General features: G+C 69.0%; 76 protein-coding genes and 2 pseudogenes (1 of these 78 running past the window's edge). 36 read left to right on the top strand and 42 right to left on the bottom strand.

Annotated elements, in window-relative coordinates; genetic code table 11:
* Positions 1–130: 130 nt before the first annotated feature.
* The 3 genes from WMF19_RS40080 to WMF19_RS40070 form a co-directional block, all read right to left on the bottom strand.
* A complete protein-coding gene (locus WMF19_RS40080) occupies positions 131–283 on the bottom strand; it encodes a hypothetical protein (RefSeq protein ID WP_437895196.1) in 153 nt (50 codons plus the stop codon).
* A 56-nt stretch (positions 284–339) separates the two neighbouring features.
* Positions 340–1,137, bottom strand: a complete 798-nt coding sequence (locus WMF19_RS40075) for a hypothetical protein (protein ID WP_437895195.1) — start codon at positions 1,135–1,137, stop codon at positions 340–342.
* Positions 1,138–1,835: 698 nt separating this feature from the next.
* Entirely contained in the window at positions 1,836–3,989 is a 2,154-nt protein-coding gene (locus tag WMF19_RS40070) for a DUF2169 family type VI secretion system accessory protein (protein WP_437895194.1), read from the bottom strand.
* Positions 3,990–4,245: 256 nt separating this feature from the next.
* On the opposite strand from WMF19_RS40070, the gene WMF19_RS40065 reads away from it, so the two are divergent.
* The 5 genes from WMF19_RS40065 to WMF19_RS40045 all read left to right on the top strand — a co-directional run bounded on the left by WMF19_RS40065 (position 4,246) and on the right by WMF19_RS40045 (position 11,208).
* Entirely contained in the window at positions 4,246–6,156 is a 1,911-nt protein-coding gene (locus WMF19_RS40065; protein WP_437895193.1) for a type VI secretion system Vgr family protein, read from the top strand.
* A 224-nt stretch (positions 6,157–6,380) separates the two neighbouring features.
* The gene (locus WMF19_RS40060; RefSeq protein WP_437895192.1) at positions 6,381–7,454 is read left to right on the top strand and encodes a DUF2169 family type VI secretion system accessory protein; all 1,074 of its coding nucleotides are present in this window, start codon (positions 6,381–6,383) and stop codon (positions 7,452–7,454) included.
* Complete coding sequence (locus WMF19_RS40055; protein WP_437895191.1) at positions 7,451–8,854, top strand: DUF4150 domain-containing protein; 1,404 nt, start codon at positions 7,451–7,453, stop codon at positions 8,852–8,854. The genes WMF19_RS40060 and WMF19_RS40055 overlap by 4 nt, the downstream gene beginning before the upstream one ends.
* Positions 8,855–8,873: 19 nt before the next feature.
* Positions 8,874–9,884, top strand: coding sequence for a hypothetical protein (locus WMF19_RS40050; RefSeq protein ID WP_437895190.1), 1,011 nt, complete (start codon positions 8,874–8,876; stop codon positions 9,882–9,884).
* 613 nt (positions 9,885–10,497) lie between these two features.
* On the top strand, positions 10,498–11,208 hold the full coding sequence (locus WMF19_RS40045; protein WP_437895189.1) for a hypothetical protein: 711 nt from the start codon (positions 10,498–10,500) through the stop codon (positions 11,206–11,208).
* A gap of 222 nt (positions 11,209–11,430) precedes the next feature.
* Here the strand turns inward: WMF19_RS40045 and WMF19_RS40040 are convergent, their stop codons facing one another.
* The 3 genes from WMF19_RS40040 to WMF19_RS40030 form a co-directional block, all read right to left on the bottom strand.
* Complete coding sequence (locus WMF19_RS40040; protein ID WP_437895188.1) at positions 11,431–12,531, bottom strand: DUF4365 domain-containing protein; 1,101 nt, start codon at positions 12,529–12,531, stop codon at positions 11,431–11,433.
* 201 nt (positions 12,532–12,732) lie between these two features.
* Complete coding sequence (locus WMF19_RS40035; RefSeq protein ID WP_437895187.1) at positions 12,733–13,323, bottom strand: hypothetical protein; 591 nt, start codon at positions 13,321–13,323, stop codon at positions 12,733–12,735.
* 464 nt (positions 13,324–13,787) lie between these two features.
* Entirely contained in the window at positions 13,788–14,084 is a 297-nt protein-coding gene (locus WMF19_RS40030; RefSeq protein WP_272104025.1) for a site-specific integrase, read from the bottom strand.
* 367 nt (positions 14,085–14,451) lie between these two features.
* On the opposite strand from WMF19_RS40030, the gene WMF19_RS40025 reads away from it, so the two are divergent.
* A complete protein-coding gene (locus WMF19_RS40025) occupies positions 14,452–14,628 on the top strand; it encodes a hypothetical protein (RefSeq protein WP_437895186.1) in 177 nt (58 codons plus the stop codon).
* Positions 14,629–14,817: 189 nt separating this feature from the next.
* Positions 14,818–15,327 (top strand): hypothetical protein, encoded by a 510-nt coding sequence (locus tag WMF19_RS40020; RefSeq protein ID WP_437895185.1) that lies wholly within the window; start codon positions 14,818–14,820, stop codon positions 15,325–15,327.
* A gap of 257 nt (positions 15,328–15,584) precedes the next feature.
* Here the strand turns inward: WMF19_RS40020 and WMF19_RS40015 are convergent, their stop codons facing one another.
* Both WMF19_RS40015 and WMF19_RS40010 read right to left on the bottom strand, forming a co-directional pair.
* Complete coding sequence (locus tag WMF19_RS40015; protein ID WP_437895184.1) at positions 15,585–17,825, bottom strand: S8 family peptidase; 2,241 nt, start codon at positions 17,823–17,825, stop codon at positions 15,585–15,587.
* A complete protein-coding gene (locus WMF19_RS40010; protein WP_437895183.1) occupies positions 17,825–19,018 on the bottom strand; it encodes an AAA family ATPase in 1,194 nt (397 codons plus the stop codon). The genes WMF19_RS40015 and WMF19_RS40010 overlap by 1 nt, the downstream gene beginning before the upstream one ends.
* A gap of 1,413 nt (positions 19,019–20,431) precedes the next feature.
* On the opposite strand from WMF19_RS40010, the gene WMF19_RS40005 reads away from it, so the two are divergent.
* Both WMF19_RS40005 and WMF19_RS40000 read left to right on the top strand, forming a co-directional pair.
* Positions 20,432–21,151, top strand: a complete 720-nt coding sequence (locus WMF19_RS40005) for a hypothetical protein (RefSeq protein ID WP_437895182.1) — start codon at positions 20,432–20,434, stop codon at positions 21,149–21,151.
* Positions 21,152–21,155: 4 nt separating this feature from the next.
* Entirely contained in the window at positions 21,156–22,253 is a 1,098-nt protein-coding gene (locus WMF19_RS40000) for a hypothetical protein (protein WP_437895181.1), read from the top strand.
* 11 nt (positions 22,254–22,264) lie between these two features.
* Here the strand turns inward: WMF19_RS40000 and WMF19_RS39995 are convergent, their stop codons facing one another.
* The 3 genes from WMF19_RS39995 to WMF19_RS39985 all read right to left on the bottom strand — a co-directional run bounded on the left by WMF19_RS39995 (position 22,265) and on the right by WMF19_RS39985 (position 26,554).
* Positions 22,265–23,800 carry a hypothetical protein gene (locus WMF19_RS39995; protein WP_437895180.1) on the bottom strand — a complete coding sequence of 512 codons (1,536 nt, stop codon included), beginning with the start codon at positions 23,798–23,800 and terminating at the stop codon, positions 22,265–22,267.
* A 37-nt stretch (positions 23,801–23,837) separates the two neighbouring features.
* A complete protein-coding gene (locus WMF19_RS39990; RefSeq protein ID WP_437895179.1) occupies positions 23,838–25,400 on the bottom strand; it encodes a hypothetical protein in 1,563 nt (520 codons plus the stop codon).
* 77 nt (positions 25,401–25,477) lie between these two features.
* Positions 25,478–26,554 carry a hypothetical protein gene (locus WMF19_RS39985; RefSeq protein WP_437895178.1) on the bottom strand — a complete coding sequence of 359 codons (1,077 nt, stop codon included), beginning with the start codon at positions 26,552–26,554 and terminating at the stop codon, positions 25,478–25,480.
* 258 nt (positions 26,555–26,812) lie between these two features.
* Between WMF19_RS39985 and WMF19_RS39980 the strand changes: the two genes are divergently transcribed.
* Positions 26,813–27,865 (top strand): RNA polymerase sigma factor, encoded by a 1,053-nt coding sequence (locus WMF19_RS39980; RefSeq protein ID WP_437895177.1) that lies wholly within the window; start codon positions 26,813–26,815, stop codon positions 27,863–27,865.
* Positions 27,866–28,003: 138 nt separating this feature from the next.
* Here the strand turns inward: WMF19_RS39980 and WMF19_RS39975 are convergent, their stop codons facing one another.
* A complete protein-coding gene (locus WMF19_RS39975; RefSeq protein ID WP_437895176.1) occupies positions 28,004–28,258 on the bottom strand; it encodes a hypothetical protein in 255 nt (84 codons plus the stop codon).
* A gap of 687 nt (positions 28,259–28,945) precedes the next feature.
* Here WMF19_RS39975 and WMF19_RS39970 point away from each other — a divergent pair.
* From WMF19_RS39970 to WMF19_RS39960, 3 genes are all read left to right on the top strand, one after another.
* A complete protein-coding gene (locus tag WMF19_RS39970) occupies positions 28,946–29,158 on the top strand; it encodes a hypothetical protein (RefSeq protein ID WP_272104003.1) in 213 nt (70 codons plus the stop codon).
* 104 nt (positions 29,159–29,262) lie between these two features.
* Positions 29,263–29,796, top strand: a complete 534-nt coding sequence (locus WMF19_RS39965; protein ID WP_437901720.1) for a transposase — start codon at positions 29,263–29,265, stop codon at positions 29,794–29,796.
* 325 nt (positions 29,797–30,121) lie between these two features.
* Complete coding sequence (locus WMF19_RS39960) at positions 30,122–31,903, top strand: recombinase family protein (protein ID WP_437895158.1); 1,782 nt, start codon at positions 30,122–30,124, stop codon at positions 31,901–31,903.
* Positions 31,904–32,111: 208 nt separating this feature from the next.
* Here WMF19_RS39960 and WMF19_RS39955 read toward each other — a convergent pair whose 3' ends face one another.
* The 3 genes from WMF19_RS39955 to WMF19_RS39945 all read right to left on the bottom strand — a co-directional run bounded on the left by WMF19_RS39955 (position 32,112) and on the right by WMF19_RS39945 (position 32,995).
* Entirely contained in the window at positions 32,112–32,354 is a 243-nt protein-coding gene (locus tag WMF19_RS39955) for a hypothetical protein (RefSeq protein ID WP_437895174.1), read from the bottom strand.
* A gap of 69 nt (positions 32,355–32,423) precedes the next feature.
* Positions 32,424–32,801 carry a hypothetical protein gene (locus tag WMF19_RS39950; RefSeq protein ID WP_437895172.1) on the bottom strand — a complete coding sequence of 126 codons (378 nt, stop codon included), beginning with the start codon at positions 32,799–32,801 and terminating at the stop codon, positions 32,424–32,426.
* Positions 32,798–32,995: a hypothetical protein gene (locus WMF19_RS39945; protein WP_437895170.1), complete on the bottom strand. Its 198-nt coding sequence runs from the start codon at positions 32,993–32,995 to the stop codon at positions 32,798–32,800. Before WMF19_RS39945 ends, WMF19_RS39950 begins: the two co-directional genes overlap by 4 nt.
* Positions 32,996–33,049: 54 nt before the next feature.
* On the opposite strand from WMF19_RS39945, the gene WMF19_RS39940 reads away from it, so the two are divergent.
* Positions 33,050–33,313, top strand: coding sequence for a hypothetical protein (locus WMF19_RS39940; protein WP_437895168.1), 264 nt, complete (start codon positions 33,050–33,052; stop codon positions 33,311–33,313).
* A 231-nt stretch (positions 33,314–33,544) separates the two neighbouring features.
* On the opposite strand, the gene WMF19_RS39935 is transcribed toward WMF19_RS39940, so the two are convergent.
* The 4 genes from WMF19_RS39935 to WMF19_RS39920 all read right to left on the bottom strand — a co-directional run bounded on the left by WMF19_RS39935 (position 33,545) and on the right by WMF19_RS39920 (position 39,386).
* Positions 33,545–34,864: a PIN domain-containing protein gene (locus WMF19_RS39935; protein ID WP_437895166.1), complete on the bottom strand. Its 1,320-nt coding sequence runs from the start codon at positions 34,862–34,864 to the stop codon at positions 33,545–33,547.
* Between the two features lie 213 nt (positions 34,865–35,077).
* Positions 35,078–35,476 (bottom strand): hypothetical protein, encoded by a 399-nt coding sequence (locus tag WMF19_RS39930; protein ID WP_437895164.1) that lies wholly within the window; start codon positions 35,474–35,476, stop codon positions 35,078–35,080.
* A 1,353-nt stretch (positions 35,477–36,829) separates the two neighbouring features.
* Positions 36,830–38,173, bottom strand: coding sequence for a hypothetical protein (locus tag WMF19_RS39925; RefSeq protein ID WP_437895162.1), 1,344 nt, complete (start codon positions 38,171–38,173; stop codon positions 36,830–36,832).
* Positions 38,174–38,471: 298 nt separating this feature from the next.
* Positions 38,472–39,386 (bottom strand): AlbA family DNA-binding domain-containing protein, encoded by a 915-nt coding sequence (locus tag WMF19_RS39920; RefSeq protein WP_437895160.1) that lies wholly within the window; start codon positions 39,384–39,386, stop codon positions 38,472–38,474.
* A gap of 358 nt (positions 39,387–39,744) precedes the next feature.
* On the opposite strand from WMF19_RS39920, the pseudogene WMF19_RS39915 reads away from it, so the two are divergent.
* The 3 genes and pseudogenes from WMF19_RS39915 to WMF19_RS39905 all read left to right on the top strand — a co-directional run.
* Positions 39,745–40,083: pseudogene (locus WMF19_RS39915) on the top strand (transposase); the annotation flags it as partial.
* Between the two features lie 325 nt (positions 40,084–40,408).
* Positions 40,409–42,190 carry a recombinase family protein gene (locus WMF19_RS39910; RefSeq protein WP_437895158.1) on the top strand — a complete coding sequence of 594 codons (1,782 nt, stop codon included), beginning with the start codon at positions 40,409–40,411 and terminating at the stop codon, positions 42,188–42,190.
* 1,545 nt (positions 42,191–43,735) lie between these two features.
* Complete coding sequence (locus WMF19_RS39905) at positions 43,736–44,143, top strand: hypothetical protein (protein WP_437298908.1); 408 nt, start codon at positions 43,736–43,738, stop codon at positions 44,141–44,143.
* Positions 44,144–45,126: 983 nt separating this feature from the next.
* On the opposite strand, the gene WMF19_RS39900 is transcribed toward WMF19_RS39905, so the two are convergent.
* The gene (locus tag WMF19_RS39900; RefSeq protein WP_437901621.1) at positions 45,127–46,353 is read right to left on the bottom strand and encodes an IS701 family transposase; all 1,227 of its coding nucleotides are present in this window, start codon (positions 46,351–46,353) and stop codon (positions 45,127–45,129) included.
* A gap of 223 nt (positions 46,354–46,576) precedes the next feature.
* Here WMF19_RS39900 and WMF19_RS39895 point away from each other — a divergent pair.
* Positions 46,577–47,896: pseudogene (locus WMF19_RS39895) on the top strand (tyrosine-type recombinase/integrase); the annotation flags it as partial.
* Between the two features lie 681 nt (positions 47,897–48,577).
* The gene (locus WMF19_RS39890; protein WP_272103977.1) at positions 48,578–48,895 is read left to right on the top strand and encodes a putative quinol monooxygenase; all 318 of its coding nucleotides are present in this window, start codon (positions 48,578–48,580) and stop codon (positions 48,893–48,895) included.
* On the opposite strand, the gene WMF19_RS39885 is transcribed toward WMF19_RS39890, so the two are convergent.
* Positions 48,876–49,778, bottom strand: coding sequence for a LysR family transcriptional regulator (locus tag WMF19_RS39885; protein ID WP_437895156.1), 903 nt, complete (start codon positions 49,776–49,778; stop codon positions 48,876–48,878). The genes WMF19_RS39890 and WMF19_RS39885 overlap by 20 nt on opposite strands.
* Between WMF19_RS39885 and WMF19_RS39880 the strand changes: the two genes are divergently transcribed.
* A complete protein-coding gene (locus tag WMF19_RS39880; protein WP_437895154.1) occupies positions 49,767–49,973 on the top strand; it encodes a hypothetical protein in 207 nt (68 codons plus the stop codon). The genes WMF19_RS39885 and WMF19_RS39880 overlap by 12 nt on opposite strands.
* Here WMF19_RS39880 and WMF19_RS39875 read toward each other — a convergent pair.
* Together WMF19_RS39875 and WMF19_RS39870 are read right to left on the bottom strand one after the other, a co-directional pair.
* Complete coding sequence (locus WMF19_RS39875) at positions 49,946–50,749, bottom strand: hypothetical protein (RefSeq protein WP_437895152.1); 804 nt, start codon at positions 50,747–50,749, stop codon at positions 49,946–49,948. The two genes, WMF19_RS39880 and WMF19_RS39875, sit on opposite strands and share 28 nt — an antisense overlap.
* Before the next feature lie 291 nt (positions 50,750–51,040).
* On the bottom strand, positions 51,041–54,997 hold the full coding sequence (locus WMF19_RS39870) for a serine/threonine-protein kinase (RefSeq protein ID WP_437895150.1): 3,957 nt from the start codon (positions 54,995–54,997) through the stop codon (positions 51,041–51,043).
* 871 nt (positions 54,998–55,868) lie between these two features.
* On the opposite strand from WMF19_RS39870, the gene WMF19_RS39865 reads away from it, so the two are divergent.
* Positions 55,869–56,270: a hypothetical protein gene (locus WMF19_RS39865; protein ID WP_437895148.1), complete on the top strand. Its 402-nt coding sequence runs from the start codon at positions 55,869–55,871 to the stop codon at positions 56,268–56,270.
* Between the two features lie 198 nt (positions 56,271–56,468).
* Here WMF19_RS39865 and WMF19_RS39860 read toward each other — a convergent pair whose 3' ends face one another.
* The 4 genes from WMF19_RS39860 to WMF19_RS39845 all read right to left on the bottom strand — a co-directional run bounded on the left by WMF19_RS39860 (position 56,469) and on the right by WMF19_RS39845 (position 61,564).
* A complete protein-coding gene (locus WMF19_RS39860) occupies positions 56,469–56,957 on the bottom strand; it encodes a LamG domain-containing protein (protein ID WP_437895146.1) in 489 nt (162 codons plus the stop codon).
* A gap of 83 nt (positions 56,958–57,040) precedes the next feature.
* On the bottom strand, positions 57,041–57,331 hold the full coding sequence (locus tag WMF19_RS39855; RefSeq protein ID WP_437895144.1) for a hypothetical protein: 291 nt from the start codon (positions 57,329–57,331) through the stop codon (positions 57,041–57,043).
* A gap of 531 nt (positions 57,332–57,862) precedes the next feature.
* A complete protein-coding gene (locus WMF19_RS39850; RefSeq protein ID WP_272103966.1) occupies positions 57,863–58,735 on the bottom strand; it encodes a DNA-formamidopyrimidine glycosylase family protein in 873 nt (290 codons plus the stop codon).
* A gap of 78 nt (positions 58,736–58,813) precedes the next feature.
* The gene (locus tag WMF19_RS39845; RefSeq protein WP_437895142.1) at positions 58,814–61,564 is read right to left on the bottom strand and encodes a hypothetical protein; all 2,751 of its coding nucleotides are present in this window, start codon (positions 61,562–61,564) and stop codon (positions 58,814–58,816) included.
* A gap of 49 nt (positions 61,565–61,613) precedes the next feature.
* Here WMF19_RS39845 and WMF19_RS39840 point away from each other — a divergent pair, with 49 nt between their 5' ends.
* Positions 61,614–62,591, top strand: coding sequence for a hypothetical protein (locus WMF19_RS39840; protein WP_437895140.1), 978 nt, complete (start codon positions 61,614–61,616; stop codon positions 62,589–62,591).
* Between the two features lie 123 nt (positions 62,592–62,714).
* On the opposite strand, the gene WMF19_RS39835 is transcribed toward WMF19_RS39840, so the two are convergent.
* From WMF19_RS39835 to WMF19_RS39825, 3 genes are all read right to left on the bottom strand, one after another.
* Positions 62,715–63,440, bottom strand: coding sequence for a phytanoyl-CoA dioxygenase family protein (locus tag WMF19_RS39835; RefSeq protein ID WP_437895138.1), 726 nt, complete (start codon positions 63,438–63,440; stop codon positions 62,715–62,717).
* A 35-nt stretch (positions 63,441–63,475) separates the two neighbouring features.
* Positions 63,476–63,775 carry a hypothetical protein gene (locus tag WMF19_RS39830; RefSeq protein ID WP_437895136.1) on the bottom strand — a complete coding sequence of 100 codons (300 nt, stop codon included), beginning with the start codon at positions 63,773–63,775 and terminating at the stop codon, positions 63,476–63,478.
* A 250-nt stretch (positions 63,776–64,025) separates the two neighbouring features.
* A complete protein-coding gene (locus tag WMF19_RS39825) occupies positions 64,026–64,670 on the bottom strand; it encodes a DUF2267 domain-containing protein (RefSeq protein ID WP_437895134.1) in 645 nt (214 codons plus the stop codon).
* Here WMF19_RS39825 and WMF19_RS39820 point away from each other — a divergent pair.
* Entirely contained in the window at positions 64,669–64,866 is a 198-nt protein-coding gene (locus tag WMF19_RS39820) for a hypothetical protein (RefSeq protein ID WP_437895132.1), read from the top strand. The two genes, WMF19_RS39825 and WMF19_RS39820, sit on opposite strands and share 2 nt — an antisense overlap.
* Positions 64,867–64,947: 81 nt before the next feature.
* Here WMF19_RS39820 and WMF19_RS39815 read toward each other — a convergent pair whose 3' ends face one another.
* Positions 64,948–65,868: a LysR substrate-binding domain-containing protein gene (locus tag WMF19_RS39815; protein ID WP_437895130.1), complete on the bottom strand. Its 921-nt coding sequence runs from the start codon at positions 65,866–65,868 to the stop codon at positions 64,948–64,950.
* A gap of 90 nt (positions 65,869–65,958) precedes the next feature.
* On the opposite strand from WMF19_RS39815, the gene WMF19_RS39810 reads away from it, so the two are divergent.
* Both WMF19_RS39810 and WMF19_RS39805 read left to right on the top strand, forming a co-directional pair.
* Entirely contained in the window at positions 65,959–66,852 is an 894-nt protein-coding gene (locus WMF19_RS39810) for an SDR family oxidoreductase (protein WP_437895128.1), read from the top strand.
* Between the two features lie 398 nt (positions 66,853–67,250).
* The gene (locus tag WMF19_RS39805; protein ID WP_437895126.1) at positions 67,251–68,777 is read left to right on the top strand and encodes a hypothetical protein; all 1,527 of its coding nucleotides are present in this window, start codon (positions 67,251–67,253) and stop codon (positions 68,775–68,777) included.
* A 431-nt stretch (positions 68,778–69,208) separates the two neighbouring features.
* Here the strand turns inward: WMF19_RS39805 and WMF19_RS39800 are convergent, their stop codons facing one another.
* Positions 69,209–70,129, bottom strand: coding sequence for a transposase (locus WMF19_RS39800; RefSeq protein ID WP_437895124.1), 921 nt, complete (start codon positions 70,127–70,129; stop codon positions 69,209–69,211).
* 327 nt (positions 70,130–70,456) lie between these two features.
* Here WMF19_RS39800 and WMF19_RS39795 point away from each other — a divergent pair, with 327 nt between their 5' ends.
* Both WMF19_RS39795 and WMF19_RS39790 read left to right on the top strand, forming a co-directional pair.
* Positions 70,457–71,779, top strand: coding sequence for a DNA polymerase beta superfamily protein (locus tag WMF19_RS39795; protein WP_437895122.1), 1,323 nt, complete (start codon positions 70,457–70,459; stop codon positions 71,777–71,779).
* Positions 71,776–72,555, top strand: coding sequence for a nucleotidyltransferase domain-containing protein (locus tag WMF19_RS39790; RefSeq protein ID WP_437895120.1), 780 nt, complete (start codon positions 71,776–71,778; stop codon positions 72,553–72,555). The genes WMF19_RS39795 and WMF19_RS39790 overlap by 4 nt, the downstream gene beginning before the upstream one ends.
* Before the next feature lie 231 nt (positions 72,556–72,786).
* Here the strand turns inward: WMF19_RS39790 and WMF19_RS39785 are convergent, their stop codons facing one another.
* From WMF19_RS39785 to WMF19_RS39770, 4 genes are all read right to left on the bottom strand, one after another.
* Positions 72,787–74,565, bottom strand: a complete 1,779-nt coding sequence (locus WMF19_RS39785) for a serine/threonine protein kinase (RefSeq protein ID WP_437895119.1) — start codon at positions 74,563–74,565, stop codon at positions 72,787–72,789.
* Between the two features lie 63 nt (positions 74,566–74,628).
* On the bottom strand, positions 74,629–75,225 hold the full coding sequence (locus WMF19_RS39780) for a TIGR00725 family protein (protein ID WP_437324998.1): 597 nt from the start codon (positions 75,223–75,225) through the stop codon (positions 74,629–74,631).
* Positions 75,226–75,247: 22 nt separating this feature from the next.
* Positions 75,248–75,793, bottom strand: coding sequence for a chalcone isomerase family protein (locus tag WMF19_RS39775; protein WP_437895118.1), 546 nt, complete (start codon positions 75,791–75,793; stop codon positions 75,248–75,250).
* 184 nt (positions 75,794–75,977) lie between these two features.
* Positions 75,978–77,303: a GDSL-type esterase/lipase family protein gene (locus WMF19_RS39770; RefSeq protein WP_437895116.1), complete on the bottom strand. Its 1,326-nt coding sequence runs from the start codon at positions 77,301–77,303 to the stop codon at positions 75,978–75,980.
* 404 nt (positions 77,304–77,707) lie between these two features.
* Between WMF19_RS39770 and WMF19_RS39765 the strand changes: the two genes are divergently transcribed.
* Positions 77,708–79,147: a M16 family metallopeptidase gene (locus WMF19_RS39765; RefSeq protein WP_437895115.1), complete on the top strand. Its 1,440-nt coding sequence runs from the start codon at positions 77,708–77,710 to the stop codon at positions 79,145–79,147.
* A gap of 9 nt (positions 79,148–79,156) precedes the next feature.
* Entirely contained in the window at positions 79,157–80,638 is a 1,482-nt protein-coding gene (locus WMF19_RS39760) for a M16 family metallopeptidase (RefSeq protein WP_437895114.1), read from the top strand.
* An 83-nt stretch (positions 80,639–80,721) separates the two neighbouring features.
* On the opposite strand, the gene WMF19_RS39755 is transcribed toward WMF19_RS39760, so the two are convergent.
* Together WMF19_RS39755 and rtcR are read right to left on the bottom strand one after the other, a co-directional pair.
* Positions 80,722–81,336 (bottom strand): glutathione S-transferase family protein, encoded by a 615-nt coding sequence (locus WMF19_RS39755; RefSeq protein WP_437895113.1) that lies wholly within the window; start codon positions 81,334–81,336, stop codon positions 80,722–80,724.
* Between the two features lie 226 nt (positions 81,337–81,562).
* Positions 81,563–83,218 carry an RNA repair transcriptional activator RtcR gene (rtcR, locus tag WMF19_RS39750; RefSeq protein ID WP_437895112.1) on the bottom strand — a complete coding sequence of 552 codons (1,656 nt, stop codon included), beginning with the start codon at positions 83,216–83,218 and terminating at the stop codon, positions 81,563–81,565.
* A gap of 219 nt (positions 83,219–83,437) precedes the next feature.
* On the opposite strand from rtcR, the gene WMF19_RS39745 reads away from it, so the two are divergent.
* From WMF19_RS39745 to argF, 3 genes are all read left to right on the top strand, one after another.
* Positions 83,438–84,664 carry an RtcB family protein gene (locus WMF19_RS39745; RefSeq protein WP_437895111.1) on the top strand — a complete coding sequence of 409 codons (1,227 nt, stop codon included), beginning with the start codon at positions 83,438–83,440 and terminating at the stop codon, positions 84,662–84,664.
* Positions 84,665–84,716: 52 nt separating this feature from the next.
* The gene (gene rtcA, locus WMF19_RS39740) at positions 84,717–85,736 is read left to right on the top strand and encodes an RNA 3'-terminal phosphate cyclase (protein WP_437895110.1); all 1,020 of its coding nucleotides are present in this window, start codon (positions 84,717–84,719) and stop codon (positions 85,734–85,736) included.
* 145 nt (positions 85,737–85,881) lie between these two features.
* Positions 85,882–86,817, top strand: coding sequence for an ornithine carbamoyltransferase (argF, locus tag WMF19_RS39735; RefSeq protein WP_437895109.1), 936 nt, complete (start codon positions 85,882–85,884; stop codon positions 86,815–86,817).
* 15 nt (positions 86,818–86,832) lie between these two features.
* On the opposite strand, the gene WMF19_RS39730 is transcribed toward argF, so the two are convergent.
* Complete coding sequence (locus WMF19_RS39730; protein ID WP_437895108.1) at positions 86,833–89,343, bottom strand: PAS domain-containing protein; 2,511 nt, start codon at positions 89,341–89,343, stop codon at positions 86,833–86,835.
* A 255-nt stretch (positions 89,344–89,598) separates the two neighbouring features.
* Here WMF19_RS39730 and WMF19_RS39725 point away from each other — a divergent pair, with 255 nt between their 5' ends.
* A complete protein-coding gene (locus WMF19_RS39725; RefSeq protein WP_437895107.1) occupies positions 89,599–90,144 on the top strand; it encodes a hypothetical protein in 546 nt (181 codons plus the stop codon).
* A 104-nt stretch (positions 90,145–90,248) separates the two neighbouring features.
* On the opposite strand, the gene WMF19_RS39720 is transcribed toward WMF19_RS39725, so the two are convergent.
* Entirely contained in the window at positions 90,249–91,853 is a 1,605-nt protein-coding gene (locus WMF19_RS39720) for a hypothetical protein (RefSeq protein WP_437895106.1), read from the bottom strand.
* Between the two features lie 573 nt (positions 91,854–92,426).
* Here WMF19_RS39720 and WMF19_RS39715 point away from each other — a divergent pair.
* Positions 92,427–94,763 carry an AAA family ATPase gene (locus WMF19_RS39715; RefSeq protein WP_437895105.1) on the top strand — a complete coding sequence of 779 codons (2,337 nt, stop codon included), beginning with the start codon at positions 92,427–92,429 and terminating at the stop codon, positions 94,761–94,763.
* 29 nt (positions 94,764–94,792) lie between these two features.
* Here the strand turns inward: WMF19_RS39715 and WMF19_RS39710 are convergent, their stop codons facing one another.
* Together WMF19_RS39710 and WMF19_RS39705 are read right to left on the bottom strand one after the other, a co-directional pair.
* Positions 94,793–95,920 carry a DUF4419 domain-containing protein gene (locus tag WMF19_RS39710; protein WP_437895104.1) on the bottom strand — a complete coding sequence of 376 codons (1,128 nt, stop codon included), beginning with the start codon at positions 95,918–95,920 and terminating at the stop codon, positions 94,793–94,795.
* 499 nt (positions 95,921–96,419) lie between these two features.
* Positions 96,420–96,824: a hypothetical protein gene (locus WMF19_RS39705; RefSeq protein ID WP_437895103.1), complete on the bottom strand. Its 405-nt coding sequence runs from the start codon at positions 96,822–96,824 to the stop codon at positions 96,420–96,422.
* A 1,042-nt stretch (positions 96,825–97,866) separates the two neighbouring features.
* Here WMF19_RS39705 and WMF19_RS39700 point away from each other — a divergent pair.
* Together WMF19_RS39700 and WMF19_RS39695 are read left to right on the top strand one after the other, a co-directional pair.
* Complete coding sequence (locus WMF19_RS39700; RefSeq protein WP_437895102.1) at positions 97,867–114,300, top strand: hypothetical protein; 16,434 nt, start codon at positions 97,867–97,869, stop codon at positions 114,298–114,300.
* A gap of 147 nt (positions 114,301–114,447) precedes the next feature.
* Positions 114,448–115,343: the 5' portion of a metallophosphoesterase family protein gene (locus tag WMF19_RS39695; RefSeq protein WP_437895101.1), read on the top strand. The gene runs 364 nt beyond the window's last position; the window shows 896 of its 1,260 coding nt (coding positions 1–896); it begins with the start codon at positions 114,448–114,450; its stop codon lies beyond the right edge, outside the window.

The raw sequence follows: 115,343 nt of genomic DNA, 5'->3' as shown, positions 1-115,343 counted from the left end.
GCCTTCACGGAGCGACGTATCCGCCTACGAGGTCACCGGCGTTGACGAGGGCGGTAGGTGCGGCGTCGGCGCACGTCGAGCGCGCCTTGTCTCCGCCGGCTGCAGGGCATGGCGGCGTGATACGGACGGTTCAGGTCCAGCTCAGAGTGGCAATCGAGCGTCGACCTTCGTCGAACAGCCACTCGAGCGTCGCGGTGATCTCATCAAGAACAAACTGGCCGCGGTCGAACGGGCTCGCCTTCCTCGGGTCCACGGCGAGCAACTGGCAGGTGCCCGCCTCCACGGCGGCGCGCAGGAGAGAGGGCCTCCTCGCCTGTCTTTGCGGTCCGCGCGTTCCAGTCAGGAGAGCACGTCGGTGGCCGTCTTCGCCCCAAGGACGTTATCGATCCAGCGGTCGAGGGTCGCGATGTCCGTGCATGCGTGAATGCGCGCGCTCTCGTTCGCGGCCACCGCGATCCCTGCGCGCGCAAGCAGCCGCAGCAGCGTGTCCCGCTTGCCCTTGAGCTCGCCCTCACGTAAGCCCTTGAGCTCGCTGCGATCCATGAGCTCCCGCACGAACGGAAACCTCGCCTCGTCTTCGATCTGCCGTTCCATGACCAACGCCTCCAGAGCCCGCCGCATGGGCTCACGCAACCCGCTCCAGATGACCTGAAAGTAGACCATGGCGTGCTCCTGGTCGAGCCGACCAAGCGCATCGAGCGCAGCCTGGAGCACGGCGAACCCGTTCGGCCCATTGCCGTGCGCCACCGCCGAGAGCACGGCCAGCTCCGCGTCCCTCTCCGCCTCGGCTGGGTCGGTGATCTCGGGGACGACGGCCGGACCGAGCACCAGCGGCTCGACATGGCCGAGGCCCAGGCCGAGGTCGATGCTCTCCGCCGCCCAGGCGGCCACGCCGGCGTCCGGTGCGATCACGAGCACGACCGTGCCGCAGCGCTTCTTGGCGCGCACGAGCGTTACGTACGTCGGCCACGAGAACTTCTTGTCCGGATCCATGTCGCGCTGGACCTCGATGACGATCGCCAGCACGAGCGCGCCGCTCGCGTCTCGAAGCTCGAGCACCAGATCCGCGCGGAACTCCACCGGGATGAGCTGATCCAGCGACGACTCGACCACCCCGACCGAGGCGTGCGCCGGCACCTCGAGGTGGAAGAGCGTCGCGAGCCAGAGGGGCGCGAGCTCGGGGTGCTCGCGGAACGAATATGCGGTGCCGAACCGTCGCGTTCCGTCACTTTCGTCGAGATTTCGGGGGAGCGTGACGACGGATCGCAGCCCCTCGGAAGTCGCAGGCCCAACGTGGGCCCAGCTGGCGAGCCTGGGACGTGTTGAGCTCGCGCCGGCCGACCCGTCGCCTCGATCTGCGCTGGTTGACTCGCTCGCCCGCACGCTGAGCCGCGCTGTCGCGCTCGGTGATATAGAGGCCGCCCGGGTGGTTCACGAGGCGATCGGTCGGCTGCTCGGACTGTCGGCGGCACCGAAGGGGCGAGCAAGGTCGCGCCGACAGTAGCAGGCTGCATAGACGAGGCACCGAGGTAGGACAGACGCGGAGAGCCGCGGAGGCCGAGCCACGTCGGCACGGTCCGCTTCGTCCTGGCTCTGCCGGGGCCTGGGTACCGCCGACCCCTGGCAGCGCAACGGGCCGACGACGCGCCGCGCTCGGTCAACGACCTCGCGAGGTCCGAGAAGCCCTGCGACGCGGCGAAGGCCACCCCAACATCACCGCCGCGGAGGGGCATAACGTGCTCTTGATGGGTACGATGGGCTCCGGTCGAGCCGGAGGGCCCAGGCCCATGCGTTGTGCCTACCTTAGAAGCTCCCGCCGCTCAGCGCGCCCGCCTTCAAGCTTCGTCCGCCTTGCGCATTGCAGCCCGCACCGCTGCCGCCGCCTTCTTGTCTTTCACGATCCTCTCCAGCCACACCCGCCGGATCCGCATCATCGACTCATCCGGCAGGCCCAGCTCGGCCAGTGCCGCCTGGCCCTGCCCCTGCTCGGCCGAGATCACAAGCTGCGCGTACTCGCCCGCCGTGATCGGCCCGCGCTCCTTCTCGAGTGCCGCCACGTAGGCCGCGTCGTACGCTGACAGGAGCTTCTTCTTCCGGCGCGCGATCTCGTCCTGGATCTCGTCAAGCCACTGTTCGTGCAGCGACTGCCAATTCTTCGGCGTGAGCTTCTCCGCTTTGAGGATGGTGTCGCAGTCCGCCGGCCGCTGCGCGAGCTTGGCCGCAATGACTGCGCAACGCTCGATGGGGTAGGCCGCGAGAGGCGGTGCGGGCTCCTCCGGCGCGGGGAGCGGACCAGGCTTTTTCGCCTGGGTGTCAGGCTCGGGCGCCTCCTCTGCCGAGGGCTCCATCGCCCCCATGTCTGGCCTCGCCAGTGGGCCGAGCATGGCAGGAGGGGCGGGCTCCTTTGCCGTCAGCAGCGGAGACCTCGCATCGCGCTCAGGCGCAGGCGGCGCGTGCAGCGCAGGCGACAGCGCTGGAGGGATCGCGACAAGCGGCGGACGCAGCACCTTGTCAGGAGCCTCTGCTGGCTCCGCCCCTCGCGGCGAAGACTCTGCTTGGTGACGTAGCGCAGGCTCAGCTCGCTCGCCCTGCACGAATGGCAACGCGGGTTTCGCGGCGACCAGTGAAGCCGCGCTGGTGGCAGTGGGCGCATCGGCGGGCGGCTGCGCCGCGGCTGCCGGAGTGGGTACCGCGGCTGCTCGTGACGCGGCCTGAACGAACGCAGCGGCCGCGGCCTCGAGGTGCTGTGCCCGACTCGACGGGGGTACCGCGGCCGCCGGCGGCGCGGACTGCACGAAGGGGGGGACTGCGAGGCGCTGCGCCGGGCTCGACGGGGGAGCAGGTTGGCCCGCGGGCACTGTGGCGAACGGTAGGGCCGGCCGGGAGACGGCGAGATCCTGATTCACGTCCAACGGCAGGGTGCAGACCTCAGGGTCATCCTCGTTGTGCACGGCGCTATCGCCATCGTGCGCCTGGTCGTAGGGCGCTTGGAGCCCGATCTCGCTCATCGCGCCGCCGCCGGCCCGGCCGCTCGCGATCCCCACTCCAGAACTGCTGGCCACGCCCTCGCTGTCGTTACTTACGAGGGTCTGATAAGGCCCCTCCAGCGCGACCAGGATCTGCCCGGCCTCTTGCGGCTCTCGGAGCGGGACCTGGCCGCGCCAGGTCACCGTGCAGATGCAGCGGTCGGTGTTGATCCAGAGCAGATCGGGCCACATGGCGACGCCCTGCGAGGGCTCGCCGGGGCGGTCGACGTAGGCGCGGGGGTGGAGCCCCGGGAGGCTCGTGACGAGGTGCGGGTGCTCGGGGTGGAGATGCTCGAGGATGAGCCGCTCGTCATTGCGGAGCGCGGTGGTCTGCTGGTCGACCGGCGCGGCGTTGAAGTAGCTGACGTCGAGGTCCGGGGGCAGGGGCTGGCGGTGCCAGTCGTTGCCGGGGAACGTGGCCGCGTAGCGCCCCAGCTTCTGCCGGCGGGTGGGCCATCCGGAGGCAACGGGTCCAAATCCCACGGGCTCGATGACGTCGTCCGGCCCGATGACGACAACGCCTGGACGCTGGAGGTTGGGGAGGTTGCGTCGCCCGTGGATGTCGCGAGCATGGGGGGGCATGCCGACGGGGTTGGAGGTGCCGGGGCCGCCGCCCGCGTACTCCCAGAGCAGCGGCATCCTGGTGAAGCGCGAGCTCTGATCGAGGACGCCGTGCTGCGTGAAGCTGCGAGCTCCATAGACCTCGATGGCCTTGTCGATGTCATTCACGATCACGCGGGCAGTGAGGGATCGGACTGCCGTGCCGTTGGGCGAGAAGGCGTGGCCAACGAGGACGACGTCCGCCCGGGCGCGGTGGGGGACGAAGTCGGAGGCCGCATAGAGACTCCAGCACGCGTCGTCGCGCCAGTGGCGGTCGGATAGCTGGAGCGGCTCCTGCTCGGCCGCGAGGGCACACACACCGGGGTACAGCTTGAACGTGCTTTTACAGACGAACGTCTGCATCCAGGCGCCTGGATGGGGTTGCCACACGACCAGGCCAACGGGGAGCTGCGAAAGGGAGACGACCTTCACTCCGCCGGCGATACTGCAACCATCAACACGAGGCGTCAATGTGTGGGCGTTCGACCGTCTGAACGGCCGCACTGGCGGAGCCCTGAGCGTACAATGCGCGCGGGCCCCTCTTGCGGACAGGGATGGCTGCCGGATAGCATCGGCTGTCCGCTCTACAAGCGCAGGGTAGACCGGGCTAGGAATGCCCATGGCCGACACGCACCCGAGCATGCGAAACAAGGGAACCGGACTGAGCTCGGGGGTCTACCGAGTCGAGGCGCAGATCGCGTCGGGCGACATGCTCGATGTGCGTCGCTTCCAGGCCACCGAGCGGATGTCCTCGCTCTTCGAGGTCCAGATCGTCGCCGTATCGGACGACCCCGATATCGACTTCGAAGCCGTCATCGGCCAGCCCATGACCTTCACCGCGCACGCGAATCAGACCCGCGTCTGGTCCGGACTGTGCAGTCACCTCCAGCAGGTGGCCGTCGAGGAGCGCTACCTCTCCACCTACGAGCTGACCCTGGTCCCGCGGCTCTGGCTCGCCACCCAGCGCCGCAACTACCGCATGTTCCAGCACAAGTCGGAGGTCGACATCGTGCTGCAGCTCCTCGGCGAGTGGGGCATCTCCCCCACGCGGCGGCTTGCCGGCGAGTACAAGAAGCGCAAGTACCGCGTCCAGTACGGCGAGAGCGACTACACCTTCATCAGCCGCATGCTGGAGGACGCCGGGGTGAGCTTCTACTTCGACAACGGCGGAGAGAGCCGGCTCGTCCTCGACGACCGCCCCCAGGCGAACGTCGCCCGCATGCCCATCACTTACCGCGATCACCCGACCGACGCCGACCGCGAGCACGTCACCAAGGTCGTCGTCGGCCGCCGCCTGCGACCCGGCAAGTACACGGTGCGCGACCACGACCACCGGAGGCCCGCGAACTACAAGCTCCTGGCCACCGCCTCCGGCGCCGGCCCCGTGGAAGATCAGCTGGAGCGCTTCCATTATGTGCCTGGCGCGTTCCTGTTCGAAAGTCAAAAGGGCGAGAGCTCGCCGACAGCCGACGATCAGGGCAAGTACCGCGCGGACGAGTCCGAGGGCGAGGCGCTCGCTCAGCGTCGGCTGGAGGCGAAGCGCGCCTCGGCACGGGAGATCGTGTTCAAGACCAACGTCATCGATCCCGCACCGGGCGCCGTCCTCTCGTTCCTCGAGCACCCGAAGAGCGAGCTCGGTCCCGACAAGAAGCTGCTCGTCCTCGAGTCCCAGCTCTCCGGCGAGGTACCGGCCGAGTGGGAGCACTCCTGCGTCGCCGTGAGCGCCGACGCGCCCTACCGACCGCCGCTGCGCACGCGCAAGCCCCGCGCGCAGGGCGTCGAGAGCGCCACGGTGGTCGGTCCGCCCGGCGAGGAGATCCACGTCGACGAGTTCGGCCGCGTGCGCGCCCACTTCCACTGGGACCGCGAGAGCAAGATGAACAACGACTCGTCGTGCTGGATCCACGTCAGCCAGCCCTGGGGCGGCGCCGGCTTCGGCGGGACCAACCTGCCGCGCATCGGACAGGAGGTCATCGTGGACTTCCTCGGCGGCGATCCCGACCGGCCCATCATCGTCGGCCGCGTGTACACCAACCTCCAGAAGACGCCCTACTCGCTGCCCATGAACAAGACGCAGAGCGGCTGGAAGAGCAACTCGAGCCCGTCCACGTACGGCTACAACGAGATCATGTTCGAGGACAAGGCCGGTAGCGAGCTCGTCAGGATGCAAGCCGAGAAGGACCTCCACAAGCTGGTCAAGAACGATCAGGAGACGACGATCGGCCGCGACCGGACGACGGGGATCGGCCACAACGAGGACGTCACGGTCGGCAACAACGCCACGAAGAGCGTGCTGAATAGCCTGCGCGAAGCGGTGGGGATGATCCGCGCCCGCGCCGTGGGTGTCGACGAGGTAGTGCAGATTGGCCGGAATCAGACCATCGACGTCGGGGAGAAGATCGAAATCACGTGCGGCAAATCGAAGTTCGTGATGGACAAGGACGGCAACATCACGCTCAAGGGCGTTAGGATCCTGGTCGATGGGAGCGAGCATGTCCAGGTCTTCGGCGATCCGATCGATCTCAACTAGCCCTGAATGCGGTCGCAGAAAGCGGTTCGAGCCCGGAGCTTCATGCCGAGCCACATCCCGCGGCGTCCCGTCCGGTGTCGTCCTTCTTGGTGTCCGTGCAGGGACCAAGATCGAGTTCGTCATCGATCCTACCTGAGCAGTGCCATGCTGGCCGTGAATCGAACCGCCTTTGCTGCGACGCACCTCATCGACGGCACCCGCGTCGCCGTCCACCGCCGCTAGCCATGTTGGCCGCCAACGCGACCCCCTTCGCCGCGCTAGGGTTCGAGCAGAAGCACCGTGACGGCGCAGCCATGGCCGTCGTCGCGGCAAGGGGCACGCTTCTACTCTCGCCCGAAGGCCGGCTGTCGATCGCCCCCGATCAATCCTTGATCCTCGCCGACGAGTACGAGGGTGATCCGCATGCGACACCGATGCTCCGGGTCGGCCTGCTCATCCCTTTCAAGCCCGCGGCCGACGTCACCCTCCTCGCTGATGGCCACGCCCCCGGGGGCGTGGCCGCGCACGTCTGGCAGGTGGGCGCGCGCGTCGGGGAATACACGCGCTTCCTGAGGGCGTATGCGCCGCGCGCGTTCGAGCCGGACGCCGGCGGGTTTCGGCTTTCCACGGGAGAGCCGGCGGCCCGCGCGTCCATCGACTACCGATCGGCCGCCGGCGGCGTCGTCATCGGCGATCCCGAGGGCAACGTCGACGCGCGCAACCCCATCGGCCGGGGCGTCCTCGATCGCCGCCACACGCCGGCCGATCGCGCCTACCCCGCGCCCACCATCGACAGCGAGGCCGAGCCTGTGGGCGACCCGGCGGCGCGGCCAGAACCGCAGGGCTTCGGGCCCGTGCCGCCCTGGTGGCAGTTTCGCAGCCGCTTCGCCGGCACCTACGACGACGCCTGGCTGGCGACTCGCCACCCTCAGCTCCCCGCCGATTTCGACTATCGCTTCTACCAGACCGCGCACCCCGGCCTGGTCTTGCCCGGCCATCTCCGCGGCGACGAGCGCGTCGAGCTCCAGGGCCTCACGCCGGGGGGCGGCGCGCTCGCGTTCACGCTGCCCGGCCACTCGCTCTGGGCCTGGTTCAAGTGGGAGCGGGGGCGCCGCGTCCCGGTGCGCCTCCACCTCGATGGCATGCACATCGATGTCCGCGGCGAGCCGCCTTGGTCTGTCCAGCTCACCTGGCGCGCCTGGGTGGCCATGTTGCAGGGCTTCGATCGTATCGATCTCGCTGCCGCGAGCCTCGAAGAGGCCGCAGCGCTGCCGTGGTGTGACGAGCGAGGGCTCGTGAGCCCGGGGAGCGACGCATGAGCATCCCGCGCGAGGGCAGCCGCGACATAGGCGAAGGCATCATCGTCTCGACCTGCCCGGATGTCTGCAAGACGCCGGTCGGCCCGGCGCTCGTCCCCATCCCTTATTCGATCTACGCAAGGCAGAACCAGGCGGCCGTGGACACCGCGACCACCGTGCTGCAGACCGGCGATCGGTCGCACAACATGGGATCGAAGGTGACGACGTGCCAGGGTGACGAGCCGGGCAGCGGGCTCGGGGTCAAATCGGGCACGGTGGGCAGCGTCTGCGAGCCCAAGACCTACTCGCCCACCGTGCGCATCGAGGGCAGGAACGCGATCCGCCACGACGACGCCTGGTGGATGAACGACCGCAACACCGAGGGGAAGCTCATCTTCGTGCGGGACACGCGGGTGATGAGCGCCAGCGACCGCCCGGTCCAGGTCGCCTTTCTCGACACGACGGGGGCCTACACGGGCACGGCCACGACGCCGGGGAGCGCGCCCGCCGCGGGGCCCATGGGGGCGGCCGCCAGGCTCAACGCGCTGCTCGGCCTCGGTGCGCTGGGAGCAGGCCTCGGGGAGATGGCCGGTCAGTATTACATCGGCAATGAAGGCATGTTCGCCCGGAGCATCGATCAGCACCTTTATGGCCAGATGAGCGCCGACCAGCGGAGTGCCGCGTATGGATCGAGCGGCTGGTACTGGAACCAGGTAGATAGCACCAACAATCAGCTCTCGCTCAAGGCGGGCACCCTCGTCGACTTCCGCCAGATGACGCCCGAGCAGCTCGAGCAGCTCGTGAGGCAGCCGTGGCCCTCGGCCGAGAAGATCCGGCAGAACGCCGAGCGCCTGCGGGCGCAGCGCGCGCGACAGGAGGAAAATGCGCGGCTCGCCGCCGCAGCGGGCAACGTGCGCGTGACGCGCGAGCGAGACCGGCCTTGCAACGTCGGCCCATACAGCACTATCCGCGGCACGTGCGAACCCGGCTACCAGGCGCACCACATCGTGCCCGACTACACCCTTCGTTATGGCACGAGGGCCGAGGGCGAGGCGGGGATGAAGCGCATCCCCAACTTCCCGTCATTCGGCGACGGGCCCGCCATCTGCCTCCAGGGCAACGCCGGCGACGACGGCTCGGAGCACTGGGAGGCGCACGGCGTGGACGCGAGCATCGCCCAGCTGGGCGTGAACGGCACGCCGCCGGGGACGACCGCCATCGGCAGCATCATCGACCTCTCGGAGAATCAGGTCGTCAACCTCCGCCGGGAGTGCGAGGCGCAGATCCGCGCCGCGGTGCAGGCGGGCTTCGCCGGGGTTGACCGCGCGCAGCTCGGCCGCACCACCATCATGCCGGCCGTGGACGGGAGCCCGCAGTACGAGGCGCTCAGCACCGGCATGCGCCCGGGCGGTCGCTACTGAGGTCGAGGGAGACATCACCATGACGACGCCGCTCACCTTCACCCGCGCCAAGGCCGCTGCCGCGGACTTCCTCTGTGTCGCCGGCGTGCCAGACGGCCAGGAGCCCTTCACGCCGTTCACCCGGCTCTGCCGTTACGATGCCGGCGATGCGGGGCCGGTGAAGTGGTTCTACGACGACCTCCGGGTCGCGGTCACCTCGATCGCCCGCTTCACCCCCGCGCCCGGCGCGCCGACCTCGTTCTGCGTGCTCTCCGCCGAGGGAGACGTCGTGCTCGTGCGGCCACCGTTCCCGCGCGAGAAGATCCCCGGCGCCGGCATCACCTCGCCCGACGCCGAGCGCTGGGGGCGCCTCGCGCGCCTCCGCCCTGTCGGCGACCACCTCTACGCCTGCGGCGACGGGGGGCAGGTCTATCGCCGTGTCGGCGGAGACTTCGGCGCCGGCCGCTGGGAGCACCTCGATCGCTCGCTCTTGCAAGATCCCGAGGAGCGGGCCCGGGCGCTCCTGCGCGCGCCGAGCTCGCCGGCCGCGGAGCACAAGGTCTTTTACTGCGTCGACGGTCCACGCGAGGACGAGATCTACGTCACCGGGACGCGCGGCACGATCCTCGTCTGGGACGGCGCCACGTTCACCGCTCTCCCGCCCGTCACGGCCGCGGCGCTGGTGAGCATCTTCGTCGAGGACGAGAAGCGCGTCTGGATCTGCGGGCGCGAAGGCACGCTCCTCCGTGGCAACCGGCGCGAAGGCTTCCGCGCGGTCGCGGTCTCGGGCCGGCGCCAGATGTTCACGTCGATCACCAGGCACGACGGCCGGATCTACCTGGCAAGCGGCGCCAATCCGCGCGGCCTCTTCACCTACGAGCGCGGCAGCCTCCGGCGAGTCTCGACCGGGCTCGTGCCCGAGATCGAGGACGCGCACACGGTCGACAGCGTCGGCGGCGCGCTCTGGGTCGTCGGCTCGAAGGACATCGTGCGCCTCGAGGGCAGCCGCTGGGAGCGGATCGACCACGTCGACAACGCTCCCATCCGTTGACACTTGACGGTCATCGTCATCGGATGATGTGCGCGTGGTTAGCGCGGGATGCCCCGCGAGTGGTGCGAGGTGAGGATGCGAATCGTCTTGTCGCGCCTACACGCATGACACCGCCCAGGCCCGGCGTGGAGGCAATCACCTCGGATCCGTACCCTGCGGCCGACGTCATCGAGCCGCCGCATCCGCACGCGCACGCGCTCGGGCTGGCCCTGGCGATCGCTGGCGTGACCCTGCGCCGATGACCGCCACCCGGTGCCCTTCCTCAAACACCGACGTCGCTGTGAAGGCGACCCCGACGGGGGGCTCACCGCTGCCTCCGCCACCGGTGCGGCCCGGGCTGCGGCCGTGCCGTGGTGCCGCGGAGGGCTGGTGCCGCGGAGGGCCAGAGCCGCCATGTGGTGCACGGAGCTCGGCGGGCGCGACGGCGCGCTGCTCGCCGCCCGCCATGCCCTCTACCAGCGGGCCCGCCGCAGGACGCCCTTGCGCTGGACCGGCCAGACTCGCAACTGGACACCGATCGGCGCCGTGACCCTCAAACGCCACGCTCACGAGGCTCAAGCACTCATGAGGATGTGACCAGATCAACGGCCAACTATCTTGACCCCCCCGGATCGTGCTCCGCCTGCCGCTGCTGGAGCAGGCTGCCGCGCGCGAGGGCAGCGCGCTCCGTGACGTCCGGCTCGCGATCAACCACCTGTGCAGGGGCGAAGCGCGCGCCCGTGCCTCCGGGGAAACCACCTTCGCCGAGTTCGCTGAGCGGGTTCTCTCTGGAAAGCTTGCCGAGCAGTATCCGGACCATGTGAAGGCGATTTGGACAGCCGATAAATATGAGCAGAGGCTGGGCCACGTGCTCGACGTGCTAGGCCCCGTTCCACTCGTGCGCTTCACACTCGACCATGCCGACCACGCGATGTCACGGCTGCCGGCGCACCTGGAGCCCGGATCGCGCCGGAATATTGCGATCGTCATCCATCGGCTATTGGCACTGGCTGCCTCGGCGCCGGAGAGGTCCTCGCGGAACGAATCTGCGGGGGCGAACCGTGGCGATCCGTTGCTTTTCCCGCAATTCTGGAGGCACGTGACCACCGATCGCACCCCTTCGGGAGCGATGGCGCCAACCCGGGCCCAACCGCCGGGCCTCGGGCTTCGAGGGGGCGAGCCGCCCCTCCCGTCGCCCCGGGCCTCTGTGGTCGCCTCGCTTGCCGAGACACTCACCCGCGCCATCGCGATCGGGGATGAGGAGGCGGCCCGTGTCGTTCACAACGCTATTGGCCAGCTGCTCGGCCAGGGCCGAGTACCGGCAGGGCAACCAAGCTCGCGCTAAGAGTAGCAGGTCACATCGACGAGGCACCCCGGTAGGGCAGCCGCGGAGATCCGAGGAGGCCGAGCGACGTTGCCACGCTGCGCGTAGCCCGGCTCTGCCGTGGCCCGTGCGCAGCGGCCAGTGCTTGTATGCACTCTCACGAGCGCGCGTCGGCCCGACGGCTTGGCGTTCAGCAGCAGGCAGCCGAGCGTAGCGAGGTTGACTGCCAACTGCAACGCTGAGTTAGGCGGTGACCGTGCCATCGCCGTCCGTTCTGGTTTCCAGAACCAGCCAATAGCGAAGCCAGGTCAGAAGCGCGCAAAGGGGCGCATCAGTTTCACGGCCGAGAATACTGTCGACGGAGTCAACGTCACATGTGTAGCCAAGGTATCCGAACAAGGCCACCGCAGCTTTGCGTTGCCCGAGAGTCACCTCGGAATCGGCGAGAACGGACAGCAGCTGTTCGGGCGAAGCCGCAGCGCCCACGACCACCGCGATACCCTGTTGAACTGTGCCTCGTTCGACGACGGCATGGCGGTCCCAGATTTCTTCCTCACTCATACTGTAAATCTCCGTAGCACCGTCCCAATCCCCGTACTCCTCGTCGCTATTGAATGCGGCAAGAAGATTGAGGAGCTGTGAACGAGGAAGCCCCGCAAGAAGCGACCGTGCGTATGCGGATAGCTCTCGATCCGCGCCAAAGGGAACCTCAGGGTGTGACATGTAGCGGCTGTAGAAGTCGCAGAACGTTGCAAGCGCATCCAGATCGAGTTCCGCCCGAAGGGCGGCGGCCAAGCAGAACGGTGTCCGGCGTTCCATTCTGAACCGATAGAGCAAAGACAACGCCGACAATCGCGTCTCTCCGTCTGCATCGCAGAGCGCAGACACGGCATCACCAAACTGATATGGCGTTGCCAACTTCCTAATCACGCCGGTGAGCGCGGCGGACTCGAATCGCTGGAGTCGTGGTGGACGAAGCACGAAGGGCCCGCGCTCAACGATCGAAGGGCTGTCCCTGACGTGTTGCCGAACGTCCATCCATAGCGCATCCGACTCGTCATCTCGCACAATGATGAGAATAACGGGAAGAACGTATCCCTTCCAATAGCGAAGATGGCGAGCGTCCGCCTGATGCTTGGCTCCGGCGTTGTCAAAGAACGACGGGCCCCTTTTGACTTGAAACGCGACTAGAGTTGCCGCGTCGCCGACAAATTCGATGAAGCCGTCGATCCCTGTATCAAGGTCCTCCGGCATGAAAATCGGCTTGCACCCGGCCTCCAGCGCAACACGCTCGACATAGTTCACGCCCAGCCGGCCTGTGATCTTGTTTGCACTCAGTTTCATGTCATCCGCGAGTCTTGCGAATCCGACTGACGCACAGGCATTCAGCTGAGAGCGCCAGAGGGAGGCGCGCAGCGCCGACCGAGGCGTTCGTCAGCTGTAATGCCATATTGGGAAGCTCCCAGCAAAGGTCATCCACACTTCGCTTCGTATCAAGACGGAAGCGCTCCGTGCCCAGTTAGGGGCGTCCCGGCACAACATCGACTACTCGGTCCGCGCCAGCACCGCGGCAGCGTCCCGAATCCGCTGTGCGAGGCTAGGCGCCCTTGCGTCGAGTTCGTTACGCACAGATTCCCATGCGACACCTGGCTCGACGTGTCGTGACTCCGACTGCCAGGATTGACCGATGGTCAACCATCCCTTCCGAGCTAGCACAGACTCAAGCATGGCATTCCAGTAGGGTTCGAAGACCTCCGCAGCGTTTGCCGGACCGAGATCAATCTCCGAGAGGTCGAGAACGAGTGCATATCGAAGAACACTCGCAAAGACGTCGACCTCCTCAGAACCATCGGGCCGGCGTCGATGAAGATGCTTGTGGTCTGTGAAGCGCCGCGACAGAAAGCCATTCTGGAATTTGCCGTACTTGACTCCGATCGCGTTGGGGTTAATGAGCAGGCGCCCATCACCGTTGCGGTCGTAGATTGCATGTTCCGACGCGTTCTCGTGTACGAGCACATAGAGGCCGACCTGGGTTTGTTGGGCTGCGGAGCTGAACTGCTCAAGGAACCGTCGTCCCCCGCGTGCCCAGCTCCGCTCCGCGTTCCGGAGTTCGTCGGTAAGATCGCGTAGAGTCATGGCTGTCCCGCTACTCAGTGCTCGGCAGCTGCGCGAGCTGGGATCTCGCCGCGGCGGCAAGCCGGTGTTCGATGTGTTCTGGGGTTGAGTCTGCCCAACTATCAATCGATTGGGCAACCGAAGCCGCCGCCCCAGGTCTGTCTAGCGCGTCTCAGTTTGTCTTCTCCCCCACAGAGAATCTCATGGATCGGCTCTGAGCCGCAAGGCCAAAATCCGATCCAGCGCCATAGGATAGATCGGTCTAACACCGGCGACGGTCGCCGCCGTTCTAGGGGTCGGGAGCGCCTGGACAGGGCCGGCGGGCGCGCAGTCGGAGGCGTTGCGCCGCGTCGCGCCTGGGTGACACGGCGCAACGCCTCATCGGGAGGTTGCCGGACCCAGGCCTGTCCGTTCGCGACCTCGTGAACGAAGGGGCCCGTCGAAGGTGCGGCGGACGGCCAAGCCACCGCGCTTCCGTACTTGCTTCATTGTCGAGCATTGACGCGCCTCTTGTCGCGAAAACTGGGGCACCTCCGACTGACGGTGGTCGCGTAGAGGAACTTGATCGCCGCCACGTACTGGTGCTGCGTCGCCTCCGCGATCTTTCGCTGCTCGGCGAGGTAGAGCAAAAACGCGCGCACCTCGTCGAGACCCATCTGCTGCGGCGGCTTGCGGTGATAGGCTACGAAGGCCCGTGCGCAGCGGAGGTAATTGTCGCACGTCGACGGCTTGTATCGCCGCAGCTTCAGGTCTTCGGCCATTCGATCGCGGAGCTGTCCCATCGCTGCCCTCCTGGTGGAAGCGGCGCCCGGGCAGGGGCGTCGCGAACGGCAGGGTGGGCAGGGAATGAGGCGGCGGGCGGCCAGTCCTGCGCTGCGCCGGGCGCTTTTTTTTGCAGTAAATACCGGCAAAAGTCGCGCTGCGGCAGCAATGACTGCCGTGACAGCCGCAGCGAAGACAAGGATCCGAGCCGCGGCAGGAAACCGCGGCTCGGTGTCCGGAAGGCTTAACGGAGCAGGGCCCGCAGCATCTTCTTGGGCCTCACGACGAGCTCCTGCACCTCGTCAGCATCGCGCTCGCTCGCGACCCCAAGCGCCGCCGCCAGGTCCATGGCTCCCAGGGTGTTACTGAGCACCCTCGTTGACGCCGATGGCGCGCCTGTCGATCCGGCTGTTTGATGGCGGGCGCGAGGGCGGCGTCTTCATCGCGGTCGCGGTCGTCGTCGAGGTCGCGGCCGTCCTCGCGGTCGCCCTCAGCAGGGACAGGAGCTGCCGCGAAGCGGCTTGGTCCAACGGTCAAACTCCGAGCGTGGGGAGCTCGCCGTGACCGACCCGACGCCTCGGGCGGCCGTGGTCACCTTGCTCGCCGGCACCCTCAGTCGTGCCGTCGCCCTCGGTGATGAGGAGGCGGCCCGGGTCGTTCATGAGGCGATCGGTCGGCTGCTCGGTTTTTTATCCAGCAGCGGAGGGGCGAGCGAGCTCGCGCCGGTAGCGTCATACCTACCACCGCCGGGAGATGGCGTTCGCGGACCCGCATGGTGTCGACGAGCAGCAGGCGCCGTGCCCCTGGCGCTTTCGCCACGACGCCATGGGCCGCCTCGTCGAGGTCACGCTGCCGAGCGGCGCGCACAACCGGGTGAGCTACGACGGCTTCGGCCGGCCGGCGCGGGTGAAGCGCGACGGCGTGGCCAGCATCACCTACATCTACGCCGCGGGCTCGAGCGACGTGAAGGAGAAGCGCTTCGCCACGCCCGCCGGCGTGCTGGTCCGCTCGGTCACGTACGTTCGCGACGGGCTCGGCCGCATCACCAGCGAGACCCACCGCGACGCCACCGGCAAGACCGCGACCTTCACCCACGATCACGACGGCAAGGTCATCGCCGGCCAGCTCGGCTTCGAGAACTGCGTGCGCGGCGAGGGATTCAGCCGGCAGACCGTGCACCGTCCCAACGGCCAGCTGGCCAGCTCACGCATCACGCTGACTCAAGTACGGCTTCCGCGACTTAGTTGCCACTGGCGACGATAGCGAACGGGAACAACACGCGGCCGTATCGGCGCACGTCGTTTCCCAATAACCAGCCGAAACCATAAAGCGACCAACATGTCGCCCACGAAGGACGCAGACCGAGCTCGCCATCCAACTTCAGGATGTTGGGCAGCGTCATCCGTTCCAGGTGCCTCTCCGCGAGCAGGCGGGTCAATGGTCGCGCGCCCGCAGGCATGACGCGGTGCGGGCGTTGACCGAGGGCGGGCCTGCTCGACGGGCCGAGTAGCCGGAGCGGGCTACGTGCGGAGCTGGATACGGGTCTGCGGCCGAAGCGGGACGAGCTGCTGCGCGTAGGCGCGAACGACGCGGTTGTAGAGGTCCTTCACCTTCGGCGCCTTGAGGCTCACGACGAACGCGTACGGGATCGGCTGCGGATCGACGACCTTCATACCGCTCTCGCGGTGGTGGTAGTAGATGTCGAAGCAGGGGTCCGACAGCGACGACGAGCGGAGGCGCTCCTCGTGGTGCAGGCACGGCTCCCACTTGTGGCCGTCGTCGCGCAGCACCGACTCGGACTGGCCGTAGAGGTTCGCCGGCGAGAAGAACGACCGCGTCTTGGCGTGCTTCGACTGCTTGGCGCCGTCCTTCGGCTTCGTGAATTTGGCGCTGTGCGGGCGGAACGCGACCTCGAGCCCGGAGCGCGTGTACGTGCCGGGGTGCTCGGGATCGACCTCGGGAGCGATCACGAGGCTGGCGGCCAGCAGGACCTCGCCTTCCAGCGTGACGTTGCTGATGGGGACCGGCGCGCGGAGGTGTTCGCCAACCGGCAGCTCGCCCTGGAAGACGACCAGCGTCTCGTCGTCGTCGCAGGTCACGAGCTGAAGCGGGTCCGCTTCGAACCGGCCCCACCCGACATGCTTCAGCTCGTGGTGGTCCTCGGTGTGGGCACGGTGGATGAGGAGCGCGCGGATCGCGAGGGGCCCAAGCCGTGTCCCCAACTGCGCGCCGATCGACGCAGCAGAGCGGAGCGCGAACGGCGCCGCGAAGCTGGTGCCGTGGATCTGCCCGCCGCGAAGCTGCGGGGTGAGCACGCCGAAGGGTTCGTGGGCCGAGCCGCCGAACGCGAGGCCGTCCGGCTTCACGATGCCCGGGCTACGACCAGGACCGACGCACGAGTAGGCCGCGCGCTGCCACCCGCCGCCCCGCCGGTCGGCAGCACCGACGGAGAGCACGTTCACGCCATCGGCGGGAGGCTGGATGCGGTTGAGGCCCGTGGCCTCGTCGAGCTCGCCATCGTTGCCGGCCGCGACGGTTGCGACGCACTTGCCGTGCGCGAAGCGCTTGTCGAGCGCAGCGGTCCACAGCGTGACCTCGTCGTCGTCCACCGCGAGCGACGGCCCGAGGCTGATGTTCACGTAGGAGTAGAGCCCGGGGTTCTTGTCGAGGTGTCCGACGATACGGTCGAGGACGTCGAAGTAGTCCGGGTCGCTCGCGGTGCCGGTCTTGTTGTCGAGGACGCGAACGTGATCAACCGCGCACAGTGGCGGCGCGGGCGCTTGCCCGGACGCGAGGGGCCCGAAGAGGAACGCGGTCGTGACGCCGAGGCCGTGCTCCTCGAACGCGGGCACGGACGGCCCGAGCCCCGCGGGCTCCACCAACATCGCCCACTGCGAGAGCGCCTTCTTGGCCGCCGCAGGAATGCCGCCGTCGAAGATGACAGCCCGAGAGGAGCCGTCGACGGGAGCATCTTTCGGCAGCCGAACGTCGAAGCCCTGTGTGCCGCGCTGGATCGACGGACGGAACGGACGCAGCGTCGGCATCCCACGCGCGACGCGCACAAAGGAGAAGCGCGCGATGTCCTCGGCGTGCTTCGGATCGACGCGCACGGGGAGGAACGTCAGCCCCTGGACGTCTCGCCGGCGTGCGATCAGCGGCTCTGCGTTGTGGGCCTTCGCATACTTGATGAAGTCGAGGACGATCGAGTCGACGCCCGAGTTGTGCAGAACGACCTCGAGGAGAACGCCCTTGCCCTCGGGGATGCCGCGCAGCTTCGACTTCGCATCGAAGGCGTTGAGATCCTCGATGTGGCTCAGTGAGATGGCGCCCTTCGTGCTCTCGGTCCAGCGCTTCACCGATGTTGCCCAGCGGTTGAACGCGGTCTTCGCGCCCGCGACGAAGATATCCTCGGTGACGGCATCCTCGCCGTGCCTCTCGATGCCCCACTTCTCGGGCGTGATGGTGCGCGAGCGGCTGCCGACGGCGCGAAGGCCGACGGCCGAGAAGAGATCGCTCGGGTAGTCGCTCTTCGAGAGGAAGCGAGGATGGAGGGTCACGACGGCGACGGCTTCGCCGCGTGGGCAAGCGTCTTCGGGAAGCTGGGTGATCTGTGCGGTCACCTTCGCGAGGCGCTGGGCGATCCTCGTCTTCGCGGTGCTGAGGTCGTAGGGGACGTTCTTCTCGCCGCCCGCCTTCGGGACCTGGACCTTCGAGACGAGACGCTCGCCCTGACCAAGTAAGAAGTTGTGTTCGCGTGCCATCAGTTTCGCTCCTCTCGACGAGTTCCAGACTTCGAGCGCGAGCGCCTCGCGGGCTTCGATGTCGAAGCGGACGCGCCGCCGAGGTGTTTGCGCAGCGTGTCCCGCGAGAGCCCGGTGAGGGTCGCGACCTCGCGCTGAGACTTGCCCGTGGAGCTGAGCCACGCGGCCACGCGCAGTTTCGTCTCTTGGTCGGCCTTCTCGGACAGGTCCGAGACCACGCGCTCGATGGCAGCCGTCGTCGACGTCCCGCTCACGACGGCCGACCTGCGGGCGGCAGTCACGATGCGGACGACGTCGGCGAACGAGTGCCCCTCGAGCAGCGCAGGGAGGGGCCCGATGCTGTCCTTCAGCGCATCGTCAGAACCAACGAGCTGGCGGATGACGACGGCGATCTCGCCCGCCTTCGGGTGCGGGAACTCGACGACGCGGTCGAAGCGCCGCCACACGGCCGGGTCTAGGAGCTCGGGGTGGTTGGTCGCGGCGACGAGGATGCCGCTCGTTGGCCAGTCGTCGACGGACTGAAGAAGCACCGTCACGAGTCTCTTCAGCTCGCCCACCTCGGTGGCGTCGTCACGCCGTTTCGCGATGGCGTCGAACTCGTCGAGCAGGAGGACCGAAGGCGTGAGCCGTGCGAAGTCGAGCACCACGCGGATGTTGTTGCCCGTGCGCCCGAGGAAGCTGCTCATCACGGCCGCGAGGTCGAGGGTCAGCAGCGGGCGCTTCGTGTGCGCCGCGAGCCATCGGGCCGCCAGTGTCTTCCCCACACCGGGCGGGCCCACGAAGAGGAGCGAGCGGGTCGGCGCGATGCCCGCATCCACGAGCTTCTCCTCCTGCTCACGCTCGTGAACCACCGCAGCCAACTGCTCGCGCACCGGCGCGGGCCAGGTCGGCTCCGTGGCGAGCAGGGGCACCTGCTCGCGACGAAGCAGCTCGAGGCGGCTGTCGAGATCCACGGGCAGAGGCTGCTGCACGCCTCGGGTGGGCCCGGCCGCAGCGGCCTCCATCACGCTCTTCACCATCTGGGCGAGGTCCGGCCTGCGCGCGGCAACCGCACGCAGCATTCGCCGCGAGAGGGCAGCCACGTCGTCCACCTTGCCTTCGAGGGCGAGGCGAACGAGGTGGACGGTGTCTTTGTCGAAGTCGCTCATCGTCGTCCACTTCCAGTGCCCGATAACTACGGGCGGTTGTGTCACACGTGGACTACGATGTCAATACTCTACGTGCATCTAGTCCACATTCGTACGGCTCTATTTTCGGTGGAATCAAGGCAAGTGGACGACGCCACGGATATTTTCGGCCATCTTCGTCCACGCCCTCCACTGCTCGGCCCATGTACCCGCGTGGGCCGCCACCCGGAGGGTGACCCTCTGGTCGTGCCAGAGCGCCATCACCTCGCACAGCATCGGTCCCGCGAACCGGCGTCGCCACCGCCCGCAGCCGGGCCGTCATCACCTCGTCGGGCCTCTGCATCATCAGCACGCGCGTCTCGCGCGCTTATTGCGTTCCCGATGGCCTCATGATCCGCAGGACCGGCATGCCGTTCGGTCCTTCCTCCAGCGAGGCCCGGTTGGTCGGCTCCCCGGCGATGGCGCCGCGGCGTGTGGCGATCGCGGGTGGCTCAGACGCGCGAGCAGCGTCGTGCAGTTCCAGGCGCGTGAGCGCTAGCGCGTCGTCGTCGCTAACCGCGCAGGCCACCGCCAAGCGCCGCGCTCGCGGGCGGCGTGGCCGCGCGAGCGATGTCGTGCCGCGCCGCGCGTGGCGGTCACAGCGCGCCGTCACCGCTGCCTGCGCGCGGCGCCGCGCCGGGTCGGGCTTGCAGCCGACACGCGCAGCCCGGGGCCCATGGTCGGTAGCGCGCTCCCGCGGCGGCGCGGGCAGGCAGCTGGCGCCCGCAGGCCGACACGCGCTGGAGCCGCGCAGGTCGCTGCCCGCTGGCGCACGCTCTGGACGGTACGACCCCTGGCCCGTGTAGTGTTCTCGTCTAGATTCCGTTTGACGCCGATCCTGTGATCAGAAGAATGGGCCGCGTCGGCACGTTGCTCACGCGTTGCGGAAGACGGGACGGGGACGATGAGGACGACAGACCGGCAGAGCTCATCGTCGGCAATGTTCGGTCTCCTGCTTAGTGTCGTTCCGACGCAGGCCGACGCCTCCGAGCTGAGTGCCGGAATTAGCTTCGGGGGGATCCAGGCTGGCACCGTGACGCACCTGGCGGTGAGTCCGCACGCGGGATTATCGTGGCGCATCAACGGCAACATCCTATTAAATGTTCACGATCTGCTCAGCATCATTCCCCCAGTCCAGATAGGTGGGGCCGGTGTCTACAATAGCACCATTGCCGCGATCGGATATGGTTGGAAGAATGGCGATTTTAGTGCGGGCCCATCCGTCGCGATCTACTTCATGCCGGCTTGCGGAAGTACATTGTGTGGGCACGTTGCCGGGATGGCGGTAGGCGCGCATGCGCAAACCAACGCGTACGTTGCAGGGCCGCTCGGCGTCTCGGTGAGCGCCAATGTGGATTGGATCGGCGGGAGCAGCCTTGTACTCCCAGGCTACGTGTCCGTGCTTATCGTCGTCGGTCCTGTGCTTCGATGGAGCATAAGATGAACGCAAAAAGAATTCTGCTGATGATTGTGGGCATTGCCATCTGCATGCTAGCGGCATGCAACTGGACGGTAGAAGACTGCTACCCCCGCGAGGAGTGGGTGAAGGGTGAAGGTGCAGGTGGACCAGTCGGGCCGCCCGTTCCTGTCTTCACCTCCGTCGCGTCGGGGGACTTCGGGGCGGAGCCGCCGAGCGGGCCGGAGTACGGCAGCGAGCGCAAACTCCAGTGCAACAAAACGGACGACGAAGACGAGGACGAGGACGAGGACGAACGCCCGAGCGACAGCTCGGAGAGGCCGACAGCTAGCCCGACGAGCCCGCCAGATCCCTGCCAGCAGAGCGGCGCTCCGACCATGGGGTGCACAGGCAAAATACCGATCGACCCGCGAGCGTTCAATTTTGTTACGATCGTCGCCTACGATGGAACCGTGAGCGGTTGGCAGGAGGCAAAGGCAGATCTATATTTCGGTCACAATTTGGAGGGTGACGCAGCGTGTTCGGTCATCGTAGGAATGCCCATTCGAAGCGAGCGTTGGGGGTTGACATCACCAGAGACGGCGGCAATATATGCCGCCAATGTAGCGAACGCATGTGCGGATTTTCTGTATGAGAATGGAGGCCGAGATCTTCCGCAAGGGATATTCTGCGAGAGGCATAAGAGCTGCATGAGGGAGCGTTTTCCCAAGATGTATGAAGAGCTTGGTGCCAGGGTTAAGTGATTCCATGAAACACAGCATCGATGAGCTGCTCGACATTGTCTATCGATACTATCCACGTGGGGTTGGGCTCACCAAGGATGGCGATATCGACGTCCAGCTCTGCAAGAAGACGGAGGAGCACGCTCGGCTCGTGGCCGCGCGGATCCAGGCATCGAAGGACGAGCGCTGGCACTCCATGCTGCGTCGCATCGCAGAACGATTCCCTGGCATGCTCATGAATCACTCGCTACACCTCCCCACCGGCGGCTGGGACGGCTGCTATTCATTTACGATCGATCTGCCAAGATCCACCGGTGAGCCGATCTGGTTTCATGTGAGCTTCCTGGCTCCTTATTATATTGTCCACAGTTTGCGCACGGTTGAGATCGTGAAACAAACGAAGGACTTGTTCGCGGTCGAATTTCGAGACGTCCGTTTCCTTGTTCATCGAAGCCCATTCGATCCAGGTTTCGTGTCGCGCCCGGACGATAGCCTCAGGTCTGCCGCTATCGAGAAGAGCTACGCTAGCTTCGAACTCTTGCCGGAACAGGAGCCGTGCGCGGAATGGATTTCCCGCGACATCGAAGCGACGTTCGGTTGCGAGCGCATGCCGCCGGAGATCGGGACCGTGCTCGTGCCCGATGTGACAGCGGGCCTGGGTTTTCCGGGTGAGATCAGGCTCTACGATTGCCTGTTTTCAGACCAGCATACATGGGTGAAGCCATCGCCGCATGAGATGCCGGCACCAGGCGTAAATATCGAAGCGAGCAACCTGACAGATTCGCTCGTTGCGGTACTCACCGTGCTCGCGGCGACTTACCGAATTGCATGGACTCTGATGCCAGAGGTGCAGAGCGGTTCTTCCTACTGGGTAGCGACGACAGATGGGGTCCTGCACAAAGAGGAAGTTACAAAGGCGCTTGCGAAGATTCGCCTGCTCCTTGAGTCACCCAAGACTCCTCGCGGCATCGCTGCCAAGCGCGAGCTCGAAGTTGCCGCGCGCGAGCTCGAAGCCCTGGTCGCTTCGTGGGATGGTGAAGGCGAGCCGCCGGCCGCCATGGTCGCTTGGGCTTCCAGGTCCCTGGCGACTTGGCCCGTGGACTCGGTCGCCGATCTCCCGTGACGTGACTGGGGCTACTCGGGAAAGCGAAGCGTCTCGTGCCTCTCGCCGCTCTGCCCCATCGTGGTCGTGCCATCGTGGTTCCAGCTCATGCCGCCATGGCCCGGCTGTCCGATCTCGAAGATGACGCCCTCGAGCGCGAGCTGGCCCTCGTCGAGGTACGCGACGCCGATCGAGTCGCCGCCGCGCCCCGGGCCGCCGTAGCCGCCGTGGCCTCCTTCGCCGCCCGGGCCGCCGAAGCAGCCCTGAACGGCGTCCACGTCGGCGGCGCCCGGTGCGCCTCGGCCCCCTCGGCCGCCTTCCTGGGGCGGCCCGCCGTCGCCGCCCCTGCCGCCGGAGATCGTCGTGATCTCGCTGTCGCGCACCGTCACCCGGGCGTGAAGCGCGAGGACGCCGATGGTCGGACGTCCGTTCGCTCCCCCACGGCCCCCCCGGCCTCCGCAGCCGCCGGCCCCACCCGAGCCTCCTCCTCCGCCTCCCTTGGAAGCCGCGCCGCACACGGCCAGCCCGCCCCGGCGACCGCCGCCGCCGCCGCCCCCCTGGCCCGGGGTGCCCCACGTCCCCTCGCCCCCCGTGTCGCCCTCCCAACCGGCCTCGGTGAGGCGCCCGATGCCCTTGCCGGGCGCGCCCTGCGTTCCCGGAGCCCCCGGGCCCCCGGTGAATCCGCTTTCGCAACGGCGGTTGTCTCGCTCCCCGATGCCGCCGCGCGAGGGCGAAGTGTAGACGGGCTCCCCGTCGCCGCCATCCCCGGCGCTGTCGGGCAGCCCATCCCCTCCCTTGCCACCGACGCTCGTGTGCCCGCTCTCGCACCGGTTCACCGCCGCAGGTCCGCCGGCGACGAGGGGCGCCGAGCACCCCTCGCCAGCGAAATTGCCATCCGGTCCGTCCGGTTGATCGGTCGGCCACTGCTCGCCATCGCTGCCCGCTATTGCGCCGTCTGCGCGGATCTCGCTCCGCACGATCTCCACCCCCGTGTTGGACTGGACGAGCACGCCGAGCGGACCAAAAGCCCCAAGGTTGAGATCGGCGAGCGTCGACACCCCGTCCGCGGCCCCGCTGTCCTCGGGACCCGCGGGCTCGACGATCACCATGGGGTCGGCGAGGTCGGCGATCGGCTGGTGAAAAAATGTGGTTCGCGGGATTTCAGGGTCGCGATTCCATCGCCGGCAGTGAAAGCCCCCGAGGAGGTCCACGCCGGAGGGCACCCTGATCTGACGCACCGGAAATCCGTCGTTGCAGATGAACATGCGGCCTCGTCCCGTGCGCGCGAGCTCGACGGCACGCTCGACGGTGGCCACAGGCTTCGCCTTCGTGCCGGGGTTCCTGTCGTCGCCAAAACCGTAGGGTCCAGCGATGAACACGCCACAGCCGTCGTCGAGGATATCGGCGGCGACGTGCTCGGCGCAAACCGACTCCGGGGGCGGCTCTTGCTCGCACGAGGTGCCCTCGCAAGGCGTCACGCCAGGGTCGTTCACGTCGGGCGCAGTTCCGCAGCCGGTGGCCCACGGCGACAACAGAAAGACGAAGGTAGCAGCGGTGGTCTTTCTCATGTGCGCATCCTGACGTGCGCTGTCAGCGCAGGGTAGTTCATCGAGCCGGTTCCGGATCTAGCGTATCGAACGGGTACCAGAACAGCGCAATCCCGGCTTTCCCCTGGCCGGGCGTGCTTTCGAAGGGTGCATTGCCGCCGCGGCCACCCTTGCCGGCTTGTCCAGGCAAGACCTTCGCGAACTCCGTGATGGCCACGGAGGCGCCCACGGAGCCGATGCCGAGCGAGTGGCCGCCGAGACCGCCGCCGGCATCGCCCCCGCGACCGCCGTCGCCGCCAAAGCCGCCGCGGCACCCTCGCGACGTGTCGGTCAGAAGAGCGTCTCCGCCGTGTCCGCCGGCAACCCCAAAGCCTCCCCACTGGCCCGTTCCGCCGACCCCGCCGTCGCCGCCCTTGGCCCCGAGGACCGTGCTCGCATCGACTGTGAGGTCGCTCCCCTGCAACGCCACGATCGCGATGCTCGCGCCGCCGTAGTCGCCTCCCTTGCCCCCCTTGCCACCGCAGCCGCCACTGCCCCCCGAGCCGCCGGCCGCACCGCCCTGGGGCCGACCTGCCGGACACGCGTTCCTGGCGGAGTCGCGACCTTTGCCGCCCCCGCCCCCGCCGCCGCCCTGACCGGCGCCGCCCTTCGCTCCATCCTTCCCGCGGACGCCGACCCATCCGTACTCGTCCAGGAGGCCAGCGCCATCCGCTCCGGCAGCGCGCTCCGCAGGAGCGCCGTCGGCTCCGTTCTGCCCCTGCCTGCATGCCATGCTGACCGCGCCGGATCCACCCAGGCCGCGCTCGGTCGGATTCCCGAGCGGCTCCGGCAGCCCTGAAGTTCCGTCGCTGCCCGTCTCGAGGCCTCCATCGCCCCCCTGGCCACCCGTCGACTCGATCCCGTCGCCGCACACGGTCACGACCGGAAGGGCGCCCAGCGCCGCGTCCGCGGTGCAGGCGTCCGAGCCGTCGTTCCCCACCACACCGGAGTTCGCGCGAACGCTCGGCGCGTCCTCGCCCGGCTCTCCATCCTTGCCATCGCCTGCAAGGATCTTGCTCTGCCGCACGATTGCCCTGGCCCCAGGGCTCAAGATCATCGCGATCGACGACTTGCCGTCGTCCGCGGACGCATCCGCCGCCTCGACGCGCACGCCGAAGACCGTTGACGTCGCGTGCTCTTTGTCATCCGCGATCACCCTCAGCGGGATACCCACCTGCGGAGCGATGATCGTCGGGTGATTCGGTCCGCCGAACGACCCGTCATACGACCAATCGCCGCCGTCACACAGGCGCCCGCCCCAGAGGTCGACCCCCGAGGGCAGCGTGATCTTCTCCGCGAACGACCCGCCGCACGCGTACACGCGCCGGGTCGCTCCCTCGCCGTGGCCTCGCCCGTGCGTGGCGAGCCCGATCGCGTGCTGGAGCGTCGCGACCGGCGCTCCCTTCGTGCCGGGGCTCGTGTCGTCGCCCTGGGCGCTGACGAACACCCCGCATTCATCAAGGGCCTGCGCCGTGGCTGGATCGCCGTCACAGGGTCCCGGTTGCGGAGGAGGGCTCTCGCACAGGAAGCTCTCTGCACAGTCGTCAGAATAGCACCCAGCCGTGCCAGAGGCGCCGGCCATGCCAAGCATGATGGGCGCGAGGGAACGCAGGAGCTCTCGGCCTCGCCAATTCAATATGCGACGCATGTCCCTCCCCCTCACCATGCTCCTTCGAGGATCACACCTGCCCGCTCGCTCGTCGCGATAGGCACAATGCGGAGGCGTTCGGCTGGTCGCGCGTCCCCGAAGATCGCAACTTCCGTCAGAAACGAGGCCGCCGTCGCGATCCCGAACACGGTGCTTGCCGCCAGCGACACCTTGCCAAGGGTGGCGAACAGGTCCCGCTCCTTGACCTGGGCATGAATGTCGGCGCACGCCCCCGGCGCGCTCGCTTGGCGGCAGGCGTCAGACCTCCACCCCTGGTCGCGACGTACAGAATTGGCCTCGCCTAGGTTGGTATGCACCACATGAGCGCGCAGGAGGAACACCGCGCCGGCCGCCGCCGTCGCCGTCGTGAGCACGACGCCGCCAATTCGCACCGTCCCCGGCCAGGTAGCCGACGGCGCCGGAGCCTGCGCGGAGGTCCTCGCCGCCTGCGCGTCCGTGGCCGCTTTCTTCGCTGGGCCCCCTGCCTCGCCGTCGCCCCTACTGCTCACAGCCGAGCGCGGTAACTGGATCGTCATGATCGGTTCGGTCGCCGCCTGCGCGTCCAGCGTCTGGGAGCCTTCCTCGCGGCCCGGTGCCCGGGCCCGCACCATGTGCTTGCCAGGCTCGAAGAACAGTCTGTAGGTCCGCCTGGGTAAGCCGATGGGCTTGCCGTCGACGAACACCTCGGCATCCGGCGGATCCACCGACAGATAGAGGGTGGCGAGGAACGGAACGGCCGTGGCCAGTCCATCCGTGAATCCTTTTTGCTGCTGAGGAGAAAGCGCCTTGTGCCGCTCAAGGCTCCAAGCCAGGTGCTCCGCCGCATCGCGGAACTTGCGCAACTTGAGCTCGCAAAGGCCCAGCTCTCCAGCGATCTCGGCGGATTCTCTCTCTGTAACAGATGTCGAGTCGATCGCCTCGAAGGCCGCCTTATAGGCGGCGTGTGCCTCGGTCCACTTTCCCGATGCCCGAGCTCGTCGAGCACGGCGAAGATGGTCCTTTACGCTCGAACCGTCGCTCCGTACGGTTGACGGACTGCGGTCCTCCGCACGGACCGGACAGGTACTGCCGGTCACGACACCGACCATCAGGCATATCCAGAGCGACTGCGCAACAAAACGCATGCATGAACGGTACTTACGCCAGCCGTGGCGCGTCAACGGCGCTGAAAATGTCGTAACCTGAACGTTCGGATGAGAAAATCGCACCCGGTCCGGGAATGCGGCCACCGCTGCTCGTGCAGTTGCGGACGCGGCGTCCCTACATGTCGCACATGGTTCGACGGACGCTGGGGCTGCCCTGCATTTTTTTGAAGCCCTCCAGGCGGCTCAGGTGTTCTACCAGTGATGGGCGAGCCAGCCAGCACCCCCACCGGCTTCGAGTTCCTCCGGCGCCTCGCGCGGCGCCTCGGGGTCCCTGCGCAAGACGCGGAGGACCTCGCGCAGGACGCCTTGCTGCGGGGACTGGAAGCGGCTCAGCGGGTCGAGTTCGGGGAGGCCCGAGCGTCCTACGATGCCACCATCGTCCTGAACCAGGCGCGGAACCACGTCCGGAACGCACGCCGTCGGGGGGAGGTCCTGACCTCGTTCGACGACCACGAGCTTCGGGCGGAGGGCCCGACTCCTGAAGAGATGCTCCGCAGGCAGCAACGGGAGGCGCTCCTCCATGACCTGATCAACCAGGTCGACCCCAAGTACCGCGACGTCTTGATCAAGCACGCGATCGAGGAAGTGCCGCTCGTCGAGATCGCCTCCGAGCTGGGGATCAATCCGAAGACGGTCAGGACACACTACCGCCGAGCGCTGGAGGACCTCTACGCGGCCGTGGAACGCCGGAGAGTGCGGCAGCGCTCGCACGGATGGGACGACGCTGCGTGCGTCCCGTTCGCCTTCCATTTGCGCTGCCGCGAGGGGTGGCCGAGCAAGCTAGGCCGCCTGGGCATCAAGATCCTGGTGCAGGGAGCGATCGTCGTGCTGACCGGTGCCGTCGTCGCGGCGTTGCCGGACTCGTTCAACCCGGCGTCGTGGTTGCGGGCGGCGGTGGTGCGCGCTCCTGCGCCCGCTCCGGCGGTGGTGGAGATCGCGCCGCCTCCGGCCCAACTTCCCCTGCGCGCTTCGGCCACGCCCACCGCGCAGGAGGTCGCGCAGCCGGCGCAGGACCGAGGCGCACGGGCGCCTGCTCCGTCAGGCGCGCCGATTCGTCGTACCTCGCTCCCCGTCCGCGCCGTGGTCCCAGCCGTCAGCCAGCGCGAGCAGAGCCTCATCGACGAGGCCCGAAGGGCCATCGAGAACCACAACGCGGTCGCAGAGGCGCGCCGATTGCTTGAGACACATGCGCGGGAGTTCCCGCAAGGACAGCTCGCCGCGGAGCGCGAAGCACTCCTAGCGCAGATTCGCTGAGTCCTCGGCGTCCCTCCGGCAGCCAGCGGGCGGTGACGCAGGTGGTGTCGTCGGACGGCACAAGGCCGAGATCTGCCTTGCGTCCAGACAAGGACGTTCACGTCCAGGAGACGAAACGCGATGGATAGGATGGAGGATCTACTTGGTGCGATGTGGCTCATTTCGCCGCTCGGACTCGCGATGATAGCCTGCGTCGCGATCGGCTTCGCGGTCACCGCGCGCGAAGCGCTCGGACGCGAGCGCGGGCTTCGCGAGGCGCGCGAGCACGCGCATGACGACGACGAGGCAGCCCTCACCGATGCGAAGGAGCAGGCTGCGGCGGAGCGTGACCGATGCTGGCGCCTTCTGGACTGTCACGTCGATGCGGCGCTTGCAGAGCTGACAGACGCCCACGCGCGTCCCGTCCCCTGGCCAGGAAGGGTCCTCGAGTCGTTCTGCGCGACGACGCCGTCGTGGAGGAGGAAGCTGGCCGAGAGCACGGGGTTGGAGCCGAGGGAGGTGGAGCGGTTGCTGAGGAGCGACCTCCCGATGACGCCCGGCCTTGCTCGGCAGCTGGAGGCCTTCACCGGCACGCCGGCGCGGTACTGGGAGCGCCTCTGGCAGCTGCACGGCGACCACCGGACCGACGCCGAGGAGACCGTGGTGATCCAGGTCGGCGAGCCCGTAACCAAGCGCGAGAGCTCGGCGCGTCCGGCGTCGTCGCCGGCGCAGAGCTCGACACCGCCGACGCTACCTCCCCGCGCGCTCGACGTTCCTCCGCCTGTGGTGCCGTCTCCCGAGCTTGCGGCCAGGAGCCCGCGGGCGAAGCTCCCGCCGCCTCCACTGCCGCGGCTTCGGTCGCCGCTCCCTGTCCGCGCCGCCACGGGGACTGAGCCCGCCCGGCGCGCTGCGACGCTGACGAGCTTCCCGGTACAGCGTGACGAAGGCGGGCCGGGTTCCGCAACGGCTGCCAATTGGGAGGACGTAGAGCGCTCTCCGCTGAACACGACCCTTCCGGGAGTAGGGAGCCATGGGTGAATTCCGTAATATCATTATGCTTCGGGAAGCCAGCGAGATCTCGGTGCGGGGAGTGGGATTGCAATGAGCGTCAAGGGTCTGGTTGTCCACTTTCGGCGCGACTTGGACGACGATGAGGCGCAGCGAACGATCGACGCTCTGATGATGATCAAGGGCGTTGTCAAGGTGGCATCTGTCAAGGCCGGTTACGAAGACGAACTGAACCGGCAGCGGGTCAAGCGAGATCTGCTAAGCAAGATTGACGGGCTTCTGAGGGATGACGAGGCCACGATCTAGCTGCCGACGAACCCGCGTCATCGTGGCGTCGGCGCAACCGGCCCGCCGCGCCTCAATTTGCCTACCGCGTCAAGTACGGAGGGCGCGGCGGCACCCACCGCGTGATGACGCCGGTCGAGCTGCTGGCGCGGCTCGCGGCGCTGGTACCGCCGCCCAGAGTTCCGCTCGTGATCTACCACCGCGTGCTCGCGCCGCATGCGAAGCAACACAGCATCGTGGTACCGAAGGCGACGGGGAAGGCGTGTAAGGGCGAGCAGCGCGCCGGAGCTGATAGCCCCCCGATCGCAAAGGAGCGCGTCGAGCCGCAGCAGGACGGCCTGGTGCGGCTCTCGCTCAAGCGCGCCTTCGCTGACGGGACCGTCGCAGTGGACATGGATCCGCTCTCGCTCCTGTGCCGCCTCGCGGCCAGCGTCCCGCCGCCGCGCTTTCACACCGTGAAGTACACTGGCGTGCTCGCCTCGACAAGTCCATGGCGCAAGCGCATCGGACCGCGCCCTGCGAAGCCAGAAGAGCCTACGAAGGCGGACGATGACGCCGCTCCGAAACGCAAGCGTGGCGGCTATCGACCGTGGGCCGAGCTCTTGCGCCGCACATTTGCGATCGACATCCTGCGAACGCAAAGCATGAAAACCTGCTGAGGCTGGTGCTGTACCGGCGTGTTTTCAAGATCCGCAGGAATTCCGGGAAGGGTGGGAATGAGGCTGCAGATGGGTCGCTCCCGTCAACGGAGTGGGGTCGTGAGGGGGTCCCCGAAAGGAAGGCGGGGATCCATGACCCAGCGTGCGTGGAGGATCGAGTGGAGAGCGCGGCCCCAGCCCGACGGTTCATCTCGGCTCAGCCTGGCGGTCGGCCTCGTGATCGACGCCGCGGCAAGCCCCCCGATCGGGTTGCGCAGGAGCGGGGACGACGGCGCCAAGAGGAGCAACGAACCCAACGCAAGCAACAGCAACGAAAGGAGAGACCATGAGCCAACGAGCCGCCCTCTATGCGCGCGTCTCGACGGCGCGGCAGGAACAGGAGCAAACGGTGGCGTCGCAGCTCGAAGCGCTCGAGAACGCAGCGACCGCCATGGGACTCACGGTGCCGGCAGAGCGACGGTACATCGATGACGGCATCAGTGGCGCTCGCCTCGATCGGCCGGGATTGGACGCGTTGCGCGACGCAGCGGCCGATGGGCTGATCGACGTGGTGCTCGTACACGCTCCCGATCGGCTCGCGCGCAATTACGTGCATCAGGTTGTGCTGGTCGAGGAGCTGACGAACCGCGGAGTCCACGTACACTTCGTCGAATGCCCCGCGACCGAGCGTGCCGAGGACCGCCTGCTCGTGCAGATGCAGGGCATCATCGCCGAGTATGAGCGCGCGAAGATCATGGAACGCACGCGTCGCGGTCGTATTCACAAACTGCGTGCCGGGCAGATGCTCCCTTACAGCTCTGTCGCACGCTATGGCTATGCCATCGAACGCTCTGCCGATGGGCTGCGGCGCACGGTCGTCATCGACGAGGTCGAAGCCCAGCATGTACGGGCGATGTACCGGTGGGTGCGCGAGGAGGATCTCAGCTCACGCGCCGTCGCCAGGCGACTGAACGCACAGGGGATACGTCCCCGCAGGGCGGCGCGGTGGACCGAGGGCCGCGTCCATGGGGTGCTGACCGACCCCACCTATACTGGCATGGCGACCTACGGTCGTCGGATGTCGGTCGAACCGGCACGACCGAAAAAGCCGGGTTCCTACCGAAAGCACCTCAAGAGCTCCAGCCGCTTCCGTCCCAAGCAGGAGTGGCTCATCATTCCGGTCCCTCCGATCGTTGACGAAAAGGAGCAAGCCGAGGTCCGCGCGATCCTCGCGAAGCACCGGTGGCAGGCGCCGCGGCACCTCAAGTACGACTACCTTCTCCGGTCGCTCGTCGTCTGCGGTGAATGCGGGTGGCGCATGGAGGGCCATCGACAGGCCCCGCGGTCCGGCGTGCCCTACGAGTACTTCTATTATGGATGCCGACGCCGCCTCGCCGAAGTGCGCGGCCATGACAAGCGGTGCAAAGCCAAGTACATCCGTCGCGACGAGCTCGATGCGGTTGTATGGGACGCGCTGGTATCGTGGATTCAGTCCCCGCAGATGCTGCTGCAAGAGGTTGAGGCATGGCGTTCGAGCCGCGCAGGAGAGGACCAGAATCGCCGTGACCGTGCCCGTCTCGAGAGCGCCGAGCGCAAGCTCCAGACTCACGTCGAACGGCTGGTCGACGCCTATCAGGCCGGCGCGATATCCGTCGAGGAGCTCAAGGCGCGGCGCGATCGCCTCGATGCCGAGCAGCGCGCGGTGCGCGTTCGCATCGAGGAGATCGCGGCCCAGGACCAGGACCGAACTCGGCTCAATCAGCTGGCCGACGACCTGACGGCCTTTGCGGTGACGTTGCGGGAAGGACTGGACAAGCTGGACTTTGCAGGGCGGCAACGCCTCGTCCGGCTGCTGATCGAGCGTGTCGTCGTGACAGGCGACCACGTCGCTATCGAGCACGCGATCCCGCTCTCCGGCCGGTTTTCGGCTTTACGTTCGCAGGATCGATGTCCTCGAGTGCCCAGCTTGCAAGGGGCGGATGAACCTCGTCGCCCTGGTGACCGAGCCAAGGAACATCGCCCGCTTTCTCTCCGCGCTCGGCGAGCCGACCGATGTTCCAGCACGCTCTCCCAACCGAGGGCCGCCGTACTGGAAGAGCACCGTTCTGCGCCCCAAGGCGCCCGGTAACACCGCATAGCGTCTCGCGACGCGCCTCCCGGGCCAGACCAACGCCCGGACGGACACGGGTGCCCACGGCACGCTGATGCGCCCCGTAGCGCGCTGGGCGCCGCCCGGACCACGCTCTTTCGGCCCAGGACCGAGCCATCACGACGTTCGCGGTCCCACCCTTTCGGTTTGCTGCGCTACACTTCTTCGCGCTGCGATCCGGCTTCTTTTACCTACGCGCGCCGATCCTCATCGTGAGGTCCCGGACCTGCTGCTCCAGCTCCTCAACCCGATCGGCGAGCCCGGTCTCCGGGCTCATGAGGCTCTCGATCGCCGACCGAGGGATGAGCCACCCGCTTCCGACCCGGCGGTGGATGGTCTTGCCCGTCCGCTGCTCGATGGAGGCGACCAGCCGCCGGACCCGGGCACGCTGAGCCTTGGGCGAGCCCTCGAACCGGAGGAGCTGGGCCACCTCCCGACAATTGAGTAAGGGCGCATCAGCGGCCACAACGCACCTCCGCGAACGCGGGGAGGGCTGCCTTCAGCTCCTGGCGTGCCTGCTCCCGGAGCTGGGGTCGCGACGGGCCACGAGGCTCAGGAGCTGCCGCTGCTCGTGGTCCATGAGGACGAGGCCGGTGACCTCGGAGAGGGCGGCGGCGAGCTGCGGGTGGTGCTGCCGATGGGATAGGGTCGCCCGAAGGGCGCGGACCTGCCTGGTTGGCAGGTGGGACAGGCGACGCCCGATGTCCCGGTGCCGGGCCACGTCGTCGAGGAGCTCGTCGTCGATGATGGGCTCGGGGTCGGAGACGCCACCGGACGCCCCTGACATCATGAGGGCGACGAAGGACCCGAAGTTGGATCGGGTGCCCGGCGTGCTGTTGAAGAACCAGGAAAGCTCCTGCTGCGCGGTGAAGTTCACGAGCCCTCCGCAAGGTCGGGTGACTCCTCGCCCGCGCTCTCGACCCTCTGGGAGAGCTCCGCGATCTTCGTGTTGAGGATCTCGTCGACGTCCTTGATCTGGTCCTCATCTACGCTGAGGCCGGCGATCCTGATCTTCAGGGCGAGAGCCCGGAGGTGGAGCTCCTCGAGCCTGAGGTAGAGCGAGGGGGTCATCCGCTTCGCGCGCGGGAGGAGGGCCTACACCTCATCGGCCCGGGAGGCGTACAGGTGGCGGCGTTCCTCGAGCTGGTCGAGGTCGAGGGCCGCATCCTTGGCAGCCTCGAGCTCCAGGGCGGAGCGGACCGCCTCGGCAGAGATCCGGTCCCTGTACGCCCGCTCCGCGGCGTCTTCGCTGGAGGCCCGCGAGACGAACGCCTCCTCGTTCAGGATCTTCGAGCGCCAGCCAACGGCTTTCCCGTGGCAGATGTCGATCCCGTGCTTGGCCTTCAGGTAGTCCCGAGGACGGCGGACCGTGTAGCCCTCCTCGAGTAGGGGCTTCAGTTCGGAGTAGGGGCTTCAGTTCGTCGGCAAGTTCCTGAGTAAGCTTTGGTTTCACGGCCCTATCAAGGCCGCGGAATTAAAGCCTTATCGACAAAATGACCACCCTGTCCGGCGCTGACCAGACTGTGACTCGCTGACCCGAGCGTGACCTGAGAGGGATTCGTGATTTGACCGGGCTGGGTTGGGCGGGAAGCTGAGCCAAGACGGCGGCGTGTCGTTTCTCTACTCCGGTTTTTTACCCGAACTAGGAGGCTCAGGCTGCTCGGCGGGGGCGGAGGAGCCCGCTTCCTCCGTGATCTCTTGCGAAGTGAGGTCATCACTGGAACGATGCGCAGCTCCCAACTCGCCCAGCCTACGTATTAGTTCTACTAGTACTGGATCAAGTGGGTCTAGAGAGGCAGCTGAGAGCTTGTCCACCCAATTTCGGAGTCGCTCTAGTTCTGGCTCATCCGTGTCCGTCTGTATGGCAGAGAACCTGTTCGCCCAATGCAGTAGCGCTGGGTTGGCCCGCGATGTTCCATGGATCGATGCATCCATCAGCTCTTCAAGTGCCGAATCACGACGCGTTTTCCATAGTAATGTATAGGGGGACGCCTCACGCCATCGGCGAAGATAGCTGCGCTGCTTGTTGAGTCGCTCTACCTCATCCGCATGACCAGCAACAAGAATGTTGTGAATGTCTCTAACGTCATCGACTGACAATTGTTTTCGATTTTGTTCCTCGCGAACATGCTTGACCTCGGCTACGGTCGCATCGGCAACGGGACGCTTTAGAGATGTTCTAGCCTGCTCAAGAAACCGGTCTCCCGAGTACATGTAGAACATGACATTTGCCTTCTCGAACATCTCGTTTCGCAGAGCGGGCAACGGTCCCACCGTTCTGCCGCCAATGCGAAGCCACCAGTCCTCCTTCACTTCGTCAGTTACGAAGATAACGGGCTTCTGGCGTTTCCTCGCCTCATCAACGATCTGGAACCAGATAACCAGATCGCCGTATTTTTCGTCCCCGGGTTTCCTGTCTTCGAAGCCGGGAGGGATTTTGTTCTTGTATCTTTGTTCGCCGTCCTTGACGGTCTCTGTCAGACGCTTCTCATCCCATGCTAGACCCACCTTGCCATCGAACAATTCAGCAATTCGCTCAATCAGCGCCTGCCGGTCTGGGTGCATGTATTGGCTCTCCGCGTCTTCGACGAGCTTGTTCGCGAGCTCTAGGAATTGTTCGCCTCTTCTGTGATGGTCTCCCGACCGGATGGACTTGGCCCATTTTTTAATGTCACTCTGCATTTCGAGGCATGCGGCTAACTGCTCATACCTGACACTATGAAGGAGCCGGTGGTACTCAAATGCGACGCGATGCGGAATCCAGATGCGTTGAGCCACCTCTGGCGAGCTAACTAGCTCAAGGAACTCCTTCCGGGTTGCTTCGGTGTACCGATAGAAGTTGAGCAGCATGTTCGTGTCGAAGACGAACATGCCCTCCGACCATATCGCCTCGAACTCTGTCTGAGTTGGGGGGTAGCTGCCGGGGAACAGCTTCTTCATGGCGGGGGATCCTACTCCTCAGGCGTGCCGGCCCTCCAAGAATCGGCCTGGTTGTCGGATTTCGGACAGCCAAGAGACGGGTCCCCTGCTGATAGCTCATGATGCTCCGCGTTGTGTGCGTCACGACGCAGGCGAGGAGGTGCTCCGGCCAGGTGGACCACCGGAGGGGGCGTGACCGCGGTGTCGATCACCGCTTGCGGTCTGACGTCGGAGCTACACCGGGTCGTCCTCGTTCGGCGAGGCGAGCATGTGGACCATGAGGCCCGCCCTCAGCGCCCGGGCGAGCAGCGGCGCGTGGACGGCGTCCTCGTCGACCCAGAGGATGGGAGGCCGCCCGAGCGCGCCGAATGCGAGAAGGCCGATCCCAATGTAGTGCCGAGCCATCCGGTCGACCCGCCAGTTTCGTCTCCGTGCCCGCTCGCGGAGGCGTCTGCGATCGGCCGAGCTGAGCTGGCGGAGGATCCTCTCGAGCCGGTGCGATGTGAGCCGCTCGGCGTCGACCAGCTCGGTGACCGCGGCCGAGAGGGTGTCCCTGAGCACCTCAACGCGCGGCGGAGGCTTCAGGTCTTCCCAGTCGGACTCGAGGCTGTCGTCGTTGTCGTGAGGGGTCATGCCCCTCCTACAGAGCGAGGGGAGCCCCGATCAACAATTTCGGATGCGAAATGTTGGACAATGTAGGACAGCGCCATCCTCGGTGGGCCGGAGCCGGGACGTTGCCCGTCGCGAGCTGATCTGGGCGACGGTGGCGTTCGCACCTGGAACTGGGAGGGGGCGCTCCGAAGACACTTGAACAGGGCAGGGGCCCTACCTCCGCAGGGCGAGCCCACCGTCAGGCGGATGGCCATCGAGCAGAGCGAGAGCGTGGAGGAATCCCTCACGGGCAACCAGGAAGGACCCACTCTCGCCGAGCGGGCCGCGAGGCTCACGAATGTGCCTCCATTCTCCGCTGACACATGCCGAGGCGATGAGGCCGAATACGGCCATCATGCCGAACACGTAATGCGGTGGCTGTTCCAGGGTCTTGCAAAGGGTCCGTAAACGCCTCCGATCCGGATCGGAGAGCGCTTTAATTCCCACCTCGATCTCCTCGCGGGTGAGCCTGGGGACGAGCTGCTCGATGTTGGACAGCGGCGGGTGGGACGGGGGCGGGTGGAGAACGTCCCAGAGCTCGTTGACGGGGCTGTCGTCGTCTGAGGGAGGCGGTGCCATGCCCCTGCCCGTACGCCAGCCCTAGCCGGGCAGCCAGCCCCTCCGCTATGACGCAGTCGAATGATGCGATGCGCCAGGCTTGCGGGCTACGGTTTCGTGCGGATGCCTCTCTGAATTATAGCGGTTCTGTAGTCCTTTTCCCTATTCCTGATGTGATGGCCGAGGACCCTACGCTGATGTTCGGTAAGCTCACCCGCCGCGATAATAACACGTTGCCTGTCAGCCCAACCAAGCTCGTAATCGCGGGGATGAATAGCCGGAAAGTCCCGCTCCCATTGGGCGAGACGTTCCAGAATGCGGAGATGGCTGAGGCTCGTCCTGAAAGGTTTGGTGGTCGTCTCCCACATCTCGTGTGAGACAAGTTCGAGTGTCGGCCCGCACGTTGAGCCGATTCGCCAGACCTCCTTAGGTTCGGTCTGCTTCTCCATAACCCAGACGTAACGAATCGACTCGCCGCATCGTTCGCATTGTCCGGTCCGACGATCAAGTACATCGATGTATGTTAAGATCCACGGCCCCATCGCAGCCATCGCACGGATCGTCAGCATCCTGACAAGGCTACCCGGTCACCATAACGACGGGAAGTCCGCCCGCGTCCGGGATCCAGCCCCTCCATCACGGCGTGTCTATGATGCGTTGCGTTGTATGCGTCATGCGTCCGCCGCTCCTCGGGGCCGAGGGACTGCTTGGGCCGGCGGGCACGAGGAGCTGGGGAGCCGGCGGAGCACGCTGGCGACGAGGGGGGCGTCGAGTGAGTCAGGGCGGGTGCAAGAGGAAGAGCTCGCGGAAGAACGCCGCCGCCGCCTCTTCTCCTTCCGGACCGACAAGCTCGGCCGCTCCAAAGCGGTAGACCTCGTAGCCGGTGAGGCGCAGGTCACGATCGGCCGCCGCCATCATGGCGTACGCCGCAGGGTCGGCCCTCCCGTTCGCGTCCGCATAGTGGTGCATGCCGTCCACCTCGATGACCACGCGCACGCCGTGCGAGAACAACATCAGGAAGTCCATCCTCTGACGCAGGAGAGCATCCCGCCCGCGCTCGGCAACCGTTCTGGGATCGTAGTGCAGCCACACCTCCGGCAGGAGAGCGGGCAGATCCCGGAAAGAGTCCTTGTACACCGTGTAGAAATTTTGGAAGAGCCGGTATTGCGGTGGCGAGTTCTGCGGTAGCGAAGAGCGGAGGCGCTTATACAGACTCACCGTCGTCTTTCTAGAGGCCGCATCCAGGTTGCGCTGCTCCGCCCACCACTGCTGAAGGTCGCGCCATCGCAGGCCCGTCGAGGCGATTGGCCGATCATAGACCAGCACCTCATCCTTGTGCGTGACGATCTCGATGTCGTTGTTGATCGCGTCGGTGAACCGCAGGTCTGGCTTCACGCTCGAGGCGAAGATGATGTTCTTGGGCCTGCCCTCGACGCCTCGATGAAGGGGAACGGCCCGGTAAATGGGATACCCTGTATCATCTCCTACCACGCGAAGTTCCCACCCACACCGTCGCAGGTGAGGGTTGATAGTATCGATGTAGCGCTTCTGCTCGGCCTCGTCACGGAGTTTAGGGTCGAGGAGGGCCTCGAGGAAGAGGCGGAAACGTCGCCCTGAGACACTGAGCATGCCCAGTTTGTGGGCTAGCATCTCGATGTCCCAATCCCCAGGGTTCAGGACCATGTGCCTCTCCACGTCGTCCGCAAGAGTCTTGGACAGAGATGCGTATGATGGGAAATCCTTCAGGGGAAACAGCGGGTCCACCACGGCAAAGACGCCCAGCTCACCCCAAGGATTTGGAAGATTCGCCAGATCGGCAAGGAGCTTGCGGCGAGCAAGCTCGCTGATTCCCGGCTGCTCCTCTTGCCGCTTCCAGACGGCCTCCTCGAGATCATAGGTTGGGAAACGCTCGACCACGCGCTCGGCAATGCTCATCACCTGCTCGGGATCCTTGGTCATCCAGTTCAGGACGGTGCGCCACTTGCTGGTGACTTTGCCCTCTTCGTTGGGCGTGATGCCGAGTTCGGTACAGACGGCCGCCAGATTGTAGTCCTTGACGTGCTTCTGGAGGGCCCGTCCGATGGCGTCCCTTACGTCGTCGATGCTGGGCGGCTTCGGCATCCATCGATCGGACCCTCGGCGGGTGCGCCCGTCAAGCCGATGGAGGTCTTCGCTCCCTCCTGGCGCATCGGTCACCGATTGTAGGATATCACGCATCAATGTAGGCGCGATCTCGGCTCAGAGCTCGGCCGTTTCCGCCGGGCACGCGTCCCCTGGGTCGGCCGGTCCCTCCCAAACGGGGAGGAGGACACCGACGAGGAGGCCTCGAGCGATAGTCAGCGGAGGGTCGAGAAGCGGTCTACGGGGCGGGCGGGTGGGACTGGACGGCGCCGGAGAGCGTCGTGGCTGGAGGGGAGCGTCAGCGGACGACAGGACAGTAGGTCGCCACGCAGGGTTCCGATCCGTTTTGTGGAGGAATGATGCGACCACCCAGACGAACGTTCCATTTGTGGTCGGGTGCTTGCCAGATGTCCTCTATATCGGTCAGCGGGACACCCGCGGTTATCAATCGAACGTACGGACCTTCTGTGTTTTGCCAACCAAATATCGCCGAGTTCTTGGCGAGATCGGCGGCCCCCTTTGTTGCATTTATGGATTCGAGAGACAGGGGGCCATACACATGTTCATCAACATGTTGTCCAATAGTGCTGTCCAGTATGGCCTCGTCCGTAGGAGGACCAGGCGGAACCCACAGTTGGACGAAAGATCCATCCTTGATGCAGTCGAGGAGAAGAAGTGTTCGGCGAACCTTGGGGTTCATGTACATGGGCAGTTCGTTCGGTGTGAGGTACTTCGTCTGGCTCGCCTCACGGACTGGGAAGACCCAGGCGTTCTCGTCGACGATCGTCACTCCATTGCGATCTTTCCTCTCCGCCTTCGCGCCGATCGGGCCTTCGATCGTGGGTTCCACATTGACAGCAAGGAACACCAGGTTCCCTGAAAGCGCAGGGATCGGAATTGGGATCACGTCGAGGATCACTGCGGGTGAGCAGTGGTTGTTTGCCGCTTGCTCGTATGCCTCCTTCAGATCGGCAGCGAATGCAGACGGGATTCCCTTGTGCTCTAGGATCCCTCCTTTGGCCCTCGCGCCGATGAGAATCACCCCGCCGAACGTGTTGCTCAGGGATGCGACGTCCTTCGCGTGCTCCCAGACGGTCGTCGGCGAAGCTGTCTCCTTGAAGTCCAGCCGGTGATGCTCCCTCGCCGTCAGGTTCAGCGGCCCGGCGGGGGGGACGTCGCTGAAGGTCGCGATCCTACGGTAGGTCGAGTACATGCAGACATGGAGCTTACCGAGGCGCGGGGCGAGCATCCAGCCCTCTGCTCATGGCGCAGTGCGCCGTCATGCGTCATGAAGCGGAAAGCGTCGGGACCGGGACGAGGGGCGCTGGGCAGACACGATGGGGACGAGCGGCACGACGACAAGGACGCCCGCGCCAGGTGGTGGCGCCCGGCTATCGATCATCGAAGAAGCCGGGGGGAGCTGCTCTATTGCTCAGAGGTGGTCTTCGAGTCGCTCGTCTTCAAAGAAGCATGCCCGAATCCTCCGCACCTGTAGTGCCTCTCAGAAACCACTTGTTTTCAAGCGTTCTGAATTCTCCGCCCCTATGTCCTGATCCGCAAAGGAGCGCGTCGAGCCGCAGCAGGACGGCCTGGTGCGGCTCTCGCTCAAGCGCGCCTTCGCTGACGGGACCGTCGCAGTGGACATGGATCCGCTCTCGCTCCTGTGCCGCCTCGCGGCCAGCGTCCCGCCGCCGCGCTTTCACACCGTGAAGTACACTGGCGTGCTCGCCTCGACAAGTCCATGGCGCAAGCGCATCGGACCGCGCCCTGCGAAGCCAGAAGAGCCTACGAAGGCGGACGATGACGCCGCTCCGAAACGCAAGCGTGGCGGCTATCGACCGTGGGCCGAGCTCTTGCGCCGCACATTTGCGATCGACATCCTGCGAACGCAAAGCATGAAAACCTGCTGAGGCTGGTGCTGTACCGGCGTGTTTTCAAGATCCGCAGGAATTCCGGGAAGGGTGGGAATGAGGCTGCAGATGGGTCGCTCCCGTCAACGGAGTGGGGTCGTGAGGGGGTCCCCGAAAGGAAGGCGGGGATCCATGACCCAGCGTGCGTGGAGGATCGAGTGGAGAGCGCGGCCCCAGCCCGACGGTTCATCTCGGCTCAGCCTGGCGGTCGGCCGCGTGATCGACGCCGCGGCAAGCCCCCCGATCGGGTTGCGCAGGAGCGGGGACGACGGCGCCAAGAGGAGCAACGAACCCAACGCAAGCAACAGCAACGAAAGGAGAGACCATGAGCCAACGAGCCGCCCTCTATGCGCGCGTCTCGACGGCGCGGCAGGAACAGGAGCAAACGGTGGCGTCGCAGCTCGAAGCGCTCGAGAACGCAGCGACCGCCATGGGACTCACGGTGCCGGCAGAGCGACGGTACATCGATGACGGCATCAGTGGCGCTCGCCTCGATCGGCCGGGATTGGACGCGTTGCGCGACGCAGCGGCCGATGGGCTGATCGACGTGGTGCTCGTACACGCTCCCGATCGGCTCGCGCGCAATTACGTGCATCAGGTTGTGCTGGTCGAGGAGCTGACGAACCGCGGAGTCCACGTACACTTCGTCGAATGCCCCGCGACCGAGCGTGCCGAGGACCGCCTGCTCGTGCAGATGCAGGGCATCATCGCCGAGTATGAGCGCGCGAAGATCATGGAACGCACGCGTCGCGGTCGTATTCACAAACTGCGTGCCGGGCAGATGCTCCCTTACAGCTCTGTCGCACGCTATGGCTATGCCATCGAACGCTCTGCCGATGGGCTGCGGCGCACGGTCGTCATCGACGAGGTCGAAGCCCAGCATGTACGGGCGATGTACCGGTGGGTGCGCGAGGAGGATCTCAGCTCACGCGCCGTCGCCAGGCGACTGAACGCACAGGGGATACGTCCCCGCAGGGCGGCGCGGTGGACCGAGGGCCGCGTCCATGGGGTGCTGACCGACCCCACCTATACTGGCATGGCGACCTACGGTCGTCGGATGTCGGTCGAACCGGCACGACCGAAAAAGCCGGGTTCCTACCGAAAGCACCTCAAGAGCTCCAGCCGCTTCCGTCCCAAGCAGGAGTGGCTCATCATTCCGGTCCCTCCGATCGTTGACGAAAAGGAGCAAGCCGAGGTCCGCGCGATCCTCGCGAAGCACCGGTGGCAGGCGCCGCGGCACCTCAAGTACGACTACCTTCTCCGGTCGCTCGTCGTCTGCGGTGAATGCGGGTGGCGCATGGAGGGCCATCGACAGGCCCCGCGGTCCGGCGTGCCCTACGAGTACTTCTATTATGGATGCCGACGCCGCCTCGCCGAAGTGCGCGGCCATGACAAGCGGTGCAAAGCCAAGTACATCCGTCGCGACGAGCTCGATGCGGTGGTATGGGACGCGCTGGTATCGTGGATTCAGTCCCCGCAGATGCTGCTGCAAGAGGTTGAGGCATGGCGTTCGAGCCGCGCAGGAGAGGACCAGAATCGCCGTGACCGTGCCCGTCTCGAGAGCGCCGAGCGCAAGCTCCAGACTCACGTCGAACGGCTGGTCGACGCCTATCAGGCCGGCGCGATATCCGTCGAGGAGCTCAAGGCGCGGCGCGATCGCCTCGATGCCGAGCAGCGCGCGGTGCGCGTTCGCATCGAGGAGATCGCGGCCCAGGACCAGGACCGAACTCGGCTCAATCAGCTGGCCGACGACCTGACGGCCTTTGCGGTGACGTTGCGGGAAGGACTGGACAAGCTGGACTTTGCAGGGCGGCAACGCCTCGTCCGGCTGCTGATCGAGCGTGTCGTCGTGACAGGCGACCACGTCGCTATCGAGCACGCGATCCCGCTCTCCGGCCGGTTTTCGGCTTTACGTTCGCAGGATCGATGTCCTCGAGTGCCCAGCTTGCAAGGGGCGGATGAACCTCGTCGCCCTGGTGACCGAGCCAAGGAACATCGCCCGCTTTCTCTCCGCGCTCGGCGAGCCGACCGATGTTCCAGCACGCTCTCCCAACCGAGGGCCGCCGTACTGGAAGAGCACCGTTCTGCGCCCCAAGGCGCCCGGTAACACCGCATAGCGTCTCGCGACGCGCCTCCCGGGCCAGACCAACGCCCGGACGGACACGGGTGCCCACGGCGCACGCGCCATGAACCTCTTTGTGCATCTCGCCGCCCCCTCGTGTCACGCGCGCCCGGGACCAATGGAACAGGTATCGGGGAACGTGGACGCGCGGCCGACGTCGTGCAGCTCCAGGCGTACGGCCGTCAGCGCGCCGTCGACGCAGCTGGCCGACGGCGTCGCGACGGGCCGCGCTCGACGGCCCAGCAAACGCGCTCACACTCGCACCTGCGCTGCCCTCACCGGCGGGTGAAGCCAGCGGTGAGGGTGCGACGGGAGCCCGCGTAGCGTGTCGAGCGCGAGGTGTCGCGCTCATGCCCGCCATCCTTCGACGTGACGAACTCTAGCCAGGACGCTCGAGCGCGACGGTTCGCAGCGCGCGCCAGATCGCTTCCTCCTCCTTGCGGATGCCGCCGGCACTCTCTCCGTCGGGATTGGCGCTGCACTACGTCGCCCGTGCGCGGCCGTTCCGTGCGCGGGCGGCTCGTCGGAGCGAGCTGTGGGGCAGGCCACGGTTACCGCGCTGACGGCCGAACGCCTGGGGCTGTGCACGATGCCGCACGTCTAGCAGCGTTGCCCGCCAGCGCGGCCTGACGACCGCGCGCCAGGAGCCACCGACGGCGCGAGGGTAGCTGCTCCTGCCATATCCGAACCTCCGTCGTGGGGGTTCGGGATCGGGACAGAGCCTGAACGAGAGCCCGTGAGGAGGCTCGAAATGGTAATTCTGACGACCCGGTATCTCGTCGCGAGTTACCGGGATCTGGTCAGGTGTGGAAACCACTCTGGTGACGCGCAGTTAGACCGCTTCGAGGGAGGGCCCGAGGGGCCGATTTGGGGGGCGCGAAGGGGGTCGATTTGGTAATTTTGCGCGGGGTCGGCTGAGGGGCTCCAGCGAGCCGCCGACCTCCGTTTTGTGGCATACGTATGCAGGGGCGGCGCGCGGCGGACACGACCGCGGGGCGGCCCGAAGGGCGCGGCGTGAGCTCGTCCAGGCGGACGCCGGGGCGGCCTGGGCATGGAGCCGAGCACGCCGCGGGGCGCGAACTCGGCGCACGGGGCCGCGGAGCTCGTCCAGGCGGGAGGCAGGCGCAAGGCGGAGCTCGCCCGGGTGGACGCCAGCGCGGCTCGCTGCCCCGCCGCCGGGCGAGCTGGCCCCGCTCGACGGCCGGGCCGTGGGATCGCCGGGAGGGGTCACCCCGCACACCGAGGTCACGTGATCGGGCCCCAGCGAACGCCAGTCAGGGCACGGTGCCACGTGAGAACCGGCGTCCTCTTGGTCGCACGCTACATCAGACTTTAATGCCGTCGCCCTCGCCAGGAGCCGACTCTTGTACTGTGCTTTAACGCTCTTTAAAGTTGAACGGAAAATGAAGGCTTCGCTCTGGCAGGTTTGTGGTTCGGTGCTTTTGTAGACGCATGAGCTCGCGGCGCTGGTACGAGCTCGCGTGCGGAGTTGTCCGCGCGCCGAGCCACGTCCTGGAAGAGTGTTTCCAGATGAACAAGCAGACCCGGTGCCACCTGCGCGCGATCGCACGGCTGCACCCCGAGATCGGCAACCTGTGTGATCAGCTTGAAGCGCCCTGGAACGCCGTGCGAAGGATCGCGCACGCGCCGGGGGCGGCGGAGCAGTGGGAGCGCGCGGCGCAGGTGCTCGGTGAGCTCGTGGAGAAGCGCCGGGCGACGGCGCCGCGCCGGTCGAGGCTGGAGGCTGTGCGCCTGGAGGCGCTGAAGCGAATGGGACCGCCGATGGAGGGGGGAGGAAAACTTGCAAGCAGCCTGCGAGCCGCGTGGGAGGCGGCGGAGCGCGGGACGCCCGCGGTCTCAAGCCCACGTCCGAGCGATCGGCATGCTGGTCTGCGGTGCAGCGCTGCCCGGCGGGAAGCGCGCGAGTCGAGCACATGAAGCGGCGTCGCGTTGGACTTTCGCCGCGTACCTCTCCCGTGCGTGCCTATCGCGCCCACTCGCCGAGCCCAATTCAGGGAGCAGGCGACGCTGGCGCATGGGCGACGTCGTGCAGCTCCAGGTGCGTCAAGGAGCGCTGCCACGGCGCCGGTACGGCGCCGGTACGGCGCCGCGCTCGGCCCGATGGACGAGGCCGACGGCGCAACGTTCGCCGACGTCCGCCTCGTTCTCTGCGACGGCGTCGCGCTCGTCCGGGGTGGATCGTGTCGAATTACCGGCGACACGGAATTACCGTTTCGTGCTCCTTTCAGAAGCAGCGGTCACGGCCGCGCACGAACCCAACACAGATGGAGGTATGGCATGACACGAGCGGCTCTCGCGCGTGTATCGGCACCGCTTGTTCTTCGTCGGGCTGGTAACGGCACGCGCGCCATCGACAGAGAGAGCCTGGAGACGCCCGCCGGCGGATGCTCCAGCCCGAAGGTGATCGACCGGTCAGCGACGGCGACAGCAACCGCAACGCTCGCGATCCCGCTGGATGGGCTGACGATCACGGCGCCGCAGCCGGAGATGCTCTCGCAGAAGAACGTCGAGGCGGTCACCGGCATCCCAGCGCGCGTCTTCCTCGACATGATCCGCGCGCCGGGCTTTCCCCTGCTGATCACCAAACTCGGCAAGTTGCGCTTGGTCCAGCGCGAGTCGTTCGTTGCGTACCTGCGGGCGCTGGCCAGTGAGCCGGCGTCGCGTCGCACCGCCGAGGCGGATGAGAACACTCGGGTTGCCGCCGTGCTGGCCTCTGCCGGGCTCGAACCTGTTCCGCAGCCGCCCACCGGCCGAGCGAGCGCCCGTCACGCAGATGCGAGGCGTGCTAGTACTACAGTTGTACTTACGGCGGCCGAGCGCCACGGCGCCGGTAGTGACAGCGGCGCGCCAGCGCCTGATGATGCCGCCGCCACCAGGACCAGCGCAGGACCGCGTCGGGGTCAACCGGCGCGGTCCACTGCAGCGCCCAGAGCAGACGGCGCACCTCGGGGACGGTCAGCGGGATGAGCGCGGCAGACTGGCCCCGCGCGGCCGATTTTTTTCCCCGCGGGCGCCTCGGAAGCAGCCCGCTGGACCGTCAGGAATGCGTGCGCAAAGAGCGCGAGGGTGATGTGACGGTACCAGCCCGTGAAGCTGCGGACCTCGTAGTGATCGAGGCCGACCTCGCCCTTCGCGCTCTCGAAGCACTCTTCGATCGACCAGCGGCTTCCCGCGGCACGGACCACTTCAGCTGATGGGGTAGTTTTCGCGGCGAAGACCGCGTAGTACGCGACGTCAGTCGGGTCAGCAAGGCTGCGGCGGAACAGGATGCCGCGTTGCCAGCGACGCGACTTCGCTTCGGGAAAGCGGGCGAAAGCCCAGTCATAGGTCCGTGGTCCCTTGGCCCCGTCGCCCGCGCTGAGGCGGTGCCAGGCATCCGCAGGCACCTGCTGCAGAAGCTCGCTCACGGGGATCTGGCGCCATTCGTTCCAGATCCGATGCTGGCTCGAGACGGCAAGCACGTACGGCTGTTCTCGTTCCTCTAGCCAGCGCCGCACCTTGCTGTCATCACCATAGACCTCGTCGCCCACAACCCAGGCGGCAGGCACGCCTGCTTCCAAGGCCCGCTGCAGCATGTGCAACGCCAGCTGCGGCTTGGTCGCAAACGTCACGTCCTCGGGCACACCTGCGCGCTTACAGCGCGCACGGTCCTCGGTCCAGGACGCCGGCAGGTACAGGGCCCGATCGAGGAAGGTACGTCCGCGTGGCGTAGCGTAGGAGAGAAAGACCCCCACCTGAGAGTTCTCGATCCGACCGGCCGTGCCGCTGTACTGCCGCTGCACTCCGGCGGACTGCGTGCCCTTTTTCAAAAATCCCGTCTCGTCGATCGCCAGCACGCCCGTTGGATGGCCGAGATGCTCGACGACGTAGGCGCGGAGATCATCGCGCACGGCATCCGGATCCCAGCGCGCACGACCGAGCAAATGCTGCAGCGCGTACGGGGTCGGGTCGCCGACTGCCTCGGCGAGCTGCCAGCTGTTCTTCCGTTCGATCGGGCTGAGCAGCCCCTTGAGGTAGGCAGCGACGTGGGAACGAACCTCGGCGCGTGCGAAGTGGTTACCCACGCGCTCGACGAACCCCGTCCAGGCGCCTGCCCAGACTGCACTGAGCGCTGCTGGTTCGTGCAGGAGAGCGCCGTCCGACCGAGCCGGGCGTCGAGGTGTCCGTGGTGCGGCGGTGACCATGCACAAGACCCGCCGACCCGAAGGCCTGCGGCGCCAGGACGGGGCCGGCTGCCTCGCCGAAGTGCAACTGTAGTACTAGGCTGGCGCTGAAGTAGAGCGGGCCCGCTCGGCGCTACCAACGCCGGACGGGCCCTTGATCGACCCCCGCTTTCCCGGAGACCGACCCATGACCGACGTACCGCAGCGGCGGGCGCGCGCCAAGCGCTCGCCGGCAGTCGCTACTTCGTCCGTTCCTTCAGCCGGATCGACCGAGCGCCGCGCACGCGCGAGCCGCCCTGGCGGGCGCGCCTCGCCGCCGGAGGCGGGAGCCGCGCCCGGTGCGAGCTTACCGGGAGCGTCGAGCTCTGCCGAGCGCCCGCAGGGCACCGCGCCATCAGCGGCAGGCGACAAGCGCGCCAACGGCTCCGGGTCAGTCCGGTTGCGTAGGAACACGTGGACCGCGCGTCTGAGCCTCGGCGAGGCGGGGCGACGCACGTTCAGCCTGCCGACGTGCCGGACCGAGCACGACGCCAACGCGCGGCTGGAAGTGTTGGCCGATCTCAGCAGGCACCTGCTCGCTGCCGGGCAGATCGCGCTCGGCCTGCCGCTGCTGGAGCAGGCTGCCGCGCGCGAGGGCAGCGCGCTCCGTGACGTCCGGCTCGCGATCAACCACCTGTGCAGGGGCGAAGCGCGCGCCCGTGCCTCCGGGGAAACCACCTTCGCCGAGTTCGCTGAGCGGGTTCTTTCTGGAAAGCTTGCCGAGCAGTATCCGGACCATGTGAAGGCGATTCGGACAGCCGATAAATATGAGCAGAGGCTGGGCCACGTGCTCGACGTGCTAGGCCCCGTTCCCCTCGTGCGCTTCACACTCGACCATGCCGACCACGCGATGTCACGGCTGCCGGCGCACCTGGAGCCCGGATCGCGCCGGAATATTGCGATCGTCATCCATCGGCTATTGGCACTGGCTGCCTATCCGGCGCGCATCATTGCGCACAACCCGCTGCCGCGCGGGTGGATTCCGAAAATAGAGAATAATAAGGCAAAGGGTTACTTGTACCCTGATGAGGATCAGCGCCTCATGAGGAGTCAGATGGTCCCGCTGTGCTTCCGGATCTACTATGGCTTCCTCACGCGCGAGGGCATGCGAGCCGACGAGGCCGGAACTCTCGAATGGTCGGACGTCGACCTTGACCGGGGAGCCGTTGTTCTCGATGAGAACAAGACCGATGACCCCCGCGCCTGGGCACTATCGCCTGATGTGGTGCGCGCGCTTCGTGCTTATCGCGAGCTCTGGCCGGACAATCGGCGTGTCTTCGTCGGGCCAAAGGGGGACCCCTTGCCGGGTTGCCACGGGGCGGAACGCTTCAGAGATCACCTCCAATGCGCGGGAGTCGATCGACCCGAGCTGTTCGAGACCACGGAGTCGAGGCTGAACATCCGATTGCACGACACTAGAGCGACCTTCATTACTATCAAGCTCGCGAATGGTCGCACGGAGACGTGGATCTCCGACCGAACCGGACACAAGTCGAGCGGCCAGATCCACCACTACAAGCGCGCCGCGCGCAAGATCGCCGAGCTTGGGCTGGGCGACTTTGCCCCCCTGGACGAAGCGATCCCCGAGCTGAGAGGAAAGGGCGGCTCGGTAGGAGGAGGCCATACCGCGTCCGCTGGAGCAGACACGGGCTCGGCGAGCGCCGAAGCTTCCGCCTCCGGCGCGCCGCCCGGTCAGACGGCGCCCCCGGGCGACGTCCCCGCCCCCGCCACGGCGGACGCTGGCGCCTGCACGGGCGGTTCGTTGGGCCCGCGTTGGGCCACGTCGGAAGGAGACCCGGCCAAGCGCCAGTCGGAACCCATTGAAATAATAGACATTTCTGCCGCTGACGCCTCGGCGCCGGAGAGGTCCTCGCGGAACATCTCGACGAGGGCATTGTGCTCGAGCGTCGGCATGACGCTCGGCCTCGAGCACACCCCATGCCGACGCGAGACGACGGGAGAATCCGAGGAGCGCTCCAGCGCAAGGGTGGCGGCGCCATGGCGAAGAACGGCGGCCACCCCTCCTGAAGCGCCCATCCACGGCGCTGATGGATCCATCCAGAACATCGAATGGTCGGCCGGACGGGCGTCGTTACAACTCTACTCACCGAAGCGCGGCGCGCCGTGCGCCGCCGAAGAGGAGGATCCCATGACCGCTGCTTCCCCGACCGCCGTGACACTCTCCCTCCTGGCCCGCATCGAGGCCAAGCCCGGCAAGGAGGCCGAGGTCGAGGCCCTCCTCCGCTCCGCCGTCGGCCTCGCCGCCGAGGAGCCGCGGACGGTTCACTGGTTCGCGCTGCGCATCGGGCCGTCGACGTTCGGCATCTTCGATACCTTCGCGGACGAGGTGGGGCGCAAGGAGCACCTCGCGGGCCGCATCGCGGCCGCGCTCATGGCGAAGGCGCCGGAGCTGCTCGCCACGCCGCCCGTCATCGAGCACGTGGACATCATCGCCGCGAAGGGCTGACCGGCCGCGCCCGGGCAGCGCGCGAGAGCAGCGCGTCCCAGAAGAGCTGCAAGCCCGGCGCCGGCGTGCGATCGCCCGAGCGCACGAGCGCGACGGTGCGCCGGAGGGCCGGGTCGACGAGCGGGCGCTGCGACGCGCCCGTCACGAGCACCGAGTGCTCGGGCATGAAGGCAAAACCCAGCCCCGCGTGCACCAGGCTCTGGACCCAGTCCTCCCGATCGGTGCGGTACGCCGCGTACAGGTCCACGCGCCGCGCGGCGCACACGCCCGTCACCTGCTCGCGCATCTCACAGGCGAGCCGATCGAGGTAGGGCTCGCCGTCCAGATCCTCGAGCCGCAGGCCCTCGCGCGCGGCCAGGCGATGGCCGGGCGGGAGGACCACGACGTAGCGCTCCTCGTAGAGGGGCGCCACCACGCACCAGTCCGGAACGGCGTCACCGAGGTTCGAGACGATGACGTCGACCTCGGCCTCCTCCAGCCGCCGCAGGAGCTCGCCCTGCACGGCCACCACGATCTCCAGCTCCACCCCCGGCGCCTCGGCGCGGAACGCCGCCAGCGAGCCGGCGAGCCGCGCCGGCCCGATGGTGCAGAGGATGCCCACCCGGAGCGGCACCTGCTTGAGGCGCCGGTGGTTGTCCGCGATCACCTGGACGGCCTGCATCTCGTCCCGCAGCCGCTGGAGCCGCGGCAGCACGCGCTGCCCCAGCGCCGTGAGCTTGGCGCCGCCGCGCTCGCGCAGGACGAGCGGCCCGCCCAGCTCCTCCTCGAGCTTCTTGATGGCGGCCGTGAGCGCGGGCTGCGAGACCGCGCACCGCTCGGCCGCTCGCGTGAAACTGCGGGTCTCGGTCACCGCAAGAAAATACCGGACCTGATGCATCTCCATGGCCGCGCATCTTCGCCCGACGACGCCGCCCGCGCCAAGGAGGCCAAGGAGGCCAAGGAGGCCAAGGAGGCCAAGGAGGCCAAGGAGGGAGGAGCGCTCGCTCGGCTCCGATCAGGGCTGCTGCGGAAGAAGATGCCCGGCGGCCCCTCTCCTCGGGATGGCGAGAGTCACCGCAGCGCGGTGGTGATGACGTAGCGCGTCTTGCCCAGCTCGGGATCATCGCAGCTTTTGTAATACTCCCCGGAGCGGTCGAGCTTGCCGCAGGACTCCTTGCAGCTCCCGACGATCTCGATCATCCCGCAGCCCTCGATCTCCCCGTCCGCATTGACGTGCCCGGCGGCGCAGTCGCGCTTCGCCGAGCGCGAGACATCGACGTTCGCGGTGTTGTAGCAGGCGCGCAGGTACGGCGTCTTCGTGAAGAGGTTCCCCCAGAAGGCCCCTTCGACATGAGGGTACTCGTCGAGCTCATCGTCCTCGACCTCGTGGCAGAGCGGGGTCTGTCGGGAGCGCATCGAGACAAGGACCGAGACGCCATAACGGTTCGTGTGGGCGGCGAGGCACGCGGAGACCATCTGCTTGCCCTCCTTATCGAGCGGGCGCCGGTCCCACCGGGGCGCGAGGCCGAGATGTCCGGGATAAACCTCCTTGTGGGTCGCGCCGGCGCGGTCGGTCCAGGAGAAACGGAACGACTGGGACTCCTTGAGGGCGCAGCTGACCGTGTACTTCACGAGCGTCCGGAAGAGGTCGCCCCGCTCGCCAGGATCCGTGAGCGCAGAGGCCGCCTCCGGGGCCAACGCGTTCGCGCTGAGCGCGTTGGCGCTCAACGCATTGGCGCTCAGCGCATTGGCCGTCAGCGCATTGGCGCTCAGCGCATTGCCGCTCGCGAGCGCGTCAGCGCTCGTGTCGAGCTCCTCTGTCTCTTCAGCATGCGCTTCGAGCTCCAGCTCGGGCGCCATGCAGCCAGTAGCCACGAAAAGGACACCTGCGCATCCAAGTACAGCCTTGATTTTCACGTGATGAGACCTCGGTAGCGAGCCAAGGGGAGCACCCACGCTCCCCGATCGCAGCACGCCCTCCGGTGCGTCGTTCAGCACAACGACAGCCGGGAACTCTCCACGTCTACGCTAGAGTACGGTGATTCACCGCGGCTGTCAGCTCTTAAATTGACGCTCGCTGCAGATTCGCCCGTGGCAAAACGGCGCGTAGTTACGCCAGATTACGCCAGATTACGCCCGGTTACGCCGGATTCCGTTCAGCTGCGCTCAGTTCCGACTCATTCCGACCCACTGCGCCGCCAGCTCCAGTGTGCGGGCGTTGTCCGGGACGTGGGAGAGAAAGCGCCTCCGCCACTCGGGATCGCGGACGCTGGCGGCCCGGTCGAGCAGCTTGTCGCGCGCCGATGAAATGGCGACAGCGGCCCTGTTCGCGTCGCCGACCGCGGAGAACGCCTCCGCGTGGACCAGCCGGATCATCGACTCACCCTCCTCGATCCCGCCGAGCGACTCGAGCGCTGCCAGGGCCTCGCCGGCGGCCGCGAGCGCCTCGACGGCGCGCCCCAGCCCGATCAGCGCCCGGGCGCGGATCGCCGTGGCCGCGACGCGGAACGGCGACGCGCTGTCCAGCGCCTCGGCGAGGCGCGCCTCGCGCTCCGCGCCCGCGAAATCGCCGGCGAGCAGGGCGATCTTCGCGAGGTACGAGCGCGACACCACCTCGGCGCGCGGGTCGCCCAGCCGCTGGCTCGATGCGAGGGCCGCCTCCTCGACGGCGCGCGCCTCGGCCAGCTTGCCGCCGTAGGCGAGGACCTGCCCGAGGCTGGCCTGGGCCGCCGCCGCCACCTCGTGCAGACCCATCCGCTCCGTGGCCTCCAGCACGGAGCGGAGCGCCGCCTCGGCGCCGCCGAAGTCGCCGAGCTCCCCGTAGGAGTAGCCCAGGTTCGCGCGGGTGATGCACGCGTTGCGCCGGTCGCCGACCTGCTCGTACGCCACGAGCGCGGCCTCCAGGCCGGTGACGCAGGCGCCGGGATCGCCCCCGCTCATGGCGCGGAAAGCGCGCGCCTGGTGCAGCCCCGCGACCACCTCGGCCCCCGTGCAGGCGCCGGTCGACGCCCCGTCGCCCATGGCGCGCTCGACCTCCGCGATGAGCGCGTCGACGACTGCACGCCGCCCCGTGAAGGCCAGCGTCGAGGCGCCCATGGAGAGACAGGTGCTCTTCGCGCTCTCCGCGCCTTGCGAGGCCGCCATGACGACCGCCTCGCCCATCCACCGCTCCACGCGGTCGAAGCCGCCCAGCTTGCTCGCGGCCGCGACGGCCTGCGTGACGGCCGCGAACCATGGCGCCGAGCCGGGCGCGAGGTGCCGCGCGGCGTCGGTCCCCCGCTGCTCGGCGAGCGCGAGATCGCCCCGCCACACGTGCGCCTCGGCCTGGACCAGCCGGAGCGCCCCCACCACCGCGGGCTCCGGCGCACACTCGAGCCCGCGCTCGGCCCGCGCGATCGCGGCGCCGAGATCGTTGCCCTCCAGGGCGTGCTGCGCCGCGCGCAGGTACGCCGCCGCGGCCCGCGCGGGCACCGCGCCGCGCTCGAAGTGCTCCGCGAGCGCCATCGCGTCGGGCTCGCCCGCGCCCTCCAGCCAGGCGCCCGCCAGCGCGTGGCCGAGCCGCCGGTCGGCCTCCGTCAGCATCCCGTACGCCGCCTCGCGCACCAGCGCGTGCCGGAAGCGGTACTCGACCTCGCCCCGCAGCCGCCCGGGGCCGCGCCGGTGGACCACCTCACGGCGCTCGAGCTCCGAGAGCCAGCGCGTCACCTCGGCGCCCCCGAGCAGCGCGCTCACAGCGCTCGGCCAGAACGCCTGGCCGAACACGCTCGCCGCCCGCAGCACGCGCCGCGCCTCGGCGTCGAGCGCCTCGATGCGCGCCTGCACCATCGCCAGCACCGTCTCCGGCAGGTCCGCGCCGTGGCCGGCCGCCACCGCGCGGACCTGCTCCTCCAGGTAGAACGGGTTGCCGTCGGCCCGGTCCACCAGCGTGGCGACGAGCTCGGCGCTCGCCTCGTCGCCCAGCGCGGCGCGCACCAGTCGCTCGCTCGCCCGGCGCGTGAGCGGCGGCAGCATCATCTGGTTGCCGAAGCGCCCCTGGGACAGCCCCGGAAAGGCCTCGTGCACCTCGGGTCGGGCCAGCCCGAGCACCAGGAACGGCAGATCCCGGAGGCTCCGGAGCGCCGCTTCGACCATCGTCAGGGTGGGCAGGTCGCCCCACTGCAGGTCCTCGAGGATCAGCAGCACCGGCTGCCTCGCGCACTCGGCCCGGATGAACTCCTCCCATGACAGCCGCAGCTGATCGCCCATCAGCTGCCGGTTGCGCCGCGCCGCGCCGACCCGGATGTCGTCGTCCGGGAACGGCGCGCCCAGGAGCTCGCCAAGGAAGGCGCTGACGCGCCCGACGTCGAGGTCGGGGTGGCGCTCGACCCGCGCCCTCACCTTGCGCCGCCGCTCCTCCAGCGGCTCGCCGTCGACGATGCCCATCGCGCTCCGCAGCGCGCGCGACAGCAGCCCGAACGCCGAGCCCGAGCTCATCGGATCGCCCTGGCCGACCCACACCTCCACGCGCGCGCCGTCCGCCAGGTCGGCGCCGCCTCCGCCGCGCGCGCCGTCGGCCGCTCGCGCGTTGCGCGCCGACACCTTCTCGAGGAACTCCTGCCGCAGCCGCGATTTGCCCATGCCCGCCGCCGCGACCACCAGCAGCACGCCCGAGGTCGACTCGTCGATGCTCCGCTCGAGCTCGGCGCCGAGCACGCCGAGCTCCCGCTCTCGCCCGAAGCACGCCATCGGCTTGCCGAGCAACGCCGGCGCCGACGTCACCTTGAGGTCGTCCCGGGCCCCGTGGAGGAAGAGCGCGCCGCCCTCGCTGCTCGTCTCGAACCGGCCGCCCAGCAGCCCCGCCGTCACCTCGTCGATGCGGACCGCGGCGATCGCGCCCGGGTCGCCGCGCGACGGCAGGAGCTGGACAGCCCGGTCGATGAGCTCGCCCATCGGGATGCGCGACGTGAGCTCGGCCCGGCCGGTCACGAGCGAGACCTGCGCGCCGCCGAGCAGCCCGCGCAGCGAGAGCGCGCAGCGCGCGGCCTGCGCGGCGAGATCGGTGGCCGCCTCGGCGCTCGTCAGCACGAGCAGCGGCGATCTCGCGTCGATGAGCTCGATCTGGCCCTGGTAGCGCTCGGCGAGCGCGTAGAGCTCCTCGGCGCGGCCCGTCGCCCGCGCCTGCTCCTCCTCCTGCGAGCGCGTCACCTCCTCGGGCGCCGAGCGCTCGTGCGCGAGCACGAGGCACGTGACGCGCCGCTCGCTGCTCGTGAGCTCCAGGATCGGCGCCGGCGCGGCAGGGTGGGCGCCGTCCGCCGCGCCGGCGCGGCTGAGGTCGATCGCGCGGAGCTCCTCGACGACGGCCGCGCCGTCGCGGGGCCGCCCGTCTGGCTGCTTCGCGAGCATCCTGGCGACGAGGGCGTCGAGCTCGTCCGGCAGGTCGGGGCGGACCTCGCGGAGGCGTGGGGGCTCGTCGAGGAGCACCTTGACCAGCACGGCGAGCGCCCCGACGCCCTGGAAGGCGGCGCGCCCGGTGAGGCACTTGAAGAGCACGCAGCCGAGCGCGAACACGTCGGCGCGGGCGTCGACGCGCCGCTCGCCGCGCGCCTGCTCGGGCGCCATGTACTCCGGGGTCCCGAGGACGGTGCCCGGCAGGGTGAGCTGCTGGTCGATCCGGAAGCGCGCGATCCCAAAGTCGAGCACCATCGCGCGATCGAGCCGCCCCTCGACGAGCAGCAGGTTGCTCGGCTTGAGGTCGCGGTGCACGACGCCCTGCCCGTGGAGGGCGCCGAGCGTCTCCGCGATGCGCGCGACGACGTCGACGCTCTCGGCGGGGGTGAGCGCTCGCCGCGCGATGCGCTCGGCGAGCGTCTCTCCGGCGAGCCACTCCATCACCAGATACGGCTTGCCGCCCGCCGCGACGCCGTGCGCGATGTACCGGACGACGCCGGGGACGCGCAGCGCCGAGAGCGCCTCCACCTCGTAGGAGAAGCGGCTCAGCTCGCCCTTGTCGGCGCGGCGAATCACCTTGAGAGCCACCGTGTCGCCGCTTCGCCGGTCGCGCGCCCGGTAGACGTGCCCCATCCCGCCCGAGCCCGCGAGGCCCTCGATCTGGAACCGCTCGTCGACGATCTCTCCGACGCGCATCAACGGCCGTGAATCCAGCGATATCACGCGCGCCGCCCTCCTGGTCTGGATACAGGCCCGGGATGGTATGGCGACTCACCTCCACGGCGGCCGCGATCGAATCGAACGCGCGATGCGACGCGTCAGGGCTGGAGTCTCACGAAGAACACGCCGGGGCGCTCAGGGAGGACCGAGCTCCGCGCGCCGGCAGCCCGCCGGTGCGAACGAGGGTATCTCGACGGATACGAGCGTGTGTGCAGGCCGTCCGGGCGGTGCACCGAGCGCAGGTAAGCCGTCGACGAGGAGGGCGTCCGTGATGGGCGAACGGCTCCGGCGCCGGAGAGGGCGCCGCCGGGTGCCGTGTTCGGCGGGCTCGGTTCAAGGCATCTGAAAGGCATCGAAGAGCGCATCATGCCATGTCGACGAACCTGCGTAATCGCGTCATGTCGAGCACCAGGGAGAGAGCGCCAAGCCCACCCGGTGAGGCGATGCTCGACGCGTCCTTCGCTCGCGGAATCGCCACCCCCGGCCGACGGCGCCCGGGGGTGGGCGCGCTCCTTCGGCGCGGAGGCGGCGTGCGCCCGGAGGGGCGGCCCCGAGGCGCGCGCCGGCGGGCCGGAACCTCCGCTCCTCGCGTCGCGCCAGGGCGTCCGCGCGGCGCGAGCGAGGACGGAGACAGCGCTGGGCGGACATCATGAATGAAGTTTTTCTCTCCTGACGTTATCTTCGCCTCGGCGGCGTTTGTGATGAAGTTTTTGTCCCTCGACGCCGTCTCGGACTCCGCGGCGTTCGCGAGCCGGCTGGGCGACCAAGGTGGCTGTTGACTTCCACCCGCGGAACTGCAATGTCTCTCGCTGCGCTTGCCCTTACCCACAGGAGACGTCGGATGTCGATGAGCAAGAAGCTGATGAGTGCCGTGTTGATGACCGTCGGCATTGGCTTTGCTGGAGCCGCGTGGGCCGCCGGCGGGACCGCAGACCTCCCCGCTTCCGTCGCCGAGAAGAAGGATTTCGGCTGCGGTGCAAAAGGACAGAAGGCCTGTCCGATGCAGGGCTGGATGAAGTCGGTGATGCAGTCGGCGACGACGAGCGGCGACGGCGCGAAGATCGCGGAGGCGCTGAAGTACGTGGCGGCGAGGCCGCCGAAGGGCATGGACAAGTGGGTCGCCATCTCGAACGAGGGCATCGAGAAGGCCAAGAAGGGCGACATCGACGGTGCCAAGGCGAGCTGCAAGGCCTGTCACGATCTGTACAAGACGAAGTACAAGGAGACGCTCCGCGACGCCCCCTTCTGAGGCGTTTCTCTCCTCTCTCGCTCTCTTCCCTCCCTCCGCTTTTCCTTCCGCGCGCCGAGAGCGCGCCTCCTTCGGGCCGCCGTGGCCGGTCGCGCCGGGGCTCGCCCGCCGATCTGCGGCGACGGCCACGAAGCCGGCCCGCGGCGACGGCCATGAGCCGACCCGCGGGCCAGAGCCCCCCGTTCGGTGCGCGCCAGATCAGCAGCCGCCGCCGGCAGCCGCGCAGATCTCCTTGGGCGTGAGCGTCCGGCCGAAGATGCGGAGGCTGTCGAGCAGCCCGTTGAACTCGTCTTCCCCCGACGGTTCGTCCGAGCCGATGTGAACGGGCTGTTCGCCGGAGGCGATCACCGGGCCAGAGGGGCTCCGGTCGACCTCGACGCCGTTCACGTAGAGGCTCTGCGTCTGGCCATCAGAGAGACAGGCGACGTGGGTCCACTGCCCGGGAACGATGGGGTAAGCCACGTTCCGCTCGACGCCCATGGTGCAGCGGATCTGTCCGCCCGGCATCAGGAAGAGCGAAGGCTTCCCGCCGCTGTCGATCACGGTGTATCGCCGCTTCTCCGGCAGCGAGGCGGGGTTGATCCAGACATCGATGGTCATCGCGGACGCGGTCCACGCGGCGTCGTGGTGGAAGTAGAGTTTGCTCCCCATCGTCAGCGAGAGCGCCTTGCCGGCCCGGCCAGGCACGTACTCCAGGCTGCGCGCCTTCTCTGGCGTGAAGTGATGCTGCGAGGCGTCGTCGGGGTTCCCCTCGAACGCGAAGCACGCGATCAGCGATGGCTCTGCCGCCCCGCACAGCGGCCGGGGAGCGCCACCTGGCTCTTCGCCCTGAGTTCCGCCGGGTTCTTCTGTCGGATCCCCGCCGGGTTCTTCGACCTGAGGGCCGCCGGGTTCTTCTGCCGGATCCCCGCCAGGTTCTTCCGCCGGACCGCCGCCAGGCTCTTCGGCGGGAGCGCCGCCCGGCTGTTCGACGGGAGCGCCGTCAGGCTGTCCTGCGGTGGCTCCACCGGGTTCTTCCGCCGGAGCGCCGCCAGGTCCTCCGGGTTGAGCTTCGAATTCACCTGACCCGCCTGTGCCTCTCGTTTCGAGGACGCAGCCCGGCAACGACAGGAGAAGCACGGCGACGCCGGCCAGGCGATGTGCAGATAGATGGGATTTGCAAAGCATGCTGCGTTTCCTGCGGGGCGCTCAGCGTAGCTCAGAACGCCGCTCGGTGTCACCGCGTCTCGCACGAAGGTTCGATTTGTGCCGGCGCGCGATACGTCGATGCAGTGAGAAGAAAAATGCATCGATGCAGTGAGAAGAAAAATGCACCACAGAGGCGCCGAAGAAGAGGCGCGGAGTGAGCGGCACAGAGGGAAATATCACCGACGGCGGCCAGAACCAGTGTGGCTGTCAGGGCGTGAGCATCCCGTGCAGGGCCGAGGGCGCGGGGCTCGCACCGCCGGTGCCGCTGCTGTGGCGCCGGGTCGCCAGCGCAACACCACACGACGCAGCTCGACGTGGCAACGGCGCTTTCCCGCGTCGACCCGTCGTGTCGCGGTGACAGCGACAGGCGAGGTGCCCAGGCCGGCGCCGCAGCCGGCGTCGCCTCAGCCCGGCTCCCGCCTGGCGCGGCGCGGATCGCCCGCTGCGGTCCTCCGCGCCTCCGGCTGGCAGGCCGGACAGTAGATCGCGTCGTGCCCGTGGACGCTCGCGCGACGGAGCTTGTCGCCGCAGCGCGGGCACGGCTGGCCCGGACGCCCGCGGACCTTGAGGAAGTCGCGCAGCCTCTCGTCCAGCGCAGGCGCGCGCCGAGCGATCGTCCGGGTCGCGTCGCCGAGGACATGAGCGATCGCCGTGTGCAGGCGGTCGGTCTCCTCCTCGGAGAGGCTCTGGACGGTCGCCTTCGGGTGGATCCTTGCCTCGAAGAGCACCTCGTCGGCGTACGAGTCTCCCATGGAGTCGAGCGCCGTCCCGTCCATCAAGAAGTCCTTGGCGAGGTCGCGCCGCCCGCGCGCGGCGGCGCGGAACGCCTCCTGCGTGAACACACGAGGATCGAGGACGTCCAGGCCGACGCGCTGGAGCCCGGGGATCTTGTCGAAATCGCCCCGCGCGAGCACGTGGACCTTGCTCATCTGCACGTCGTCTCGGACCCTGAGCTCGCGACCGTCCCCGAGGGTCAGCGAGAACGCGAGATCGGTCGGGATCCGCGTCTCTCCTGGGCGCGTGATCGAGAACCGCCCTGCCAGCATCGGGGAGATCACGAGATCGAGCGCGCGCGCCCCTTCGAGCTCGAAGACCACGGCGTGCGCCCGCCGCGCCACGCGCCGGATCTCGGCGCCCGGCAAGAGCGCGTCGAGGCGCTCCGCGAGCAGGACGTGCAGCACCACCGCGTTCTCGGCCCGCGCCGCGGACACGGTCGCGCCGGCGAGCTCGCGCGCGAGGATCGGGACGACGTACTCCAGGTCCGGGCGCTCGGGCACGGCTCCAGGATACAGATCTCGCCGCGAAGATCGCGCGACTTCGGGCGAGGCGCGAAAAAGAGGCCCGGCGCGAGGCAATCAGGCGCTGATCCGCGGTGACTCCTCGCCGAGCGCGGCCTCGCCGCTGTCGCCCCGCCTCGGCCGCTGCGCGCCCTGGATCACGAGATCCTCGCGCCGGGCGAGCGCGTACACGACGCGGATGCGCGCGGTCTTGAAGGCCCTCTCCGGCGCCGGGTTCAGGTGCACGACCCTGCGCTCGCCCTGCTGCGTGACATGGCTCGCGCCCCGGGGCTCGCGCTGCTGCGCGATGGGGCTCACGCCCCCGAGCTGGTCCTCCTTCGGCTCCTCGACCTCCAGCGCGATAGGGATCGCGCCCCGTGGCGCGAGCGCCGTCCGGATGTCGTCGAAGCGGAGCTCCTCGCCCGCCTGCCCCGCCCCGTCGGGCGGCGGCGCCTCGATGCGGACGAGGTCCTGCCCGCCCTCGCCGAGGAGCTCATCGTAAAGAGCCGTTACTCCCGGCACGAAGGCGCTGTGGACCATGAAGTAGTTCTTGATGCGCTCGGTGCTGACGAGGCTGACCCGCACGGCGAACCCGCACTTGTCGGGGGCAAGGAGGCTCCGGACGTGCTCGCCCTTCGCCACCGAGGAGAACTCCGCGAGCACATGCAGCGCGCTGCCGTGCGCGAGCTCCCGGCTCGCCAGCGCCCGCGCGAACCGGATGACCCGCATCGCCGTGCGCGCGTCGCGATCGAGCCCCTCGGGCTCGCTCAGGAACACCGCCGCGGAGAGCGGCGCGCCGCGCGCCGCGCAGCGCACCGCGAGCGAGGCGAGGTCGTGCCCGTGCTGCGTGTACACCGTCGCGCTGCCCCCGCGCGGGAGCGAGAGCATCGCCCCGTCCGAGCCCGGCGGCGCGCCGCCCGGGCCCGGCGTCACGCCGAGCGAGGCGAGCCGGTCGGCGAGCGGCATCCGCTCGTCCCCGCGCTCCCCGAGGACCAGCGTCACCTCGATGCCCGGCACGAACCTCGCGAGCGCGTGCAGCAGCGAGGGCAGCGCGGCGCTGTACCCGACGATGAGCACCCGCTCGATCTCGTTGAGGTGCAGCGAGAGCTTCGCCGCCCACGCCTGCGCCGCCGTCGCGCCGCCCGACGCCGCGGCGCGCTCGATCCCCCGCCCCCTGTAGAGCTCTCGCCCGTAGTCCAGGAGCGGCGCATACGTCGCCGATACGCCGATGAGCCCCCGGAGCCGCTGCGCCGGCACCCGGCCCGCCCGCGCGCCGAGCGCCCACGCCGGCGATCCCTCGGGCGGATCGAGCAGCGGATTCAGCCACGGCACGAGCCCCTCGACCGACACGAGCTTGCCCTCCTCGCGCTTCGGCACCGCCGCCTCGTTCCCGAGGAACACGCCCGCGAGGATCACCTGCTTCTCGTAGGCAGCGCGCGCCATGTCCGAGAACGAGAGCTCGTGCTTCGGCGCCTCGCCGAGCTTGCCGACGGCGCAGGCCGCCTCTTCGCCCAGGAAGATGTGCGTGTAGAACTCCGAGCCGTCCGCGGTCATGAGGTCGGTGTAGAGGGACTCCACGCCCGGTGTGAGCAGGTGCTGGCAGAGGAAGAAGCCGAGGAACCGCTGCATGTCGAGCGGATGTGTCCCGGGCCCGCCCACCGCCTGGATGAGGTCGCGGTTCTTGCTCTCCTGCACCTCGACGAACACGTGGCCGTGCGGGTTCTGCGCCCGGAACGAGGAGAGCGCCATGGCCGTCAGGGCGTCGGCGTCGGGCCCCGCGTCGGGCCGCGCGAGGATCAGCGCCCGCTTCGCCTCGGCGGCGCCCACGAGCTCGAGCGCCTCCGGCTGCGCGCTGTCCCCCTGGCGGTAGCTCACCCAGCGCATCCCCGGCGCGTAGAGGTAGGCAGGCGGTTCATCCTCGGTGCCGAGGAGCGCCATCCGCGGGAGCGCGTGGCGGGTCGGCGGGGGCCCGCGGCGGATGAGCCACTGCCAGAGCTCCGAGAGCCGGATGCTCCGGAGCGCGCGGTGGCGCTCGTACAGCCGGACGAACTCCTGCACCAGCATCTCCGCCTCGTGCACCGGGCCGATCACGAGCGCGTGCCCCGCGTAGCGGACCGGCCGCCGCCGCGCCGCGCGCACGACCTGATCGACCACGTTGGCGCCGATGCCGATGATGAACGACGTGATGAAGACGCCCACCATGGTGAGGCCGAGCGAGACGACGGCCACGACGGGGTGCACCCGGAGGTTCTCGACGAGGTTGTCGGCGCTCTCGATCTGCCGGAAAGACCACCAGATCCGGTCGACGAAGGTGGTGTCCGGGGTCGGGCCGCTGCCATCGTAGTCGTGCGTGATCGCGAGGTGGCTGAGCAGCACGGAGGCGCCGAACGCGAGCCCCCAGACGGCCAGCGTGACGAGCCCGAACTGCTCGAGCAGCTCGCGCCGCGTCATGATCGCGTAGAGGTCGATCGCGATCTCGCGCGTGAAGCGCAGGAGCAGGAAGAGCCGCGAGAGCCGCAGCATGGGGAGGGCGTGGGCGGCGTGCGCGTCGAGGATCCGCTCGAGCGGCAGGAAGCTGATCCAGGCGATGATGTCGAAGGCGAAGAGGAGCACGTCGAGGCGCGACCGCCCGTCCCCGCGCTGGCGGAGGAGGACGGCCCGGAAGAGGAGCTCGACGCCGAAGATCGCCAGGAAATACGGGCGGAGCTGCTCGTCGAGGCCCTGGATGGGCAGGACCGAGACGAGGATCAGGAGCGAGATCGCGGCCTTGACGGGGCGGGTCTCCAGCCCGCCGGCGAGGCGGTGGAGCAGGGGCAGGCGGGGCGCCATGGGCGGCAAGGATAGGCGACCTCGCGCGCGGCTGCTGTAAGCTCCCCGGGTGCCAGCCCCCCGCTCGTTCGACGAGAAGCGCGCGAGGATCGCGGCCCTCGCGGAGGCGCCGCCCGCGCAAGCGGCGGCCGAGCTGCGCCGCCTCGTCGCGGACCGGAACGGGTACCTGGTCGGCGAGGCCGCGGCGATGGCGGGGCGCCTCGCGCTGCGGGAGCTCGTGCCGGATCTGGTGGGGGCATTCCCGCGGCTGCTCGAGGAGCCGCTCAAGAGCGACAAGGGTTGCTCCGGCAAGAACCGCGTCGTCGAGGCGCTGCTCGCGTTCGACGCGCACGAGCCGGACACCTACCTGGCGGGGCTGCGCCACGTGCAGCTCGAGCCGGCGTTCGGGCAGCCGATCGACACGGCCGCTGGGCTGCGCGGGCTGTGCGCCCACGCGCTGGTCCACGTCGGCCACCGCGATGCGCTGCTCGAGGTCGCGCCGCTGCTCGCCGATCGCGAGCCGGTCACGCGCGCGGAGGCCGCTGCGGCGCTCGGCAACTCCGGCCTCGACGCGGCGGCGGCGGCGCTCCATGTGAAGGCGCTCTCCGGCGATCCGGAGCCGGACGTGCTCGGCGCCTGCTACAGGGGGCTCCTGCGGCTGCTCCCGGGGCGGTACCTCGGCTTCGTGGCGAAGGTGCTGCAGCAAGGCGACGACGGCGCTGCGGAGGCGGCGGCGCTCGCGCTGGGTGAATCGCGCCTGCCCGAGGCGCTGCCGATCTTGCAGGCCGAGCTCGCCGGGGCGGCGCGCGCGGGCCGGCTGCGCGACAGCGTGCTGCTCGGGATGGCGCTGCTGCGCACGGACGCGGCGAACGACGCGCTCGTGGCGCTCGTCGAGGAGGGGGCGGAGGTGCACGCGATCGCGGCGCTGAGCGCGCTCGCGCTGCACCGGCACGACGCGCCGCTCGTGGAGCGGGTGCGGGAGGCCGTGATGGGGCGGAGATCGAAGAAGCTCGCGGCGGTGTTCGCGGAGAAGATCGACGGCGGGTGACCGGACGGCGGCGCGGCGAAGCGAGGCCGAGGGCGCGCGACGTCCGCCCGAGCCGAGGTCGGGTCCGGGCTCAGAAGGCGAGAGGGCGGGCGCCGCGATGGCCAGGCGACGGACGGCCGCGCCTCACGTCGCCGGCGGGGTCCACTGACGTACGGTCGGACGAGCGAAGGTGTAAAGGGCGTCGATGGTGCGACGTGGAGGAGCTCGACGGTAAGTCGCGCGGTGGATCGACCACGCGTGGAAGATGCATGCGTCTCCGGCGCGCAAGGCGACGCGCGCGGCGTTCGGCATGTCCGGCGCGGTCCGATCGGCGCCCCTGCGGATCCGGAGCTCGTCCGGCGTGTCCCAGCGGGCGTGGGACCCGGGGACGATCTCGAGCCGATCGTCGTCTTCCAGCGCCACCCTGAAGTGGACCGATGTCGTCGTCGCGACGATCGCGCGCTCGATCTCTGGATCGGATTGGCCGAACTGGCTGTCTCGGTGCCAGTCCCCGTCCCAGTCGCGCCTTGTCTGCTCGTGGTAGTAATGCGCGTCCTTCAGGCGCGGGGCGCCTTCCTCTCCCGGACGCGAGAGGCCGGCGAGCAGCTCGCAGACGCGCCAGGAGCCGACGAACGTGGAGATGAGCTCCAGCGCGCAGGGATCGTCCTGAAAGCAGGTCGCGCCGTCCGTGAGGAGCGATATCCTGGGGGTCGAGTGACCCGTCTCCCGGGAGAGCGCTCGTGTGCGGAGGAGCGCGGCGTCGCACGCGCGGCGGAGCTCGGCGCGCTCGGCGATGTCAAGGAAAGCGCGCGCGATGAAGAGGCCTTGCGCGCGAAAGGCATTGATTCGATCTCTCGTTGACGTGCTCATGATGACCTCGCGACACTCGGGATCGCGGAGATCACTCAATGGATGGCCCGAGGCCCACGCATCGCCAGGGCGACGAGGGGGCTCTGGGGGAACGGCCGCAGGCGATGACGGCTCGAGACGACGAGACACGCGAGCCGCCCGGCGATCTCGAAGGTCGCGAGCGCGGCGGGCGCGCCGAAGTAATCGATCGGCACGAGATCGACGTTCCGCGCCGCCTTCGGCGTGGAACGCTCGTCGAGGATCTGCGCGAGCGCCTTCTGGTAGCTCTCGCCGGTCCGGGACATCCTGGCGCGGACGTCGGCGCGCAGCTTCTTGTGGTGGTGGCGGTTCCCCATCGGCCCTGTCCAGGTGATCTGCCGAGATCGGTCCTTGTCGGCCGGCACCGACGGAAGAGCGGCAGCATCACGAGCGAAGACCGCCGAAGGGCAGCGCCCTCTTCGCCCCTCGCGGAGCCGTGCCGGCGGCGAGCGAGGTGCCGGGCTCGGAGAGGCCCGTGAGGCGAAGTGTTCGCGGGAGCACGGCCGCTGTCAAGCAGGCACCAGAGGGCCCGCGCCGGGTGGGGCCGTCGGCGCTGCGGTTCGCTGCTCAGCGCTGCGCCTCGCTGACGGGGTGCTCGGGGCCGGGGCGCCCGTCAGCCAGCGTCTCTCGGAGGCGCTCCTGCGTCAGCCCCGGGCTGCTCGACAGCCTGGTATCCGCGTGGGGATCGTCCGATCGGGCTACCGACTCCGCATGGGCGGTCTCGGGGCGCGCCTCGCTCAAGGGGTGGCGGCTGCCGGGTCGCCCCGTTGCGAGCGTCGAGCCCTGGCCGATGTCGGGTGGAGACGCCGCGTGCGCCGGCCGCGGCGGGGGCGCTCCGGCCGAGCGAGGCGCGAAGAGGTCCGCCCAGTCCGGCAGGTGCCGCTGGAGCCGCAGGCGCTCGGCCTCGGGCAGCGCCTCGCCGATGACCTGGCACACGGCCTGGGCGTGCTCCATGCCAAAGCCGCGCGGCGCGCCCTCGCGGCGGGCGATGCGGTCGTAGAGTTCGTCGCGATCGAAGTCGCCCTGGTACGTGGCGCCCCGCACTGCTGCGGCGACCGGGCCCGGCAGTCCACCGGCGACCGGGGCCGCCTCCTCCGGGAGCAGCCGCTCGCCGAGCGTCCGTGCTGTCACGGCGATCGCACGCTCGGCCTCGTCTCGGCCCTCGAGGCCGGCGCGGCGCTGCACCTCCTCGACGAAGCGGTCGTAATCCATGCGGGGCCTCCTTCCGGAGATGGTCCATTGCGAGACCCGTGCCAGGCGCCTGCGCAGGGTGAAGGGTACGGGCGACCTCGCGGGCGACCTCAACCTGGGTCGGAGCGGCGACCTCAACCTGGGTCGGAGCGGCGACCTCAACCTGGGTCGGAGCGGCGACCTCAACCTGGGTCGGAGCGGCGGCGACCTCGGATAGTGTCGTGATCTCGGCAAGATCGATCCCGAGCGAGACGATGGTCTGGGCGACGCTCGGCCGGATCCACCCCCGATGGAATGGCTAGCCCTCGCCGACGCGGCCCGCGCGCACCTTGAGCTGCATCCGCAGCGCCTCGACCACGTGATCGCGCAGCGCGACGGTCTTCCTCGGCAAGTGCTGGCCGCTCGGGAACACGAGGAAGACGCCGCCCGTCGGCGCCGTCCAGCGCGGCAGCACGCGGACGAGCGCTCCAGCGAGCACGTCCTGCTGGACGAGGAAGGTCGGGAGCAGGCCGATCCCACCGCCGTTGCGCACCACCTCGCGCGCGAAGAACCCGTCGTTCGCGAGCCACCGGACACGGAGCCGCGCGCGGGCGCGCGACACCTCGTCTCGCCCGAACGGGCTCGTCTTGATGAGCGCCACGCAATCGTGCGCCGCGAGATCGTCCAGCGTCCTCGGCGTCCCCCGCGCGGCCAGGTACGCGGGCGAGGCGTAAAATTGCAGGTGCAGCTCGCCCACCTTGCACGCGACCAGCGTCGAGTCTCGCGGCTTCTTCGCGAAGAACCGGAACGCGACGTCGTACCCCTCTTTCACCAGATCCACCGGCTGCGTCGACAGGTGCATCTCGACCGTGATGCGCGGGTAGCGGCGGCAGAAGGCGGCGAGGATCTCCGCCAGCACCTCGGTTGCGAAGTCCGCCGTCGCCGTGAGCCGCAGCGTGCCTGACGGCTCGTCCTCGAGCTCCGGGAGGCCCTCGATCGCCTCCGTCAGCGCCTTGAGCCGCGAACCGAGGCGGTCCACCAGCGCCTGCCCGGCCGTCGTCAGCGCCACGCTGCGCGTCGTCCGCTGCAAGAGACGCACGCCGAGCGACGCCTCCAGCGACGCGACGCCCCGGCTGACCGTCGACTTGGGCACCCCGAGCCGGCGCGCCGCCTCCGTGAAGCTCGCCGTCTCGGCGACCGCCGCGAAGACGGAGAGGTGGTTCAGATCCATTGTTCCCATTTCGGCACACAGTAGCTCAAATATGCGTGTTGCACCAGATTCGAAACAGAGTCAAACATCCGCTCAACCTCGTCACAAGGAGCTCTCATCATGTCTCAGCCTCTCCTCGTCACCGGCGCCAACGGCCAGCTCGGGCGGCGCGTCGTCGATCTCTTGCTCGCGCAGGGCGCAGGGCCGCTCCTCGTCACGACCCGGCACCCGGAGAAGCTCGGCGAGCTCCGCGCCCGCGGCGTCGAGGTGCGGCGCGCAGACTTCGATGCTCCCGCCTCGCTCGCGGAGGCGTTCACGGGAGCGGCGCGTCTCTTGCTCATCAGCACCGACGCGCTGGACCGCCCGGGCCGGCGCATCGCGCAGCACCGGAGCGCGCTCGAGGCCGCTGCGAAGGCGGGTGTGCGGCACGTGGTCTACACGTCGCTGACCAACCCCGGGCCGGGCTCGCCGATCACGATCGCGCCCGACCACCAGGCCACCGAGGACGCCCTCGCGGAGAGCGGGCTCGGCGCGACCGTCCTGCGCAACAACCTCTATACGGACTTCCTCGTGGCCTCGCTGAGGCGCGCGCTTGCGACGGGCCAGCTCGTCGCTGCGGCCGGCGACGGCAAGGCCGGGTACGTCACGCGCGAGGACTGCGCCCGCGCCGCGGCCGCGGCGCTGGCCGCCGATTTCGACGGCAAGCGCGTGCTCGATATCACCGGACCTGCGGCCGTGTCCCAGCGCGAGCTCGCGCAGATCGCCTCGGCCGTCACAGGCAAGTCGATCGACTACGTCCCCGTGCCGGGCGACGCGCTGGAGCAAGGCATGCAGAAGGCCGGGATCCCCGCGGCTATGGCCACGCTGCTCACCTCCTTCGACGAGGCGATCGCCCGCGGAACGCTGGATGTGACCACGAGGGCGGTGGAGGAGCTCACCGGCAAGCCCGCGGAGGACGTGCGGAGCTACCTCGCGCGCCACCGGGCAGCGCTGCTCGCGCCGGTCGAGGCCTGATCAGGCGGGAACACCGATGGCGAGCGTGTAGACGACAGGCTCGTTCACTCCAGCCATTCCGAGGAGCGAGCCAGAAGGCAAGCACGCGCAACCTCCTGCGCGATCGAGCAAAGCCTCACCGATGCGCTGCGCGCTTGGTGGCAGACGCGCTTGCGTCAGCCAGGATCGCCAACCTACGCCGCGGCGCGAGCCAGATGGGCGAGCACCTCGCGCTCTTGCGCCTCGCCCCCTGAGACCGGCAGCGAGAGCGCCTCCTCGGCCTCGGCGTGCCCGCCGCTGCCGAACGGGCGAACGGCCCCAGGGTGAGCGCAGCGCAGTCTGATTCGCAAATTTCCTGAAATTGGACGCAAAACTCCCTTACGCTGGCCTCCCGGGATCTGCCTGAAGGAGGAATGTTCATGCGTCGATGGTCCGTTCTGCTGTGCGCTTCAGCTGTCGTTGCATGTGGTTCGGGAGACGGCTCGCCGGGATACGACTCGTCGGGCGGCGGCGGCATCAGCTCCGGGGAAGGCGGAAGCGGGGGGGACGGAGGGAACGGCGAAAACGGCGGGCTCCCTCCCGCATTTCGCTATGGCGCGAACCTCGGCCATCGCAACGCGGACTGGGGCGACGACAAGGAGGCCACGCTCGCGGCGCTCGCGGGGGTCCGCAGCCTCCGCATCAAGCTGCCCGCCGCCCATTTCGCGAGGTGGGGATACGAGATCGAGGTCGGGGACATTCAATCATATGCGTCCCTGGGCATGGGGGATCACATCGGATTTCTCATCGGCTCTGAGTCGGTCGATCTGACGGTGGCGCCGGCCAACGCGGAGGACTGGCAGAACGAGTACTATATCCCAAAGAGCCTTTACGAGCCGATCTTCTCGGCCGACGGAACGGTGAATCAGGGCAACACGTGGGCCTCTTACGTGTATCGGACCGTCGACACCTACAAGCCCTGGGTCAAGCTGTGGCACGTATGGAACGAGCCCGATTGGGTGGCCGACTGGCACGTCACCGAGACATGGAAGACCGAACCGCCGAAGGCCGCCGATCTCCCCCGGTTCAACGGATCAATATTTGACTATATACGAATGCTACGCGTCACGAAGGAGGCCGCGCGCAAGGCAGATCCGGATGCGCGGATCGCTACGGGGGGCATCGGATACCCCTCGTTCCTCTCGGCGATCCTGCGCTACACCGACAACCCCGACGGCGGCGCGGTCACGCCAGATTACCCGGAGAAGGGCGGCGCCTACATCGACGTGCTCGATTTTCACTATTACCCGATCTTCAGCCCGAAGAGCTCGGATGCGTCCGTCGACGATTTCCTCGCGTCGAAAGATGCGTTCGCCGCGACGCTCGCCGACGGTGGGGCGGAAGTGCAGAGGTGGAATGTCTCGGAGAACGGCGCGCCGCTCGCGCCGACGCCGGAGTACCCGGAGGTTGGGAGCCCGGAGTACGCGCGGAATTACCTCATCAAGATGATGATCATGGCGCAGGCGCACGGCATCGGCGGCGTCGACTGGTTCATTCTATCGAACGGCGAGGACGGGAGCGACGACGTGTTCGCGCACATGGGACTCTACAACGACATCGGCGCCCTCGCCAGCGTGGATCAGGCGACCAAGACCGACCTCGGCAAGGCGTACACCACCCTCAACGAGGTGCTCTTCGGCGCGTCCTACGATGACCGTGCGACAAGGGAGCTCGCGCTGCCGGGGGGCGCTCGCGGCGCCGTGTTCACGAAGGACGGCAAGCGCCGGATCGCCCTCTGGGCCGTGACGGCGAGCAGCACGGAGGAGGCGTCCGCGAGCGTCGAGCTGGCGACGGCGACGGGGTTCGAGGTCCATGCGTGGGACGGCGCGAAGACCTCCGCCGACGCGAGCGGCGGCAGGGTGACGCTCGCCCTCTCCGGCAGCCCGGTGCTGCTGATCGAGCGGTGATGCCCTGCTGGCGACCCGACCCAGGTTGTCGGGCGACCAGGCGACCCGACCCAGGTTGTCGTGAGCTGGCGCGAAGACCTCCGACCCGACGACCCGACCCAGGTTGCGTCCTACCCGACCCTAGACCGGGGTTGAGCTGCGATAGCAACGTGCTCGATCCCCGGTTAGACAAGCTTGATGCCAAGCTGTGCTTTTCGCTACACTGGTTTTCCGACACGAGATTCCCGGCCCGTTTACACGACGCAGCTCGCAACCCCTTCGGATCCGCTCCTACGCATTCGGGACGGCATCGCCCCTGCACATCCCATTGCGCACACCACCGCACAACGATGTGCCGACCGCACCGCCAACCCCAGAGGGACGCGTCCCACGACAAGGCGCTGATGCCTCGCCCGTCGCCCAGCCTCCCCGCCAACGCCGCTGCTAGGGCTCTACACCGTGAGCACAACGTCGGCCACGCTGGCGCCGTGAAACGTGCGCATCCACCACGTCCCCGCGGGGAATACAGCGCTGCGCACGCCGGCACGCCATCGCTCGAGTGCCGCACGGTACGACGCTCGAAACGCACGCACAGCGGCACCTGCGATTCGCCACGCGTCCCCCTGATTGCGACCAACCGCAAACGTCGGATTGCCGTCGCGCAGCGGCTCGAAGCTCGTCACGCGCTCGTAAGGGGACACCCTGCTGGCTCTCTCGGCGCCCAAGAAGCGAAGTCCTCGCCGCTGCACCTCCGCGCGGGCCCGCGCTTCCTGTCGCTCGAGCTCGGCAGAGACGTCCTGGCGAAAGCCCTCCGCGCTTTCCTGCTCAATGGCCGGCGGCAGCGCGAGTGAGACCGTCACCTCCTCGGGCCACTGGGGGTTTTCCGGGTCGAGATACACCGAAGGCCGTGCCGCGCGCAGCACGCCGCGACCGAGCTCGTCTACATCCACCTTGGCGCCCGGCCACTCGCGAGCATGCTGCACCAAGCCAGCGGCGACGGGATTCGCCATGACATAAGCAATCTTCTCCACCACCGCCGCGCGCGTGAGCAGCCGCACCACGCTCGTGGCCTCGTGGTCCCACACGGGGCCTTCCCACCCGCGTAGCACCTTCGTGCCAAGCGCGACGATGCGATGGAAGAATTGCAAGAACCGCGGCAGGACGCCCCTCGAGTCGGTCACGACCAGGTGCAGATGCGTTGACATGGCGCAGAGCGCATGGACCTCGATGCCGTAACGGCGGGTCGACACCGCGAGGACGTAGACCAGGAGCCGGGTGATTGCCGCATCCGGGCGGAAGAGCAGGTGCCGGCGCAGGACGCGACGGGTGATGAGGTACGTGGCTCCGGCAGCGATCTCGCGGGGCTGGCTCATGACAGGTACACCATGACAAGCTTTGTGCCACGGGTTTTCGTCAATCATTTCGCTGCTCGACCAAGCTTCGTGGGTGGCGGCCGCCTGGCGGTCCGCCACCTGAGCTGGAGCCGTCGCCTACTCCAGCCTGACCTGGGTTGCCGTTAGTCCGACCCAGGTCGGGACGCCAACATCGGTCTGCCAACCTGGCCTACCGCCAATCTGGTCGGCCCCGGTCGCCCCAACCTGGGTTGGATCCGTGGATCCGCAACCTGGGTCGGGCCGTCACGGCAGGATCCGTGGATCCGCAACCTGGGTCGGGCCGTCACGGCATGATAGCGTCCGCTCATGGCGCTCCGCCTGCGCGGCCTCACCCACCTCGACCCGCTCGCCGTCCCTCTGCCCCATGGCACCGAGGTGACAACCCGGGTCGACCGCCTCCTCGGCGATCGACGTGTCCCGCAGGGCGCCATCGGGCGTGTCGTCGGCTCGGCCGGCGCGGAGCTCGACGTCATGCTCGTCGGCGTCGGCGTCGTCCGCTACAACCGCGACGAGCTCGTCCCGCGTAAGGCCGGCCAGGTGCGGCATGCCGAGCGGCGGAGCGCCGCCTGGGACGCCCTCCGGCCCACCGTGGTCCTCGAGGCCGTCGTGGGCTCGCGCGCTTGGGGGCTCGCGAACGAGGGCTCCGACACCGACAGGCGCGGCGTCTTCGCTCTCCCCTTCCCCTGGACCACAGGCCTCGCCGAGCCGCCCAGGGACCTCGTGAGCACCGACGGTAGCTCCTCCTATTGGGAGATCGAGAAGGCGATCCGCCAGGCCCTGCGCGCCGACCCCAACACCCTCGAGCTGCTCTTCGTCCGGACGGCCGAGGCGCGCGACGACATCGGCGCGTGGCTCCTCGATGCGCGTGGCGCGTTCGTCTCCTCGGCTATCTACGGCAGCTTCGGCCGCTACGCGCTCTCCCAGCTGAAGCGGCTCTCGCAGGCGCACCGCCTCGCCGAGCACCGGGAACGGGTGCTCGAGTGGCTCGCCGACGACCCCTCGCTGGCGCTCGCCGACGTCGCCCGCAAACTCGCCGCCGTCAGCCCGCGCGCCGCGCCGACCCAGGTTGACCGGGCGCTCCAGGCGAAGGAGTACATCAAGCAGCTCTACCGCTCTCTCCACGACCAGGGCCTCCTGCCCGCCCGCGACTTCGCCTCGCTCGTGGCCTTCGCGCGCGCGGGCAGGGCCTCGCTCGATCCCGCCCGCGACCTCCGCCCCAAGAACGCCTACAACCTGGTGCGCCTGATCGCGACCGCCATCCGCTGGCTGCGCGACGGCGAGGTCGATCTCGTGGTGCAGGGAGACCTGCGCGAGACGCTCCTCGCCATCAAGAGCGGCGCGTGGCCGCTCGAGCGCACCATCGAGCTCGCCGAGTCGATGACGCCCGACCTCGAGGCTGCGCGACTCGCCACCAAGCTGCCGCCGCACCCCGACGTGCCCCGGGCCGACGTGCTCCTCCGGCGGGTCCGCGACGAGATCGCCCGCCGGCACCTCGCGGCGGAGCCCGGCCCCCTCGGCAAGGACGCTCCCCCCGCGCCGGTCGCAACCTGGGACGATGGAGAGGCAACCTGGGACGGCGGAGATGCGGCCCCCACGCCCGGAAACGAGGAGAGAAAGGACGACGGATGAACCCCCAGGTGCTCGAGGCAAAGCAGCAGGAGGTCGCGGCGCGCGTCATTGCCGAGGAAGAGGCCAAGCGTTCGCACCTCGTCATCGCCCTGAGCGGCGCCCACGCGTACGGCTTCCCCTCGCCGGACAGCGACCTCGACCTCAAGGCGGTCCACGTCGAGCCGACCGAGAAGCTGCTCGGCCTCCACCGCAGCAACGCGAGCCCCGAGCGGATGCAGGTCATCGACGGCGTCGAGATCGACTACACCTCGAACGAGCTCCACCCCGTCCTCATCGGCGTCCTCCAGGGCAACGGCAACTACATCGAGCGGATCCTCGGCCCCCTCCAGCTCCACGTCGATCCCGACCTCGCCTCGCTTCGCCCGCTCGTCGCCGCCGCGCTCTCGCGCCGGATCTTCCGCCACTACATCGGCTTCGCCACGAGCCAGCTCCGCGCCTGGGAGGCGGGAGGCCGCTCGTCGGCGAAGAAGCTCCTCTATGTCCTGAGGACCACGTTGACCGGCGCCCACGCCCTCCGGACGGGCGAGATCGTAACCGACGTCACCGCGCTCCTCGATCTCTATGGCTTCAGCGCCGCGCGCGAGCTGGTCGAGGCCAAGCGCGCCGGCGAGCAGGCGCCGCTCGCTCCCGACGTCGTCGAGCGCTGGGCCGAGCAGATCGTCCGGGCCTTCACGACCCTCGAGGCGGCCCGCGATCACGCCGTGCTGCCGGAGGAGCCGCCCAACCACGGAGAGCTCAACGACTGGCTGCTCGCGCTGCGCAAGGCCCGGCTCTGAGGCGCGGCGAGGGCTCGCAGGCACGTACATCGACGTGTCGACACGGGCACGCCCGAGCGTCGGCCCCTGGACGGCTCACCGCGGTCCCACGCTCGTCCCCCGGCGAACGCCCGGCCAGCCTCATCTCACCGCGGCAGCGCGCAGCCGTCCCCGCACGCCTTGCGGCCATCGCCGCACTTCACCGCGGCAGCGCGCAGCCGTCCCCGCACGCCTTGCGGCCATCGCCGCACTTCACCGCGGCAGCGCGCAGCCGTCCCCGCACGCCTTGCGGCCATCGCCGCACTTCACCGCGGGCCCCTGCCCAACGCAGGTCACCGGGCATCCTCCCCCGGCATTGGAGCAAGACACCGCGCACGAGCCCATGCACATCACCTGGCACCCACCGACCCGATTGCACCTCACGACGCTCCTGTCGCCCACGACGTGGGCGCACTTGTTGACGTCCTCGCAGGTGATCGAGCACCCCGCGCCGCAGGTCACCTGGCACGTCTCCGCGTTGCGGCAGTCGGTGGAGCAGCCGTCAGCGCACGTCGTGCTGCACACCTTGCTTTTCGCACAGGAAGACTGGCAGTCGCCGGCGCAGTGGCTCGCGCAGCTCTCTCGATCGGAGCAGCTCGGCCTGCAGCCGGGCGCGTCACCGCACGTGAGCAGGCAGCTCGCCGGCGCCTTCCCCGGACTGCCGCCCGGGCAGGTGCAAGGCGCGCCCGGCGGGCAGCCGGCGGGGTCGACCGCGAGCACCGCAGCGCTCCGGGCCTGCGCGACATCCTGGAGGGACACCGGCGCGCCGCTGTCGCCAGCGTCGCCGGCGCCCTGGTCGCGGGAGGGCCAGAGCAGCAGCACCATCCCGACTCCCACGCAGAAGAGCAGCACCGCCACCCCGCCGACGACGGCGATCTGCGTCGCTCCCGGTGCGCGCTGCCCCCGCCCCCGGGGCGCTGCCCCCGCCCCCGCCGCCCCCGGATAAGGCTGGCCCGGAGGAGCCCCCGTCGAGGCGGCCACCGCCGCCGGCATCACCCCGGCCGGCGGGCTCGCGCTCGGATATTGCGCCCCCACCGGCGGCCCGTCGGGGATGGCCCGGCCGTACGCGCGCGTGCGCTCGTCCATCCTGGCCAGCTCCCCCGTCGCGAAGGGCGGCTCCTCGCCCCGGCGCACGGCGCGCACGTCGGCGAGCATCGTTTGCGCGTCCGGATAGCGCCGCTCGACCCGAAAGGCGAGCGCGCGGTCCACGACGCGCGCGACCCGCGGATCCACGCCCGGCGCCACCGTCAACAGCGGAGGAGCCGGCGTCGTGCCCCTCTTCACGAGGAGCTCTCCCTCGGTGAGCCCGTCGTCGTCGTGGACTCGACGGTTCGCGAGGACGGTGAACATCGTCGCGCCCACCGCGTAGAGGTCGGCCCGCCCGTCCACGTTCCTCCCCAGGATCTGCTCGGGCGCCATGTAGCTTGTCGTGCCCAGCACCGCGCCCGTCCGCGTCTTCAGCCCCGAGCCGCCCTGCTTCATGCGCGCGATCCCGAAATCGAGCACCTTGAGCCGCCCATCGCGGGTCACGAAGAGGTTGTCCGGCTTGATGTCCCGATGGACGATCCCGGCGTCGTGCGCCGCCTTGATGACCTCGAGCAGCGTGTCCATGTGAGCCAGGAGCTCGGTCAATGAGATCGTACCGAGCCGCAACACGCGCTCGCGGAGGCTCTCGCCGTCCAGTAGCTCCATGACAAGGAACGGCTCTCCCCGCTCGGTCACGTCGATGTCGTGGACCTGCACCGCGGCCGGGTGCCCGAGCCGCGCGGCGGCGAGCGCCTCCTGCTCGAAGCGGGCGCGGAGCTCGCGAGACACCGCGCCCTCCGGGTGCAGGATCTTGATGGCCACGCGGTGCCCCACGTGATGGGTGGCCGCGTAGACGGCCGCCATCCCCCCCGCCCCGATCAGCGCATCAATCCGCCATTTTCCGTGGAGGGTCGTCCCGACGCGGGCTTTCAGCCGCTGGATCTCCTCCTCTTCCGCTTCCGACATCGGCGCGGAGGCTAGCACGGGTGGCCTCGCGGCCGGCTCGCGCGGACGCCGCGCGGCGCCCTGTCACGCCCCCCGGCCGCGGCCGCGGCCCGCCATCTCCCACGCCGTCGCCACCGCCTCTTCCGCGCTCGCGGCCGACACGATCCGATCCGAGCGCCGGTCGTCAACGCGCCCCCCGGCGAGCTGCCTCGCCCAGCCGCCGCTCGTCGCGAGCGCGAGCAGCGGCTTGCCGAGCTGCCAGGCGACGGCGACCTCGCTCAGCGTGCCCGCGCCTCCGCCGACGACCACGACCACGTCGGCCGCGGCGACGACCAGGATGTTGCGCCCGATCTGCATGCCGGTCGGGACGACGATGTCCACGTACGGGTTGGCCGCGGACGCCTCGTACCCTGGCAGGATCCCCAGGATATCGCCGTCACGCCACGTCGCCGCCTCGCGCCCGCCGCGCGACACGGCGGCCATGACGCCCCCCAGCCCCCCGGTGACCAGCCGGAACCCCGCCTCCACGGCGCGCCGCCCGAGCTCCACGCACACAACCTCGGTCGCCGCGTCCACCGCGAGGCCGTTGCCGATCACCGCCATCACGGGGCGGCGCGGCACGTAGGGCGCGATGTCCCGCTTCGTGTCCTCGTCTTCTCGCTCGTCCCGATCGTCGTCCATCACGGCTCCGCTCCGGCGCCCGCTATTTCAGCCGGCCGATGAGCTGATCGCCCAGGTTCGGTTGATCGATCTTCCCCAACCAGATGCTCCACACGGCCTTCATGAAGTCCACGCCGGCGACGCTCGCGCTGTTGCCTCCGACCGCGACGGTCGTGGTCTTCTTCTCCGGGTCGTACTGGATGGTGATGCGCGCCCCCTCCTTCAGCTCCCCCTGGAACGCGCCCACGAACGCCTTGATCTTGGCCTGATCCTTGTACCCGTTCATCGCGAAGGCGCCTGTCAGCGCGTCGTGGATCTTCTCCTTGTCCACGTCGCGCAGCATCTTCCAGACGAACTTCTTCGGGACGTCGGCGTCGATCACCGCCTGCTTCGATCGCGACGCCGGCGCCTGCTTCATGAAATGGCTGATCTCGTAGACGTCGATGTCGATGAACGCGATCGTCTTGACGCGGACGCCGGTGCCCGTCAGGGCCCAGTCGTCGGCCCTGACCGGGGCGGCGGCGGCGAAGGTGAAGAGGGCCGCGAGGGCGACGACCAGGACCATGAGCTTCTTGGGAATGAGCTTCATCGGAGACCCCCTGGAGGGCGCGGGCCGGCCGAGCCCACCCGAGGGCACCGCTCCCCGGGCCTGCCGTTCGTGCGCCAGCTCGAGCTAGCCCCCGCTGCCGCGTGGAGTCAAGGCTCGCGCCCGCGCCGCGAGGGCGCTCGGTCGCGTGGTCGCGTGGTCGCGTTTCGCCCGGCGTCTGGTCGCGCTACCGCTGGGCCGGGTAGAGGCCGTCCACGGCGTCGGCCCAGAGCTTGTTCATGGCCACCCGCCCTGCGGGATCCGGGTGCACCTTGTCGGTGAACCGGTCGGGGTGGTCCTTGAACCACGTATACAGATCCGGCCCAGGAGGGAGGCCGTTCTGCTGCGTCAGCTCGTCGATCGCCTGGTTGAACACCGGGACCGCGTCGTGGTTGCCGTCCGGCGAGAACGGGATGTGCGCGAGCACCGGGACGCGGCCCGCTGCCTCGATCTTGTCGATGATCTGCTGAAGGTTCGCCTTGAAGGTGCTCGGGTCGGTCTGGCCCCAGGAGTCGTTGGTGCCGTAACCGATGGCGAAGTAGTGGAAGTCGGGGTTCAGCTCCAGGACGTCATCGATGCGATCGAGCGCGCTGGGCTTGTCGCTGCTCTTGGTGAGCTCGCTCCCGATGCCGCCGTTGATCATCGCCGGATAGTGGGCCGGGTGCGCCGCGTGCACGTTCTCGGCGAAGCTCGGCTGCGTGGCCGGGGTGTCGCGGTCATAGGCGAACGCCGTGATGCTGTCGCCGAGGAAGAACCACGTGTCCTCCGCGCCCTTCGAGATGTCGTGCACGTCGATCTCGTCGAGCTGCACGCCGGTGTCGTCGGTCATCGCGGGGGCCGCGGTCACGACGAGCCGGACCCAGCTCTTGCCGCCGAAGTCGAAGCTGTGGGCGCGCGTGCGGACCGGGTTGTTGGTCACCTCCGCGACCTTGGTCCAGGTGCCGTCCGAGCCGTTCGTGGAGTCGCTCGACGTCTCCACGCGGTAGGCGCCCGGCGCCCCGTATTGCACGTCCGTGTAGTTGTAGTTGTACGAGGCCGTCCAGCTCAGGAGCAGCCGCTCGTACCCGGTGCCGACCTGGATGGCGACCCAGGCAGGCGCTGCCGAGGTGGGCTTGCCCGCGATCCAGGTCCCAGCCGACCTGTACTTGCCGTCGTTGATCACCGACGCCGTCCCCGCCGAGGCGAAGGCCGGCTTGCCGCGAGAGATGATGGGATTGGGCACGATCCCCTGCGCATCTGCACTGCCGCCGGCGCCGCCATCGCCGGTGCCGCCGCCGCCGCCGCCGGTGCCGCCGCCACCCGTGTCCCCGGCGCCGCCCGTGCCACCGCCCGCGCCGCCCGTGCCCTGCGCGGCGGTGCTCCCGGAGCCCCCGGAGCTCGCCGACGAGCCGCCCGTGCCCCCGGAGCTCGCCGACGAGCCACCGCCGTCGTCATCCGAGCAGGCCGACAGGAGGACTACCGCCCCCAGCGCGAGAACCAGGAAAGGTGACTGGTGAAATGAACGCAAAGCCATCGAAACTGACCTCCAGCGCCGGGCACTCTGGGGCAGTTCGGCGCCACGATCAACAACGGAGGTGACCCCCGTCATCGATCCACGCCGACAAGATGAACCGGTAAATACAAGTTCGCTGCACAACGGCTCGTAACAGCTCAGGACAATGTCCAGTCTGGTAGAATTGTCAACTGAAACGGTAAATATACAGAGACGCTCTCCGTGGCGCCGGCGGGACGGCAAGACCTCGCGATGACGGCATCCGCGTCGAGCGCTCCCACACAAGCCAGCACGCGCGACGCCGGGCGAGCGACGAGCGGTGCCGTCAGGGGGCGCTCCGGTGATACGGCCCCCTACGGCGCGCTTGACACGGACGACGGTTCCAGCGTCCATGCGCCAAGAGGCAGCACGCGAGGGGTGAACCATTGAACGCCAAGAAAGAGCCGCGGCTGCGGGCGCCGGGACGAGGGAGGACGGCAGCGCTGGTAGCGGGGCTCCTGGCGGTCGTTACGCCCCTCGCGGCAGCGGCGGACCCCTCGGGAGCTCCGGGCGCCGGCTCGGCGGCGGGAGCTCCCGCGGGCCTGGCGCAGAGCGCCGCCCACTTCCGCTTGGCCAACGGCCTCGAGGTGCTGCTGGAGGAAGATCACAGGCAGCCGACGGTGGCCGTCGTCGTCGCGTACGAGATCGGCAGCCGAGATGATCCGCGGGGCTACAGCCAGCTGGCGCACCTCGTCGAGCACATGACGTACCGGGGCTCGCGTCACATGAAGCCGCTCGATGCCCTGAGCCTGCTCGAGCGAGCGGGGGTGCACCGCATGAACGGGGTCACGGGCCCCGACTACACCGCCTACTACGCGCTCGTGCCAGCCGCCGCGCTTCCCCTCGCGCTGTGGATCGAGAGCGAGCGCATGGCGTTCACGCTCGAGCGCTTCAACGAACAGGCGCTCGCGCTCGAGCAGAAGATCGTGCGCAATGAGCTCCTGGAGAGCGATGGCATCGAGAAGATGTTCCAGCGCCACACCTGGCGCGCCATCTTCGGGCAGGACCACCCTTACTCGGGCGCAGAGCTCCCTCTCGACGATCTGGCGGCGATCGAGCTCCGGCACGCGCAGTGGTTCTTCCAGCAAGGCTACCGTCCGAGCAACGCGCGCCTGATCCTGGTCGGCGACATCGATCCGCAGGCGACCCGCGCCCTCGTGGAGCGGTACTTCGGCCCGGTGGTCAATCCGAAGGCGCCGTTCGTGCGCCGGCGGACGGCCCCGCCCGCCTTCGCCGCGGCGCGGCGACTGACCTTCGAGCATGCGGTGTATCGTGAGCAGATCGAGATGTGCTGGGCGGCACCGCTCGCGTCGTCGCGCGAGCGGGTCGCGGCGGGGCTCGTCGCCTACGCGCTGGCGCAGTCGCTCCGGGCGCGCCTCGTCGACGCTCAGGGGATCCTGTCGCACGTCGATGCGGACATCGACGACCTGGACCTGGGATCGGTGTTCTCCGTCTCTGCGGCCCTGACGAAGGACGCGACCCACGACGGCGTCGAGGCGGCGATCGAGCGGGAAATCCGCCAGATGTGGGGCATGGACTGGGGCGCCCTGTTACCGGAGGTGAAACAGACCGCGATCGTCCGCGAGCTCATCTCGCATGATAAGCCGCTGGAGCGCGCGTTCCGACACCTGCGGTCGCTGCGCTCCACGTCGCGACCCTTCAACGTGGCGCGGCGGATCGCTGAGATCAGCGGCGTCACCCCCGACGACATGCTGCGCCTGCGCGGCTACTTCACGGCGGATCGGCGCCTCGTCGCCCGCCTCGTCCGCGTGGAACCCGAGGATCTCGCGTCCCCTGAGGGCAAGTTGACCGTCGACGCACGCTGAGGTGTCCGCATGAGACGAGCAAGCATGGGGTGGGCCGCGCTCTTCGGTGCAGCGCTCGCGGGCTGCGGCTCGCGGGTGGAGCTGCCTCCTCCCCTGCTGCCGCTCACGCCGACCCCGGACGCCGAGTTCCGCGCAAACGCGCCGCCGCTCGCGGCTGCGCCAGCGCTGCGGGCGCACGACATCCGCGCGACCGAGCTCGAGAACGGCATGACGACGCTCGTCGTCGAGCAACCCGAGCTGCCGCTCGTGACGCTGGTCTACGTCAACCGCGCGGCCCGCGACGACGGAGCGCCGCGCAACGCCGGGCTGGCGGAGCTCACGGCCCGGATGTTGAACGAGGGGACGCGGCTGGAGAACGGCGAGGTCCTGCGCCAGCTCCGCATCAGCGGTGAGCTCCCCGGGTGGAGCGTGGGCTCGGCCGGAACCGCGATCGCGATCACGACGCTGGCGTCTGGCGCCGAGAAGGCGGCATGGCTTCTTTCGCGGCTCGTCCAGCACCCCGTCTTTGACGCCGACTCGCTCGAGAGCGCGCGCAGCGCCCAGTCCCAGCAGCTGTTCAGCCGCTCCCTCGGTATCTCTTCGCAGCTGAACGAGCTCGCCCTCGAGGGGCTGTATGGCCCTGATCACCCTCTGGCGCTGCCACTCAAGACCTTTGGGCGCAATCTCAGGGGTTTCTCCGGGCATCAGGTGAGGAGCTTCTACTCGCGGCAATACGGCCCGCGCGACAGCGCCCTCATCGCCGTGGGCGCCGTGCAAGCCGAGGCGATCTTCACGCTCGCGCGCCGCCACTTTGGCGCATGGTCCCCTGCGCAGGGCCAGGTGCCGCCTGAGCCAGCGCCGCCAGCGGTCGTCCCCCGCGGCGACCAGAAGATCCGGATCGGCGCGATCGCGGCTGGCACGTCCGACGCCAGCCTGGTCGTCGCTTTGCCATGCCCCGGCCTGTCAGACCCGGACGCCCTCGCTTTCGATCTCATCGCCATGCTGATCGGCGGGCTCACCGTGTCGCATTCTGCAGCCGCGCTCCGGCACGACACGGGAATCAGCTATGGAGTGCACGCCACGTGTTATCAACGCAGGACCGCTGGCGAATTGTTGATCGATCTCAGCGCCGATGTCGATCGCGCAGGGGAGAGCCTGGAGAAGATCCTGACGGAGCTCCGGCGGTTCAAGAGCTCTCCGGTGACGCTGGCCGAGCTCGAGGCGGCGAAGATGCGCTACCTCGGTAAGACGGCCGCTGCCGTGTCGTCGACCCCGGGTCTCGCCGGGGCTCTCGCGGACCTCTATCTGAATGCGCTGCCGCTCGACTACCTGGCGACGCTGGAGCGCCGGGTGCGCGCCATCAGCGCCGAGCAGCTGCAGCGCGCCGCCGCGCGATACGTTGACGCCCAGATCGGCATCGCCGTCTATGGGCCCCCGCGGTTGCTCCACGACCAGCTCGTGAGCCTCGGCGACGTCCAGTGGTCGATGCTGAAGACGACGGGGCCAGAGTGATTTACTTCTCCCCTCGGTAGCTCGGCTCGAGCTCGCAGCGCAGGCGCGCTCAGCCCGCCGCGCGCGCCCGCGGACTCCTCATCTCATCCCTCCAGGCCTTTGAACGGATCGCGCCACGCCTCGATCTCGTCCAGCTGGTTCGACAGCCGCTGCACCTCGGGATAGTCGGCCAGGGGCAGCCGCGCGCGCGCGGCATACGGAAAGACGAAGGCCACGCGGAAGTCGGCATAGCTCAGCTTGTCGTCAATCAGCCAGCGGCGGCCCTTCAGCAGGCCGTTCAGGACCTCCGCGAACTGTCGGAATTCCTTCAGGTGCCGGTCCATCACCGACTGCTCTTCTCGGTCGGTCGTGAACGTGGGCTTGACGATGTATTCGAAGTAGAGCGCGCTCGCCGGCGGATTGAAATGCTGGTGCGCCCAGCTCAGCCAGCGCAGGAGCTCTGGCAGACGAGCGGGCGCGGGCCAGAAGTCCGAGCCAGTCAGCTGACACAGGCGACAGGCGATGGCGTCGGCCTCCCAGAGGGGCACGCCGTTCTCGACGAGGATCGGAACGCGCGTGTTGGGGTTGAGCGTTCGGAAGAATTCGATCTGGTCCGGCGCGAACGGGGCCGCGCGGATGAACTCCACCGGCGCCTGGACGTGCCGTGCCACAGCCACGGCGAGGCGGGGGTTTGAGTTGTGCGAGTAGTAGAGCTTCATCTGACCTCCGTTCGGACCCGCGCCGCCGGGGCGCAGCCAGCTGGCCCGCTGGATGGATATCAAACCATCCGCGCCGGCGTCAACCGGGCCAGCACGCTGTTGAGGGAGGGCGGCGCCTTGGCTGCCTGGATGAATCAGGGGTATAGCGTCGCTCTTCCGGGGTACAGGATCGCACAGAGGATCTTCTGTCACCCGAGATGAGCGGCCCTTCGCCGTTACCCCCCCTCTACCCGCCCTCCGCCACCACCTCGCTCCAGTCGATGTCGAACCGCGCCAGGTACTTCCGCAGACGGTCCGCGTCGTTGACGCTCTTCTTTTTCGCCCGCGACGCCGCGAACAGCACCCGTCCCGCCTCCGACAGCGACCGCGCGCCCTTCAGCACCCGCAGCACCTCGGCGAGCTGCACCCGGTCGAACGGGTCGAGCGCCGCCGCCCGGCGCGCGCCGAGCGCCGCGACCACGGGATCGTCCCCGTCGCTCCCCTCCCCCGCCGCGCCGCCCGCGGCGAGCGCTCGCCCGCCCGCCGCCGGCGCTCGCCGCCAGGCCTCCACCAGGCGCCCGATCTCCTCGTCCACGATCGGCACGCTGATCCTCCCCCCGGGCGCGAGCGTCGCCATCCGCGTCACGGCCGCGTTGAAGTCCCGGAAGTTGCCCGGCCACACCGCATCTCGCGACGTCGCGAACGCGAGGAACCGCGCGCGCGCGTCGCGGCTCATCGTGATCCGCACGCCGAGCAGCCGTGCCGAGGCGTCGAGCTCGTAATCGAGGTTCGGCTCGATGTCCTCGACCCGCTCCCGGAGGCCCGGGAGCCGGAAGGTCCACAGGTTGATCCTCGCCAGGAGGTCCTCCCGGAAGCGCCCCGCCGCCACCTCCAGCCCGAGATCCCGGTTCGTGCCGGCGAGCAGCTGGAACTCGCTCCTCACCTCCCTGTCCGAGCCGACCGGCAAGAACGCCTTCTCCTCGATCGCCCGCAGCAGCATCGCCTGCTCGTCCGCGCCGAGCTCGCCGATCTCGTCGAGGAACAGCACCCCCTCGTGCGCCTTGCGCAGGAGCCCCGGGCGGTCCTGGAGCGCCCCCGTGAACGACCCCTTCGTGTGCCCGAACAGCGCCGACATCGCCCCGTCGCCGCGGATCGTCGCGCAGTTCAGATCCACGAAATCGCCGCCCACCTGCCGGCGCCCCTTCTTGAGGTCGTAGATCTTCCGCGCGAGCTGCGACTTCCCCGCCCCCGTCGGGCCCATCAGCAGGATGGGCGCGCGCGACGCGATCGCCACGTGCTCGATCCGCTCGATCAGCCGGTTGTACGCCGCGTTGCGCGTGTCGATGCCGCTCTTCAAGAACGACACCCCCTCGCGCTGCTCCTTCTGGAAGCGCGACGCGATGCGGTCGTACTTCGAGAGGTCGAGATCGATGATCGTGAACGACCCGGCCGCGAGCTCCTCACGGTCGCGCTTCGGCGGCGACGTCTGGATGAGCCGACCCGGGAAGTACCGCGACTCCGTGAGCAAGAACAGGCAGATCTGCGCGACGTGCGTGCCCGTCGTGATGTGGACGAGGTAGTCCTCCCGGTCCGGCGCGAACGGGTACGCCCTCGCGAAGTCGTGGAGCGCGCCGTACACCGCCTCGAAGTCCCAAGGATCGTCCACCTCGACCACGTGAGCGCGGATGTCCGTCTCCGGCGAGGCGTGCCGCACGTCGCCCATCACCGTCTCGGCCAGGCCCTCGAAGCGGCGCTGGTAGAGCAGCTCGAACCGATCGACGATCAGGTCCTCGTGCTGGCAGAGCGCCACGCTCGGGCGCCAGCGCGACCAGCGCTCCGGCGTCTTTCCGGTGTCCAGCGTCGGGCCGAGCATGCCGAGGACCACGGTGGTCTTGCGTGTCATAGAAGATTCTCTAACCGTTTTATACACAGGTCTAATCCGCAGGGCCAGGGGCCCGCGATCGCCTGGATTTCGAGTGGCACGCGCCGTGCGATGCGCAGGAACGACGGACCGGCGGAAACGACGGAGACCGACGAAGACCGACGGAGACCGACGGACCCCACCGAGAGCGAGCGTCGCGGCGCGAGCCGGACGGCTCGACCCCTCACCGGAGATCTTGCCATGGACCGAAGCTACAACGTCATCCCCACGGACTCGGGCGTGCCCATCAAGGCGTGGACGGTCGGCGTGCCGTTCGAGACCGCCGCGGAGACGCAGCTCAAGAACCTCGCCGCGCTGCCGTTCATCCACAAGTGGATCGCCGTGATGCCCGACGCGCACCAGGGCATCGGCGCGACCGTGGGGAGCGTGGTCGCGACGAGCGGCGCGGTCATCCCGGCGGCGGTGGGCGTCGACATCGGCTGCGGGATGATGGCGGCGCGCACGAGCCTCTCCGCGTCGCAGCTGCCGGACGCGCTGCGCGGGCTCCGGACGGCCATCGAGGGCGCCGTGCCGCACGGCCGCACCGACAACGGCGGGAAGAACGACCGCGGCGCGTGGCGCTCGCCGCCCCCCGCCCAGGTCGCGGCGTGGGCCGAGCTCGAGCCGCGGTACCGGCAGATCGTCGAGAAGCACCCGCGCGTCGGGCGTGGCTATGCCATCGAGCACCTCGGCACGCTCGGGACCGGCAACCACTTCATCGAGCTCTGCCTCGACGAGGAGGACCGCGTCTGGGTCATGCTGCACAGCGGGTCGCGCGGCGTCGGCAACCGGGTCGGGAGCTACTTCATCGAGCTGGCCAAGCAGGAGATGAGGCGCTTCTTCATCCACCTGCCCGACAGCGACCTCGCGTACCTGCCGGACGGGACGAGGCACTTCCACGATTACATGCAGGCGGTGTCGTGGGCGCAGGACTTCGCGGCGGTGAACCGCGAGCTGATGATGGCGCAGGTGGTCGAGGCGCTCCGCGGCTCGGGCGAGCTGCCGCCCTTCGACGCGACCGTGGCGGCTGTGAACTGCCACCACAACTACGTGGCGCGCGAGCACCACTACGGGAAGGACGTCCTCGTGACCCGCAAGGGCGCCGTCCGCGCGCAGGCGGGCGATCTCGGGATCATCCCGGGCAGCATGGGCGCGCGGTCGTTCATCGTCCGCGGGCTCGGCAACCCGGAGAGCTTCTGCAGCTCGAGCCACGGCGCGGGCCGCGTCATGTCGCGGGGCGAGGCGCGCCGCCGCTTCTCCGTCGCGGACCACGAGGCCGCGACCGCGGGCGTCGAGTGCCGCAAGGACGAGGACGTGATCGACGAGACGCCGGCGGCTTACAAGCCGATCGACGACGTGATGAAGGCGCAGAAGGATCTCGTCGAGATCGTCCACACCCTGCGGCAGGTCGTCTGCGTGAAGGGGTGAGCCGCGCGCCCCGGCGCCGTGATATCGCTCATCCAGGGGAGAGCCGATCGCCATGCTGACCATCGATGGATCCATCGGAGAGGGAGGGGGCCAGATCCTCCGCACGACGCTCGGCCTCTCGCTGATCACGCAGACGCCCGTCCGTATCACGTCGATCCGCAAGGGCCGCGCGCGCCCGGGCCTGATGCGGCAACACCTGACCTCGGTCCGGGCCGCGGCCCAGATCGGCCGCGCCGAGGTGTCGGGCGCCGCGCTCGGCTCGCAGGAGATCGTGTTTCGACCGACCGCGATCGTCCCAGGCGAGCACACGTTCCAGGTCGGGAGCGCGGGGAGCACGACGCTCGTGCTGCAGACCGTCCTGCCCGCGCTGCTCCGCGCGCCCGCGCCGTCCGCGCTCACGCTCGAGGGCGGCACGCACAACCCCCTGGCGCCGCCGTTCGACTTCCTGGACCTCGCCTACCTGCCGCTCGTGCGGAGGATGGGGCCGGACGTCACCGCGACGCTCGTGACGCCCGGCTTCTACCCGGCCGGCGGCGGGCTGGCCCGCGTCTCGATCGCGCCGGCGCCGGCGCTCGCGCCGCTCGAGCTCCTCGAGCGCGGGGAGATCCGCGGCCGGCGGGCGGTCGCGACGGTGTCGAACCTCCCGGGCGCCATCGCGGTGCGCGAGCTCGACGCGGCGGCGGCGGTGCTCGGCTGGGAGGCGGGCTGCTTCAAGCCCAGCGTGCTGAAGGGCGGGAACGGCCCAGGCAACGTGATCACCATCGCCGTCGAGAGCGAGCACGTGACCGAGGTCTTCACCGGGTTCGGCGCGAAGGGCGTGCGCGCGGAGTCCGTCGCCACGAAGGCCGCCGAGGAGGCGCGCGACTACCTCGCCGCGGGCGTCCCCGTGGGCGAGCACCTGGCCGATCAGCTGCTCTTGCCGATCGCCCTCGCGGGCCGCGGCGCCTTCCGGACGGTGCGCCCGTCATCCCACACGACAACCCACCTCGGGCTGCTCCGAGATCTCCTCGGGATCCGCGCGTCGGTCGAGCAGATCTCGGACGCGGCGTGGCAGATCGAGATCTGGCGCTGAGCGCGGTCCACGGCGGATCCACGGCCGATTGACGGCGGCGTCCCGGTTGTGCCACATCACGACGAGCGTACGGCGCGCCCTGCGTCGCGGGCTGCCCCGCGGCAGGGCGGCGCGCCCGGACGGCGGCGACGCGGAAGGCGGGACAATGGCGAAGCGCGATTACCTCAAGATCACGGACACGACCCTGGCCGAAGCGCACCGGGTGCTCAGGCTCGCCGCTCGCCTGAAGGAGGAGCCCAAGGGGCGGCGCACGACGATCCTCGCCGGCCGAGCCATCGCGGTCGTCCTGGAGAAGGCGAGCACGCGCACGCGCGTGTCGTTCGAGGTCGGCATCGCGCAGCTCGGCGCCCAGCCGGTCGTGCTGAGCACCCAGGGCAGCCAGCTCGCCCGCGGCGAGCCGATCCGCGACACGGCGCGCGTGCTCGCCCGGTACTGCGACGCGATCGCGTTCCGCACGTCGTCGACCGCGCGCCTGCTCGAGATGGCGGAGGCGAGCGTGCCGGTGATCAACGCGCTCTCGGACGACGGCCACCCGGTGCAGGTGCTCAGCGACATCTTCACGATCCAGGAGGCGCTCGCGGCGAGCGGGGACAGGACCGGCGTCGCCGGCCGGCGCATCGCGTTCCTCGGCGACTGCGCGAGCAACATGGCGCGCTCGTGGCTCGAGGCGGCGCAGCTCTTCGATTTCCACCTCGTGCTCGCGGGGCCCGAGGGGTACATGCCGCCCGCGGACGAGGTCGAGCGCGCGCGGAAGACGGGCCACGTCACGATCACGCACGATCCGCGCGAGGGCGCCGCGGGCGCGGACGTGGTGAACACGGACGTGTGGGCGAGCATGGGACACGAGGCCGAGGCGGAGAAGCGCCGCACCGCGTTCGCCGGCTGGACCGTGGACGCCAAGGTGATGGCGAGGGCCGCGCAGCACTCCATCGTGCTCCACTGCCTGCCGGCGCACCGCGGCGAGGAGATCGACGACGAGACGCTGGAAGGGCCGCGCTCGCGCGTGTGGGATCAGGCCGAGAACCGGCTGCACGTGCAAAAGGCGCTGATGCTGTGGCTGCTCGGCGTCGAGCTGGCGTGACGCGGCCGCGCAGGGTCAACCGAGGAGGGCGCCGCGCCGGGGCCGGGCGGGGGCCCCGTCGCCGCCCGAGCGGCCCGTGAGATCCGCGACGACCTGCACCAGGTCGGCAGGGTCGATCGGCTTGGCGACGTGCTTCTGGAAGCCGGCCGCCAGCGCTCTCCTCCGGTCCTCGAGCCGGGCATAGGCGGTCAGGGCCACGGCGGGGATACGCCGGATCTCGTCCCGACCCGCAGCGCGCAGCTGGTGAATCAGCGCATAGCCGCTCTCCCCCGGCATACCGATGTCGCTGAGCAGGACATCGGGCCTCAGCCGCTCCAGGACGCTCATGGCCTCGCTCGCCGAGCCGGCCGTGGTGACCCGCGCGCCCGCTCCCTCCAGCAAGAACGCGAGCATCTCCCGGGCGTCCGGCTCATCCTCGACGACGAGGACGTGAACGCCGAAGAGCGGCGGCGGCTCCCCGCTCCTCGGCAGGGCGCGCCCCGGCGCAGACGGCGGCCCCTCGTGCGCGGCGGAGGGCGCCGCGGGCAAGGGGAGCATCACCGTGAACGTCGCTCCTCTCCCCTCACCCGGGCTCTCCGCCTCCACCGTGCCGCCGTGCAGCTCGACGATGTGGCGGACGATCGCGAGCCCCAGGCCGAGCCCGCCGTGAGCCCTCGTCGGCGAGGAGTCGCCCTGGCGGAAGCGGTCGAACACATACGGCAGGAACGACGTGGCGATGCCCTTGCCGTTGTCCGTGACCGAGATCGCGACCTGCGAGTCGCTCCGCCCCACCCAGACGGTGACCAGCCCTCGCTTCGGGGTGAATTTCACCGCGTTGGAGAGCAGATTCCACATGACCTGCTGGAGGCGATCCGGGTCGCCGCACACGTGGCTGAGCCCCTCGCCCGGCTCGACGCGGATCTCGATCTCCTTCGCCCTCGCCGTCGGCGTGATCGTGTCCACCGCGGCGTCGATGACCGCGGCGAGATCCACGGCGATCGTGCGGAGCCGCAGCTTGCCCGTGATGATCCGGGAGACCGTCAGGATATCGTCGACGATCTGCGCCTGCGCGTGGGCGTTGCGCTCGATCGACGCCATGCCCTGCTTGACGCGCTCCGGGCCGAGGTCCTTGTCCTTGATCAGCCGTGCCCAGCCCAGGATCGCCGTGAGCGGCGTCCGCAGCTCGTGGGAGACCGTCGCGAGGAACTCGTCCTTCATGCGGTTCGCGTCCTCGGCCCGGATGCGGTCCTTCTCCGACTGGGCGAGCGCCTGCTGCTCGCGGCGGAGCAGCTCCGTGCGCTCGCGCTCTAGCTGCTTCAGCTCGGTGATGTCGACGACGGCGCCCGTCAAGAACAGCGGGGAGCCGTCCCGATCGGCGACGATGCGCCCGCGATCGTGGACCCACCGGATCGACCCGTCGGTGCGGACGATGCGGTGGATGATGTCGTAGATGCAGCGCTCGCGGACGCTCCGCTCGTGCATGGCGACCACCGCGTCGAGATCCTCCGGGTGGACGCGGCTCAGCCAGTCGCTGATGGGCTGCGTCGTCTCGCGCTCGTCCAGGCCCAGGATGCGGTTCAGGCTCGCGTCCCTCGTGTCGTACTGCGTCTCCAGGTCGACTCGCCACGTGCCCACGTCCGCCGCCCACGTGGCCAACCGGAGCCGATCCTCCCGGTCCTGGAGCGCGCTCTCGATCCGGAACCGCTCGGTCAGGTCGACCGAGGCGCCGACCATGCGAATCGCCTTGCCTCCCGCGTCCCGGAGCACCGTGCCGCGATCGAACACGCGGGCGACGGAGCCGTCGCCGCGGTAGACGCGGTACTGCGCCGACCAGGTGTCGGCGTCCCCGCGGATGAGCTCCTCTAACGCGCGCGCAATGCGGTCGCGATCCTCGGGCAGCACGCGGTCCACCCACCACGCGCCGGTCGGGGCCGTCTGCTCGGGCGTGTAGCGGAAGACCTCATGAAATGTCGCGTTGCGTTCGACCCGGTCCGTCCGGATATCCCAATCCCAGATCGGGTCCTTGATCGCTCGACCGAGGAGGCGATAGCGCTCGTCCTGCACGTCCGCCTCCAGGCGCGCGCGCTGCTCCCGGGCGTCTGCGTGCGCGGCGCCATCGGCGGGGCCTGAGAGCGCGACCGCGGCCTGATCGGCGAGCGCCTCGATCAGCCAGGCATCGTCGCCGGAGGCCGGGGCGTCCCGCTCGACCGCGAGCACGCCAGAGACACGGCCGTCGACGATCAGCGGCGCGGCGGCGACGTGGGCCGCCCCGTCCAGCGCTCGCGCTATCCCGTCGTCGACGCTCGGGAGCGGGCGGCCGCAGAGCTCGGCGAGCAGCGCCGGATCGAGCCCCAGCGCCGCTCGCACGACCGGGCGCTCGTCCTCGTCGTTCAGGATCAGGACGGCCCTGCCGGAGCCGCTCAGACGCGTCGCCGCCGAGAGGACGATCTCTTGAATCACGCGCGCCGAACACGCCGACGCGAGCGCGCGGCTGGCCTCGGTCAGCGCGCGGACCTGCGAACGGTGCCTCTCCTCGTGTTCGATCACAGGCAGACGACCCTCGGATCCAGGATGAGGGTGCTCTCGCGGACGATGGATGTGCATCCCTGACCAGATCAGCCGGGCACGCTCTTGAAACACGACGCCACCACACCAGAGCACGAGCAGGCGGTATGCCTCTTGCAGCCCTGTCATAGGAGCGCCTCGACATGCGCGCCAGCAAGCCGCAGGCAACCCGGCGCAGAAAACTTGGCCCGGTATCCCGATTCCTGAGCAAACCCGCGCTGCGTGGATTTCCGCGACATGCCGCCGGAGCTCCTCCTGGCCGTGGCCGGCGCGGCGCTCTCCTTCGGGCTGGTCCAGACGCTCCGGCTCGCGTGGAGGCGCGCATCGCAGCGGCGCCGGCTCTCGCGGTGCCGGGAGCAGGGCGCCGCGGGAGAGGCCCGCGCCGAGGCGCTCCTCCGCGAGCTCGGCTACACCATCGTCGGCCGGCAGGTGGCGGTCTCGTACGGAGTCCACATCGACGGCGAGCCGGTCAGCGTCGGGCTCCGCGCCGACTACCTCGTGGCGCACGGTCCCAGGCGGTATGTCGCCGAGGTGAAGACGGGCCGGCTCGCGCCGCGCATCGACACGCCCGCGACGCGGCGGCAGCTGCTCGAGTACCGCGTCGCGTTCGATGTCGACGGCGTGCTCCTGGTCGACGCGGAGTCCCGGCGGGTGCGGTCGGTGGTGTTCCCGCTGCCCGCCGGCGCCGCGGCCGCGTCACCGTACGGCGCGCGCCTCGCGTGGGTCCTGGCGGCCGTCGTGGGGGGCCTCGTCGCGGCGATGGCCGCGCGCTCCGCGTGGTGACGCGGGCGCGCGGCGGGCCAGAGCGCGGCTCACGGAAGGCGCGCGGCGCGGCGCGCGAGGTTGCGAGGCTCACTGACGGCTCGCGGCGCGCGCCAAGGGCAAGCCTACGGGCGGCTCGCGGCGCGGCGCGCGCGGCGCCTGCGGCCGGCGAGCAGCAGGAGACCGAGCCCGAGCAGGCCGACCCTGGCAGGCGAGGCCTCCGAGGTCGCGCCCGCGCGGCACGCGCAGGACGCGTCGGGCTTGTTGCCGCCCGTGCCGCCGCTCGCGCCGCCGGAGCCAGAGCCAGAGCCGGAGCCGGAGCCGGTGGTCAGATCCACCGGATCGTCGAGCCCCACGTCGGGTCCTACCGGCCCTCCGCTCGCGGCGGAGGCGGCGCCGCCGTGGACCACCGGCTCGCCGCAGACCCCGTTGACGCACGGCGCGTTGCCGGGGCAGATGGCGCCCGCGCACGCGTCAGCGCAGTTCCCGGCGACGCAGACCTGCCCGTCAGCGCACGTCTTGCCCTCGCAGCCGGTGTCGACGCAACGGCCGTCCGCCGCGCACACCTTGCCGGTGGGGCAGGTGCGGCAACCGCAGTTGGACTGGCAGATGCCGCGCTCGCAGACCGCGCCGTCCTCGCACTCGATGTGAGCGCAGAGATCCACGCACCGCCCGAGCTGGCACTCCTGGTTCGCGGGGCAGACGACGCCGTCGCACCCGCCCACGCAGTTGCCGCCGACGCAGATCTGGCCGCCGGTGCACTCCTTGCCGACGCACGCCTGCTCCACGCAGAAGCCGTTGTCGCAGACGAGGCCTGCGTCACAGACGACCTCGCCGCGCCCGCAGTACGGCACGCACGACCCGCGGTTGCACACGAAGCCCTCGTCGCAGAGCCCCTCACCGTTGTCGACCTCGCCGTCGCAGTCGTTGTCGATGTTGTCGCAGGTCTCCTTCTGCTCGCCGGGCTTGAGCACGGGCAGGCACTCGACCTCGCCCTCGGTCGCGCAGCCCGTCCTGCCCACGGCGCACGCGCCCTGCAGGCCCGTGTCGCAGACCTCGCCGCCGCCTTTGCAGGTCACGCCGGTGATGTAGTAGACGAAATCGTTGAAATCGCCGTCGTTCTCGTACCCGCCCTGGCTCCCCTTCCAGCTCGTCGCGGTCACGGGCAGGTCCTCGAAGGCGACATAGAACGCGTCGGGCTCGGCGGTCGACGTGTAGATCAGCGTCGTCACCCACGGCGCGTTCGGCGTGCAGCTCGTGCAGACGGTGTTCAGCTCGCGCTGCGAGAACTTCGTCTGGGTGCAATAGGTGCCCGCCTTGCCGATCAGCGCGAAGCCGACCAGGCCGCCCTGGTACCGCCGATCGTTCCGGATGTCCGCCGCCGAGAACTGCCGCGGCGTCCAGTCGTGCTGCCCCGCCTGGGTGGTCTCCATCGTGGCCAGCGGGCAGAAGTCGTTGTCCTCGCAATTGAACGCCGTCGAGGTGTCCGCGGGGATCAGCTCGTAGATCTGGTTGTCCGGCGGGCGCGTGCCGCTCGCGTTCGCGTTGTACCAGCCGAACGCGACCTTGCACCCGCCCCCGCGCAGCACGAGCTCTCCCGAGAACCCGCAGAGCGGCGAGAAGACACCTGGCTCCGTGCTCGCGTCGGCCACGGGATCGATGTCCTCCCCCCGGTACCCGAAGAGCCCATCGAGCGTGACGGCATCCCTGGGGAAACCGCGGCCCGTCACGAGGTTAAGCTCGTTGGCGCTGACCGCCGTGGGCAGGCGCGTACCATCCAGCTGCGTCACAGCAGCGCTCGCGGGCACGGCCCCCGCGAGCGGGGCAAGCGAGAGGAACAAGGAAAAGGCGGCTCGAGCCGCGCGGCGGCGAGGCGTCATGAAATAAGGTGTTTGCGGCATGAACACCACTCTACACCTCCCGAGGAGGCCAGGGTGGATGAGATTACACATCTCCGCACCGCCAGAATTATGCAGCACAGGCGTTCCTGCGTCGCAGCGCGCATCCGTTTTGACGCACGCCGTCACCACGACGCATGGAGTTGATCTGACGTTGAGCCGACCGTCAGCGTATTCCGACGCCGCTCCACTTCGCGCCTGGACAGGCCTCCTCAGGGCGCCGAGCGACCGACTGCGGCGGAATCGTCGCAATGGCGAAATGGAAGAGCGGAGCAATGAAACGACGTCGCGCGCAACGAAACAACCAACAGCGCGGCCGACCAGCGCAGCGGCGCTCCCGGCCCGGGGAGTTGCCCGGGTGTGGTAGGCTCGCGCGCTCAGGCTGCGCGTTTCCACCGCCACCGTATGACCAAGAAATCGCTCCGCGTCTATTTCATCGCCCACCACGACGGCCGCTTCACCGGCATCCTCCTGCGCACGTGGGCATTCCTCTTCGATCGTCCGGCGCCGTCCGCCTATGGCGCCTCCGAGGACGACGTGCTGCGCGCGATCGAGGTCGAGCTCCACGCGCGGCTGGCCACGGACGAGGACGATCTCGATCGCTACCTGTGGGACGAGTCGTTCGAGGTCCGCTCGCTGGACGTCGACGTCCACCCGCAGACCACGGTCAAGCGGACCGCCGTCGTCGGCCGGCGCCAGATCCCGCTGCGGCTCACGTACCTCGCGAGCAAGCTCGCCGAGGGGGGAGTCCGCGTGATGCTCCCCCGCTTCGGCTGGTCCGTGGTCCTCGAGGATCTCTCGATTGCGCCCGACGTGCTCCGCCAGCTCGTCACGAGCGCGCTGCTCGGCGAGTCCCCGCGGTCGCTCTTCGATTTTCGCCGGGAGGGAGACGAGTACGTGCGCCCGTGGTCGCCGCGCCGGATGGAGCGGGCCGGGCGGAGCGCTCGGCGCCCGGAGGACGAGCGCCCCACGCTGCACGCCGTCTCCGAGGATCTCGTCGAGAAGGCCGCGCGCCAGCGGCTGCCGCTCGCGGTGGGCGAGTCCGAGGAGCTGGAGCAGGTGCTGCCGCTGTTCGACGTGGCGCGCGCCGCGCACGCCGCGCCGCCGCCGTCGATCCTGCTGGTGGGCGGCCCGGGCGTCGGCAAGACGACCTGGGTCCACCGGCTGGCGCGGCGGTTCGCGGCGTGGCGAAGGGACAAGGCGCGCGCGAGCTCGCCGGGCCTGTTCAGCACGTCGGCCGATCGGCTCCTCGCCGGGATGATGTACCTCGGCATGTGGCAGGCGAGGTGCCTGAAGCTCGTGGGCGAGCTGTCGCACGAGGGAGATCTGCTCCACGTCGGCGCGCTCTTGCCGCTGCTCCGTCCGCAGCCGGACGGCGCGTCGATCGGCGACGTGTTCCTGCCGGCGCTCCGGACCGGCGAGGTGAGCCTCATCGCGGAGTGCACCGAGCCGGAGCTCGAGGCGTGCCAGCGCCGCGCGGCCTCGCTCGTGGCGTGCTTCCAGATCGTCCGGCTGCGCGAGCCGGATCCGGCCGCGGTGCCGGCGCTGCTCGCGGAGTACGAGGCGCGGAAGGACGCGCGCGTCCGGCTGCACCCGGCGGGCAAGAAGCGGCTGGTGCAGCACCTCGCGATGTTCCGGCGCGACGTGCTCTTCCCCGGCAAGGCGTTCCGCTTCTTCGACTGGCTCGCGCAGGAGGCAGGCGCCCGGGCCGGCGCGGAGGCGGAGGCGGCCGGAGCGGCGCCGGGGCGCGTGCTCTACCCGCGGGACGTGTCCGAGGCCTACGCGCGCCACTCGGGGCTGCCGATCGAGCTCATCGCCGACGAGATCCCCGCGAGCGCCGAGACGATCGCGCGGGGGCTGAAGCGGCGCGTGATCGGGCAGGACGAGGCGTGCGACACGGCGGCGCGGGTGCTGGCGCGCTTCAAGGCCGGGATGAACGACCCCGAGCGCCCGTGCGGCACGCTGCTGTTCGTGGGCCCGACAGGCGTGGGCAAGACGGAGCTCGCGAAGGAGCTCACGCGGGCGATGTTCGGCGACGAGGGGCGGATGATCCGGCTCGATATGAGCGAGTACAGGCTCCCGGGCTCGTCGGCGCGCCTGCTCGCGGCGGGGCCGGACGCGACGACGCTGGCGCAGCGCGTGCGGCAGGAGCCGCTGTCGCTCGTGCTCCTCGACGAGATCGAGAAGGCGCACCGCGAGGTGTTCGACCTCTTGCTCGCGATCCTCGGCGAGGGCCGGCTGACGGACGAGGACGGGCGCCACGTGGATTTCCGGATGGTGCTCATCGTGATGACCTCGAACCTCGGCGTCGCCGACCGGGCGCCCGTCGGCTTCGGCGGCGACGACGAGCGCGCCCTCGTCCCGGGCGCGCGGCGCGCGGCGCCGGCGGGCGTGCGCGAGCATTTCCGGCCGGAGTTCGTGAACCGCATCGACCACGTCGTGCAGTTCCGGGGCCTCGGGCGCGACAGCGTGCTCAGGATCGTCGATCTCGAGCTCGCCAAGGCCGAGGCGCGCACCGGGCTCGTGCGGCGCAACCTGAGGCTCCGTGTGCTGCCCGAGGCGCGATCCTTCCTGGCCGAGGCGGGGTTCGATCCGAGGCGCGGGGCGCGGCCGCTGAAGCGGGTGATCGAGGAGCGGGTGATCACGCCGATCGCGGCGCGCATGGCGGAGGATCCGGGGTGCCGGGACAGGGAGATCGTGGTCGAGGGCGGGGGCGCGGGGCTCGAGGTGCGGTTCGGGTAGGCCAGGGGGGAGCGGCGGTCGTCCGGCGCTCAGCCCGCTTCGATGGGCGCCTCGGGCGCGGCCCCGGGCTCCTCGTGCAAAACGGCCCAGACGAACTCCGGGATGAGCGCGAGCGAGTGCGGGTCCTGTGTGACGCCGATGAGCCCGCTGATGAGCTCCAGGGAGTGCTCCTGGCGGTGCGCGTCGACGAGCCGCAGCGGCGCGCTCGTCAGCGCCGGCGGGAGCCGAGCGAACCCCGGCCCCTGCGGATCCGCCAGCGCTACGAGCGGGTTGCGCCGAGCCTCTGCCGCCGTCCACCGCTCGAGCCAGTCGTCGAGGTGCGTATTCGGGATGAAGTGATCTGCGGGCCACGCGCGGAGGTAGGGGAAGAGCACGTGAATCCAGCCGGTGAGCTCGTCCGCGGCGTTCTCGTACCGGAAGAAGGCGCGCCAGAACGCCGGATCCGGAGGCTGGCGCCCCTCCGCCGAGGCGACGATCTGGTCCAGCACGGGCAGGAGCGCGCGGGTCCAGCGCTCCGCGCCGAGCGGGCCGAACGCCTCCGCGCGCTGCCGCACCGAGCGCCAGTCATCCGCCGTACCCATCAGGTAGATGCGCGGGATTCCGGGTCTCGGAAACACCATGTCGACCGGGAAAGGCGGCTCCCACTCGAAGTGCGGCGCGAGCGGGGTTGTCACCGTGAGCTCCGAGGCCACCCGCTCGACCGGCCCTGTCGTCGAGAAGTCGGCTGTCAAGAGCTCCTTCAGCCCGCCGACCTGCGCGGCGGTCTGGGCGGATAGCTCCGAGAACGTGATGGGCCACGGGTTCACCTGGCCGAGCGTGAAATCAGGCCGCTCGAGCGTCAGCTCGAAGTCGCGGTCCTCCCGGATGAACTTGCGCCGCTGCGCCTCGTTCGCCGCGATGTGGAGCGTGAGCCCCCGCGCCAGGCAGAGCCATATCACGTCGGGCGAGAGCACGAGCGGATAGCGCTGGGTGAACGCCATGTACGCTGCCTGGACGAGCGGGTGCACGTCCGTGCGCCCGACGAGCGGCAGGCGATGGCGGTAGGCGGCCTCGATGGGCGAGACGAGCAGGCTCTGCACCGAAGCTTCTTCGTCGAACGTAGGCAGGGGCGCCGTCGAAGGCGCGACCTCGGCAACGTCGATCGTCGTGACGCTCATAGCTACTCGTCCTCCTGGCCCTGCGCGACGGCTTCATGGGCCAGCGCTGCCGTAGAAAGAACCTCGTACACAAGCGCGCCGCGCGAGACAACTCGCGCCGGCGGCAGCCGCGCAGCGGGCTCAACCTTGGAATCGCCTCGGCAGCACCTCGGCCTCGTCGGACGCGCCGACGCACGGCCGTGCACCAGATGCGTGAGCGGAGAGACAGCAAGCGCTCACCTAGAACGGAACATTCCAGTAAGGCTAACACGCCCGTGCTTACAATTGGAGCGCCAGGTTACCTGCTCGGCGGACCGACCGCAATCGCGAGGCTCGTCGTCGCGTCGCCCTGGATGCATGCGCGGATTCGGTCCCGGGGGAGCGCAACAATGGCGCGAAGGTGCGGGCATCTCCCGGTCCACAAGGCAGATCCGGAGAGATGCGCTGCTGGCCGAGCAGGGTGCATGGCACGGCATATCCCGCCTCCAGGCGAGGAGCTTGGCAGCGCATGAGTTTCGCGTCATTCATGGCGCATGCCCTCCTCGCGCAGCTCCTCGCGCAGCCCTTCGCGCAGCCCTTCGCCGTCGAAAGCCACAGGTGTCCGATCGGGGTTGCGCGCCCAGGTAAAGAGCGCGGGCAATTTCGCGCATCCCCTGACCGACGCAGGCAGCACGTCCAGCAGCGCAGCCGCGCCCAACGCCGTGAACCAGGCCGCGGCCCCCAGCCCGAGCCCGAAGCCAGACCCCTTCTCCGGCTGGGATCCCGTCACGCGAAAGAGCACCAGCCGCACGAGCTCACCCGGCCCGACGACCACGACGACGGCCGCTCCGCACAATCCATCAGGGAGCCATTCCGGGAGCACGACGACCGGCAATAATAGCGCCAACGTCGGCCGAGCACCCACCAGTGCGCCAAGCTCACCCACCGCGACACCGAGACCGCCGGTCTCCAGCGCCGGGAACCTGCAGGATCCGGTCAGGCCTCGATCCGCTGCTTCCGATGGCGGCCTCCCCAGGGGCTCCACCCAGCCTCAGACCACCGAGCCCACCGTCAGGCCTCGATCCGCCCCTTCCGATGGCGGCCTCCCCAGGGGCTCCACCCAGCCTCAGGCCACCGAGCCCACCGTCAGGCCTCGATCCGCTGCTTCCGATGGCGGCCTCCCCAAGGGCTCCACCCAGCCTCAGGCCACCGAGCCCACCGTCAGGCCTCAATCCGCCCCTTCCGATGGCGGCCTCCCCAGGGGCTCCACCCAGCCTCAGGCCACCGAGCCCACCGTCAGGCCTCGATCCGCCCCTTCCGACGGCGACCTCCCCAGGGGCTCCACCCAGCCTCAGACCACCGAGCCCACCGTCAGGCCTCGATCCGCCCCTTCCGACGGCGGCCTCCCCAGGGGCTCCACCCAGCCTCAGACCACCGAGCCCACCGTCAGGCCTCAATCCGCCCCTTCCGATGGTGGCCTCCCCAAGGGCTCCACGCAGCCCCAGACCACCGAGCCCACCGTCAGGCCTCGATCCGCTCCTTCCGATGGCGGCCTCCCCAAGGGCTCCACCCAGCCTCAGACCACCGAGCCCACCGTCAGGCCTCAATCCGCTCCTTCCGATGGCGGCCTCCCCAAGGGCTCCAACCAGCCATCTCAGGACCTCGGCAAGGGTCCCCAAGGGAACACCACGGCGACGGAGCCAGGAAGCACGGCTCCCAAGGGGGGCGAGGCGCCCGGAAAGACGCCCCCGAACGAGACCGTCGCAAAGGACGGCACGTCAGCTCAGACCTCCCCCAAGACGGGCGAGACCGGCGCGAAGAGCACCCCGGCCGGAAAAACCGCTCCCACCGCGGAGCCCACGCCCGCCGAGCCCTCCACCTCGAAGTCACCGCCCGCGGGGCAGGGCTCCCGGCAGCCGGGGCCTGGACGCTCGGGACCGCCGCCGGGAGGCTCGTCAACCACGGCTGACCCGGCGCAGGACGGCAAGGTGACATGGATCGCGGACAAGGCCGTCAAGAAGTCCGCATGGAGGACTCCGACGGGTAGAGGCAGCCGAAAGAAGGCGAAGCGAGCCGTCCCGAGCATCGCCGACCAGCTGACCAGCGGCGGCTTCCCCACGAATCCCGCGCAGGCGAAGAAGCAGCTCGGGAAGCGCTTCCCCAAGGGACCGCTGTTCAACGAAGCCGAGTGGAACGCCTTCGAGCAGCTCTCCTCGACCCCTCAGGGACAGCGCTGGCTCAACGCCTCCGGCATGCTCACGCTCGACCAGGCAAAGCAGTACCTGTCGGACGACGAGGACGACAATCCCGAGAAATTCCGCGGCTTCCACCAGCTCCACAAGCCGAGCAAGGTCGTCCTCGCGAGCTACGTCTCGCGACAGAGGAACAGCGGCGAGAGCGGGCAACGCTTCGATGGCACCCCTCCAGCCGCGGTGGCCCTGTCGATGGAGGCGAGGCACACGACCGACCCGGCGAGGAGGGACGCGCTCAAGCGGGAGATCGATCAGGGCATCGCGGCAGAATGGGCCAAGACGCTCGAGCACACCGAGCCGAACGACGACGCGACCACGGCGATCGCGCAAGGCGCCGTCCCGAACCCGACGGGGAGCGGCACCCTCTCGAACGACGACGTCCTCGACAGGCACCACCAGTCGATCGAGGTGCTCACGAACGTCTTTCACCTGCTCCAGGAAGGCGCGGAGATCTACGACGCAGGCGCGAAGAGCCATGTCCCGCTCCGCGACGTCCCCGTCGCCAAGCTCCTGTCCCACGGCGGCCGGGTCAACATCCAGATCCCCGCGGGCACCCCTCCGTACGCGGTGACCGAGCTCCTCGGCATCACCGACAGCCACGGCAACCCGAAGGCCGGCGTGTTCCCGCGCGCCTTCGGGACACACCACGTCGCGCTCGGCAAGGGCAAATTCAAGGAGGAGGGAGGACACGTCGCCGCCATCAAGTCCAAGTTCGATGACACCGAGCTCTACGGCATCAACCTCGCCATCGGCGGCCTCGGCCTCAAGGACTTCAACGGCGACGTCATCCTGCCAGACGGCGCTCACGGCCACATCTTCATCGGCCACCGACCGCCCAGGCAGGACAGGCCGGGCGCCCTCCAGATCGGCATCGAGACGACAGGGCCCAACGCGCCCAGCACCGTCGGCTACATCCACAACTGGCGCTCCACCGAGAAGACCGCCAACCCCATCTCCAGCGTCGGCGGCCTCAAGCAGGACAAGATCGGTGACGACCAGATCAAGAATGCTCGCACCGTCGACCTTGGCAAGCTCGGCGACGACTGGGCCGGGGTCCTCAAGGACCGAGCGGACAGGTTCGCGGAAGACGTGAAGGACCGCCCGGCAGAGGCGATCCAGGAGCTCGTCGGCCCGCGCGCCAATCTGCCGCAGGACACTCCGGAGGTCGAGCCGCGCGACGCCGATGAGGCGTCCGACGAGGCGCCGGACGACTCCGACCGTGATTCGCGGGACGACGACGAGGCGTCAGACGAGCCGTCGGACGGCTCCGAGCGCGATTCGGAGGACGACGAGGCGTCCCACGAGCCGCCGGGCTCCAAGCGCGAGCCGCGGGACGACGAGGCGTCCCACGAGCCGCCGGGCTCCAAGCGCGAGCCGCTGGACGACGCTCGTCGCGATCCGCCCGGGGACGCCGCGGCGAGCCCGGCCAAGGACACCGGCAGCACCGCGCCCCCGAAGGCGAAAGAGGGCGGATTCTTCGCCACCATGCCCCTGGCCAAGGCCACCGGCGACGGCGACGGGAGCACCGCCGATCTCGAGGCCGAGGCCATGGAGGTGCTGAAGGCGCAAGAGACGCTCCGGATCTTCATCCCGCGGGCGCCCGGGAACGGCCATCAGGGCGCCTCGGTGCAGTTCATGAAGCGGCTCGCCCAGCTCGGCTTCAAGGGCGAGTTCGATGTCGTCTACGACGACTCCAACGAGGACGACGACCCCACGCAGGAGAAGGTAGGGAAGGACGACAAGAAATACGGCCTGAACCGGCCGAAGCTCGAGAGCCTCTTGCCGGGCTTCAAGGCGAACGGCGCTCCCATCCAGCGCCTCGAGACCAGCGGGCTCAAGGTCAACGTCATGGGCCTCAAGACCTTCCAGGCCCAGAGCGACCCGAGGCCGGCGAGGTACGGGCTCACCGGCGCCGTCGACAACCACGAGAAGCCAAAGGAGATCCTCGATGATCTCAAGGTGAGCTCCTTCGTCCAGCTCCAGCCCATGGACTGGAACCGCGAAAGCGGAAAGCGGGGCATCACGTATCGGGACAGCGAAGGCAAGGAGCAGTTCCACGAAGTCGAGTCCCTCGCCGGGCTCGGCTACATCTACGACACCACGCCTCCCGATGACCCGAGGGCGATGATCGAGGATGAGCTCGAGAAGACAGGCGCGCAGGCCAAGGCTCCTGGCGTGCTCGCGTTCCTCGAGCAGACAAAGAACGACCCGAACGACGACCCCACGACCCACACCATGGTCGTCTACGGGCTCGGCACCGGCGAGGCGCAGAACTCGAAAGCCCCTGTCTTCGAGCTGTTCAACCTCATCACCGGCATCCTGTACGCCCAGGCCCCGGATCCGGGTGACGACAGCGCGGGGACCGACCTGCAGAACAAGGGCGTCATCCTCGGCGCCGCGGGCTGGGTCAACGAGCAAGGCGAGCTCGATCAGGACGAGCTCGACACGCTCAACAAGATGCTCAACGCTGAGTGGGAGGGCGGGCTGCAGCTCGTCGTCGACAACGAGGGCAACGCCAGGAAAGAGGACTGGGAAGCGCTCGCCGACCACCTCAAGCAGCGGCTCTTCAACGGCGACAAGCCGCGCGCCGCCGTGATCAACATCGAGGACGCGGAAACGCCCGAGCGAATCGCCGACGTCAAGCCCGGCGAGGTCCTCGTCGTCGAGTTCTCGCCCAAGCGCCTCCCCATGCCCGTCTTCGAGCTCCTCCGCTCCAGGACGTCCCTGCCCAACGGCTTCGAGAGCGTCAACGGCATGGACAAGGAGCGGCAGAACAAACCGTACTTCCATGTCGGAAAGGACATGAGCAACAACTGGCCGGGCAGCGACGTCCTCCCCGACGTGCCCAGGGCCAACGCCCTTGCGGATCGCGCCAAGCTCGTCGGCCAGCAGCTCCAGGGGCATCCCGGCCTCAAGAACTGGGGGCTCAACTACAACGACGTCAAATACGTCGATATCTTCACCGAGATCGCGGACAGGAAGCCGGCCGTCAAGCTGAAGTCCCCCCGAACGGGCCGCGAGGTCAAGCTCAAGGTCAGGGGCCAGGACGTGACGGGCGAGGGAGACTCCCCGGCCAAAGGCATGACCCGCAATGGGCCTTACGGGCGGACCGAGCTGGCGAAGCTCTACAAGGACAACAGGGAGCTCATCGACACGACGCTCCGCAAGAAGGACCCCGACCGGGTCATCGGCCGGTTCCTCAACGACACGCAGAAGCCCGACTCCGGTCTGCGCAAGTACTTCGATGCCCTCAAGGAGCGCTCTGCGACCAGCGATCAGGTGAAGATCGCCTTCACCGAGCTCATCAGGGTCGAGAAGAATCCCCCCTCGCCGCCCGCCGACGACGGCATGTGGACCGCGCCGGAGACCGGTGCGTCCGCCGGGGATCAATCGCCTGCGCCCGGCAAGGGCGACGACCGCGCCGGGGCCGGAGACACCGCCGCCGCCCAGTCCGCGCCGGCCGGCTCCGCGGCGCCGGCCCCGTCGCGCGCCGAGCTGATCGACAGGGGGATGGAGCGCGGCCTGCGGGGGAGCGCCCTCGACGACTACACGAGCCGTGCGCTGGAGACCGGCGACCCGGACCCGAACAGCTACCTCAAGTCGCTGGTCGAGGACATCAAGGGCATGCCCTCGGGGTTCAAGGAGAGGGCCAAGGAGCTGCTCGAGCACCCCGAGCGGATCGATCAGCAGGACTTCGCCTTCTGCGGCCTCACGGCCATCGCCGAGGCGGCCCTGCACAACAACCCCATGAAGGCGATCGACGTCTTCCGATCGCTGTTCGACGCGACGCCCTTCCCGCTGGAGTCCGGCGGAGCCATCGACGTCACGCCCAGCGCGGAGGAGGTGGCCCGGGGCAAGGACCCGAGTCGCAACGTGCTGCTCGGCGGCAGGATCAAGCAGATCGAGAGCATGTCCGAGCACACGGGCAAGGACTACGGCGACAAGCGCCTCGACATCCTGCTCGCGCGGGCCCTGCCCAAGCTCTGGAAGACCCGCGCCAACGACAAGTACGACGCCTGGCGCGAGAGCGTCGAGAGCAAGTTCGACGCGAATTTCGGCCAGGGGAGAGAGCAGCTCCAGGGCGACGGCGCGCGCCTGAAGCGCGGCGACTTCCCGATGAGCGACGAGGCCTATACCGGCATCCTCCAGGATGTCTTCGAGGCGCACGAGGTCAACGTCCTGTCCGCGGGGGAGGCCGGTTATGACATCGACGCCATCAACGAGCTGCTCGAGGACGACGCAAGCGCGCAGTTCGTCCACGGCATCGTCCTCGCCGGGCCGGTGAGCGCCGCCGCGAAAGGAGGCGGGCTGGGGGCGCCCATGGGCTCGTCCGCGGGCGACCAGGGGCTACACCAGGTCAGGATCGTCGGTCCGATCGAGACGACCACGACCCCCGACGGCGCGGAGAGCTACGTCGTTCCGCTCTCGACCTACGGGAAGGTCATCCGGCTCCCGGTGCCCAAGGACGAGATGGGAACGTACTTCCCCCACATCCTCACCGGCCGCTGGCACGAGCCGGCGCCACCGCGAGCCGTCGACTCGGCCCAAGGCTCGCCCTCGGCTGCCGCCCCGAAGAGCGCGGCTCCTTCGACCGGCACGAGCGAGCTTTTCGCCACCATGCCCAAGGACAAGACCACCGGAGACCCGGAGCGCGACGAAGAGGAGGATGGCGAGGAGCTCGCGAGCTTCATCAACGGGCTTGACGAGATACGCGCGTACGTCCCCCAGGGACCCGGGCTCGGACATCAGTCCTCCACGATCAACCTGGTCCGGAGGATCGTCGATCAGTTCGATTTCCAGGGCACCCTCCGCATCGTCTACGACGACAGCGGCACGAAGCAGCTCCTCGACGACCGCGCGGAGGCCAGGCGCAAGCAGGAGCGCGGCGAGAAGCTCAACCCGCTGGAGAAGAGCAGCCTGATCGAGAGGACCGTCGAGGAGAAGCTCGCGCTCCTCGTCCCGGGGTTCAATCCGGCGCAAGGCGCTGGCGAGCAGACCGTGAAGCTCGGCGCGGCCCAGCTCGTCTTCACACCCGAGTCGAAGGCCGGGGGGCTGCCGAGCACGCCCTTCGGCTTCACGGGCGGTTATGACAACAAGAGCGACAACCTCGCCGTTCGGCTCAAGAGCGACCACGTCCTGAAGCTCCAGCCGTTCGGCTGGGCTCATCCGAGAGGCCGATGGGCGCGCCAGCCCGACGAGGAGAGCCGCGAGAAGATCGCCAAGCTCAAAGAGCAGCTCGGCAAAAGGCCGCCCCTCGCCCAGCAGCGGCAGATCAAGAGGGAACTGGCGGCCCTCGAAGCGAAGCAGTTCACCGAGATGCCGTCGCTGGACGCGAAGGCCCACAAGTGGGCCGTCGCCGGGCCGGAGGAGTTCAAGGCTGCCCTGTCGACGACCGGTCCGAAAGGGGCGCTCGTCAGGCACCTCATGAGCGAGATCGATCGCGGCAAGCCCGTGATCCCGCTCTACGGGATGGGGCACGCCGAGCGAGCGCAGGACGCTCCAGCCTCCCATGAGCTGTTCAGCCTCATCGCGGGTACGGCCCGGGCGCAGCAGAAGGACCCAGGGCAGTTCCCCGAGGGCGTCGCCCTCGTGGTGACCGCGAGCCTCACCGCGGACCACTACAGAGATCTCGACGCCCTGATCCACGGTCCCCGCGACGCGGGTCAGAGGGTGCTTCAGAACACCACCGGCGGCCGAGGCTGGAACAACCCCGCGCTCGACGCCTTCGACAGCACGGTCGAGGAGCTCGGCCTGAAGGAGCGCCTGCTCCGCGTCACGGTCGACGATACCGAGGAGAGCGTCGCGAAAGCCATGCAGGCCATCTCCGAGCTGCGCCAGGACCAGATCCTGCTCGTCCAGCTCGGTGGCTTCCCGCCGGCCGTCTTCGAGGTCTTCTTCTCCTACACCAACATGATGGGGGTGCTGGAGGGGCCCAACACCGCCAACATGATGATGAGCCAGGGGAAGCCCTTCGTGAAGGGCGGCGGCGCGGCCAAGGAGCAGCTCGGAGCGCCGCCCTCGAAGCACGGCTTCGAGGGCGAGCGCGTGCTCATCGACAAGGTGAGCGAGACCCTCAATGGCAATCTCTCCAGCTGGCTTCCGGGCGACGCAGGCCCCGGTCTCCAGCGCAAGGACGAGGACATCGCCGACTACCTCCTCTCGCTTGGCGGCGAGGGCTCCCAGATCCGCGAATACCACAGGAGCCTGGGAGACGAGTACACCTCCCCGAACGCCGACGCCTTCGCCGACGGCATGAAGGACATCATCCGGGCCGTACGTGACGGCACGAGCGAGCCCACAGGCGCCCCGGCGGGCAAGGAGAGCGGGTTCTTCGCAACAGCGCCCCAGACCAGCGCCCCCGCCAGCGGGACCCCGGGCGCCAGCGACCGGCTCTCCGACTTCGTCAACGGGCAGAGCGAGATCCGCGCGTACATCCCCCATGCGCCGGGGTTCGGGCATCAGTCCTCCACGATCAACCTGATCCGGAGGATCGCCGATCAGCTCGAGTACGAGGGCACCGTCCGCGTCGTCTACGACGACGGGGGCACGGCCGAGACCCTGAAGCAGCGCGAGGACGCCAAGGAGAAGCAGGCGAGCGGCCAGCCGCTCAGCGAGAACGAAAGGAGCATCCTCGGCGACAAGACCATCGAGGAGAAGCTCGCGATCCTCGTCCCCGGGTTCGACGCGAGCAAGGGCGCAGGCGAGCAGACGGTGACGCTCGGTACGACCCGGATCGTCTTCACGCCCGAGTCGAAGGCGAAGCAGCTGCCGCCCGCCAAGTTCGGGTTCACGGCCGGGTACGACAGCAGCGACAACCTCGCGGAGCGGCTCAACAGCGACCATGTCCTCAAGCTGCAACCCTATGGCTGGCAGCAGTCGAGAGGCATCTGGAAGCGCGTCTCCGACCAGACGAAGCGCGAGCTCGAGACGATCGAGCAAGCTCTCAAGAACAGCAGGACGCCCGCCGCTCAGAAGAGACAGCTGCGCGACAGGCGGGCGGCTCTGCAAAAGAATGCGTTCGTCGAGATGCCCTCGCTGAACGGGAAGGCGCACACGTGGGCCATCGCAGACAAGGAGACGTTCGAGGAGACCCTGCCCGCGCTCGGCGCGAAAGCGGAGCTGGTGACGCACATCGTGAGCGAGATCGATCGGGACAAGCCCGCGATCATGCTCTACGGGCTGGGGCACCCCGAGAAGGCGAAGATCAGCCCGGCGTCGCATGAGCTGTTCAACCTCATCGCCGGCGCGGCGAGGGCGCAGCAGCAGAGCCCCGACAAGTTTCCCAAGGGCGCGGCCCTCGTGGTGACCGCGAACCTCGACGAGCCCGATTACAATAAGCTCGACGCCCTGATCCACGATCCGCGCGGCGCGGGCCGAGACGTGCTCACGAACAGCGAGGGCGGCGATCGGTGGACTGACGAGAAGGTCGGCGCGTTCGCGGACGCCGTGGGTGAGCTCGGCCTCGCGGATCGCTTCCGCCGCATCACCGTCGACGACACCGAGGAGAGCGTCAAGCGCGCGATCGACGCGATGTCGACCATGGGCGAGGATCAGATCCTGCTCATCCAGCTCGGCGGGTCTCCGCCCGCCGTCTTCGAGGTCCTGTTCTCCCACACGAACATGATGGGCGTGCTGGAGGGGCCCAACACCGCCAACATGATGATGAGCCAGGGCAAGCCCTTCGTGAAGGGCGGAGGCGGGGCCGCGAAGGAGCAGCTGAGGGCCCCGGAGCTCGAGGACAAGGGCGCGTTCGCGGGAGAGCGCGCGCTCATCGACAAGGTCAGCGAGACGCTCAATGGCAACCTCTCCAGCTGGCTGCCGAGCGACGCGAGCCCCGGGCTCCAGCGCAAGGACGAGGACCTCGCGGACTACCTCGTCTCGCTGCGCGACGGGGACTCCCCGCTCCGCAAATACCACGAGAGCCTGAGGGACGAGTACACCTCGCCCGAGCGCGACGCCTTCGCCGAGGGAATGCAGGCGCTCATCACGCTCGCCCAGGAGAGCGGAGGCGAAGGCCGGAGCGGAGCCGAGACGCTGTGGGGCGCGCCGAGCGCCGCGGCGTCCACCGGCATGCAGGACCCCGCGCCGGGCGCGCAAAGCGCCCAGCCGAAGGCCGGAGGCAAAGCCGGTCAGACCACGCCGGCCGGTTCCCAGGCGGGGAGTCTCCCGACGGCGAGCGGGCCCCTCGGACAGTCGCGCGCCGAGCTGATCGACAGGGGGATGGAGCGCGGCCTGCGGGGGAGCGCCCTCGACGACTATACGAGCCGTGCGCTGGAGACCGGCGACCCGGACCCGAACAGCTACCTCAAGTCGCTGGTCGACAACATCGGCGGCATGCCCTCGGGGTTCAAGGAGAGGGCCAAGGAGCTGCTCGAGCACCCCGAGCGGATCGACCAGCAGGACTTCGCCTTCTGCGGCCTCACGGCCATCGCCGAGTCGGTCCTGCACGACAACCCCATGAAGGCGATCGACGTCTTCCGGTCGCTGTTCGACGCGACGCCCTTCCCGCTGGAGTCCGGCGGAGCCATCGACGTCACGCCCAGCGCGGAGGAGGTGGCCCGGGGCAAGGACCCGAGTCGCAACGTGCTGCTCGGCGGCAGGATCAAGCAGATCGAGAGCATGTCCGAGCACACGGGCAAGGACTACGGCGACAAGCGCCTCGACGTCATGCTCGCCCGCGCCCTGCCCAAGCTCTGGAAGACCCGGGCCAGGGACAGCTACGACGCGTGGATCCACGAGGTCGAGCAGGGCTTCGACAAGGACTTCGCCCAGAAGGGCGACCAGCTCGCGGGCGACGGCGCCCGCCTGAAGCGCGGCGACTTCCCGATGAGCGAGGAGGCCTATACGGGCATCCTCGGCGATGTCCTCGAGGCGAACGACGTGAATGTCATGTCGTCGAAGGGCGGCGAGTACGACATCGACGCGATCAACAGGCTGTTCGACGGAGACGGCAGCGGGCGGTTCGTGCACGGGATCGTCCTCGCCGCGCCGGTGGACGCCGAGGCCAAGAAGTACGCGCCGCTCTCCGACAACCTCGGCCCGGATCGAGACATCAGCGCCTGGAGCGATCCGGCGAGCTCGTTCGAGAACCAGGCGCTGCACCAGGTCAGGATCGTCGGCCCCATCGAGACGACGACGACCCCCGACGGCGCGGACGCCTATGTCGTTCCGATCTCGAGCTACGGCAAGACCTTCCCGTTCGTGGTGCGCAAAGACAGGATGGGGGAGTATTTCCCGAACATCCTCACGGGCAGCTGGCACCGGCCGGCGCCGCCGCTCGCGGCGGAGCAGCCCACGAGCGCCGGGCCCGCCGCCGACAAGGGCGGGTTCTTCGCCACTTCGCCGGCGCCCGGCGGACAGCAAGCGACCACAGCGGATTCGGCCGACGACACCCCTGCCGATGGCGCCGAGTTGCAGACCGGCTCTCCCGATCTGCCAGGGGTCGACCCCACGAGCGGCACGACGCCGTCCGCTGCCGGCACAGCATCCCTGAGCCCAGAGACCACGCCGCACAGCGCGGAGACGACCGGGAGCGAGCGCCCGCTCGACGCGCGGCATGCCAGGGCGCTCGCGCAGATCAAGCGAAGCCTGAAGACAGCAATGCACGTCAGCGCGCAGGCCAACAGCACGACGCCGTACACCACGGCGCGGCGAGCCGGTCTGGAGCGCGTCGACGAGCATCCGCTGGCGGAGCTCTACGGCGTGCGCGTGATCTCGGCGTGGAGACCGGCGAGCGCGCAGATCGGCATCGCCGTCGACCACAGGCTCAGCACGTCGTACCTGCGGGACGCCTACGACGACCCAAAAAAACAAGGGGCGCTGCACCTGTTCAAGCAAGGCGTCGAGAAGGTCCTCGACAAATATGGGCTGTCGAACGACAAGACGAAATCCTATTTCCTCGTCAACTCCGCGCACGCCGCCGAGCGCCTCGCCCCCGTCCTCGAGAAGCACCAGGCGTCGGCCAGCACGCGCCTCGGCACACCCGGGATCCACCTCCTCGAGGTCGATCTCGACGAGAGGAGCAGCGAAGAGGAAGTCAAGGGCATCCGGCAATACCTGAAGGAGATCGGAGCGACCCCGTCGACCTACCAAGTGTACAGGTACGTCAAGCCGGCGAAGGAGCTGGCCATCGACACGACGATCGACAACCTGGCCGGTTTGGAAAGGCTCCTGAAGAGCTCGGATTTCAGGCAGCTGAAGAGGATCGCCAACTCCGAATCGTCGATGCGGTTCATCTTCAAGACGGCCGTGGCGCTGCTCGAAGGGCTGGATGCGGTCGTCAGGGAGCGCGGGAGCGACGCGTTCCGTCACGGGAAGCTGGTGCAGGAGGCGTTGCAGAACATCGAGCGCCTCCTGCCGATCTTCTACGTCTTCCGGGACAGCAGCGCGCGCGTGATGCCCTACTACGACCCGCTCATCGACGAGCTCTTCCTGATGCTCGTCGCGGCGCGCCCGTATGGGCCAGACGACCTCATCGCCGGCGAGGAGCAGGTCCAGGACGAGCGCAATCCCAAGGTGAAGGAGCTGGTCGGCGACGCGAGCGTAGATCGCGCGATCCACCCGGCCTGGAGCGGGATGGATGCGCTCGTGACCGCGCTGGAGGCGGCGCGGCAGGTGAGCGGCGACAGCGTTCATCTGCTGCACGACACCGATCGCGCGCAGGCGAATTACTTCGAGGTCCCCATCGTCCTCGGCGCGCAAGGGCGCGTCGCCGACCCCGGCGCAGAGATGGACGCCGGCATCGTGTTCGCGACCCTGGACCCGAGCGCTCCAGTGAGCCAACCCACGTCACCAGCCGACGTCATCGAGGCGGTGAAAGGGCGGATCGCGCGCTTCGAAGAGCAGGAGTCGAGCGGCGCGCGCGTGGTCTCGCTGGTCCTCGACACGACGATCCAGACCAAACCGCGCTCGGACGGCGAGCTCTCCCACGTGGACCAGGTCGTCAGCGAGCTCGCCCCTCTGGTGAAGGAAGGGAAGCTCCAGATCCTCCTGGCCAGGAGCTATCAGAAGTACCAGGGCCTCGGCAGCGCGAAGGTGATGGGCGGCGCGGTCACCCTCCTTCGCTCGACCGCCGGCGCTCCGGAGAGCCGCGACTTCCTCAAGAACATCGACACGAAGGGCAACACGTCGCGCGACGAGTGGCAGTTCTTCACCCACGTCCTGAAGAACGCCAGCGACAATGAGCTCGGGATGATCGGCGTCGCCACGGAGAACGCCAAGTTCGTCGCGGATCACCTGTTCCCGAGGGGCGGCGGCTCCCCCTATGTCGAGGGGCTGCCGTTCCTGATGAAGGCTTTCCAGGTCGAGCAGTACATGAAGAGCCTGGACCTCCTGCAGCTCGACAGCTTCGGCCTCGTGACAAGCACGTTCCTCGGCATCGAGTCGGCCGGCACGCGCGTGACGATCGGCCAGGAATCGAAGCATCGCCTCGTCGAGAAGTTCTTCGCCACGGGCCACCTGATACCGGAAGATCCCGGGGGGAGAAATCTCCCCACGTTCGACGACGTGCTCTCGCAGATGCGCGCGGTCCTCAGCGAGGTGGACGACCGGTATCAGCGCCAGCACGAGGCCCCCGAGCGGGTCCCGTTCAACCCCTACCGCGCGGGCACATCGAGCGACACGAGGGACATCGCCTCGATGTACCGGTCCATTCTAGGCCGGCGTTCGACGGACGGCGCACGGAGCGATCTCCACCTCGACCACGCGCTCGCATCGTATCTCTCGACGACCTTCCTCGCCGTCCGTCGCGCGAGAGGCGAAGGGAGCATCCCCGTCAAGTTGAACCCTACGAAGCAGGACAGCAACCGCAAGGCGCTCCTCCGCCTAAGCCGCGAGCTGTTCGACGCGGGGCTGCTCGATCGCGTGACGCCGGAGATGCGGAGGCACCTCAGCGCGGCCTGGATCGAGGCCCTGGCCGATCTCAAGGCCAGAGCGGGGCGCTCGTTCGGAAGGCCGAGCGCCGACGCAGCGAGCGCGAGCGAGGCGAGCTCGGATCGGGGCAAGCTCGAGGAGGACATCAGGAAGTTCGGCCGCTTCGCGCCGACGCGCGACCAGCTGGACGATGAGTTCGTCGCCGAGGTCTCCCGCCTGCTCGACGTCGGCGAGGCGCCGACGTCGCAGCCGCGCGCGAGCGCGTTCGGCTCTGCGCTGCATGCGCCGTCGAGCACCGTCGCGTCGTTGCCCATAGCGATGCCTCCATCGCTGCCCGGTGCCACGGGCCCGATGCCTGGGATCTTTCCGCCGCCGCCTCCACCCATGTTCGATCAGGCAAACGCCGTGGTGTTCCGGCCGCCGCCTCCGCCTCCGCCGCCGCCCACGTTCGATCCGGCGGACACGAAGGCTGGGTACAACCCCGCTGCCGCGCAGGGCGCGAAGGGCTCCCCTGCCCCGACCACCGGCGCCACGACGGCCGACAGCCCTTCCGGCGCCGAGCAAGCCACGCAGCCGCAGGGGAGCCCCCTCGAGGATCTGATCCGCACGATCGACGAGCAGAGCAGCACATGGCCCCGCCCGGCGGACGGCGAGCACAGGGAGGAGGCCGCCAAGCTGCTGAGCCGGCTGCTCCAAGCGCAGGGCGTGAGCAGCTCGGTCGTCGAACGGCTGAGCACGCTCATCAAGGATCCTGCCTCGCTGTCGCAATCGGCCTTCACCAACTGCGCGCTGCACAGCGTCCTTTATACGACGCTCAAGAGCGATCTCGCGACGGCATCGCACCTGGTCGTCGCGCTCTTCACCGGCAAGCTGCTCGGCCGCCTCGCGGGCGCGCCCGGCGCTGGCACCTTCGGACAGCGAGGCTCGGGCTCTCCGGCGCTCAGCGAGGGGCTGGAGCTCATCCTGAACCAGATGAAGGGAGAGGGCCTGTCAGCGCCAGGGCCGGCGCCGACAAGGCCGCTCGTCAACGGCCTCAAGACCGCCAAGGCCAAGCACGACCGCCTGAAGGGGCAAGGCGCATCCACCCAGGACCTGGACGGCCACCTGCTCGACCACCTGCTCGCCCGCGGCCTCGTCGAGCTGCTCGGGAGGACCGCCGTCGCTGCGCTCGAGAAGCAGACCGACGACGCCAGGGAGCCCGGCGTCGCCGCGGCGGAAGGCGATCTGCTGGTCTCGGCGAGATCGACCGCGGCCCTCATGAACGCGGCCCTCGGCGCGGGCGCGAAGATCATGACCACCGTCTCCCCCGGCGGCTACGACGTCGCGCGCATCAACGAGGCCCTCGGGAAGCCCGATCAGGCGGGGTTCGCGCTCGCGACCGTGATGAACGGCAAGGCGCTCTGGGAGGAAGCAGCGAAGCACGGGGCCGGCGCCTCGACGCCCCAGGATCCCGAGACGATCCCGCGGCTCGACAAGGTCGATACGTCGAGCCCCCACCTGGTCGCGATCGACGGGCCGATCACGGTCCATGGCGATTCCTTCCTCGTGCCGATCCAGTCCTGGGGGCGAGCGTTCCCCGTGCGGGTGGCCAAGCAGGACATGCCGAAGCTCTTCGCGGCGTTCGCCTATGGGACGTATCCCCCGGCGCGGACGCCGCAGGCGAGCGCCTCCGCCGAGGTGAATCCTCAGGCTTCGGGCGGCGCCGCCGACGCGCTGACCGGCATGGCCCCCCGCGTGCAGGACTTCGACAGCCCGGCAGACTGGCGCCGCTTCAACGAGCGTGTGCGCCCCTGGCTCGGCGAGATCCACCGCATCCGGCAGCCCCATGATCTGCGCGGGGCCATCGACGCGCTCTCCGCCGAGGCCGCGAGGCTCTTGCTCCGGCTCTACGACGAGGATCCGCAGAGAGCGCGCGTCGAGCTGCGCCGGCTGGGCCGCTTCAACATGAACGACACGCGCAGGCTGAGCGCGCTGCTGGACAGGCTCACGGAATCGGAGGCGTCCGACACCGAGCTGATGGAGGTGGAGCTCCTGTCCGAGCTCGAGGCGATCGAGCAAGCCCAGGGCGATGGCGAGGCGTCGGACACGGACTCGTTCGATCTGGATGATGTCCTGGCCTTTCAAGGCCAGCTCGACGCGCTGGAGAGCGCGCAGAGCGAGTTCAACCAGTGGATGCAAGAGCAGCTCGACGGCGATCCGTCAGAGCCCGAGGACGCCGGGGAGGAGCAGTCGGAGTCCGGGGACTCCGACGCTGGGATGTCCGAGTCAGCGCGGCTGGCGCGCGCCAACGTCCAGGGAATGGACCAGCTCCACACTGCGGGCAGAGTCCAGTACTCGTTCAACGTGCCCAGCGAGGACCTGGACGAGCTCACGGAGGTCGCGCGGAACGCCGGCGTCCAGGGGGAGCTGGCGGACGCCCGGACCGGGTTCCTCAATCCGGATCATTTCGAGAAGCAGAGCAGCTACACGTGGCGCCTGAGGCCCGGCGTGAGCGCGAGCAAGGCGCTGCGGGAGTTCTTCAACCCCGAGGAGCACCTCACCATCGCCGAGTGCGGCACGACCATGCAGGCGATCAACTACCGCACGATCCTGCGCGCGGTCGGAGAGGAGGACTTCGACCGGAGGTTCGGCGGCGAGGACTCCAGCGTCCCGAACGAGGACCGCCTGCTGCTGCAGCGCGACTTCAGCGCCCAGAACCCCCTGCAGCGCTTCTTCGCGCCCGAGGCCGCGACGCTCGACGACGAGGAGCGGGCGGAGATGACCGGCGAGGGCGGGGAGGACCTGCGCAACGCGCCGAGCTCCCGCCCCGCGAAGCGCGGCGGCTGGTACTACATCAAGAACCACGAGCTCTATTCCAGGCGCCACCCGGAGGGCTTCTGGAGCGGCGAGAACGCGATGTACCTGGGGCGCGACCGCGCGTCCGGCGAGCAGCTGTTCAGCGGGTTCGGCGTGGCCCCGACGACCGAGGAGCAGCTGGCAGACACCCTCGCCAGCGAGTTCAACCAGGAGCCGACCGAGACCGAGGTCGAGAAGATCCTCGGCTCGGGCCGCGACCTGAGCCTGGCGCTCCCGACGCTGGGAGATCTCGACTCGATCGCTGACATGCCGCTCACCGAGGCGAGCATGAACCACATCGCCAGGCTGCACGGTCACCCCGGCATCGACGCGGCGCCCAGGGAAGCCGGCGAGACCGGGCCCGAGGACGTGGCGCGCCGCCTGTTCCGGGAGACGCTCGAGGGCCAGCCGCTCCAGCAGCCGCTTTCGCACGCGGATCTCGTCGCCAGCCTCGACCTGTCGGAGCTCGACAGGAGGGCTCTCGAGGCGGGGGACCCCGCTCCGGCGGAGCGATCGCTCGGGACGTGGGGGGTGCGCGCGGTGCCCGGCGCCGAGGGCGCGGCCGCCTCGCACGACGCGCAGGCCGGGAGCGCAGGGACGCCGCGCGCCGTGCTGCGCTGGACGCGGCCGTCGTCCAGCAGGCACGGGGGGCAGCACACCACGCCGTATACGCTCGTCTTCGACGGGTACTGCAAGCGGTTCAACTTCACCTTCACGCCGGCGTTGATGAACCTCTTCCTCGATCTCAACCGCGACAGCATGAGACCCGTCAACCCGAGCGATCGGACGGTCCGCAAGACGACGAAGATCCGGGTCGACGAGGGCGCGGAGTTCATCTTCCCGCTGCCCAGCGAGGTGAACAAGCTCGCGAAGGTCCCCGGCGGCTTCCAGAGCATCGGCGGCAAGGCCCTGTCGGCCGAGCAGATCCGGAGGGAGTTCGGCCGAGAAGAGCTCTTCTCGGGTGCGCCCTCCCCGGCGAGCCCGGCCGACGTGCGCGCGGGGTACCGGCCCCAGGACGCCGCGAGCGGCAGGAGCGACGGCGCGCAGACCGCGACCGCCGCCTCCACGACGCGCGGCGAGGGCTCCGCGTCAGACGGCGCAATCGGCGACACGCAGGTCACGCAAGCCGACACGCAGGTCACGCAAGCGGACGCGCAGGTCACGCAAGCGGACACGCAGGTCACGCAAGCGCACGCGCAGGCCACGCAAGCCACCGGCGCGCCGGCTGCTCTCGACGGCGCCGTGCCCATCCCCGCGCGGATCGACGCCCTGGTGAGGACGCTCGTCGCGAAGAGCGACGCGTGGTCCTCCCCGCGCACGCAAGTGGACAAGCAGGAGGCCATCGCGCTCGTGACCGAGCTCCTGCAACAGCTCGGCATGGACGCCCGGGTCGTCGACAGGGCGGGCGAGCAGGGCAAGGACACGCCTGATTCCGAGCACTCCACCTGCACGTGCGTCCGTTAGGCCAGCGCCCGCGTCAGCCGCGCTCCGCGGGCGCGCTCCACCTGTCTCCTCGCCACGGCGCGGCTCGTCCGCTCCAGGCGAGCGCGATCCTCATCGGATGAGCAGCGCTCCCGGCGCCGAGCGGCTAAGCTCGGGCCGCGTCTGCCCATGAAGTTCGTCCACGCCGCCGACCTCCACATCGACAGCCCCCTCCGCGGGCTCGACCGTTACCCGGGCGCGCCCGTCGAGCAGATCCGCGGGGCGACCCGCCGCGCGCTCGAGAACCTCGTGAACCTCTGCCTCGCCGAGGAGGTCGACCTCCTGCTCCTCGCGGGCGACATCTACGACGGCGACTGGAAGGACTACAGCACGGGCCTGTTCTTCGCCGCGCAGCTCTCCCGCCTGCGCGCCGCCCGGGTGGACGTCGTGCTCCTCTATGGCAACCACGACGCCGAGAGCAACATCACGCGTCACCTGGAGCTCCCGGAGAACGCCCGGCGGCTCGATCCCCGCCGGCCCGAGTCGATCGTCTTCGATCGGCTCGGGGTCGCCGTCCACGGACAGAGCTTCGCGACCAAGGCCGTCACCGACGATCTCGCCGCGGGTTATCCGGACGCGCGGGCAGGCCTCTTCAACATCGGCATGCTCCACACCTGCCTGGGCGGCCGCGAGGGCCACGACAACTACGCTCCTTGCAGCCTGAACACCCTCGTCGGGAAGCGATACGATTACTGGGCGCTCGGCCACGTGCACACCCGGGAGGTGCTCTCGCGCGATCCGTACATCGCGTTCCCCGGCAACCTCCAGGGCCGCCACGCCCGCGAGACAGGCGAGAAGGGCGCCCTCCTCGTCGCGGTGGACGAGGGCCGCATCACCTCGGTCGAGCACCGCCCCCTCGACGTCGTGCGCTGGTGCGCCTGCGAGGTCGATCTCTCCCCGGCCGCGAGCGCCGACGACATCGTGGATCTGACGCGGGAGGAGCTCGAGCGGCGCCTCGCCGAGGCGGACGGGCGCACGCTGGCCGCGCGGGTCTTCCTGTGCGGCGCGACGAAGGCGCACGCCGC

The organism is Sorangium sp. So ce124, from assembly GCF_051525235.1.
GTDB classification, from domain to species: Bacteria; Myxococcota_A; Polyangia; order Polyangiales; family Polyangiaceae; genus Sorangium; species Sorangium atrum.
The sequence above is the reverse complement of the archived record's forward strand: the minus strand, read 5'-3'. Positions and strand labels throughout refer to the sequence as shown.

Bases quoted from the DNA above. Each gene is read 5' to 3' on its own strand.
- WMF19_RS40070 (WP_437895194.1), bottom strand. From the start codon at position 3,989: ATGCAGACGTTCGTCTGTAAAAGCACGTTCAAGCTGTACCCCGGTGTG.
- WMF19_RS40065 (WP_437895193.1), top strand. From the start codon at position 4,246: ATGGCCGACACGCACCCGAGCATGCGAAACAAGGGAACCGGACTGAGC.
- WMF19_RS40060 (WP_437895192.1), top strand. From the start codon at position 6,381: ATGTTGGCCGCCAACGCGACCCCCTTCGCCGCGCTAGGGTTCGAGCAG.
- WMF19_RS40055 (WP_437895191.1), top strand. From the start codon at position 7,451: ATGAGCATCCCGCGCGAGGGCAGCCGCGACATAGGCGAAGGCATCATC.
- WMF19_RS40050 (WP_437895190.1), top strand. From the start codon at position 8,874: ATGACGACGCCGCTCACCTTCACCCGCGCCAAGGCCGCTGCCGCGGAC.
- WMF19_RS40040 (WP_437895188.1), bottom strand. From the start codon at position 12,531: ATGAAACTGAGTGCAAACAAGATCACAGGCCGGCTGGGCGTGAACTAT.
- WMF19_RS40035 (WP_437895187.1), bottom strand. From the start codon at position 13,323: ATGACTCTACGCGATCTTACCGACGAACTCCGGAACGCGGAGCGGAGC.
- WMF19_RS40030 (WP_272104025.1), bottom strand. From the start codon at position 14,084: ATGGGACAGCTCCGCGATCGAATGGCCGAAGACCTGAAGCTGCGGCGA.
- WMF19_RS40025 (WP_437895186.1), top strand. From the start codon at position 14,452: ATGGCGCGCCTGTCGATCCGGCTGTTTGATGGCGGGCGCGAGGGCGGC.
- WMF19_RS40020 (WP_437895185.1), top strand. From the start codon at position 14,818: ATGGCGTTCGCGGACCCGCATGGTGTCGACGAGCAGCAGGCGCCGTGC.
- WMF19_RS40015 (WP_437895184.1), bottom strand. From the start codon at position 17,825: ATGGCACGCGAACACAACTTCTTACTTGGTCAGGGCGAGCGTCTCGTC.
- WMF19_RS40005 (WP_437895182.1), top strand. From the start codon at position 20,432: ATGAACGCAAAAAGAATTCTGCTGATGATTGTGGGCATTGCCATCTGC.
- WMF19_RS40000 (WP_437895181.1), top strand. From the start codon at position 21,156: ATGAAACACAGCATCGATGAGCTGCTCGACATTGTCTATCGATACTAT.
- WMF19_RS39995 (WP_437895180.1), bottom strand. From the start codon at position 23,800: ATGAGAAAGACCACCGCTGCTACCTTCGTCTTTCTGTTGTCGCCGTGG.
- WMF19_RS39990 (WP_437895179.1), bottom strand. From the start codon at position 25,400: ATGGCCGGCGCCTCTGGCACGGCTGGGTGCTATTCTGACGACTGTGCA.
- WMF19_RS39985 (WP_437895178.1), bottom strand. From the start codon at position 26,554: ATGGTCGGTGTCGTGACCGGCAGTACCTGTCCGGTCCGTGCGGAGGAC.
- WMF19_RS39980 (WP_437895177.1), top strand. From the start codon at position 26,813: ATGGGCGAGCCAGCCAGCACCCCCACCGGCTTCGAGTTCCTCCGGCGC.
- WMF19_RS39970 (WP_272104003.1), top strand. From the start codon at position 28,946: ATGAGCGTCAAGGGTCTGGTTGTCCACTTTCGGCGCGACTTGGACGAC.
- WMF19_RS39965 (WP_437901720.1), top strand. From the start codon at position 29,263: ATGACGCCGGTCGAGCTGCTGGCGCGGCTCGCGGCGCTGGTACCGCCG.
- WMF19_RS39960 (WP_437895158.1), top strand. From the start codon at position 30,122: ATGAGCCAACGAGCCGCCCTCTATGCGCGCGTCTCGACGGCGCGGCAG.
- WMF19_RS39945 (WP_437895170.1), bottom strand. From the start codon at position 32,995: ATGACCCCCTCGCTCTACCTCAGGCTCGAGGAGCTCCACCTCCGGGCT.
- WMF19_RS39935 (WP_437895166.1), bottom strand. From the start codon at position 34,864: ATGAAGAAGCTGTTCCCCGGCAGCTACCCCCCAACTCAGACAGAGTTC.
- WMF19_RS39930 (WP_437895164.1), bottom strand. From the start codon at position 35,476: ATGACCCCTCACGACAACGACGACAGCCTCGAGTCCGACTGGGAAGAC.
- WMF19_RS39925 (WP_437895162.1), bottom strand. From the start codon at position 38,173: ATGCCGAAGCCGCCCAGCATCGACGACGTAAGGGACGCCATCGGACGG.
- WMF19_RS39920 (WP_437895160.1), bottom strand. From the start codon at position 39,386: ATGTACTCGACCTACCGTAGGATCGCGACCTTCAGCGACGTCCCCCCC.
- WMF19_RS39910 (WP_437895158.1), top strand. From the start codon at position 40,409: ATGAGCCAACGAGCCGCCCTCTATGCGCGCGTCTCGACGGCGCGGCAG.
- WMF19_RS39905 (WP_437298908.1), top strand. From the start codon at position 43,736: ATGAACAAGCAGACCCGGTGCCACCTGCGCGCGATCGCACGGCTGCAC.
- WMF19_RS39890 (WP_272103977.1), top strand. From the start codon at position 48,578: ATGACCGCTGCTTCCCCGACCGCCGTGACACTCTCCCTCCTGGCCCGC.
- WMF19_RS39880 (WP_437895154.1), top strand. From the start codon at position 49,767: ATGCATCTCCATGGCCGCGCATCTTCGCCCGACGACGCCGCCCGCGCC.
- WMF19_RS39885 (WP_437895156.1), bottom strand. From the start codon at position 49,778: ATGGAGATGCATCAGGTCCGGTATTTTCTTGCGGTGACCGAGACCCGC.
- WMF19_RS39870 (WP_437895150.1), bottom strand. From the start codon at position 54,997: ATGCGCGTCGGAGAGATCGTCGACGAGCGGTTCCAGATCGAGGGCCTC.
- WMF19_RS39865 (WP_437895148.1), top strand. From the start codon at position 55,869: ATGAGCAAGAAGCTGATGAGTGCCGTGTTGATGACCGTCGGCATTGGC.
- WMF19_RS39845 (WP_437895142.1), bottom strand. From the start codon at position 61,564: ATGGCGCCCCGCCTGCCCCTGCTCCACCGCCTCGCCGGCGGGCTGGAG.
- WMF19_RS39835 (WP_437895138.1), bottom strand. From the start codon at position 63,440: ATGAGCACGTCAACGAGAGATCGAATCAATGCCTTTCGCGCGCAAGGC.
- WMF19_RS39830 (WP_437895136.1), bottom strand. From the start codon at position 63,775: ATGGGGAACCGCCACCACCACAAGAAGCTGCGCGCCGACGTCCGCGCC.
- WMF19_RS39820 (WP_437895132.1), top strand. From the start codon at position 64,669: ATGCGGGGCCTCCTTCCGGAGATGGTCCATTGCGAGACCCGTGCCAGG.
- WMF19_RS39825 (WP_437895134.1), bottom strand. From the start codon at position 64,670: ATGGATTACGACCGCTTCGTCGAGGAGGTGCAGCGCCGCGCCGGCCTC.
- WMF19_RS39815 (WP_437895130.1), bottom strand. From the start codon at position 65,868: ATGGGAACAATGGATCTGAACCACCTCTCCGTCTTCGCGGCGGTCGCC.
- WMF19_RS39810 (WP_437895128.1), top strand. From the start codon at position 65,959: ATGTCTCAGCCTCTCCTCGTCACCGGCGCCAACGGCCAGCTCGGGCGG.
- WMF19_RS39805 (WP_437895126.1), top strand. From the start codon at position 67,251: ATGCGTCGATGGTCCGTTCTGCTGTGCGCTTCAGCTGTCGTTGCATGT.
- WMF19_RS39800 (WP_437895124.1), bottom strand. From the start codon at position 70,129: ATGAGCCAGCCCCGCGAGATCGCTGCCGGAGCCACGTACCTCATCACC.
- WMF19_RS39795 (WP_437895122.1), top strand. From the start codon at position 70,457: ATGGCGCTCCGCCTGCGCGGCCTCACCCACCTCGACCCGCTCGCCGTC.
- WMF19_RS39790 (WP_437895120.1), top strand. From the start codon at position 71,776: ATGAACCCCCAGGTGCTCGAGGCAAAGCAGCAGGAGGTCGCGGCGCGC.
- WMF19_RS39785 (WP_437895119.1), bottom strand. From the start codon at position 74,565: ATGTCGGAAGCGGAAGAGGAGGAGATCCAGCGGCTGAAAGCCCGCGTC.
- WMF19_RS39780 (WP_437324998.1), bottom strand. From the start codon at position 75,225: ATGGACGACGATCGGGACGAGCGAGAAGACGAGGACACGAAGCGGGAC.
- WMF19_RS39775 (WP_437895118.1), bottom strand. From the start codon at position 75,793: ATGAAGCTCATTCCCAAGAAGCTCATGGTCCTGGTCGTCGCCCTCGCG.
- WMF19_RS39770 (WP_437895116.1), bottom strand. From the start codon at position 77,303: ATGGCTTTGCGTTCATTTCACCAGTCACCTTTCCTGGTTCTCGCGCTG.
- WMF19_RS39760 (WP_437895114.1), top strand. From the start codon at position 79,157: ATGAGACGAGCAAGCATGGGGTGGGCCGCGCTCTTCGGTGCAGCGCTC.
- WMF19_RS39755 (WP_437895113.1), bottom strand. From the start codon at position 81,336: ATGAAGCTCTACTACTCGCACAACTCAAACCCCCGCCTCGCCGTGGCT.
- rtcR (WP_437895112.1), bottom strand. From the start codon at position 83,218: ATGACACGCAAGACCACCGTGGTCCTCGGCATGCTCGGCCCGACGCTG.
- WMF19_RS39745 (WP_437895111.1), top strand. From the start codon at position 83,438: ATGGACCGAAGCTACAACGTCATCCCCACGGACTCGGGCGTGCCCATC.
- rtcA (WP_437895110.1), top strand. From the start codon at position 84,717: ATGCTGACCATCGATGGATCCATCGGAGAGGGAGGGGGCCAGATCCTC.
- argF (WP_437895109.1), top strand. From the start codon at position 85,882: ATGGCGAAGCGCGATTACCTCAAGATCACGGACACGACCCTGGCCGAA.
- WMF19_RS39725 (WP_437895107.1), top strand. From the start codon at position 89,599: ATGCCGCCGGAGCTCCTCCTGGCCGTGGCCGGCGCGGCGCTCTCCTTC.
- WMF19_RS39715 (WP_437895105.1), top strand. From the start codon at position 92,427: ATGACCAAGAAATCGCTCCGCGTCTATTTCATCGCCCACCACGACGGC.
- WMF19_RS39710 (WP_437895104.1), bottom strand. From the start codon at position 95,920: ATGAGCGTCACGACGATCGACGTTGCCGAGGTCGCGCCTTCGACGGCG.